The sequence below is a fragment of the Parafrankia sp. BMG5.11 genome (genome assembly GCF_004337455.1).
In genome coordinates this window covers 111803-225950 of record NZ_SJXI01000014.1, presented here as the reverse complement: position 1 = coordinate 225950, position 114148 = coordinate 111803, and the positions used below count along the sequence as shown (strand labels likewise).

106 protein-coding genes, 3 tRNA genes and 1 other RNA gene (2 of these 110 cut by a window edge) are annotated in these 114148 nt (G+C 64.9%); 61 read left to right on the top strand and 49 right to left on the bottom strand.

Going from position 1 to position 114148, the window contains the following annotated elements; all coding sequences use genetic code 11:
- A protein-coding gene (locus E0504_RS09710; RefSeq protein WP_207912428.1) for a peptidylprolyl isomerase crosses the window boundary here: on the bottom strand, nt 1-375 show its 5' portion. Its footprint begins 978 nt before the window's first position; the window shows 375 of its 1353 coding nt (coding positions 1-375); the start codon lies at nt 373-375; its stop codon lies beyond the left edge, outside the window.
- Nucleotides 376-511: 136 nt separating this feature from the next.
- Nucleotides 512-2854 carry an LPS-assembly protein LptD gene (locus E0504_RS09705; protein ID WP_131623934.1) on the bottom strand — a complete coding sequence of 781 codons (2343 nt, stop codon included), beginning with the start codon at nt 2852-2854 and terminating at the stop codon, nt 512-514.
- A gap of 102 nt (nt 2855-2956) precedes the next feature.
- On the opposite strand from E0504_RS09705, the gene E0504_RS09700 reads away from it, so the two are divergent.
- The 4 genes from E0504_RS09700 to E0504_RS09685 all read left to right on the top strand — a co-directional run bounded on the left by E0504_RS09700 (nt 2957) and on the right by E0504_RS09685 (nt 5921).
- Nucleotides 2957-4411 (top strand): leucyl aminopeptidase, encoded by a 1455-nt coding sequence (locus E0504_RS09700; RefSeq protein ID WP_131623455.1) that lies wholly within the window; start codon nt 2957-2959, stop codon nt 4409-4411.
- A 41-nt stretch (nt 4412-4452) separates the two neighbouring features.
- Nucleotides 4453-4890 (top strand): DNA polymerase III subunit chi, encoded by a 438-nt coding sequence (locus tag E0504_RS09695; RefSeq protein ID WP_131623453.1) that lies wholly within the window; start codon nt 4453-4455, stop codon nt 4888-4890.
- Between the two features lie 80 nt (nt 4891-4970).
- Nucleotides 4971-5393, top strand: a complete 423-nt coding sequence (gene ndk, locus E0504_RS09690; protein WP_131623451.1) for a nucleoside-diphosphate kinase — start codon at nt 4971-4973, stop codon at nt 5391-5393.
- Between the two features lie 87 nt (nt 5394-5480).
- Nucleotides 5481-5921: a nuclear transport factor 2 family protein gene (locus E0504_RS09685; protein WP_131623449.1), complete on the top strand. Its 441-nt coding sequence runs from the start codon at nt 5481-5483 to the stop codon at nt 5919-5921.
- A 42-nt stretch (nt 5922-5963) separates the two neighbouring features.
- Here E0504_RS09685 and purN read toward each other — a convergent pair whose 3' ends face one another.
- Together purN and purM are read right to left on the bottom strand one after the other, a co-directional pair.
- Nucleotides 5964-6941, bottom strand: coding sequence for a phosphoribosylglycinamide formyltransferase (gene purN, locus E0504_RS09680; protein WP_207912426.1), 978 nt, complete (start codon nt 6939-6941; stop codon nt 5964-5966).
- The gene (gene purM, locus E0504_RS09675) at nt 6910-8013 is read right to left on the bottom strand and encodes a phosphoribosylformylglycinamidine cyclo-ligase (protein WP_131623447.1); all 1104 of its coding nucleotides are present in this window, start codon (nt 8011-8013) and stop codon (nt 6910-6912) included. Before purM ends, purN begins: the two co-directional genes overlap by 32 nt.
- A 68-nt stretch (nt 8014-8081) precedes the next feature.
- On the opposite strand from purM, the gene E0504_RS09670 reads away from it, so the two are divergent.
- Genes E0504_RS09670 through E0504_RS09655 form a run of 4 tightly spaced genes read left to right on the top strand, consistent with a single transcriptional unit; the run spans nt 8082 to nt 11056 of the window.
- Nucleotides 8082-9365, top strand: a complete 1284-nt coding sequence (locus tag E0504_RS09670; protein ID WP_207912424.1) for a hypothetical protein — start codon at nt 8082-8084, stop codon at nt 9363-9365.
- The gene (locus E0504_RS09665; protein ID WP_131623445.1) at nt 9365-9976 is read left to right on the top strand and encodes a DnaA ATPase domain-containing protein; all 612 of its coding nucleotides are present in this window, start codon (nt 9365-9367) and stop codon (nt 9974-9976) included. The genes E0504_RS09670 and E0504_RS09665 overlap by 1 nt, the downstream gene beginning before the upstream one ends.
- Before the next feature lie 28 nt (nt 9977-10004).
- Nucleotides 10005-10709: a serine O-acetyltransferase EpsC gene (epsC, locus tag E0504_RS09660; RefSeq protein WP_131623443.1), complete on the top strand. Its 705-nt coding sequence runs from the start codon at nt 10005-10007 to the stop codon at nt 10707-10709.
- On the top strand, nt 10706-11056 hold the full coding sequence (locus E0504_RS09655; protein WP_131623441.1) for a DUF2794 domain-containing protein: 351 nt from the start codon (nt 10706-10708) through the stop codon (nt 11054-11056). The genes epsC and E0504_RS09655 overlap by 4 nt, the downstream gene beginning before the upstream one ends.
- Nucleotides 11057-11101: 45 nt before the next feature.
- Here E0504_RS09655 and E0504_RS09650 read toward each other — a convergent pair whose 3' ends face one another.
- Nucleotides 11102-12034: an SDR family NAD(P)-dependent oxidoreductase gene (locus E0504_RS09650; RefSeq protein ID WP_131623439.1), complete on the bottom strand. Its 933-nt coding sequence runs from the start codon at nt 12032-12034 to the stop codon at nt 11102-11104.
- 89 nt (nt 12035-12123) lie between these two features.
- Nucleotides 12124-12792: an HAD-IA family hydrolase gene (locus E0504_RS09645; RefSeq protein WP_131623437.1), complete on the bottom strand. Its 669-nt coding sequence runs from the start codon at nt 12790-12792 to the stop codon at nt 12124-12126.
- Between the two features lie 61 nt (nt 12793-12853).
- On the opposite strand from E0504_RS09645, the gene glmU reads away from it, so the two are divergent.
- Nucleotides 12854-14212 (top strand): bifunctional UDP-N-acetylglucosamine diphosphorylase/glucosamine-1-phosphate N-acetyltransferase GlmU, encoded by a 1359-nt coding sequence (gene glmU / locus E0504_RS09640; RefSeq protein ID WP_131623435.1) that lies wholly within the window; start codon nt 12854-12856, stop codon nt 14210-14212.
- On the opposite strand, the gene E0504_RS09635 is transcribed toward glmU, so the two are convergent.
- Nucleotides 14209-15135 (bottom strand): NAD(P)/FAD-dependent oxidoreductase, encoded by a 927-nt coding sequence (locus E0504_RS09635; protein WP_131623433.1) that lies wholly within the window; start codon nt 15133-15135, stop codon nt 14209-14211. The two genes, glmU and E0504_RS09635, sit on opposite strands and share 4 nt — an antisense overlap.
- Nucleotides 15136-15175: 40 nt before the next feature.
- Here E0504_RS09635 and trmD point away from each other — a divergent pair, with 40 nt between their 5' ends.
- The 4 genes from trmD (at nt 15176) to E0504_RS09615 (ending at nt 18029) form a co-directional block, all read left to right on the top strand.
- Nucleotides 15176-15916 carry a tRNA (guanosine(37)-N1)-methyltransferase TrmD gene (trmD, locus tag E0504_RS09630; RefSeq protein WP_131623431.1) on the top strand — a complete coding sequence of 247 codons (741 nt, stop codon included), beginning with the start codon at nt 15176-15178 and terminating at the stop codon, nt 15914-15916.
- Nucleotides 15913-16284: a 50S ribosomal protein L19 gene (gene rplS, locus E0504_RS09625; RefSeq protein WP_131623429.1), complete on the top strand. Its 372-nt coding sequence runs from the start codon at nt 15913-15915 to the stop codon at nt 16282-16284. The genes trmD and rplS overlap by 4 nt, the downstream gene beginning before the upstream one ends.
- Before the next feature lie 141 nt (nt 16285-16425).
- Complete coding sequence (locus tag E0504_RS09620) at nt 16426-17451, top strand: aspartate-semialdehyde dehydrogenase (RefSeq protein ID WP_131623427.1); 1026 nt, start codon at nt 16426-16428, stop codon at nt 17449-17451.
- Nucleotides 17448-18029 carry a hypothetical protein gene (locus E0504_RS09615; protein ID WP_165938459.1) on the top strand — a complete coding sequence of 194 codons (582 nt, stop codon included), beginning with the start codon at nt 17448-17450 and terminating at the stop codon, nt 18027-18029. The genes E0504_RS09620 and E0504_RS09615 overlap by 4 nt, the downstream gene beginning before the upstream one ends.
- A gap of 70 nt (nt 18030-18099) precedes the next feature.
- Here E0504_RS09615 and E0504_RS09610 read toward each other — a convergent pair whose 3' ends face one another.
- Nucleotides 18100-19182, bottom strand: a complete 1083-nt coding sequence (locus E0504_RS09610; protein ID WP_131623423.1) for an HlyD family secretion protein — start codon at nt 19180-19182, stop codon at nt 18100-18102.
- Between the two features lie 346 nt (nt 19183-19528).
- On the opposite strand from E0504_RS09610, the gene E0504_RS09605 reads away from it, so the two are divergent.
- Nucleotides 19529-20284, top strand: coding sequence for an alpha/beta fold hydrolase (locus E0504_RS09605; protein ID WP_207912420.1), 756 nt, complete (start codon nt 19529-19531; stop codon nt 20282-20284).
- Nucleotides 20285-20359: 75 nt separating this feature from the next.
- On the top strand, nt 20360-22210 hold the full coding sequence (locus E0504_RS09600) for a M2 family metallopeptidase (protein ID WP_131623927.1): 1851 nt from the start codon (nt 20360-20362) through the stop codon (nt 22208-22210).
- Between the two features lie 24 nt (nt 22211-22234).
- On the opposite strand, the gene E0504_RS09595 is transcribed toward E0504_RS09600, so the two are convergent.
- The 6 genes from E0504_RS09595 to rpsF all read right to left on the bottom strand — a co-directional run bounded on the left by E0504_RS09595 (nt 22235) and on the right by rpsF (nt 26923).
- Entirely contained in the window at nt 22235-23008 is a 774-nt protein-coding gene (locus E0504_RS09595; protein ID WP_373693884.1) for an SDR family NAD(P)-dependent oxidoreductase, read from the bottom strand.
- Nucleotides 23009-23049: 41 nt separating this feature from the next.
- Nucleotides 23050-24486 carry an AMP nucleosidase gene (locus E0504_RS09590; protein WP_131623925.1) on the bottom strand — a complete coding sequence of 479 codons (1437 nt, stop codon included), beginning with the start codon at nt 24484-24486 and terminating at the stop codon, nt 23050-23052.
- Between the two features lie 49 nt (nt 24487-24535).
- Nucleotides 24536-25564: an SDR family oxidoreductase gene (locus E0504_RS09585; RefSeq protein ID WP_131623419.1), complete on the bottom strand. Its 1029-nt coding sequence runs from the start codon at nt 25562-25564 to the stop codon at nt 24536-24538.
- Nucleotides 25565-25710: 146 nt separating this feature from the next.
- Complete coding sequence (gene rplI, locus E0504_RS09580) at nt 25711-26319, bottom strand: 50S ribosomal protein L9 (RefSeq protein ID WP_131623417.1); 609 nt, start codon at nt 26317-26319, stop codon at nt 25711-25713.
- A 14-nt stretch (nt 26320-26333) separates the two neighbouring features.
- On the bottom strand, nt 26334-26558 hold the full coding sequence (rpsR, locus tag E0504_RS09575; RefSeq protein WP_126175369.1) for a 30S ribosomal protein S18: 225 nt from the start codon (nt 26556-26558) through the stop codon (nt 26334-26336).
- The gene (rpsF, locus tag E0504_RS09570; protein ID WP_131623415.1) at nt 26558-26923 is read right to left on the bottom strand and encodes a 30S ribosomal protein S6; all 366 of its coding nucleotides are present in this window, start codon (nt 26921-26923) and stop codon (nt 26558-26560) included. The genes rpsR and rpsF overlap by 1 nt, the downstream gene beginning before the upstream one ends.
- A gap of 183 nt (nt 26924-27106) precedes the next feature.
- Here rpsF and E0504_RS09565 point away from each other — a divergent pair, with 183 nt between their 5' ends.
- The gene (locus tag E0504_RS09565; protein ID WP_131623413.1) at nt 27107-28075 is read left to right on the top strand and encodes a DUF808 domain-containing protein; all 969 of its coding nucleotides are present in this window, start codon (nt 27107-27109) and stop codon (nt 28073-28075) included.
- A 6-nt stretch (nt 28076-28081) separates the two neighbouring features.
- Here the strand turns inward: E0504_RS09565 and E0504_RS09560 are convergent, their stop codons facing one another.
- The gene (locus E0504_RS09560) at nt 28082-29497 is read right to left on the bottom strand and encodes a glutamate ligase domain-containing protein (RefSeq protein WP_131623411.1); all 1416 of its coding nucleotides are present in this window, start codon (nt 29495-29497) and stop codon (nt 28082-28084) included.
- Nucleotides 29498-29559: 62 nt separating this feature from the next.
- Here E0504_RS09560 and E0504_RS09555 point away from each other — a divergent pair, with 62 nt between their 5' ends.
- The 4 genes from E0504_RS09555 (at nt 29560) to dnaN (ending at nt 33372) form a co-directional block, all read left to right on the top strand.
- Complete coding sequence (locus tag E0504_RS09555; RefSeq protein ID WP_131623409.1) at nt 29560-30387, top strand: LD-carboxypeptidase; 828 nt, start codon at nt 29560-29562, stop codon at nt 30385-30387.
- Nucleotides 30388-30411: 24 nt separating this feature from the next.
- Nucleotides 30412-31350 (top strand): ACP S-malonyltransferase, encoded by a 939-nt coding sequence (gene fabD / locus E0504_RS09550; RefSeq protein WP_131623407.1) that lies wholly within the window; start codon nt 30412-30414, stop codon nt 31348-31350.
- On the top strand, nt 31350-32102 hold the full coding sequence (fabG, locus tag E0504_RS09545) for a 3-oxoacyl-[acyl-carrier-protein] reductase (protein WP_131623923.1): 753 nt from the start codon (nt 31350-31352) through the stop codon (nt 32100-32102). The genes fabD and fabG overlap by 1 nt, the downstream gene beginning before the upstream one ends.
- 142 nt (nt 32103-32244) lie before the next feature.
- On the top strand, nt 32245-33372 hold the full coding sequence (gene dnaN, locus E0504_RS09540) for a DNA polymerase III subunit beta (RefSeq protein WP_131623405.1): 1128 nt from the start codon (nt 32245-32247) through the stop codon (nt 33370-33372).
- Between the two features lie 104 nt (nt 33373-33476).
- Here the strand turns inward: dnaN and E0504_RS09535 are convergent, their stop codons facing one another.
- From E0504_RS09535 to E0504_RS09515, 5 genes are all read right to left on the bottom strand, one after another.
- Nucleotides 33477-34490, bottom strand: coding sequence for an NAD(P)-dependent alcohol dehydrogenase (locus E0504_RS09535; RefSeq protein ID WP_131623403.1), 1014 nt, complete (start codon nt 34488-34490; stop codon nt 33477-33479).
- A complete protein-coding gene (locus tag E0504_RS09530) occupies nt 34487-36256 on the bottom strand; it encodes an amidohydrolase family protein (RefSeq protein WP_131623401.1) in 1770 nt (589 codons plus the stop codon). Before E0504_RS09530 ends, E0504_RS09535 begins: the two co-directional genes overlap by 4 nt.
- Nucleotides 36257-36324: 68 nt before the next feature.
- The gene (locus tag E0504_RS09525; RefSeq protein WP_131623399.1) at nt 36325-37644 is read right to left on the bottom strand and encodes an FAD-dependent oxidoreductase; all 1320 of its coding nucleotides are present in this window, start codon (nt 37642-37644) and stop codon (nt 36325-36327) included.
- Complete coding sequence (locus E0504_RS09520) at nt 37641-38504, bottom strand: alpha/beta fold hydrolase (protein ID WP_207912414.1); 864 nt, start codon at nt 38502-38504, stop codon at nt 37641-37643. Before E0504_RS09520 ends, E0504_RS09525 begins: the two co-directional genes overlap by 4 nt.
- A 14-nt stretch (nt 38505-38518) precedes the next feature.
- Entirely contained in the window at nt 38519-40207 is a 1689-nt protein-coding gene (locus tag E0504_RS09515) for an alpha/beta hydrolase (RefSeq protein WP_131623397.1), read from the bottom strand.
- Nucleotides 40208-40483: 276 nt separating this feature from the next.
- Here E0504_RS09515 and E0504_RS09510 point away from each other — a divergent pair, with 276 nt between their 5' ends.
- The 4 genes from E0504_RS09510 (at nt 40484) to E0504_RS50305 (ending at nt 47998) form a co-directional block, all read left to right on the top strand.
- Nucleotides 40484-43102 (top strand): EAL domain-containing protein, encoded by a 2619-nt coding sequence (locus tag E0504_RS09510; RefSeq protein ID WP_131623395.1) that lies wholly within the window; start codon nt 40484-40486, stop codon nt 43100-43102.
- A gap of 88 nt (nt 43103-43190) precedes the next feature.
- Nucleotides 43191-45383 carry an EAL domain-containing protein gene (locus tag E0504_RS09505; protein ID WP_207912411.1) on the top strand — a complete coding sequence of 731 codons (2193 nt, stop codon included), beginning with the start codon at nt 43191-43193 and terminating at the stop codon, nt 45381-45383.
- 49 nt (nt 45384-45432) lie between these two features.
- The gene (lepA, locus tag E0504_RS09500; protein WP_131623919.1) at nt 45433-47250 is read left to right on the top strand and encodes a translation elongation factor 4; all 1818 of its coding nucleotides are present in this window, start codon (nt 45433-45435) and stop codon (nt 47248-47250) included.
- A 4-nt stretch (nt 47251-47254) separates the two neighbouring features.
- Complete coding sequence (locus E0504_RS50305) at nt 47255-47998, top strand: hypothetical protein (protein ID WP_373693883.1); 744 nt, start codon at nt 47255-47257, stop codon at nt 47996-47998.
- 221 nt (nt 47999-48219) lie between these two features.
- On the opposite strand, the gene E0504_RS50300 is transcribed toward E0504_RS50305, so the two are convergent.
- Nucleotides 48220-48375 carry a hypothetical protein gene (locus E0504_RS50300; RefSeq protein ID WP_165938457.1) on the bottom strand — a complete coding sequence of 52 codons (156 nt, stop codon included), beginning with the start codon at nt 48373-48375 and terminating at the stop codon, nt 48220-48222.
- A gap of 147 nt (nt 48376-48522) precedes the next feature.
- On the opposite strand from E0504_RS50300, the gene E0504_RS09490 reads away from it, so the two are divergent.
- Nucleotides 48523-49326 carry an outer membrane protein assembly factor BamD gene (locus E0504_RS09490; RefSeq protein ID WP_131623392.1) on the top strand — a complete coding sequence of 268 codons (804 nt, stop codon included), beginning with the start codon at nt 48523-48525 and terminating at the stop codon, nt 49324-49326.
- A 312-nt stretch (nt 49327-49638) separates the two neighbouring features.
- Nucleotides 49639-51888 carry an EAL domain-containing protein gene (locus E0504_RS09485; RefSeq protein ID WP_165938456.1) on the top strand — a complete coding sequence of 750 codons (2250 nt, stop codon included), beginning with the start codon at nt 49639-49641 and terminating at the stop codon, nt 51886-51888.
- Nucleotides 51889-52136: 248 nt separating this feature from the next.
- Here E0504_RS09485 and mfd read toward each other — a convergent pair whose 3' ends face one another.
- From mfd to E0504_RS09470, 3 genes are all read right to left on the bottom strand, one after another.
- On the bottom strand, nt 52137-55634 hold the full coding sequence (gene mfd / locus E0504_RS09480) for a transcription-repair coupling factor (RefSeq protein WP_131623389.1): 3498 nt from the start codon (nt 55632-55634) through the stop codon (nt 52137-52139).
- 143 nt (nt 55635-55777) lie between these two features.
- A complete protein-coding gene (locus E0504_RS09475) occupies nt 55778-56056 on the bottom strand; it encodes a succinate dehydrogenase assembly factor 2 (RefSeq protein WP_131623387.1) in 279 nt (92 codons plus the stop codon).
- Nucleotides 56057-56095: 39 nt separating this feature from the next.
- Nucleotides 56096-56611, bottom strand: a complete 516-nt coding sequence (locus E0504_RS09470; RefSeq protein WP_131623386.1) for a hemerythrin domain-containing protein — start codon at nt 56609-56611, stop codon at nt 56096-56098.
- 143 nt (nt 56612-56754) lie between these two features.
- On the opposite strand from E0504_RS09470, the gene recG reads away from it, so the two are divergent.
- Nucleotides 56755-58815 carry an ATP-dependent DNA helicase RecG gene (gene recG, locus E0504_RS09465; RefSeq protein WP_131623384.1) on the top strand — a complete coding sequence of 687 codons (2061 nt, stop codon included), beginning with the start codon at nt 56755-56757 and terminating at the stop codon, nt 58813-58815.
- Between the two features lie 43 nt (nt 58816-58858).
- On the opposite strand, the gene E0504_RS09460 is transcribed toward recG, so the two are convergent.
- Together E0504_RS09460 and E0504_RS09455 are read right to left on the bottom strand one after the other, a co-directional pair.
- Nucleotides 58859-59263, bottom strand: coding sequence for a hypothetical protein (locus E0504_RS09460; protein ID WP_131623383.1), 405 nt, complete (start codon nt 59261-59263; stop codon nt 58859-58861).
- Between the two features lie 9 nt (nt 59264-59272).
- Nucleotides 59273-60103 (bottom strand): TIGR02587 family membrane protein, encoded by an 831-nt coding sequence (locus E0504_RS09455; protein ID WP_131623381.1) that lies wholly within the window; start codon nt 60101-60103, stop codon nt 59273-59275.
- 103 nt (nt 60104-60206) lie between these two features.
- On the opposite strand from E0504_RS09455, the gene E0504_RS09450 reads away from it, so the two are divergent.
- Entirely contained in the window at nt 60207-60668 is a 462-nt protein-coding gene (locus tag E0504_RS09450; RefSeq protein ID WP_131623379.1) for a DUF411 domain-containing protein, read from the top strand.
- A gap of 18 nt (nt 60669-60686) precedes the next feature.
- Here E0504_RS09450 and E0504_RS09445 read toward each other — a convergent pair.
- Nucleotides 60687-60763 (bottom strand) — tRNA-Pro (locus tag E0504_RS09445).
- Nucleotides 60764-60862: 99 nt separating this feature from the next.
- Between E0504_RS09445 and E0504_RS09440 the strand changes: the two genes are divergently transcribed.
- From E0504_RS09440 to E0504_RS09420, 5 genes are read left to right on the top strand one after another with little or no spacing between them, the layout of a single operon-like run.
- Nucleotides 60863-61795 carry a thymidylate synthase gene (locus E0504_RS09440; RefSeq protein ID WP_131623377.1) on the top strand — a complete coding sequence of 311 codons (933 nt, stop codon included), beginning with the start codon at nt 60863-60865 and terminating at the stop codon, nt 61793-61795.
- A 39-nt stretch (nt 61796-61834) separates the two neighbouring features.
- Entirely contained in the window at nt 61835-63169 is a 1335-nt protein-coding gene (locus tag E0504_RS09435; RefSeq protein WP_131623375.1) for a 3-methyl-2-oxobutanoate dehydrogenase (2-methylpropanoyl-transferring) subunit alpha, read from the top strand.
- Nucleotides 63170-63219: 50 nt separating this feature from the next.
- Complete coding sequence (locus E0504_RS09430) at nt 63220-64218, top strand: alpha-ketoacid dehydrogenase subunit beta (protein WP_207912459.1); 999 nt, start codon at nt 63220-63222, stop codon at nt 64216-64218.
- 1 nt (nt 64219) lies between these two features.
- Nucleotides 64220-65611 carry a dihydrolipoamide acetyltransferase family protein gene (locus E0504_RS09425; protein ID WP_131623373.1) on the top strand — a complete coding sequence of 464 codons (1392 nt, stop codon included), beginning with the start codon at nt 64220-64222 and terminating at the stop codon, nt 65609-65611.
- 35 nt (nt 65612-65646) lie between these two features.
- Entirely contained in the window at nt 65647-66243 is a 597-nt protein-coding gene (locus E0504_RS09420) for a YdeI/OmpD-associated family protein (protein WP_131623371.1), read from the top strand.
- Between the two features lies 1 nt (nt 66244).
- Here the strand turns inward: E0504_RS09420 and E0504_RS09415 are convergent, their stop codons facing one another.
- Nucleotides 66245-66658 (bottom strand): hypothetical protein, encoded by a 414-nt coding sequence (locus E0504_RS09415; protein WP_207912410.1) that lies wholly within the window; start codon nt 66656-66658, stop codon nt 66245-66247.
- A gap of 172 nt (nt 66659-66830) precedes the next feature.
- Here E0504_RS09415 and E0504_RS09410 point away from each other — a divergent pair.
- Nucleotides 66831-66907 (top strand) — tRNA-Asp (locus tag E0504_RS09410).
- Nucleotides 66908-66938: 31 nt separating this feature from the next.
- Here the strand turns inward: E0504_RS09410 and E0504_RS09405 are convergent.
- The 5 genes from E0504_RS09405 to E0504_RS09385 form a co-directional block, all read right to left on the bottom strand.
- Complete coding sequence (locus tag E0504_RS09405; RefSeq protein WP_131623367.1) at nt 66939-67169, bottom strand: DUF2842 domain-containing protein; 231 nt, start codon at nt 67167-67169, stop codon at nt 66939-66941.
- Complete coding sequence (locus E0504_RS09400; protein ID WP_131623365.1) at nt 67166-67744, bottom strand: 5-formyltetrahydrofolate cyclo-ligase; 579 nt, start codon at nt 67742-67744, stop codon at nt 67166-67168. The genes E0504_RS09405 and E0504_RS09400 overlap by 4 nt, the downstream gene beginning before the upstream one ends.
- A 27-nt stretch (nt 67745-67771) precedes the next feature.
- Nucleotides 67772-67938, bottom strand: a non-coding RNA gene (gene ssrS, locus E0504_RS09395) — 6S RNA.
- Nucleotides 67939-67948: 10 nt separating this feature from the next.
- Nucleotides 67949-68542 (bottom strand): cell division protein ZapA, encoded by a 594-nt coding sequence (gene zapA, locus E0504_RS09390; protein ID WP_131623363.1) that lies wholly within the window; start codon nt 68540-68542, stop codon nt 67949-67951.
- Nucleotides 68539-68778 (bottom strand): hypothetical protein, encoded by a 240-nt coding sequence (locus E0504_RS09385; RefSeq protein WP_207912408.1) that lies wholly within the window; start codon nt 68776-68778, stop codon nt 68539-68541. The genes zapA and E0504_RS09385 overlap by 4 nt, the downstream gene beginning before the upstream one ends.
- A 142-nt stretch (nt 68779-68920) precedes the next feature.
- Between E0504_RS09385 and tkt the strand changes: the two genes are divergently transcribed.
- From tkt to E0504_RS09360, 5 genes are read left to right on the top strand one after another with little or no spacing between them, the layout of a single operon-like run.
- On the top strand, nt 68921-70921 hold the full coding sequence (gene tkt, locus E0504_RS09380) for a transketolase (RefSeq protein ID WP_131623361.1): 2001 nt from the start codon (nt 68921-68923) through the stop codon (nt 70919-70921).
- Nucleotides 70922-70935: 14 nt separating this feature from the next.
- Nucleotides 70936-71943: a type I glyceraldehyde-3-phosphate dehydrogenase gene (gene gap, locus E0504_RS09375; protein WP_131623359.1), complete on the top strand. Its 1008-nt coding sequence runs from the start codon at nt 70936-70938 to the stop codon at nt 71941-71943.
- 11 nt (nt 71944-71954) lie between these two features.
- Complete coding sequence (pgk, locus tag E0504_RS09370) at nt 71955-73157, top strand: phosphoglycerate kinase (RefSeq protein WP_131623357.1); 1203 nt, start codon at nt 71955-71957, stop codon at nt 73155-73157.
- Nucleotides 73154-73609, top strand: coding sequence for a PaaI family thioesterase (locus E0504_RS09365; RefSeq protein ID WP_131623355.1), 456 nt, complete (start codon nt 73154-73156; stop codon nt 73607-73609). The genes pgk and E0504_RS09365 overlap by 4 nt, the downstream gene beginning before the upstream one ends.
- 24 nt (nt 73610-73633) lie before the next feature.
- Nucleotides 73634-74521, top strand: coding sequence for a fructose bisphosphate aldolase (locus E0504_RS09360; protein ID WP_131623353.1), 888 nt, complete (start codon nt 73634-73636; stop codon nt 74519-74521).
- Between the two features lie 8 nt (nt 74522-74529).
- Here the strand turns inward: E0504_RS09360 and E0504_RS09355 are convergent, their stop codons facing one another.
- Nucleotides 74530-74922, bottom strand: a complete 393-nt coding sequence (locus E0504_RS09355) for a hypothetical protein (protein ID WP_131623351.1) — start codon at nt 74920-74922, stop codon at nt 74530-74532.
- Nucleotides 74923-75142: 220 nt separating this feature from the next.
- Here E0504_RS09355 and thiE point away from each other — a divergent pair, with 220 nt between their 5' ends.
- The 3 genes from thiE to E0504_RS53415 all read left to right on the top strand — a co-directional run bounded on the left by thiE (nt 75143) and on the right by E0504_RS53415 (nt 77866).
- Nucleotides 75143-75799 carry a thiamine phosphate synthase gene (gene thiE, locus E0504_RS09350; protein WP_207912406.1) on the top strand — a complete coding sequence of 219 codons (657 nt, stop codon included), beginning with the start codon at nt 75143-75145 and terminating at the stop codon, nt 75797-75799.
- A 168-nt stretch (nt 75800-75967) separates the two neighbouring features.
- On the top strand, nt 75968-77218 hold the full coding sequence (locus E0504_RS09345; RefSeq protein ID WP_165938455.1) for a L,D-transpeptidase family protein: 1251 nt from the start codon (nt 75968-75970) through the stop codon (nt 77216-77218).
- A 3-nt stretch (nt 77219-77221) separates the two neighbouring features.
- Nucleotides 77222-77866 (top strand): M23 family metallopeptidase, encoded by a 645-nt coding sequence (locus E0504_RS53415; protein WP_207912405.1) that lies wholly within the window; start codon nt 77222-77224, stop codon nt 77864-77866.
- Between the two features lie 2 nt (nt 77867-77868).
- On the opposite strand, the gene E0504_RS09335 is transcribed toward E0504_RS53415, so the two are convergent.
- Nucleotides 77869-78228 (bottom strand): elongation factor P, encoded by a 360-nt coding sequence (locus E0504_RS09335; RefSeq protein ID WP_131623347.1) that lies wholly within the window; start codon nt 78226-78228, stop codon nt 77869-77871.
- A 141-nt stretch (nt 78229-78369) separates the two neighbouring features.
- Between E0504_RS09335 and efp the strand changes: the two genes are divergently transcribed.
- From efp to E0504_RS09320, 3 genes are all read left to right on the top strand, one after another.
- Nucleotides 78370-78933, top strand: coding sequence for an elongation factor P (gene efp / locus E0504_RS09330; RefSeq protein WP_131623345.1), 564 nt, complete (start codon nt 78370-78372; stop codon nt 78931-78933).
- Nucleotides 78934-78939: 6 nt separating this feature from the next.
- Nucleotides 78940-79761, top strand: coding sequence for an inositol monophosphatase family protein (locus tag E0504_RS09325; RefSeq protein ID WP_131623343.1), 822 nt, complete (start codon nt 78940-78942; stop codon nt 79759-79761).
- 49 nt (nt 79762-79810) lie between these two features.
- Nucleotides 79811-79895: transfer RNA gene (locus E0504_RS09320), tRNA-Leu, on the top strand.
- Nucleotides 79896-79914: 19 nt separating this feature from the next.
- Here E0504_RS09320 and E0504_RS09315 read toward each other — a convergent pair.
- The gene (locus E0504_RS09315) at nt 79915-81255 is read right to left on the bottom strand and encodes an SLC13 family permease (protein ID WP_131623341.1); all 1341 of its coding nucleotides are present in this window, start codon (nt 81253-81255) and stop codon (nt 79915-79917) included.
- Between E0504_RS09315 and E0504_RS09310 the strand changes: the two genes are divergently transcribed.
- A complete protein-coding gene (locus tag E0504_RS09310) occupies nt 81233-82285 on the top strand; it encodes a hypothetical protein (protein WP_131623339.1) in 1053 nt (350 codons plus the stop codon). The two genes, E0504_RS09315 and E0504_RS09310, sit on opposite strands and share 23 nt — an antisense overlap.
- Here the strand turns inward: E0504_RS09310 and E0504_RS09305 are convergent.
- From E0504_RS09305 to E0504_RS09300, 3 genes are all read right to left on the bottom strand, one after another.
- Nucleotides 82282-82803, bottom strand: a complete 522-nt coding sequence (locus E0504_RS09305) for a hypothetical protein (protein WP_131623337.1) — start codon at nt 82801-82803, stop codon at nt 82282-82284. The genes E0504_RS09310 and E0504_RS09305 overlap by 4 nt on opposite strands.
- Nucleotides 82804-82923: 120 nt before the next feature.
- Nucleotides 82924-83094 (bottom strand): hypothetical protein, encoded by a 171-nt coding sequence (locus E0504_RS50295; protein WP_165938454.1) that lies wholly within the window; start codon nt 83092-83094, stop codon nt 82924-82926.
- Between the two features lie 13 nt (nt 83095-83107).
- Complete coding sequence (locus E0504_RS09300; protein WP_131623335.1) at nt 83108-84706, bottom strand: isocitrate lyase; 1599 nt, start codon at nt 84704-84706, stop codon at nt 83108-83110.
- A 136-nt stretch (nt 84707-84842) separates the two neighbouring features.
- On the opposite strand from E0504_RS09300, the gene E0504_RS09295 reads away from it, so the two are divergent.
- The 7 genes from E0504_RS09295 (at nt 84843) to E0504_RS09265 (ending at nt 94027) form a co-directional block, all read left to right on the top strand.
- Nucleotides 84843-86204, top strand: a complete 1362-nt coding sequence (locus E0504_RS09295) for a short-chain fatty acyl-CoA regulator family protein (RefSeq protein WP_131623333.1) — start codon at nt 84843-84845, stop codon at nt 86202-86204.
- Nucleotides 86205-86279: 75 nt separating this feature from the next.
- Nucleotides 86280-86567, top strand: coding sequence for a hypothetical protein (locus E0504_RS09290; protein ID WP_131623331.1), 288 nt, complete (start codon nt 86280-86282; stop codon nt 86565-86567).
- A gap of 115 nt (nt 86568-86682) precedes the next feature.
- The gene (locus E0504_RS09285; protein ID WP_131623329.1) at nt 86683-88068 is read left to right on the top strand and encodes a TIGR03013 family XrtA/PEP-CTERM system glycosyltransferase; all 1386 of its coding nucleotides are present in this window, start codon (nt 86683-86685) and stop codon (nt 88066-88068) included.
- 10 nt (nt 88069-88078) lie between these two features.
- Nucleotides 88079-90169 (top strand): XrtA/PEP-CTERM system histidine kinase PrsK, encoded by a 2091-nt coding sequence (gene prsK, locus E0504_RS09280; protein WP_207912404.1) that lies wholly within the window; start codon nt 88079-88081, stop codon nt 90167-90169.
- The gene (prsR, locus tag E0504_RS09275; protein ID WP_131623909.1) at nt 90169-91536 is read left to right on the top strand and encodes a PEP-CTERM-box response regulator transcription factor; all 1368 of its coding nucleotides are present in this window, start codon (nt 90169-90171) and stop codon (nt 91534-91536) included. The genes prsK and prsR overlap by 1 nt, the downstream gene beginning before the upstream one ends.
- The gene (locus E0504_RS09270) at nt 91520-93010 is read left to right on the top strand and encodes a tetratricopeptide repeat protein (protein WP_165938453.1); all 1491 of its coding nucleotides are present in this window, start codon (nt 91520-91522) and stop codon (nt 93008-93010) included. Before prsR ends, E0504_RS09270 begins: the two co-directional genes overlap by 17 nt.
- A gap of 39 nt (nt 93011-93049) precedes the next feature.
- Nucleotides 93050-94027, top strand: coding sequence for a bile acid:sodium symporter family protein (locus tag E0504_RS09265; protein ID WP_207912402.1), 978 nt, complete (start codon nt 93050-93052; stop codon nt 94025-94027).
- Here the strand turns inward: E0504_RS09265 and E0504_RS09260 are convergent.
- Together E0504_RS09260 and panB are read right to left on the bottom strand one after the other, a co-directional pair.
- The gene (locus E0504_RS09260) at nt 93984-95051 is read right to left on the bottom strand and encodes a DUF475 domain-containing protein (protein ID WP_131623323.1); all 1068 of its coding nucleotides are present in this window, start codon (nt 95049-95051) and stop codon (nt 93984-93986) included. The genes E0504_RS09265 and E0504_RS09260 overlap by 44 nt on opposite strands.
- A gap of 15 nt (nt 95052-95066) precedes the next feature.
- The gene (panB, locus tag E0504_RS09255; protein WP_131623321.1) at nt 95067-95936 is read right to left on the bottom strand and encodes a 3-methyl-2-oxobutanoate hydroxymethyltransferase; all 870 of its coding nucleotides are present in this window, start codon (nt 95934-95936) and stop codon (nt 95067-95069) included.
- 137 nt (nt 95937-96073) lie between these two features.
- Between panB and E0504_RS09250 the strand changes: the two genes are divergently transcribed.
- A complete protein-coding gene (locus E0504_RS09250) occupies nt 96074-97654 on the top strand; it encodes an amino acid permease (RefSeq protein ID WP_131623319.1) in 1581 nt (526 codons plus the stop codon).
- An 82-nt stretch (nt 97655-97736) separates the two neighbouring features.
- On the opposite strand, the gene E0504_RS09245 is transcribed toward E0504_RS09250, so the two are convergent.
- Nucleotides 97737-98219: a pyridoxamine 5'-phosphate oxidase family protein gene (locus tag E0504_RS09245; RefSeq protein ID WP_131623317.1), complete on the bottom strand. Its 483-nt coding sequence runs from the start codon at nt 98217-98219 to the stop codon at nt 97737-97739.
- 37 nt (nt 98220-98256) lie between these two features.
- Here E0504_RS09245 and E0504_RS51250 point away from each other — a divergent pair, with 37 nt between their 5' ends.
- Complete coding sequence (locus E0504_RS51250) at nt 98257-99099, top strand: hypothetical protein (RefSeq protein ID WP_207912398.1); 843 nt, start codon at nt 98257-98259, stop codon at nt 99097-99099.
- Nucleotides 98984-100597 carry a DNA polymerase Y family protein gene (locus E0504_RS09235; RefSeq protein ID WP_131623315.1) on the top strand — a complete coding sequence of 538 codons (1614 nt, stop codon included), beginning with the start codon at nt 98984-98986 and terminating at the stop codon, nt 100595-100597. The genes E0504_RS51250 and E0504_RS09235 overlap by 116 nt, the downstream gene beginning before the upstream one ends.
- Here E0504_RS09235 and E0504_RS09230 read toward each other — a convergent pair.
- The gene (locus E0504_RS09230) at nt 100586-101311 is read right to left on the bottom strand and encodes a DUF72 domain-containing protein (protein ID WP_131623313.1); all 726 of its coding nucleotides are present in this window, start codon (nt 101309-101311) and stop codon (nt 100586-100588) included. The genes E0504_RS09235 and E0504_RS09230 overlap by 12 nt on opposite strands.
- Nucleotides 101312-101391: 80 nt before the next feature.
- Here E0504_RS09230 and E0504_RS09225 point away from each other — a divergent pair, with 80 nt between their 5' ends.
- The 5 genes from E0504_RS09225 to E0504_RS09205 all read left to right on the top strand — a co-directional run bounded on the left by E0504_RS09225 (nt 101392) and on the right by E0504_RS09205 (nt 108963).
- On the top strand, nt 101392-102636 hold the full coding sequence (locus E0504_RS09225) for a putative DNA modification/repair radical SAM protein (RefSeq protein WP_131623905.1): 1245 nt from the start codon (nt 101392-101394) through the stop codon (nt 102634-102636).
- Nucleotides 102633-104084 carry a UdgX family uracil-DNA binding protein gene (locus E0504_RS09220; RefSeq protein WP_131623311.1) on the top strand — a complete coding sequence of 484 codons (1452 nt, stop codon included), beginning with the start codon at nt 102633-102635 and terminating at the stop codon, nt 104082-104084. The genes E0504_RS09225 and E0504_RS09220 overlap by 4 nt, the downstream gene beginning before the upstream one ends.
- Before the next feature lie 9 nt (nt 104085-104093).
- Entirely contained in the window at nt 104094-107702 is a 3609-nt protein-coding gene (locus E0504_RS09215) for an error-prone DNA polymerase (protein WP_131623309.1), read from the top strand.
- An 85-nt stretch (nt 107703-107787) separates the two neighbouring features.
- Nucleotides 107788-108174 (top strand): hypothetical protein, encoded by a 387-nt coding sequence (locus E0504_RS09210; protein ID WP_131623307.1) that lies wholly within the window; start codon nt 107788-107790, stop codon nt 108172-108174.
- A gap of 165 nt (nt 108175-108339) precedes the next feature.
- Nucleotides 108340-108963 (top strand): extensin family protein, encoded by a 624-nt coding sequence (locus E0504_RS09205; RefSeq protein WP_207912391.1) that lies wholly within the window; start codon nt 108340-108342, stop codon nt 108961-108963.
- A gap of 20 nt (nt 108964-108983) precedes the next feature.
- Here the strand turns inward: E0504_RS09205 and phoB are convergent, their stop codons facing one another.
- The 6 genes in view from phoB to E0504_RS09175 are tightly spaced (at most 44 nt apart) and all read right to left on the bottom strand, a layout consistent with a single transcriptional unit that may run on beyond the window.
- Complete coding sequence (phoB, locus tag E0504_RS09200; protein ID WP_131623303.1) at nt 108984-109670, bottom strand: phosphate regulon transcriptional regulator PhoB; 687 nt, start codon at nt 109668-109670, stop codon at nt 108984-108986.
- 2 nt (nt 109671-109672) lie between these two features.
- Nucleotides 109673-110338, bottom strand: a complete 666-nt coding sequence (phoU, locus tag E0504_RS09195; protein ID WP_131623301.1) for a phosphate signaling complex protein PhoU — start codon at nt 110336-110338, stop codon at nt 109673-109675.
- A 14-nt stretch (nt 110339-110352) separates the two neighbouring features.
- Nucleotides 110353-111144, bottom strand: coding sequence for a phosphate ABC transporter ATP-binding protein PstB (gene pstB, locus E0504_RS09190; protein WP_131623299.1), 792 nt, complete (start codon nt 111142-111144; stop codon nt 110353-110355).
- On the bottom strand, nt 111138-112385 hold the full coding sequence (gene pstA / locus E0504_RS09185) for a phosphate ABC transporter permease PstA (protein WP_131623298.1): 1248 nt from the start codon (nt 112383-112385) through the stop codon (nt 111138-111140). The genes pstB and pstA overlap by 7 nt, the downstream gene beginning before the upstream one ends.
- Nucleotides 112378-113760 carry a phosphate ABC transporter permease subunit PstC gene (gene pstC / locus E0504_RS09180; protein ID WP_131623296.1) on the bottom strand — a complete coding sequence of 461 codons (1383 nt, stop codon included), beginning with the start codon at nt 113758-113760 and terminating at the stop codon, nt 112378-112380. The genes pstA and pstC overlap by 8 nt, the downstream gene beginning before the upstream one ends.
- Nucleotides 113761-113804: 44 nt before the next feature.
- A protein-coding gene (locus tag E0504_RS09175; protein WP_131623294.1) for a cell wall metabolism sensor histidine kinase WalK crosses the window boundary here: on the bottom strand, nt 113805-114148 show its end. Its footprint extends 859 nt past the window's final position; the window shows 344 of its 1203 coding nt (coding positions 860-1203); its start codon lies beyond the right edge, outside the window; it ends in the stop codon at nt 113805-113807.

The window sequence follows — 114148 nt, the reverse complement described above, 5'->3', positions numbered from 1 at the left end:
TTCAGCCGCGCTGATCTCGATCTCCTGCGCTCTCGCAGCCTGAATCTGGAGCGTCTCGTCGATCAGGTTGCGAAGCACTTGGGAGCGGAGGCGCTGCAGCTCTTCGGGCGGGATCTCTCCCTTGGACGCGGCAACCAGCAATGCGACCCGCTGCTCGACGTCGGTGCCGGTGATGATCTGTCCGTTCACCACCGCAGTAGGCCGCCGGACGTTGGGATCGCCCTTGCCAAGGATCTGCACGTTGGCCGGGATGTCGAGCCCCATTCCGCTTGCAAGCGGCGCGTTGGCCTCTTGCGCGGATACGGCAATCGGCGAGCTTACAAGCGAAACCGCGGCGAGGCCGCAAAGCAGTCGAGATACCGTCTGGTGGATCACGCGTTCATCCGTTTTGGCAGGGTGCATCGCGCGCCCCCTCTAGTCAGCAGCCGAGTGCCGCGAAACGGCTTAACCCAACCTGAGTGCGGGCGGCGGATAGCGCGTTTGTGGCGAACTGCCAACGGGCTAGCGCGGCCTAGCGGAAGCCAAGGTTGCGCAGAGCGAAATAGAGCTGGAAGGTATTGCCTTTGCGCGCATCGCCCTGGTCAAGATAGTCGCGCCGCCAGGTCACGCCGAACTCCAGGCAATCGTCTTGATATGCGACGCCGAGACGGGTGCGGATGGGATCGAAACCGTCTGACGTGAAGGTCGGGTCTTCCTCGCGGTCCGTCAGGTTGAACACCCCGGCGCCGAACACCGACCAATATTGTGCAAAGGCGACCCGCCCCGCGAACCGCAGCTCCTCACGGTCGCGCAGATCCTCGATCGTCGGCGCGATATCGCGGTCGAGCCGCAGATAGCCGACCTCGGCATACGTGCGGCTCGATCCGATCGTGGCGTCGATCTCGTTGCGACGGACCGCGAGGCTGTCCTTGTCCAACCTGAAGCGGTGAGTCAGCTTGACGAAATCCCGGTACCGCACGTCGGTTCGGCCTACGAAATCGGATACTCGTTCCGACAGACCGGTTCCGTTCGGCAACAACGTCGCGCGATTGTTGAGTCGGAACGACTGCCCGATGGTGCTGTCGATGCGCCAGTTCGGGCGGGTGAGCTGCCAATCGATGCCGTAGGTCACGCGCGGCCGGTCTTCCACCCGGTCATATCCGGGAAAGCGGTTGAGCGCGAACAGATTGGAATCCTCCAGATCGATCGCCCGCGAATCCTCGTTGGGGATCGCCAGGTTCTTGATCGACGGGCTGAGAACCACCTGCACACGCGGTGTCAGCACCTGAGTGCCGCCGAACAGCGGTCCGACTAGAGGCCATTCGATATCGGCAGCCACCAGTCCGACGGCGCGCGCTTCCCAGCCGGGATTGCCGCGGTACACCGCGGTCGCCGTCAGACCGTTCTCGTCCGAATGATAGACGTCGCCCCGCAGCAGCGCCGTCATCGTCACGACCTGGCCCCAGCCGGTGATGCGGCGCAAGTCCCACCGGGCACCCGCGATCGCGCGCTGGGTGTCCTGACCATCGGGACGATAGAGCGACAGCGTGTTGGCCATGAGCTCCACCTTGCCGCCCAGCAGCGGATCATCGATCCGCCGGCGGTAATCGATCAGCGGTAGCGCGATCGGCGTCTGGCCCTGATCGCCATTCACTCGCAGCGTCTGGGTCGCGTAACCCGAGATGGCGAGGTAGGAATCGGCGTCGATCCGCTCGATCTCGAACATCGACCGCAGTCGGTCGTCGCGACTGATGTCATAGCGACGCAGGAAGGTGCGATCGGTCGTCCGGCGGAGCGAGAAATTCAGGCTCCAGTTCGGATCGAACTGAAATCGTCCGTTGGTGAAAAGGTATCCGCGAAACTCGCTCTCGGGCGTGCGCAGGCCCGCCAGATCGAGGCGCCGGCTGACCGTGCCATACCCGGTCACCTGATAGGCACCGATATCGGTGAGGTGCCGCCACTGCCCGCTCACCATTGGAGGCGCATCGGTAAAGGCATAGGCGCTGAGCGTCAGATCCTTGTTCGCGGCCAGGTTGAGGTAGTAGCTGCCGCTCAGTTCAAAGCCGTTGTTGCGGGAGAACTGGAGCTCAGGGACCAGAAACCCTGAGGCCGGTCCGCCATCGGTGCGGATCGACAGGCCGGGCAGCGGGATCAGCCGGGCGCCAAACAGCTCCAGATAGGCATTGTTGAACCGGACCCGGTTGTCGGTCGGTGAATAGACCACACGATCGGCCGTGATCCGCCAGCTCGGCTCGCGCGGGCAACCTGTAGAGCTGACAACCTCGCACCCGGTATAGGCGGCCCGGTTCAGTTCGATGGTACCGTCCGCCTGACGCGAACCCTCGGCCGCGGCAAGACGCCCGCCTTCGCGAAGTGCGAGGAGAAGATCCTCCATCGCTCCGGCCTCGAACTCGTCGGTCAGCTCGATGCGGCTGGTGTAGAGTTGATTGCCGTCCTGATCGACAAACCGGACGTTGCCAGTTCCCACGATCTCGCCCGTGACCCGGTTCCAGGTCACCGCGTCCGCGCGAACCGACTTGTCCGCGCTGCGCAGGACGACGTCTCCCGACGCTGTCACGGTGTTGGCATTGTTGTCGTAAGCGACCGAATTCGCCTCGAAATTGATCTGGCGTTCGTTCGTCGGTGCCGGCGGGAGAGTCGCAGAATCGATCGGCGGCACGGGGGTCGACAGCGCTGGCGGTTCGCCCTGCGGCTGCTCGATCGTGCCCATGCCCTGAGCGGCACCGTCCTGCGCCGCAACCGGCGCAGCGGCGAGAGCAGTGCAGAGCATCAATGCGCTGGCAACCCCCGGGCGCATCCGGAGGGACAAGCGGCGTGAAGAAGCTTGCTGCGATCCGGTCGAAGCGGGGAGCATCGCTTGCCTATCGCAGCACTGCCGCCTAATCGCAATCGCCAACGCCGCCGGCTGCAGTTGCAAAAGCGGCCGCCGGTCGCAGCAAGGCTTGCCGGAGATCACATGAACGTCGCATTCGCTTCCGCTATTCCCGCCAGCACCCAGATCGTGGCGCATATCGTCACGGAAGGCTCTCTGCCCGAAGGTCTTGAGTCCACGCTGGTCCACGGGGCCAAAGCCGCAAGGTTCAAGGGCAAGACCGGACAGGTGTTCGACGGATTCGCTGAACGGAATGGCGAGGTGGTTCGGATTGCCCTGGTCGGTTCCGGAGAGACCGGCGACGAGGGACGCGGCGCCAATCTGGAACAAGCCGGTGCTGCCCTCGCGGCCCGATATGCCACGTCCGGAGCGGACACCATCGCGATTGAAGCGGGTACGCTGTCGGTGGACGAAGTAGCGGCAGTGTTGACCGGCCTGCGTCTTCGCACTTGGCGCTACGATCGCTATCGCACGACTATCAAGGACGACCAGAAGGTCACCCTTGCCAACGCTTCCGTGATCGGCGCGGGCGAGGGCGCGCAGGATGCCTGGACCGAAGCCAGCGCGGTTGCTGAGGGAATCGAATTCACCCGCGAACTGGTGACCGAGCCAGCGAATGTGATCTATCCCGAAAGCTTCGTGCAGCGTTGCCGCGAGCGGTACCAGGGCACTGGGCTGGAAATCACCGTCCTCGGGGTCGAAGAGATGACCGAGCTTGGCATGGGCGCGCTGCTGGGTGTCGGGCAGGGGTCCGAACAACCTTCGCGCCTGCTGGCGGTGAAGTGGAACGGCGGCGAACAGGCCGGACGGCCGATGGCGTTCGTCGGCAAGGGCGTCACCTTCGATACCGGCGGCATCAGCATCAAGCCGGGCCCGGGCATGGGCGACATGAAATGGGACATGGGCGGCGCCGGCGCGGTCGCAGGGGCCATGCTTGCACTCGCGCGGCGCAAGGCGAAGGCCAACGTGGTCGGCGTGATGGGCTTGGTCGAGAACATGCCGGACGGCAAGGCGATGCGACCGGGCGACGTGCTCACCACCATGAGCGGGCAGACCGTGGAAGTGCTCAACACCGATGCCGAGGGGCGGCTGGTGCTGTGCGACGCGCTGACCTGGGTTCAGAAGGAACATGATCCGGTGGCGATCATCGATCTCGCGACCTTGACCGGGGCGATGCTGATCAGCCTCGGCTTTGAACAAGGCGGCATGTTCTCGAACGATGACACGCTGGCCGACGCGCTGTTCGCCGCCGGGCGCGCCAGCGGGGACAAGCTGTGGCGCATGCCGCTGGGCGCCGCGTACGACAAGCTGATCGATTCACCGATTGCCGACATGCAGAACATCGGGCCCCGTGAAGCCGGCTCGATCACCGCTGCCCAGTTCCTCCAGCGCTTCATCGACAAGGGGCGTCCCTGGGCGCACTGCGACATTGCTGGCATGGTCTGGGCAGCTAAGCCCGGCGCCACTTGGGGCAAGGGCGCAACGGGATATGGAGTTCGCCTGATCGATCGCTACGTACGCGACGTTCTGGAAGCTTGAGCGAACCCCGCCCGCTAAGTGATGCAGGGTTTAATCCACCGATGCAGATCGATTTCTGGCAATACTCCCAAGGATCTGTCGAGCGCATCGTGACGCTGATAGCGGATCGGGTGTTGGCAGGTGGCGAGCGGCTGCTGGTGGTCGATGGAAACGCCGAGCGGCGGGCGTCGACCAGCGCCGCTTTGTGGGAAACCAGACCCGAATGTTTCCTGGCGAATGGTGACGCTGCCGCCGCGCATGCGGAGCGGCAGCCGGTGTTGTTGTCCGGCGAGTGCAGGGCGATCAACGGCGCAAAGGTCGCGGTACTGGCGGACGGCAAGTGGCGGGACCCGCCTGCTGGTCTAGACCGCGTGATCCTGCTGTTCAGCGAGGCCCAGGTCCAGCCGGCCCGTGCCGTCTGGCGCCAGTACGACGGGCGAGAGGACGTGACCCGGGGCTATTTCGCGCAGGACGATGGCAAGTGGACCAAGCGGCTCTGAGCCTTGCGCACGATAGGCTGCCTCGCTAGGGGCGCGCGCAATTCTCCGATCAGCGCGATCTTACCAACAAGGAACATTTCATGGCGGTCACCCGCACCTTCTCGATCATCAAGCCCGATGCCACTCGCCGCAACCTGACCGGCGCGGTCACCAAGATGCTGGAAGACGCCGGACTTCGGGTCGTCGCTTCCAAGCGCATCCAGATGACTCGCGAGCAGGCCGAAGGCTTCTACGCAGTGCACAAGGAACGGCCCTTCTTCGGCGAACTGTGCGACTTCATGACCAGCGGTCCGGTCGTCGTCCAGGTGCTGGAAGGCGAGGACGCCGTGAAGCGCAATCGCGACGTCATGGGCGCCACCAACCCCGCCGATGCTGAGGAAGGGACCATTCGCAAGACCCACGCCGAAGGCATCGAGGCCAATTCGGTTCACGGTTCCGACTCGGAAGAAAACGCCAAGATCGAGATCGATTACTTCTTCAAGCCGGAAGAAATCGTCGGCTGACAGCCACGCGCCCAATCCGGCGCGTCGGTCCCCCACTGCGGGCGAATGGGGTAGCGTCGGTCAGCACCGATATGCTACCCTTACCGCATGCTATGGGGATCGGGCCGGAAGTGCAAAGCGATTGCCGCACGGTTCGTGACGGCGGTGAATGCGCGTAATGCCGACGCGCTCAGGGACCTCGTCACGCCCGATTTTACCTACATCGACAGCTGGCGGGAAGGCGTAACCGGCCGGGATCGAGTGATCGAAGGTGCTCGACTGCTTTTCGCAAGCGATCCCGATTTCCGGATGGAAGTCGAGACCGTAAGCTACAGTGAGCCCTTCGTACTCATGCGCGGTTGGATCAACAGCGCCAATCCGGATGTCGGGCGCCGTCGGGCGGTCTGGCGCGCGCGGTGCGAGGACGGCTTGATTGCCGAATGGCAGGCCTGGGCGGAGGGGCACCCGCCGCGGTTCACCCGCACATATTCGCCCGAGGCGACGATCGACATGTCGGATCGCGCGGCCGAAGCGCCAAGCGCACCGTAGCATCGCCTGGACCCGCCGGACCATTAAACAGCTCCGGCGAACTTAGAATTGCTCGGCGGCGTCGATCAGGCCAGTCAGCTTGCGGGGCGCGACGCTCCGCCAGCTACGCGACAGCCAGTCGCGGATGGCGTTCCAGTCTGTATCGCCGAGATCGAGGCGGATGCCGATCCATCCCGCGCCGAAATATGGCGGACGGTAGTATCGCTGCGGGTCCACTTCGATCAGCTGCGCCTGCTCGTCCACGCCGCTGATGCGGGCAAGGAGAGCGATCTTGCCGTCGCTGTGGTGATCGACTGAAACCCAGGCGAACTTCTTGCCCTTGATGATGCCGAAGCACGGCATGCCGTGGCTAACGGTTTCTTCAGCTTGCGGCTGCGCGAGGGCAAGCTGGCGAACCTGATCCACCAGCCAGTCGGCATGGTAGGGGCGCGAGACGAGTTCCGACAGCACGCGCGGGTAGAGTTGGTGTTCGGCGATCAAGACGCGCGCGGCCAAGGTTTCCTCTGTATCGCCTGCCAGCACCGCTACTTCCGTTTGACCGAGCACCTCGCCCGCGTCGAGTTCGTCGGTAACCAGGTGGACCGAGCAGCCCGCCTTGGCGTCGCCGGCCGCCAGCGCCGCGCGGTGCGTATGCAGCCCGGGATATTTTGGCAAAAGCGACGGGTGCACGTTAGTTAGCCGTCCGCTCCAGTCGGATACGAACTGGCTGCCCAACACTCGCATATAACCGGCAAGCGCAACGTATTCCGCTCCGCTTGCGCGGATCGCCGCGTCCATTGCTGCGTCATGATCGGACCTGCTCATACCTGTGTGACTGAGCGCGAAGGTCGGGATGCCTTCGCCTTCGGCAACGGCCAAGCCTGGGGCGTGAGGGTCGTTGCTCGCCACCAGCACGATCGCATAAGGCGCCTCGGGAACGCGGCTTGCGTAAAGCAACGCGGCCATGTTCGTGCCCTTGCCCGAGATCAGCACGGCAACCTTGGCAGGCTTACCCAACGTGGCGCGCTTCCCAAGCTTCACGGGCGCTCCACGTCCCGGCGCTTCCGCGGACGGTGCAGCCGCGCGGACCCTCGATCACTTCGCCGATCCGGCTCACGGTTTCCCCTCGCGCCTCCAGCTGCGCCGCCACTTCGCGGGCAGAGTCCGGCGCCACCGCCAGAACCATGCCAATGCCGCAGTTGAAGGTTCGCGCCATTTCCGCCGGTTCGATCCCGCCTTGCGCCTGCAGGAACGCCATCAGGCGCGGCTGCTCCCAGGCATCGCCGTCGATCATCGCATGCGCGCCGTCCGGCAGCACCCGGGGGATATTCTCAAGCAAACCGCCGCCGGTGATATGCGCCAGAGCATCAATTTTCCCCCCACGGATCAGCGGCAACAGCGCTTGCACGTAAATGCGGGTCGGAGCGATCAGCGCATCGATCATCCGGGTTTCTGGATCGAACAGGGCAGGGCGGTCGAGCCGCCAGTCCTTGTCCGCCGCGAGCCGGCGAACCAGCGAGAAGCCGTTGGAATGCACCCCGCTGCTGGCCAGTCCGAGCAGCACATGGCCGGGAGCCACGCGATCGCCGGTCAACTGCTCGCCGCGTTCCACCGCCCCGACGCAAAAGCCTGCCAGGTCGTAATCGCCAGCCGCATACATTCCCGGCATTTCGGCCGTTTCGCCGCCGATCAGCGCGCAACCCGCCTGCTTGCATCCATCGGCGATGCCGGCGATCACCCGCTCCGCGATGCCGTTGTCGAGCTTGCCGGTCGCGAAGTAGTCGAGAAAGAAAAGCGGTTCGGCTCCCTGGACGATCAGATCGTTGACGCACATCGCGACCAGATCGATCCCGACCGAATCGTGACGGTCATGTTCGATCGCGAGCTTGAGCTTCGTGCCTACGCCATCGTTCGCCGCCACTAGAAGCGGGTCGCTGTACCCTGCGGCCCGGGGATCGAAGAACCCGCCGAACCCGCCGAGTTCGCTTGTCGCACCGGGACGCGCGGTTGCCTTCGCCAGTGGAGCGATCGCCCGAACCAGCGCATTGCCGGCGTCGATGGACACCCCCGCGTCGGCATAAGTGTAGGGGCTGTTGCGGCGCTGGTCATCCATGCGCGGCGCGTAACGCTTTCGCACTTGGATTTCCATGGGGCTTTGGGCAAAAGGCCGCGAGTTTCCCCATGGCCACCCGCATGCTCCTTCCGCGCGACCCGCGCCGCGCCGCCCTGATCGGCGTCATCGCACTTACGGTTGCGCTTGGCGCGCTGCTGGGGGGCCAGGCTCTGCTCGCCCAGATCGCGGGCGATCGCGGCATCGCGGCGGTGGCTGCCTCGGGCGACATCCAGGTGGGCGGCGTCGAGGTGGACGTGACTGCCAAGACCGCGGAGGAAGCGCGCGACGAAGGCTGGCGCGAAGCGATGAAGCTGGCGTGGAAGAAGATAGGCGGACCCGCCATTCCCGATGGTCAGCTTTACAGCATGGTCTCATCGGTCGTGGTCGAGAGTGAAGAGCTTGGCCCCAACCGTTACATCGCCCGGCTCGGGATCGTATTCGATCGCGCGCGCGCGGGCGGGTTGCTGGGACGGGGCGAAGCCATCGCTCGCTCAGCGCCCCTGTTGCTGGTCCCGGTGACATTTTCCGGTGGCACGCAGACCGTCTATGAGATCCGCAACCCGTGGCAGCGTGCATGGGCCGAATACCAGCCGGGCGGGAGCCGGATCGACTATGTGCGGCCCGTCGGCTCGGGCGGCGATTCGCTGCTGGTAACGTACGGCCAGACTACGCGGCGCAGCCGGACCTGGTGGCGCAACGTGCTCGATCAGTTCGGTGCCAGCGACGTGTTGATCGCGATCGCCGATCTGAAGTACCAATATCCGGGCGGCCCGGTGCAGGGCACCTTCACCGCCCGCTACGGGCCGGACAGTACCTACCTCGCCACTTTCAAGCTGACGGCTCCCAATCAGGCGTCGCTGCCCACGATGCTTGATCAGGCGGTGCTCCGTTTCAACGCGATCTACGAACAGGCGCTGACTGACGGCAAGCTCAAACCCGATCCGACGCTCAACCTGGGGGAGCCGCAGATCGATCCGGCAATCCTGCAATTGATCGAGCTTGGCCGGGCAGCCGATGCGCAGGAACGCGCCCGCGCTACCGCTGCGCGAAACGCTGCGAGCGCTGCCGGGACGCCTCCCGCGCCGACTCCAACCGAAACCGGAACGCCCGCGGTCATCAACAGCTTCACCGTACAGGTGCCAACTCCTGACCCCGCGGCATTCGAAGGCGCCGTCGCGTCGGTGCGCGCCGCGATCGGCGTGCGCGGAGCGGCGGTGACGAGCGCGGCCATCGGAGGGACATCGGTCCTCTCGGTCAGCTTCGCCGGCGACGCGGCGGGCTTTGCGGCGGCGTTGCGCGGCCGGGGCTACACCGTTCGCCAATCGGGCAATTCTTTCGCGATCAGCCGGTAATGGGCCAGATCGCGCTGCCGCTGATGACGCGGCGGGCGGACGACCCGGTGCGTATCGTTATCGGTAACGCCAATCAGACCGTCATCGACGCCCTGTCCGAACCCGCCGCATGGCCCTTTCTGGTCGCTATCCTCGCAGGGCAGCCCCGCAGCGGCAAGTCGCTGCTGGCTCGCTGGGCTGAAGGGCAAGGCGGTATCGAAGTCTGCGATGACGCCGACGCGGCTGACGAGACAGAGCTGTTTCATCGCTGGAACCGCGCCCAGGAAAGCGGGCGTCCGCTGCTGCTCGTAACCAGCCGCGACCCTTGGCCTGTCACCCTGCCGGACTTGCGTAGCCGCCTTGGTGCCGCGCTCCATCTGACCATCGGCTTCCCAGACGACGAGATGGTCGCGGCGCTGATCCAGACCCACGCCGCGGCGCGCTCCCTTGTCGTAAGCGAAGGCGCGCTTACTTACTTGGTTCCGCGCGTGGAGCGTACCTTTGCCGGGATCGAAGCGATCGTCGCGACGGTGGATCGGCTAAGTCTGGAGCGGATGGTTCCGCCGACGCTGTCGGTGTGGCGCGACGCGCTCGAAGCGGTGCAAGGTGCGGAGCAGCCGCGCTTGCTTTGAGGCAACAATGGTGGGAGTCTGGGACCCGATGTTCGACCGTCTCTATGGTTACCTGGATTCCATCCGCGCGCGGGATCCTGCGCCGCACTCCCGATGGGAGATATTGCTCTATCCCGGAGTGATCGCCGTTGGCCTGCATCGCGCGGCGCACTGGCTTTATGAAGCGCGGCTGTTTTTCCTGGCGCGGCTGATCAACCATTTCAGCCGCTTTCTCACCGCGATCGATATTCATCCCGGCGCAGTGATCGGCCGTAACCTGTTCATCGACCATGGCTTTGTCGTGATCGGGGAGACGGCGGAGATCGGGGACAACGTCACGATCTATCAGTGCGTGACCCTGGGCGGGACGAACCCCACCAACGGGATTGGAGGAAAGCGCCATCCGACCGTGCGGGACAACGTAATCATCGGATCGGGGGCGCAGGTCATCGGTCCGATCGTTCTGGGCAACCGCGCCCGGGTCGGCGCGAATGCCGTCGTCACGGACGACGTGCCCGAAGGCGCGACGATGATCGGTCTCAAGGCGCGGTCGACGCTCGTGCCCGCCGAAGAGTGGATCAAGGATTTTCTGCCGTACGGCACGCCGTGTGAAGAGCCGTGTGCGCCCAGTCGCGACTGCGTCGAGAAGCTGGAAAGCGAACTTGCCGCACTGCGGGAGGAGATCGCTCAGCTCAGGGCTGCGATCCCGGCGTCCGCCGGTTCCCCGCGCCGCGGGGGAGCCAAGCGCGGATGACCTTTGGCCAAGGGGGCTCTGTTCTCCCGTTCCCCGGGCGAGGTGTTGGCCAAGTGGGTTTCGCGCGGGATGAACTGTCGCGCATCCTTGACCTCTACGGTCGTATGGTGGCCGCGGGGGAGTGGCGCGACTATGCGATGGACTTCACGCGCGATTTCGCCGCGTTCGCAGCGTTCCGCAGGGCCGCGGAGCGGCCCCAGGCGCGGATCGAGAAGCGGCCTGCGTTGCGCGGGCGTCAAGGCATGTGGACCCTGTTTGGGGAGCACGGCCAGGTGCTGAAGCGCGGTCACGAACTCGCCGGGGTACTGGCCCCGGTCGAGCGCCGTCTGCTAAAAGCTGTCGACTAAGGCCGAAGCGCCGGCTCGAGCCCGGCGTCTTCGGCCTTGCCTCGTTCAGCCGCGTGCGGACGAGGGTCCGTTGCCGCCGGTCACCTTCTGCATCGCCGTCATGATCGCGCCCGATTGCTCGCTGCCCGAATTGGGCGAACGCAGATTGGTCTGCGCACTGATCTGTTCCCAGTTCGCGGCGAAGCCTTCGACAGTCCGCTCCTGCTCGGGCAGCCAGACGGCATCGTTCATCATCACCCAGGCGGAATGATAGCCGCCGCCGCCGGCACCGACGATCGCATTGGTCGGCGCGTCTTCACTGACAAGATACAGGGCTGCGGGCACGACGTTCTCGGGCGCGAACAGCTTGAACGCCTGCTCAGGGAACAGATCTTCGGTCATGCGGGTGCCGGCCACCGGTGCCAGCGTATTGACCTTGATCCCGTACTTTGCGCCTTCCAGCTGCAGCGTCTTGGTCAGGCCCGCGAGGCCGAGCTTCGCCGCGCCGTAGTTTGCCTGGCCGAAATTACCGAACAGGCCGGTCGAAGAGGCCGTCATCAGGATGCGGCCATAAGCCTGCTCGCGCATCAGCTCCCAGCACGCCTTGCTGGCGTACGCCGAACCGTTGAGGTGCACGTCGACGACGAATTCGAAGTCCTTTGGCTCCATCTTGGCGAAGGTCTTGTCGCGCAGCACGCCGGCGTTGTTGATGAGGATGTGCACGCCGCCCCACTTCTGCTTGGCGTCGGCGACCATCTTTTCCATCTGCTCGTATTCGGTGACCGAGGCGCCATTCGAGACGGCCTCGCCGCCGGCCCGCTCGATCTCTTCGACCACCTGCAAAGCCATGTCGGAGTGGCCGGTACCGTCGCGCGAGCCGCCCAGATCGTTGACGACGACCTTCGCGCCCCGCCGTGCTAGTTCGAGCGCGTATTCGCGGCCCAAACCGCCGCCAGCGCCGGTGACGATGGCAACCTTGTCCTTGAACGAGATGGTCATGCTGCTTGTCCTCCTGGATAGGGGCGAGGTTTACGCGCCCGTAAAGTATGTCGCGGCGTTGGCACCAACCGCTCGGCTATGCAACCGCGCTACATCGTCTCGAGCGCGGGTATCAGTTCAGCGAAATTTGCGACGGTGGCATCGCCCCCAAGCTCTGTGGGTGGCTTGTCGCAATAGCCGTAGGCAGCCACCACCACCGGAACCCCTGCGGCGCGGGCGGACAACACGTCGTAGCTGCTGTCGCCGATGTATACGAAGCGCCCGTTGCCCAGCCGTGCTCGCGCTTCGATCAGCGGATCGGGCGCCGGCTTCGATCGCCCTTTGCCGAGCGTATCGCCGCCCAGGATAACCTCGAATCGCCGCGCAAGGCTCAGCCGTTCCAGAATCGCCCTGGCAAAACTTTCGAACTTGTTGGTCACCAGCGCGAGGCGCACCCCTCGTGCGGCCAGCAGGTCGAGCGTGTCGGCCGCGCCAGGGTACGGGCGCGTGTGCACGCAGTTGTTCTCCGCGTAAAATGCCAGCAGCGCCTTGTAGAGCAGGCGAAATTCCTCGTCCGGCAGTCCTCCGCGGCTGTCGATCACGCGCTTCAGCATCATCTTCGCGCCGCCGCCGATCAGACCCTCGATCGCTTCCACCGGAACGGGTTCGAACCCGCCGACGCCTAATGCGTGATTGACCGCCGCCCCCAGGTCGCGGTGGGTTTCCAGCAAGGTGCCGTCGAGGTCGAAACCGACGATGTCGAAAGGAAAATCAGCCATCGATCCCCGGGAATACCCTGCATTCTTTCAACCGCAAGGAATTGGTGCCATTGGCGTCCGCATGAGAGAATTCGCCGCTGTAATCCTTGCCGCGGGCAAGGGCACCCGCATGAAAAGCGATCTGCACAAGGTCCTCCACCCGATCGGTGGACGGCCGATGCTGCATCACTTGATGGCCAGCGTGGATGCACTGGGGCCGAGCCGGACGGTGGTGGTCGTTGGCAGCGGGCGCGAGCAGATCGAAGCGGCGGTCAGCGGGCGCGCGACGACCGCCCTGCAAGAGCCTCAACTGGGCACGGGCCACGCGGTGCAACAGGCCCAGGCCTGTCTCGAAGGCTTCGCTGGCGACGTCCTGATCCTCTACGGGGACGTGCCGTTCGTCCGGGCGGAGACCATGCAACGCATGCTCGACCGCCTGCATCAGGATGATGCTCCGGCCATCGTGGTGCTCGGCTTCGAGCCTGCCGATACGCTGCAATACGGACGCGTCATTGCCGGTTCCGATGGCACGATCGAGAAGATGGTCGAGCATAAGGATGCGAACGAAGCGGAGCGTGCATGCCGGCTGTGCAACTCAGGCCTGATGGCGGCGCGCGGGGAGGACCTGTTCGCCCTGTTGGGCCGCGTCGGTAACGATAACGCCGCCGGTGAGTACTACCTGGTCGATGCGGTCAATGTGGCGCGCGGCGATGGGCGCAAGAGCGCGGTCGTAGTTACCGATCTGGCCGACGAGGTGGCCGGCATCAATTCCCGCGGCGAACTCGCGGTGGCAGAAGCGCAGTGGCAGGACTTGAAGCGCGAAGAGGCCATGGCGAACGGCGCCTCGCTCAGAGCGCCAGAGACAGTGTTTTTCAGCTGGGATACGGCACTCGGCCGGGATGTTACGATCGAGCCCAACGTGTTTTTCGGTCCGGGCGTCAGCGTTGCTGACGGCGCGACGATCCGGGGTTTCTCACATCTGGAAGGAGCTATAGTGGGAGAGGGCTGCGAGGTTGGCCCGTTCGCGCGGCTGCGGCCCGGCGCGGTGATGGAACGCGGCGCCAAGGTTGGCAACTTCGTCGAGATGAAGAAAGCGGTGCTGGGAGAGGGTGCTAAAGCCAATCACCTCACATACCTGGGCGATGCCGAGGTCGGAGCGGGGGCCAACATCGGTGCGGGCACCATCACGTGCAATTACGACGGGTACTTCAAGTACAAGACCGTGATCGGCGAACGCGCCTTCATTGGCTCCAACAGTGCCTTGATCGCCCCGGTCAGGATCGGCGCGGACGCGATCGTGGCCGCCGGAAGCGCGGTCAGCCGCGATGTGGCCGACGGGGAACTGCGCATGGTGCGCGGTGAGCAGCTGGTAAAGCCGGGGTGGGCCGATCGCTTCCACGATGCGATGAAAAAGAAGAAATCCGACCGGAAATCGGGTTAGCGCCAGATAGGCTTTTCCCGCGCCAGGTGGTTGCGGATGGTGGTCGCCGCCACCCCCGCCTGGCCCATCGCATTGCTGATCTGATCGAGGCCCTTCACGACGTCGCCCGCAGCGAAGAGGCCCGGGACGGAGGTCTCGTAATGATCATCGGTCAGGACGCAGCCGTCATCGGTGGTATTGGCACCGATCAGTTCGATCAGTTCCGAACGCACATGGCTGCCAAGTGCCGGGTACACACTGTCAAACGCCATCCGCCGAGTGCCCGTATCGAAGGCAAGGGCGTCGCCCTCGATCGCAAACCCGCCGCAAGGTCCATCCTCGACGACAATCCCCGCCTCTCGCAGTGTCTGTCTCTGCTCATCATCCAGGTCGTGTTCCCCCTTCGGGCAAACCAGTGTGAGATTACGCGTGAAGCCCCGGAGAAACATCGCTTCGGCACTTCCGTGCCCGCCTGAGCCAATCACCGCGACACGCTTGTCGGTCACTTCGTAACCATCACACACCGGGCAGTAGCGCACCAGGCCGCGGGCGAGCGCCTCATCATGGACATCGTCGGACAGGGCTGCGGGACGGCGATTGACCACGCCCGTCGCGAGCAGCACCGAGCGTGCGGTGTACGTTCCGCTGTCGGTGCCGATGACGAAGTGGTCGTCGATCTTGGCGAGATGATTGACCAGCTTCTCTTCGCGCACGGCACCGTACTTGCGCGCCTGTTCGCGCATTCGGCGAAGCAACTCCTTGCCCTCGATACCGTCGGGATAGCCCGCATGATTGTGAGTGCATGGGATCCAGGCCGCGCGGCTGGTGCCACTGTCGAACAGGCGGATCGAAAGGTGATAGCGGGCGAGATAGATCGCCGCCGTCAGACCCGCCGGCCCGGCACCGATGATGATGCAATCGTCGGGTGTGTTTTCGTCAGTCATTGTTGCCTTGCCCTCCGGCCTTGCGCATGGGCTTGAGACCATGACCTTCGCCGCCACCGTCTTAACGCTATATCCCGAGATGTTTCCCGGGCCACTGGGCGTTTCTCTTGCAGGGCGCGCTCTTGCGCGCGGCGACTGGTCGCTGGAAGCAGTGCAAATTCGCGATTTTGCCACTGACAAGCACCGCACGGTCGATGATACCCCAGCCGGGGGCGGCGCAGGAATGGTATTGAAAGCCGACATTCTGGCGGCGGCGGTCGATAGCGTCACGGATCATCGGCCTGTGCTTGCCATGACGCCGCGCGGTGCGCCGGTCACCCAAGCACGGATCCGGGCGCTCGCGGACGGGCCAGGCGCAGTCATCCTGTGCGGCCGGTTCGAAGGGTTCGACGAACGGCTGTTTGAAGCGCGTCCTGTGATCGAACAGGTCTCACTCGGCGACATCGTTCTTTCGGGCGGAGAGCCTGCTGCACTGGCCCTGCTCGATGCTTGCATTCGCCTGCTGCCCGGCGTAATGGGCGCGCCGACTAGCGGGGCCGAGGAATCCTTCGAAGAAGGGCTGCTCGAATATCCGCAGTATACCCGACCATCGATATGGGAAGGGCGCACGATCCCCGAAGTGCTGCGATCGGGGGATCATGCGAAAATCTCAGGCTGGCGCAAGGCCATGGCCGAGACCGATACACGGCTACGCAGGCCGGACCTTTGGGAACGCTATTGTGGCGTTCGGGGCCGACCTGCCTCTGGTGCGCGGCGTGAAATGAAGGACACGGACCAGTGAACCTGATCCAGACGCTCGAGGCGGAAGCCATCGAGGCCCTGACCCAGGGCAAGGAAATGCCCACCTTCCGCGCCGGCGACACGCTGCGCGTGGGCGTGCGCGTCGTCGAAGGCGCCCGCACGCGTACCCAGAACTTCGAAGGCGTGTGCATCGCGCGCTCGAATCGCGGCATCAACAGCAATTTCACCGTCCGCAAGATGAGCTTCGGCGAAGGCGTGGAGCGCGTTTTCCCGCTCTATTCGCCGAACGTCGAAAGCGTGACGGTCGTGCGCCGCGGTGTGGTGCGGCGTGCCAAGCTGTATTACCTGCGCGGCCGGACCGGCAAGCGGGCTCGTATCGCCGAGCGCAAGCAGCCCGTCAGCCAGTAAGCAGACTTTCAGGCTATGGAAGGGCGCTCCGGGTGACCGGGGCGCCTTTTGCCGTGTTGCTTCCGCGTTTCTTGGAAACGCTTGTCTCTCGGGAGTGCCGCCCTTAGGTGACCGCTCCGCTAATCTTCAGGAGTGGTAGCGATGGGTTACCGGGTGGCCGTGGTCGGCGCGACCGGCAATGTCGGACGTGAGATGCTCGCCGTCCTGGCTGAGCGTGAGTTCCCGTGCGACGAAGTCGCGGCGGTCGCGAGTTCCCGTTCCACCGGCACGGAAGTCGAATTCGGGGACACGGGCAAGATGCTCAAGTGCCGCAACATCGAACATTTCGATTTCGCGGGTTGGGACATCGCTCTGTTTGCCGCCGGCAGCGGGCCTGCAAAGGAATATGCTCCGAAAGCTGCCGCGGCAGGGTGCGTGGTGATCGATAATTCCTCGCTCTACCGCATGGATCCCGACGTGCCGCTTGTCGTGCCGGAGGTTAATCCCGACGCGATCGACGGCTATGCCAAACGCAACATCATCGCCAATCCCAACTGTTCCACCGCGCAGATGGTCGTTGCGCTGAAGCCGCTGCACGATGCGGCCGGAATCCGGCGCGTGGTCGTCTCGACCTACCAGTCGGTCAGCGGTGCGGGGAAGGAAGGGATGGACGAGCTGTTCCAGCAGAGCCGCGCGATATTTGTCGGCGATCAGGTGGAGACCAAAAAGTTCACCAAGCAGATCGCGTTCAACGTGATCCCGCACATCGACAGCTTCCTCGACGACGGTTCGACGAAGGAAGAGTGGAAGATGGTGGTCGAAACCAAGAAGATCCTCGACCCCAAGATCAAGGTCACAGCCACGTGCGTACGCGTGCCGGTGTTCGTGGGCCACTCCGAATCGGTGAACGTGGAGTTCGAGCGCGAAATCTCCGCGCAACAGGCAATGGACATCCTGCGCGAGGCGCCGGGTGTGATGCTGATCGATAAGCGTGAGGACGGCGGCTACGTAACGCCGGTCGAGTGCGTCGGTGACGGTGCCACCTTCGTCAGTCGGGTGCGCGAAGATCCCACGGTGGAGAACGGGCTCAACATCTGGTGCGTGTCCGATAACCTGCGGAAGGGTGCCGCATTGAACGCGGTACAGATTGCCGAACTGCTCGGTCGGCGGCACCTGAAGAGAGGGTGACCTTGCGACCCCTTTGGGTGCTCGCCGCGCTGGTGCTTGCCAGTTGTGGTCGGGTGGGCAGCGCCCCGACGTCTGATGTATCGAAGATAGACAAGTCTGCTGGCGTCAGCGCGAAGCGCCAAGGCAAGGCGATCGTAGATTCACAAGGCGTGATCTTCGATTTGCCGGGCGGCAAGACCGGCGAGTTTACGTTCGGCACGCCGCGTGGGTCGATCGAGCCGGTGGCAGCCAGAGTGTTCGGCGCGCCCGAAAACAGTCGAAATGACGAGTGCGGCGCAGGACCCATGGAGTTCGCGCGCTACGGGCCGATCACGCTCAATTTTCAGGATGGCGAGCTCGTCGGCTGGATGGCTCGCGAAGGAGAAGGCGTCCTGACCAGCGACAGCGTGATGCCGGGCAAGCCGATGCGCGACCTCAAGATCGCGCGAAGTGCGCGAATGATCGAGAACAGCACGCTTGACGGTGAGTTCGAGTACCTCGCCGCTGACGGCCGCCCGATCCGGGGGTTCGTTGAAGGCGAGGGTCGCGACGCGAAGATCGCGAGCCTTTATGCCGGGCAGAACTGTTTCTTCCGTTGAACGAGCACTAGCGTTTCGTCAGATTGCCGCGGCACACGCTCAACGCCAGACGCGGACGGCGGACACTGTCTTAACGCTTGCGGCCGTCTGTGAAGACCGTCACGTCGGTCGATAGTCCGGCGATCATCTGGCGTGGGGGTTTGCCGTCAATGGCGATGCGCACGGGAACACGCTGCGTGACCTTCACCCAATTGCCGGTGGCGTTCTGCGCCGGCAAGACCGAGAATTCAGACCCTGTGCCCGCTCCGATCGACATGACGTGGCCCTTTACCGTCAGGTTGGGATACGCATCGAAGCGAATTTCCGCCGGCTGACCGACCGCCATCTTATCGAGATCGGTCTCCTTGAAGTTCGCCTCAACGTACGTGGTCTCGGTCGCGACCAAGGTCAGCACGGGCACCCCCTGGACCAACTGCTGGCCCTGCTGCAGCCGATCTGCCTGCGCGACCCGGCCGCTTAGCGGGGCGCGCACTTCGGTCCGGCTGAGGCTCAGCTGGGCGACTGCTCTTTGCGCTTTGCCGGCGGCAATCTGGGGATTCTCGTCAGGCACTTGAGCGCCGGTCGAAAGGCGGGCGCGCGCCTCTTCCTGCCGCGCCTGTGCCGCCCGCAGCCGTTCACGCGCCTCGGCGACCGCGTGCTGCGCAGCCTCCAGATCGGCCTTGGTGGTGAACCCGCGGCGCCACAAAGCTTGCTGACGATTGAGCGTGGCTTGCGCAAAACCGATGTCTTCGTTCGCAGCCGAGATGTCGGCGCCGGACAGGTCCGACGAGTTTTCCAAAGCGGTGACGCTCGCCTGCGCTAACGCGATCTGCGCGTCCGCTTCCTGGATTTGCAGGCGAAACGGTGCGGGATCGATGCGGAACAACAGGTCGCCCTGCGTGACCGTCTGCCCCTCCTTGACGGCGACGTGGACGATTCTGCCGGCAACTTCCGCGCTGATCGACACCTTGTCCTGCTGGACGTATGCGTTGTCGGTCGAAACCTTGCCCTGAAGGCTCAGCCAGTACAGCCCGCCGCCCACCACCAGTACCAGCGGCAATGCCACCATCAGCGCCAGCCGCCCGATCCGCCGCTTGGGCTTGGCAGCCTTGGCAGGGGCGTCCTGCGCCTCGCTGGTCACATTGTCTGGAGCGAAGGGCTCTGCGTCAGCCATCGAGCCCTAAACTTATGACAATGGTCTTCATGTGGGGGTTCAAAGCTCAAACAGTTGCAAATTGCAATCCTGACGAGCGCGGCAAATGCCTTTCGCAATCCATGCGACACGATAGAAGCTTGCCCGCGGCCAGTTACGAAAGAGCGCGGCTGCGAATGCGGCGGGTTGCGTTATCATGCGCAGACCGCCCTGCGGAGCTATTTATGCCGGGCTCGGAAACCCTGAGCGATGCGTGGTCGAACACTCGTCACCTGACTCGCATCCGCTCGCATGAGTACGATGTACTGACGCAGAACTGGCGACACACCGGCGCCCAGCGTCCGATGTGACCAAGGGAGATGACAGAGTGGGCGATGCAACACTGACGACGGTATCCGGTTTTGATGGTCAGCCATTGGCGGTGCACCGGTTGGGGGCTGGGCGTCCGGTCGTGCTCTTGCACGGATTGTTTTCGGAAGCCGGGACAAACTGGATCAAGTTCGGCCACGCTGAACGGCTTGCCGCTGCCGGATTTGAGGCGATCATGCCGGACCTGCGCGGACATGGAGCCAGCGCAAAGCCGCACGAGCCGGCTGCCTATCCGCGCGACGTGCTGGTGCGCGATATCTTCGCACTTGTTGACGAGCTCGCGCTCGACGATTTCGATCTGGTAGGCTTTTCCCTTGGGTCCCGCACGGCCGCTCGGGCGGTCATCGCCGGGTTGGACCCTCGGCGACTGGTGCTCGCGGGAATGGGGTTGGAAGGACTGGCCGGGTGGAACCGGCGCGCCGCGTTCTTCCTTGATGCGCTCGCCCGGTTCGATCACGTGAAGCACGGAGATCCGGCGTTCATGGCGGTCAGTTTCATGAAGACGCAAAAGGTGGACCGGGTGGCCGCGCGGCTGCTGCTGGAGTCGGTGGCGGACACCGATCAGGCAGAATTGGCCAGGATCGCGATGCCCACGCTGGTGCTATGTGGGACAGACGACCGCGATAATGGCGATCCGCACAAGCTGGTCGCCGCGCTGCCTGACGCGACGCTGACCGAAATCCCCGGCACCCATATGAGCTCGGTGACCGAGCCGGCGCTGGGGGACGCGCTCGTCGCTTTCCTCACGGGTTGATTAAGCCAGCCCTCAGGTCTTAGGCGTTAATCCGTCACAACTATTCAGAACGTCGCATTTTCAATGAGGTCAATGATGAAGCACGCTTCCGTCGCGCTTGCCGCGCTTGCTGTCGCCCTTGCGGCTCCCGCCTACGCGCAGGATGCCGCCCCCGTTGCCGCGCCGGCGACAGCACTTGCTTATCCGATGACTGCTGCCGGGGCGGCGCAATTCGTCGCGGCGGCCGAGAAGGACCTGTTCGATTACACGGTCGAGGCCAGCCGGGTGAACTGGGTCAACGCGACGTACATCACGCATGATACCGATGCGCTGGCCTCTCAAATCAACGCTGTCGGCACCGAAAAAAGCGTCCGATATGCCCTTGAGGCTGCTCGCTACGCCGCGCTTCCGGGGCTCGATGCCGATGTGAAGCGCAAGCTCGATATCCTGCGCAACGGCATCGTCTTACCCGCGCCGACCACCCCCGGAGCAGCCACTGAGCTCAACACGATCGCGACCAACCTGCAATCGCAATATGGCAAGGGCAAGGGCACGCTCAACGGAAAGGAAATCAACGGCTCCGACATCGAGGCCGAGATGGGCAATCTCGAGCGGACCCCAGCCGAGCTCTCGGAAATGTGGGCCAGCTGGCACACCAACGTCGGGGCGCCGATGAAGGACGACTACGCTCGAATGGTCGAGATCGCCAATGACGGTGCGGCCGAGCTCGGCTTCGCCGACACCGGTGCCATGTGGCGTTCGGGCTATGACATGAGCCCGGCGGAATTCACCGCGATGACCGAGCGGCTGTGGCAGGAAACCAGGCCGCTGTACGAGGCGCTGCACACGTACGTGCGCTGGAAGCTCAACGAAAAGTATGGCGACGCCGTGCAAAGCAAGACCGGTCCGATCCGCGCCGACCTGCTGGGTAACATGTGGGCGCAGGAGTGGGGCAACATCTACCCACTCGTCGCACCGGCGGGTGCGGGCGATGTCGGCTATGACATCGGTGAGTTGCTCAAGGCGCAGGGCAAGACGCCGCTGGACATGGTGAAGATCGGCGAGGGGTTCTATTCCTCGCTCGGGTTCGAGCCGCTGCCCCAGACATTCTGGGAGCGCTCGATGTTCGTGAAGCCGGCGGACCGTGAGGTCGTGTGTCACGCCTCAGCATGGAACGTCGACAACAAGGACGACATCCGCATCAAGATGTGCACCAAGGTGAATGGGGACGATTTCATCACCATTCACCACGAACTCGGCCACAACTATTACCAGCGCGCCTACAACGGGCAGTCGCTTGCCTACCTCAATGGCGCGAACGACGGGTTCCATGAGGCGATCGGGGACTTCGTCGCCCTGTCCATCACTCCGCAGTACTTGGTCGACATCGGCCTGCTCGATAAATCGAAGGTGCCGAGCGCCGACAAGGACACCGGGTTGCTGCTGCGCCAGGCGATGGACAAGGTCGCGTTCCTGCCATTCGGCCTGCTGGTGGACAAATGGCGTTGGGGCGTGTTCGACGGGTCGATTACCCCGGCAACGTATAATCAGGCTTGGGTCGATCTTAAGAAGCAATACCAGGGCATCGTCCCTCCGGTTGAGCGCCCTGCGAATGCGTTTGACCCTGGCGCCAAGTTCCACATTCCCGGCAACACGCCGTACACGCGCTATTTCCTCGCCCGGATTCTGCAGTTCCAGTTTTACCAGGCAGCCTGCGAGCAGGCGGGCTGGAAGGGGCCGCTGCATCGCTGCAGTTTCTACGGCAACAAGGAAGTGGGCCAGAAGCTGAACGCGATGCTGGAAATGGGTGCGTCGAAGCCTTGGCCAGACGCGCTCAAGGTGTTCACCGGTACCAGTGAAATGAGCGCCAAGCCGATGCTGGAATACTTCGCGCCGCTCAAGAAGTGGCTCGATCAACAGAACAAGGGCAAGCCGACTGGCTGGTAAGAAGGTGCGCGCGCATGCCTCTGTTCAGGCGTTGCGCGCCATCAGCCCGCCGTCGACCGGGATGATCGCACCGGTGATGTAACTTGCGGCGGGGAGCACGAGGCTGAGGGCGATATGCGCCACCTCCTCGGGCTCTCCGTAGCGGCGAAGCGCAGTCCGGCGGCGGGCAAACTCAGCTTTGGCCTCGTTTGCCACGCTCGCCGTCATGCCCGTGTTGATCGGACCCGGGCAGATGCAGTTTACGGTGATGCCCTCCTTCCCTAGGTCGACCGCCAACCCCCGGGTGAGGCCGACCACACCCGACTTGGCCGCAACATACGGTGTGTCACCCGCGGTCGCGCCGAGCCCTTCGGTCGAGGCAATGTTGACGATCCGCGGCGCCTCGCTGCGACGGAGATGGGGCAGGGCGGCGCGAACCATCCTCTGCTGGCCGGTCAGCAGGATCAAAAGCGCCCGCGTCCAGACTTTCTCATAATGATCACCATTATCGAGCGACGCGAAAGCCGAGATGCCGGCGTTGTTGACCAGGATATCGATCCCGCCGAAATCGCTGGCGATCCGCGCCACTTCTCGTTCGATCGCTCGGGGATCAGCGACATCGAGCGCATAGCCGCGTGCGCCGCCGCCAGCTTCAGCAGCCACGCGGTCGCAGGCGTTCTGGTCGATGTCGGTCACGGCGACTTGCGCTCCGTGCGCCGCGAACAATCGCGCAGTCGCTCGGCCGATGCCGCTGGCGGCGCCGGTGACGATGACGACGCGCCCAGCGACGGAGCGTGCTTCGGGCGCCAACAGTTCCATGCTCATGGCAGGTGACATATCACGCCGCCACGCAGACCTCCTTATCTAAAGGGCGGCTCGTTGAATGCCCGCAGCTTGCGGCTGTGCAGCCGGTCGCCTTCGTCACGCAGCCGGCGGCAGGCGGTCACGCCGATCTGCAAGTGGGCGGCGATCGCCTCTTCATAAAACTTGTTCGCCTGGCCAGGCAGCTTGATTTCTCCATGCAGCGGTTTGTCGCTGACGCACAGTAGCGTGCCGTAGGGGACCCGGAAGCGGTATCCCTGGCCGGCGATGGTGGCGCTTTCCATGTCGACCCCGACCGCGCGCGAAAGGGACATGCGGCGGGCCGACTGCGTGTACTGCAGTTCCCAATTGCGATCGTCGGTGGTGACCACGGTCCCCGTGCGCATGCGCTGCTTGAGGTCGGCGCCGTGAGCGCCGCTCACTTCTTCGGCCGCGCCGTAGAGTGCTTGCTGCACTTCGGCGATCGCCGGCAGCGGGATCTCCGGCGGGAGAACCGGGTCAAGCACGTGATCGTCGCGAAGATACGCGTGGGCGAGCACGTAATCGCCGATTTTCTGGGTGGGGCGCAAACCGCCGCAGTGGCCGATCATCAGCCATGCTTCCGGACGGAGCACGGCCAAGTGATCGGTGATCGTCTTCGCGTTCGACGGCCCGACGCCGATGTTGACCAAAGTAATGCCGGATCGGTTCTCACCGATCAGGTGATAAGCGGGCATCTGGTGCCGCCGCCACGCGGTATCCGACAGCTGGAGCCGTGCGTTGGCACGGCGCTCCGTCAGCATGAGTCCGCCCGCCCCGGCAAGGGCCACAGAGCCGTTCTCGCCCAACTGATCAGCCGCCCAGTCCACGAACTCGTCAACGTAGCGGTGATAATTGGTGAACAGGATATAGCGCTGAAAATCCTCGATCCGCGTGCCCGTGTAGTGCGCCAGACGCGCCAGCGAGAAGTCTGTCCGGAGCCCGTCGAACAGCGACAGCGGGATAGTGTCGCCGATGTTCAGGTCGATCCCGTCGGCTAGTTCGTCGCCGATCAGCGCCAACTCGGTGGCCGGAAAATGCCGTGCGAGATCCTGCGGGCTAATCCCCGCCATTTCCGCGCCCGCAGCACCGTCTAGCACGTAGGGGAAGGGGATTTCCTGCCGCGACGGCCGCACCTCCATCTCCACGGTATAGTCGCCGGTGATATGCTGTAGCTGTTCGCGCAGGTAATCTTCGAACAACGCCGGCCGGGTGACCGTCGTTGCGTACACCCCCGGTGCGTTGAGCCGCCCGAAGGCGCGGCCGCGGCCTTGCGCCGCTTCGCCGCCGGCAAAGCGGATGCGCAGTTCAGGATAGGCATAGCTGCCGTCCATCCGCCGCCCGGACGCGGGCAGGGCGCCGCTGCGCGCATAAGCGACGATGTCTTCGCGCAGGGTGTTCACCGCGCGCGTGTATAGCTCGCTCAACTGGGTGAGTATCATATCAACCGATTGCATCATCCGCCGTTAGCGCGGCCGCGCGTGCAATCCTAGCGCAGTTGTGCGCCTAGCCGCCGCGGGACTGGCGCGGACGGATCAGGCCGACAGCGACAGTCGCGGCAGCGAGGCCCAGGCCGAGAGCGGTCGTGGTCAGGGGGTGCATCTGCGCCTCTAGTGCAAGACTGGTCTTGCGGACCCGGTTGTTCTGGTTGGAGTGGACCCGGCCATCCTCTCGCGGCTCGAACAGGTTGTCCTTCGCCCCTGGCTCCGGCGGCACGCTGCTGGTCTGCGCCGATTCGCCCATGAATCGTTCCATGATGACGTCGGTCACGCCCGGCATCAGGTTGCCTAGCTTCGTGATCATGAACCCTTGCCCGCCGACCACCAGCTCTCGCTTTGGGTTGGCGCAGGCAAAGCAGATCGCCTTCGCGACGAGTTCGGGATCGTACAATATTGGCGGGATCGCCGCCGGACGGTCCATCTTGTTGCGCGCATGCTCGGGATACGGCGTGTCGATGCCATTGGGCTTGATAAGGGTAACGGACACGCCGGCGTCGTCCCGTTCGAGCTCCATCCGCAGGGATTCGGTAAAGCCGAGCACCGCATGCTTCATGGCGCAATAGGGGCCCTGCAACAGCACCGAGCGCTCGGACAGGACCGAACCGACATTGATCAGCGCCCCGCCGCCCCGATCGCGGAGCGTCTTGCTCCCGTAGAGCGAACCCGTAACCGTTCCAAAATAGCCGACGTCGAAGACCCGGCGGTGCTCTTCCAGGGAGACATCCTTCAACTCGCCGTACATCGCGACGGCCGCGTCGTTGACCCAGCTGTCGAAACCGCCGAATTCGCGCGTCGCTGCCTCGCCCACGCGGTCCGCCCATCCGGCATCCGAGATGTCCTCCACGCACACGGCGGCGCGGCCACCGTCAGCCCGGATGTCGGCTGCTGCCTGTTCGAGGGCTTCTCGGTTGCGGGAGACCATCATCACCGCTGCGCCTTCGCGCGCCGCGCGTCGTGCGGTGGCAAGTCCGATACCTGACGAAGCGCCCGTGATCACGATGGTTTGCTGGCTGAGCGGCTTGAGCTTGATGGGCACGGCAAAAATCTCCTTCGCCAACCCTACTGCTGAGCGGGAGTATCGTGCCGCGGTCTGGCTTATGCGGCCGTCGCGCTAACGCACTGCACATAAAAAAGGGGCGCCGGTGATCCCGGCGCCCCTTTGAATGCTCATGCAGAACCGGCTCAGCTTTCGCTGGCTTCCGCGCGCTCTTCCAGGAGATCGGCGGGAATTTCGCCGGGTTCAAGCGACTTGTCGACGGCTTCGGTGAAGCCTTCGCTCTCGCCGCGCTCTTCCTCAGCCATCGCGCCGATCACATCGACGCCCTGGCGCTGGAGTTCGGCCTCGTCGTCCGAACGGGCGACGTTCGCCTTCACCGTCACGTGCACTTCAGGGTGCAGGGCGATAGTGATGTCGTGGATGCCGAGCGTCTTGATCGGGTGACCCAAGACGACCTGACGCTTGTCCACCTTGTGGCCGCCAGCTTCGAGGCCCTGGACCACGTCGCGGACACTGACCGAGCCGTACAGCTGGCCAGCGTTTGACGACGAACGGATCAGGACGATCTCGGCGCCTGCCAGGCTCTCGCCGGCTTTCTCGGCGTCGCCGCGGCGGTTCGCGTTCTCGGTCTCGAGACGCTCGCGGTTGGCTTCGTAGACCTTGCGGTTCGCATCGTTGGCGCGCAGCGCCTTCTTTTGCGGCAGCAGGTAGTTGCGGGCGTAGCCGTCCTTGACGGTCACGACATCGCCCATGGCGCCCAGATTGGCGACGCGTTCGAGCAGGATGATATCCATTGTCAGCGCGCTCCTTACTTCACGATGTAGGGAAGCAGGCCGATCTGGCGCGAACGCTTGATCGCGGTGGCGAGCTCACGCTGCTTCTTGCCGGACACGGCAGTAATGCGGGACGGCACGATCTTGCCGCGTTCGGACATGAAGCCCTGCAGCAGGCGCACGTCCTTATAATCGATCTTCGGCGCATTCTTGCCCGAGAACGGGCACGACTTGCGGCGGCGGAAAAACGGGCGGGCCATCAGTCGCGCTCCTCACGGTCGCGACGCGGCTTGCGATCGCGGTCACTCTTGCGCATCATCACGCTCGGGCCACCTTCGTGCTCTTCGACGCGTACGGTGAGGTAGCGGATGATGTCTTCGTTGATCCGGGTCTGGCGCTCAAGCTCGGCCACGACGGCGCCAGGGCCCTCGATGTTCAGCAGCACGAAGTGCGCCTTACGGTTGCGGTCGATCTTGTAGGCGAGATTCTTGAGACCCCAGGTCTCGGTCTTGGTCACCTTGCCGTCGTTTGCTTCGACGATCTCGGTGGCCGTCGCGGCCAGTGCATCGACCTGAGCTTGGCTCAGATCCTGACGCGCGAGAAAAATGTGCTCGTAAAGAGCCATGTCTCACGTCCTTGTTGTTACCGATCGCTGGCACATCCCGCGCGGATCGCAGGGGCCCCTCCGGCTTTCTTCCATCCCAAGGCTCGGCCCGGAGAAGCGGCGCACATAGCGCCCTGCGGCACAAAAGCAAGGCTTGTGCGCTTGGCTGGGACGGGGCAGGCGCCGCCGGACAAGGAGAACAGAATGCCCGGCGGACTGGTTGCTTTGCTTGACGACATTTCGGTCATCGCGCGGGTCGCAGCGGCGTCGATCGACGATGTCGGTGTTGCCGTAGGCAAGGCGGGGACCAAAGCTGCGGGCGTGGTCATCGACGATGCGGCGGTCACGCCGTCCTACGTGACCGGCCTTCATCCCTCGCGCGAATTGCCGATCATCGCCAAGATCGCGCAGGGCAGTTTGAAGAACAAGCTGCTGTTCCTGCTGCCGGGGGCGCTCTTGCTGAGCTGGCTGCTGCCCCAGGCGATCACCTACATTCTGATCCTGGGCGGCAGCTATCTCGCGTTCGAGGGTGCGGAAAAGGTACTGGAGAAGCTTGGCGGGGAAAAGCACGGCAAGACGCTTGAGGATGCGATCGACGATCCCGCGAAGTTCGAGCAGGAGCGGATTGCCGGCGCCATCCGGACGGACCTGATCCTTTCGGCCGAGATCATGGCCATCGCGCTGAACGAGGTCGCCACCCAGACAGACAGCTTCTGGACCCGCGCTATCGCCCTCGCAGCGGTGGGCATCGCGATCACCGCGATCGTCTATGGCGCTGTGGCGCTGATCGTGAAGATGGACGATGTGGGCCTGCACATGACTGAGCGAGCCTCGACGAGCGCGCAGGCAATTGGCCGGGCGTTGCTCAAAGCAATGCCCATATTGCTGACCGCGCTGTCGTTGATCGGGACGATCGCCATGCTGTGGGTAGGCGGCGGCATCGTCCTTCATGGGCTGCATGAGCTTAATTTGCACGCGCCCTCGGATCTGGCGCATGGGGCGCAGCACGCGGTCGAGGAGGCTACCGGCGCGTTCGCCGGGGTCGCCGGATGGCTCACTTACGCAGCGATATCGGCGCTGGTCGGCCTTGCTCTCGGCATGCTCATCGTGTTCGTCATGCACAAAGTGCTGCGGATGGGGCACGGCGTCGGCAAGGAAGCCGAAGCGCACTGAGCGTCGTCACCTGAGGCGGGCCAGCAGGTTTCGCGCGAACTCGGTCAAAGTGTCATCCCGCGCACCCATGATCGCGATCCGGTCGCCGTCGCGCGCAATGGCCGCGATGCGATCGGCCACCGCCGCACGCTCTGCAATGTATTCGGCGGAGCGGTCCGCCGCAGAGATCGCGGCGACCACATCTTGCGATCCGCCGCTGCGGTCCACAGTGCCGCCGAAGTAGACCGGGTCGCAGATGATCGTCACGTCATCAGGTCCAAGCTCTCGTGCAAAGGTGTCAGCGAGTTCGCGCCCCATCTGTCGCAGGGGACCATAACCGTGGGGCTGAAAGAACGCGATCACCCGCCCGGAATGTTGCTTCAGCGTACGCAAGGTCGCGGCGCACTTCTCGGGGTTGTGTCCAAAGTCGTCGATCACGGTAATGCCGCCCGGACTCGTGCCGATCACATCGAACCGGCGAGCGAGCCCCCTGAACGAACTGAGCGCCGCGACGGCCTCGCTTGGCGCAACCCCCGCCGCCGCCGCACCGGCAATAGCCGCGAGCGCGTTTGCCAGGTTGTGCCGTCCCGGCATCGCCAGACTTAGCCGGTCCGCGGACCCGTCACTGCCATCGGTCACGACCGCACTCAGGCCTGACATTCCGTAGTCGGCCGAACCTGGTTCTACCGAGATCCTTGCCGAGGGGTCTGAGACGCCAAAAGTGATCGCACCCAGTCCCTGCGCGAGCGCCTTCACCTCGGGATCATCGAGGTTGACCGCGCAGGTCGCCGATGCGCGCAGAAAGTCAGCGAAAAGCAGGCGCAACTCATCCATGCTCTTGTGGTCAAGGCTGACGTTGAGCAGCACCCCCACCGTCGGCCGATACAACGCGATCGATCCGTCGCTCTCGTCTACTTCGCTGACGTATAGCTCGGACCCACCGACATGCGCGCTGGCGAAGGGGTTCTCCGCCGAGGCGAAGTTCTTCATCACCGCGCCGTTCATGATGGTCGGCGCTCGCCCGGCGGAATGAAAAATCCAGCCCAGCATGGCGGTGACGGTGCTCTTGCCGCTGGTGCCCGCGATCGCGACCGATGCCGGCGCGGCATTGAACAGCGCTGAATTGAGCTCGGCACGGGTCATGCGGTCGCAGCCGAGTGCGCGCGCCCTGACGATCTCGGGGACCGTATCCTCGACCGCCGCGCTGGCGACCACGACCTGATCCGGGCTGGTGACGCCGCTGCCGTCTTGGGGAAAAAGCGCGAAACCGTGATTCGCCAGCCACGCGAACTTGTCTGGTGTCCGGCCTTGATCCCGGCTGCGGTCGGACCCTGCCACTGTGCCGCCGAGACCCTGGACGATCTGCGCCAGCGGCAGCATTCCCGATCCGCCGATACCGCAGAAGAACCAGGGGCGGGCGGATGGTTTGAGCGGTGTATCCATGATGCGCCCCGGTGCGTAGTCGGGGATGCACAACTTGTGAAGCGGCTGCTAGGCCTGCAGCAATGACCCGCATCGCCATCTGCGCCCCGGCCACCCCGATCACCCGCGACATGGCCGAAAAGGTCACCGCGCTTGCCGCCGCCGAGTTTCCGGGCCTGACGCTCGATTTCCACGATCAATGCTTTGCTGCCGCAGGACACTTTGCCGGGCCGGATGACCAGCGCCTTGCAGCCCTGATCGAAAGCGCCAACGATCCCCGTGCGGATGCGGTGTGGTTTGCGCGCGGGGGCTATGGCTCCAATCGCATCGCGCTTCCGGCGATCGCGGGAATGAATGAGGCAGCGGCGCGCAAGTCCTTTGTCGGCTTTTCCGACTGCGGGTTCGTGCTGGCTGGGTTGTACAAGGCTGGCATTGGTCGTCCGGTACACGGGCCGATGGTCGGAAACGTCGCCTCGGCCGGGGGCGAGGAGGCGATCCGCCGGGCGCTGGCATGGTTTGCGGGCGACGATCGGACGCTGGAGCCGGGCCTGGATGAGCGGCCCTCGGTCGCCTTCAACCTCATCACCCTGACAGCGCTGACCGGCACTCCGCTGATGCCGGATCTTACGGGGCACGTGGTGATCGTCGAGGAGGTGGCCGAGCATCTTTATGCGATCGACCGGCTGTTTTTCCACCTGGTCGCTCATTTGCACGGGGTGGCCGGCCTGCGGTTGGGAATGGTGACCGCGGTACCCGAAAACGATCGGCCGTTCGGTAGCGAGGCAGAGGATATCGCGCGCTACTGGTGTGCTTCCGCCGATATTCCGTACCTCGGCCGCGCCGAGGTCGGGCACCATCCGGCGAACCGGATCGTCCCCTTCGGTCTTGCCGCGAGTGCCCGCCGCGCATAGTCGCACCGGCCAGAGGAGATCACGATGAGAGCGTTCGTCTTTCCGGGGCAAGGCAGCCAGAAAGTAGGCATGGGCACCGAACTGGCGCAGTCGAGCCAGATCGCGCGCGAGGTGTTCGAGGAGGCCGACGACGCACTCGGCCAGAAGCTGTTCGCCATCATGTCGGACGGTCCCGAAGACCAGCTGACCCTGACCGAAAACGCTCAGCCCGCGATCATGGCGCATGCCATGGCGGTCCTGCGAGTGCTTGAAAAGGAAGGCGGAATTACGCTGACCCAGGCGGCCGATTGCGTAGCGGGGCATAGCCTGGGCGAATACACCGCGCTGTGTTCGGTCGGCGCGTTCTCGCTCGCCGATACGGCCCGGCTGCTGAAGCTGCGCGGGCAGGCGATGCAGGCGGCGGTGCCGGTCGGAGTGGGGGCGATGTGCGCCTTGCTGGGCGCTGATCTGGACAAGGCGCAGGCACTCGCCGAGGCGGCCGCCGAGGGGCAGGTCTGCCAGGTCGCCAACGACAACGACCCAACGCAGGTGGTGCTGTCCGGGCACCGGGAGGCGATCGAGCGGGCCGTCGCGATGGTGAAAGACCACGGCATCAAGCGGGGGGTGCTGCTGCCGGTTTCAGCGCCGTTCCACTGCGATCTGATGCAGCCGGCGGCGGACGCGATGGCCGAGGCGCTTGCAAAAGTGCCGCCTCAGGCTTTCCGGCTGCCCGTTTATGCCAACGTCCTTGCCGCACAAGTGATTGAACCTGACCAGGAGCGGAGCCTGCTGGTCGAACAGGTATGCGGCCGCGTCCGCTGGCGTGAAAGCGTCCTCTCGATGCGGGAAGCGGGGGTCGAAGAGTTCGTGGAGGTTGGCGGGAAGGTGCTCGGCCCGATGATCGGGCGGATCGATCCGGAAGCCAAGGTCACCAGCGTGGTGACGATGGCTGACATCGAGGCATTGGCGAAGGAAATCGGATGATGTTCAACCTTGAAGGGATGACGGCGCTGGTCACCGGAGCCAGCGGCGGGATCGGATCGGCAATCGCGCGGAGCCTGTCACGCCAGGGGGCGCGGCTGGCGCTGTCGGGTTCCAACAGCGCGAAACTGCGCGCGTTTCGCGAGGAACTGATCGCCGAATCGCACCTCGATCATGTCGAGATCACCTGCGACCTGTCGAACACCACGCAGGTCGAGGAATTGATCCCGGCAGCGATCGACACCTTCGGCAAGCTCGACATCCTGGTCAACAATGCGGGCATCACCCGCGACAACCTGACCATGCGGATGAAGGATGACGAGTGGGACCAGGTGATCCGGATCAATCTGGAGGCCGCGTTCCGGCTGATGCGCGCATCGTGCAAGCCGATGATGAAGGCGCGGTTCGGACGGATCGTCACCATCACCAGCGTCGTCGGCGCGACGGGCAACCCGGGCCAGGCCAATTACGCCGCGGCCAAGGGCGGACTGACCGCGATGTCCAAGGCGCTGGCGCAGGAGGTCGCCAGCCGTGGGATCACCGTCAACTGCGTGGCTCCCGGCTTCATCCGCACCGCCATGACCGACCAGCTGCCCGATGCGCAGAAGGAAGCGCTCAACGGCCGGATCCCGATGGGCCGGATGGGAGAGGGCGAGGACATCGGTGCCGCGGTCGCATATCTCGCCAGCCGCGAGGCCGGCTATGTCACCGGGCAGACGCTTCACGTCAACGGCGGCATGGCGATGCTGTCGTAGCGGCTTATCCCCAAGGGAATCGGCCAGAGGGGGTCAGGGCGCGGGCTTGATCCTTGCCCACAGCCGCCTCCCCGCTAAGGATATCCGGGCAATTTCCGGCGCCCGCGTTCGTAGGGCGCGTGAGGGGTAAGAGTAGGATCCGATGAAAGCCACGATCGAACGCGCGACGCTGCTGCGCTGCCTGTCCCACGTGCAATCGGTGGTGGAGCGCCGCAACACGATCCCGATCCTGTCGAACGTGCTGCTCGACGCATCCGATGGCGGCACGCTGAAAGTCATGGCGACCGACCTCGACCTGCAGGTGGTGGAGAACATGGCCGCCGCCAGCGTCGAACAGTCCGGCGCGATCACCGTATCGGCGCACCTGTTGTTCGATATCGCGCGCAAGCTGCAGGAAGGCAGCCAGGTCAGCCTGGAGACGGCCGAGAACCGGATGACGGTGAAGGCGGGGCGCAGCCGGTTCTCCCTGCCGACCCTGCCGCGCGACGATTTCCCGGTGATCGTCGAAGGCGACCTGCCGACCAGCTTCGAACTGCCGGCCAAGACGCTGGCCGAACTGATCGACCGCACGCGCTTTGCGATCTCGACCGAAGAGACGCGGTATTACCTTAACGGCATTTTCCTGCATGTCTCGGACGATGAGCAGCCGGTGCTGAAGGCCGCCGCGACCGACGGCCACCGCCTGGCCCGCTTCACCATCCCCCGGCCCGATGGCGCGGAAGGGATGCCTGACGTGATCGTGCCGCGCAAAGCCGTGGCCGAATTGCGCAAGCTGCTTGAGGAAGCGCTGGACGGCAATGTCCAGATCGACCTGTCCGCGAGCAAGATCCGCTTCACCCTGGGCGGCGAAGGCGGAGTGGTGCTGACCAGCAAGCTGATCGACGGCACGTTCCCGGATTACAGTCGGGTGATCCCGACCGGGAATGACAAGCTGCTGAAGCTCGACCCGAAAAGCTTCTACGCCGGCGTGGACCGGGTGGCGACCATCGCCACCGAAAAGACCCGTGCGGTCAAGATGGGTCTGGAGAACGACAAGGTCACGCTGTCGGTCACCTCGCCCGACAACGGCACCGCGGCCGAGGAAGTCCCGGCCGACTACCGTTCCGACGGGATGGAGATCGGGTTCAACGCCAATTACCTGAAGGACATTCTCCACCAGATCGACGGCGACACGGTGGAACTGCACCTCGCCGACCCGGGCGCGCCCACGCTGATCCGTCAGGACGAGAACAGCCCCGCGCTGTACGTGCTGATGCCGATGCGGGTGTGATGACGCGCTGGGACGCCGCGTGGCCCCAGCGCAGGCTGGGGCCTCGTGCCGGCAGGCGCCGTGCTTGGGGCATGAGATCCCAGCTCCCGCCGGGATGACGGCTGTCAGATTCTCACGGCGATCTTGCCGAAGTGCTTGTTGGCGATTTGGTGCCGGAACGCATCGGCTAGGTCCGCCAGTTCGAACGTGTCGCTGATCACCGGCTTGATGCCGTTCGCTTCCAATGCCGCGATCAGGCCGAGCTGTTGGGCTCGGCTGCCGACGGTCAGGCCCTGCACGGTCAGGTTCTTGGAGAACAACAGCGCGGTCTGCACCGGGCCGGCCACGCCGGTCAGCACGCCCAGCAGGGCGATGTGTCCGCCGACCCGCGCTGCCAGCATCGACTGGTCAAGAGTGCCGGGACCGCCGACCTCGACCACGGTGTCCACCCCGCGGCCGCCGGTCAGCTGCATCGCGAGCGGGCCCCAGGCGGGCGTTTCCTTGTAGTTGATCAGTTCGTCGGCGCCGAGATCGCGCAGCCGCTCCAGCTTCTCGCCGCTTGAGCTGGTGGCGATCACGCGGGCCCCGGCAGCCTTGGCGAGCTGAAGCGCGAACACCGACACGCCTCCGCTGCCCTGGACCAATACGGTATCGCCGGGCTTGGTCTGCGTGTCGACGAACAGCGCGCGCCAGGCGGTGAGGCCGGCACAGGTCAGGGTGGCCGCCTCGGCCGCGGTATAGCCGGCGGGCGCGCGGGTGAACCACGATGCGGGGCGGGTGACCACTTCGCGCGCGTAGCCGTCCGTGCTGTCACCCGGCACCATCCGCTGCGCGGCGTAGGGCACGTCGCGCCCGTCCTGCCAGCCGGGGAAAAACAGGCTGAGCGCGATGTCGCCGACCGCGAAGCCGGTGTCGTCGCCCCCCACCGCGATCACTTCGCCCGCGCCGTCCGACATGGGCACGCGGCCCTGCGGCGCGGGGATCATGCCCGAAACCACCGCGAGATCGTGGAAGTTGAGCGAACTGGCCCGTAGGCGCACAGTGATCTCGCCCGGTCCCGGCTCGGGTGCGTCGGGAAGATCGGCCAGCGTGAGCGCGTCGAGCGTGGAGGGCGCGGCGCCCGTGACGATTCCCTTCATTCGGCGGCTTCCGCCAGCGTGGCGCGCTGCGGTCCGCGGATCAAACCGCCGGGTGCTTCCCCGGTCCACACGCCTTCGCGGAAGGTCACCCGTCCGTTCTTGATCGTGCAGACGTATCCTTCCGCCTTTTGCAGCAGCCGCTTGCCGCCCGCCGGCAGGTCGAACGCAAGCCACGGCTTGCCGAGCTTGAGCCGTTCCATGTCGATCACGTTGAGATCGGCCAGATAGCCGGGGGCGATCACCCCGCGGTCCTCCAGCCCGTACAACCGCGCGGTATCGAGGCACTGGCGTTTCACGGCGTGTTCGATTGTCAGCCGGCCGTTCGGACGATCTTTGGCCCGCTTGCGATCGCGCACCCAGTGCTGGAGCATGAACGTGGGGCTGGCCGCATCGCAGATCGTGCCGCAGTGCGCCCCGCCGTCGGACAGCGAGTTCACCGTGTCATCCGCCGCCTGCAGCTCCTCCAGGAAGTCTAGATTGCCGTCGGCGTAGTTGAGCAACGGCAAATAGATGAACCCCTTGCCGTCGTCCCGGCACAGCAGGTCGTAGGCATATTCTTCCGGGGTGGTCCCGGCCGCCGCGGCGCGGGTGGCGATGCTGGCATCCACCTGCGGCTCGTAATCGAAATCGGGATCCATCTCGAACTGCATCGTCCAACCGCCGGTGACGACCATGATCAGGCCGATGATGTCCTGGTTGACCTCGCTGAAGTCATTTTCCTCAGCCAGCAGCCGCGCCTTGAACGCGGGATCGAGCAGCCGGGCCTTTTGCTCGTCCCACGGCAGGTCGGCGATCGCCTGCCAGCTTGGCTTCAGGCGGAACGGGTGCACCGTGCCCTGCCATGCCATCACGATGCCGTTGCCGCGCAGCGCGATCTGGGCAACGATGTTTGCGCCGTTGTCGTTTTCCGCGCGCATGGTGGCGATCTGTTCTTCGAGCGGGAGCTCCTTGGCGATCGATTGCAGCGCGGCGAAGGTGACCGGCAGCCCTGTCTCGCGGCTGAGCTGGCCCATCCAGCCGAATTCGTCCCACTCCCGCATCATGTCGCTGGCCATCTCGAACACGCCGTGACCGGCGCGGCCCATGGCGCGGCCAATGCCGACCAGTTCCTCCGCCGTGGCGGTGGTGCCGGGAACGACTTCCCCGTCGATCGAGCGATGGAGCACTGTGCGCGACGTGGAGAAGCCGAGCGCGCCGGCGCGGACGCCTTCCTCGACGATCTTGCCCATCGCCTCGATGTCTTCCGCCGTGGGCACAGCGCCCGGCCTTTCGCGGTCGCCCAGCACATAAGCACGCACCGCGCCGTGCGGCACGTGGGTGCCGACATCGACCGTGCGGGGCAGTTCCTCCAGCGCGTCGAGGTATTCGGGGAAGGACTCCCAGTTCCACTTCATCCCTTCGGCGAGCGCTGTGCCGGGGATGTCCTCCACCCCTTCCATCAGGCCGATCAGCCAGTTGTGACGATCGGGATGTGCGGGCGCGAAGCCGACACCGCAGTTGCCCATCACCACCGTCGTCACCCCGTGCCAGCTTGAGGGCGCCATCTCGCGGTCCCAGGTCGCCTGACCATCGTAATGCGTGTGGATGTCGACGAAGCCGGGCGTGACGATCATCCCGTCGGCGGCGATCTCCTCAGCTGCGTCCCCGTGCACCGTGCCGACCTGCGCGATCAGCCCGTTCTTGATCGCGATGTCGCCGGTGAAGCGGTCATGGCCGGTGCCATCGACGATGGTGCCGCCGCGGATGATCAGGTCGAATGTGGGCATGTTTGTGCTCCTCTCTCCGGAGCGGACGGTCTCATATTGCAACTGGTGAGTCCAGCGCCCTGACGGGCTTACCCGCGCGCGCGGATCATGCTGGCGATGTCGACGAACTTTTCACGCGGAGCGCCTTCGCGCGCGGCCTGGGCCTCGGCCTCCTCGATCTTTTTCCAGTCGCGGAACGTGACGATATCGAGCTGGCGCTCCTCGGCCAACGCGTCGAACCCGGCGCGGCCTTGGCGGGCCGCGGTGCCAAGTGCGCCACTGGCGAGGTCCTCGGCAATCCGGTCGATCACCCCGAACCCGTCGGGGCGGTTGGTGCCGATCGTGCCGGTTGGCCCGCGCCGCGCCCAGCCGACCGCGTAGAGACCTGGAAGGATGCGCCCCTCGTCGTTCGCAAACTTGCCGGCCCGCTCGTCGAACGGCACGCCGGGAATGGGCGAGCTGCGGTAGCCGATGCAGGCGACCACCAGGTCGGCGGGTATCACATACGTCTCGCCCGTGCCGACCGCGCGGCCGGCTTCCACGCGCGTGCGTTCGACCTCGACGCCCTCGACTTTCCCGGTGCCGATCAGCCGTACGGGGGAGGCGAACATATCGAAGTCGATCTCGACCGCCTTGTCCGCCCGCTCGCTCTCCGGGATCGCGGCGAAGCTGCGCAGGTGGCCGACGGACTTGCGCAGGCCCGGCTCCAGGATCGCATCATCCTCCGGCGCGGGCAGGTCGGCTGGATCGACGCGCGGGGCGGCGCGCGACAGGTGCATCAGTTCGCCCAGTTCCTTGGGCGTCATCATGATCTGGTGCGGCCCGCGGCGGCCGACGATGGTGACGGTGGTGAGCCGCGAGGCCTTCAGCGCCTCAAGCGCATGGTTGACGATATCGCTGCCGGCGAATTCGTCCTCCGTCTTGGAGAGGATGCGCGCCACATCGAGCGCGACGTTGCCCATACCGATCACCACCGCCGACTTGCCTGACAGGTCGGGATCGAGCTGCGCGAACTGCGGGTGGCCATTGTACCAGCCGACGAACGCCGCGCTGCCGAACACGTTGGCCAGGTCCTCCCCCGGCAGGCCGAGCGGCTTGTCGTGCGGCGCGCCGGTGGCGAACACCACCGCGTCGTAGAGGCCTTGCAGCTCCTCAACGGTCACGTCCTGGCCGATGGTTACGTTGCCGACGAAGCGCACGTTGTCGGACAGCGCGGTCGTCTCGTACCGGCGGCTCACGCCCTTGATCGACTGGTGATCGGGCGCGACCCCGGTGCGGATCAGGCCGAACGGCACCGGCAGGGTGTCGAACACGTCCACCCGCACATCGTCGCCCCATTTCTTCTGCGCGGCCCCCGCCGTGTAGTACCCCGCGGGGCCCGAGCCGACGATCGCGAGGTGGCGGGTCATGCGGCCTGCCTGTTCTCCTCGTGCCCGTGCTCCTCAAGCAGCGGACGATCGAGGAATGTGCGGATGCACGAGACCGACTGTTCGCGGTGGCTGAGCAGGAACAGGTGTCCGCCGCCTTCGAAGATTTCGAGGTCGCTGCCGCGGATCAGCGCGTGCAGGAAGCGTCCGTTGATCAGCGGCACGATCGCGTCCTCGTCCCCCATCATGATCAGCGTCGGCTTGCGAAGGAAGGGCAGGGCAGGCGCGCTGGTCCAGCCAACCATCGCGAGCAGCTGGTAGATGTACCCGCGCCGGGTGGGCGGGGTGAGCCTGCCGATGTGCGAGGATTTGCCGGCGGTCTTGCCCAGCGCATCGCCATACAGGGTGGCAAAGTGCTTCTCCATGAAAGCGGCGTCCACGTAACGGCGCGGATCCACCATCTTACTCAGCGCCGCCGGACTGCCGGGCACCATCAGCATGCCGGCGGTGGTGGCGCACAGGATCAGCCGGCGCACGCGCCCGCCGTGCTGCAAGGCGAAATGCTGCGCCATGGCGCCGCCCCAGCTGACCCCCATGACGTCGACTTCATCCATGCCCAGCTGGTCGAGCAGCTTGGCGGCAGTGCGGCTCATGGTCACGGGCGTGTACGGCAGTGTGGGTTCGGGAGAGCCGCCGACCCCGGGCATATCGAACATCACGAAACCCCGGTCGTCAAGCGCTTCGGCCAGCGGCGCGACCGCTTCGATGTTGGCCCCGATGCCATTGAAGAACAGCACTGGCAGGTGGTCGGAGGGCATGTCGAGCCGCCAGGTGGCGACCCGCAATTCGCGCCCCCCCACTTGCATCAGGCGAACGTGGGCGGTGGTCATCGGATCAGTCACGGCAGCTAAGTCCTTCAGGCTTGTTCGAGGACGTAACGCCCGGGAGCGGGATCGGTCGCCGCGAAACCTTCACCGCCCAGCGTTTCGGGCGCAGCGGTTCGTTCGCCCGACCGCTGCTGGAGCCATTCGATCCAGAACGGCCACCATGATCCGGCGACTTCATGTGCGCCCTCCAGCCACTCCTCGGCCGTGGCGGGCAGGGGACCGTCGGCCTGCTGGACGTAGTACCTGGCCTTGGGATTGCCGGGCGGGTTGAGGATCGCCTGCATGTGGCCCGACTGGCTGAGCACGTAAGTCACCTGGCCGGAACCGAATAACTGGGTGGAGCGGTACGTCGCGCGCCACGGGGTGATGTGATCGGTCACTCCGCCAAGAATGAACAGGTCGGCGTCGACCTTCGACAGGTCGATCATGTGGCCGGCCATCTCGACCTCGCCCTTCCTGGTGAAGGCGAGCGTTTCGGACAGGGTGAGGAAATCGCCCATCAGCGTGGCGGACAGATTGGTCGCATCGGAGTTCCAGAACAGCACGTCGAACGCGGGCGGATCGTCACCCAGCAGGTAGTTGTTGACGACGTAGTTCCAGATCAGGTCGTTGGGCCGCAGCCAGGCGAATCCGCGCGAGAGGTCGTCGCCCCTGATGATCCCGCCCTTCGCCGCGCGCTTCCGAGCCAGCGCGAGGCCGTTGTCGGTCATCAGCGCGCCGGCTTCGATATCGCCATGTTGCGGGTGGAGCACGCACACCATCAGCGTGAGCGCGCCGAGCAGGTGGCTGCCGTCCGCCGCCAGCTGGCTCGCCAGGACCGCGGCCGTCTGCCCGCCCGAACACCCGGCGGACACGTTCACCATGTCGCTGCCGGTAATGGCCGCCACCGCTTCCATCGCCTCGCGGCAGCTGGCGACGTAATCGCCCATGCCCCAGGAACCCTGTTCCTTCGTGGGGTTCTTCCAGCTGATCACGAAAGTCTGGATGCCGGCATCGACCTGATACTTCACCACCGATTTGTCCGGAGACAGGTCGTTGATATACATCTTGTTGATCTGCGGCGGGATGGTCAGCTGCGGCACCGCATAGACCTGATCGGTGGTCGGCGCGTACTGGATCAGCTCAATCATTTCGGTCCGCAGCACCACCTGACCCGGCGTGGTGGCGACGTTCTCGCCCAGCTTGAACGGTCGCTTGTCCACCTGCGACACCATGCCCTTGTTGTGGACCATGTCGGTGTAGGCGTTCTTCAGCCCCTTGATCAGCGACAGCCCGCCGCTGTCGACCACGCGCTTTTGCGCGGCCGGGTTGCCGAGCAGCGTATTGGTCGGGGCCAGCGCATCGATGATGATCTGGCTGATGAAGTTCGCCCGGTCGCGTTCCAGCGCGTCGAGCGCCAGCTCCTCCAGCCAGTTCTTCATGCCTTTCTGCATCGCGAGATAATACTGCGCGCTGGCCTTCAGAAACGGGTTGAAGGTCCACGCCGGGTCCTTGAACCGCTTGTCCTTGGGATCGGGCGCAAGGTCGCTGTTGCCGGTGACGATCTGGAGCACGTCCTCGCTCATCGCCCGGGCATGGCGCATCGTGCGCGCCGGATCGCTGGCGGTTTCCCGCAGGAGCAGCGCTACCGCGCCCGTGAAATCCTCACGCACCAGGCCGACCATGGGGCCCAGTGCCGTGGTTGACTGCGCCGCTTCGTTTTCCAGCTGGCCGCTCATCGCTCTCTCCCGTGGCGACTTGATGGGCGCGATTCATGCACGGCGCCGCGGTGCTTGGCAAGCGAGCCGGCAGGCTGCTGCGCAAGGCGCGGTTAACCATTAATGTCAGCGCTTTCTGCAGGCTGAAACCGCATCGCCCGCACGCTCGTCTTAACACATTATCAAGCGCCCGCGCTCACAAGCACATCCATGGTAGGCGAACGAGCGCAGGCGCTGCTGGCAGCTCCACCCGGGGAAGTGCCCGGTGAAGGCGCGCGCTCTGCGTCGGGGCAAGCCATGCCGGCACCGTCGCGCCGGGAAGGGGAGGCGCGGCGTCGCTCACGGCGCAGCAGACCCGCGCGCGAAGCGCCGGCCCACGTGCGAGGGTGCCAGATTCCGCGCCAGTGGACCCGGGTGGCGGTGTTCGTTGTCTGCGCGCTGGTGTTCGCCGCTGTCGCAGGACGGTCGGTGCCGCCATTTCTCAGCGTGGTCTGGGCGGCGCTGGCATGCGCCATCGTCGGCGGTGCGGGTTGGCTGATGGGGCTTGAAGAACGGTTGCCCCAGCGCTCGCCCGCATCGCTGGGGCTGCTGTTGATAGCCGTCCTCCTGCCAATCGCGCTGACCTCGGCGGCGTTCGGACATTGGATGCTGAGCGGGGGGCTGGCGTACCACTGGGGCGTGGCGACGCTGGTCTCGCTGACGGCGGTGTCCACCGCGTTGCTGGGCAACCGGCTGACCCTGATTTTTGCCGGCAAGGCGGTCTTGTGGGGCGTCTTCGCGCTCATGGACGGGTCGCTGGCGGCGATCGGGGCGACCGGCGCGGGCATCGCGGTCATGGTGCTGGTGACGCGCTACCAGGCCCGCATCAATCGCGCGGAGGAGGAACGCCAGCAGGCGCTGGAGCGGGTCCGCCACCGCGCCGAGGACATCCTCCACGATTACGAGGAAACCGGCCAGGGCTGGTTCTGGGAAACCGATCGCCGGGGGCAGATCACCTATGTCTCGCACAGCGTCGCCCGCACGCTGGGCCGCGACGACGCGGAGTTGACCGGACGCCCTCTGGCCGAGCTGTTCAACCTTGAAAGCGACAAGCGCGAGGGCGAACGCACTCTGTTGTTCCATCTGACCGCCCGCTCCGCCTTCAGCGACCTGGCGGTGCGCGCCGGTACCGAGGCGGAGGAACGCTGGTGGTCGATCAACGGCCGGCCCATCTTCGACGAGTTTGATAACTTCTGCGGTTTCCGCGGGTCGGGCACGGACCTGACCGAGAAGCGCAAGAGCGCTGAGCACGCCTCACGCCTGGCACATTTCGATTCGCTTACCGGTCTCGCCAACCGATTCCAGATGTCGCAGAGCCTCGAGAAGATCCTGACCGCGCCGCTCGAGATGCACCGCGATTGCCGCGTTTTCCTGCTCGATCTCGACCGGTTCAAGCATGTCAACGATACGCTGGGCCACCCGGCGGGGGATGCCTTGCTGAAACAGGTAGCCCAGCGGCTGGAATGTTCCGTCGGAAAGATGGGGCTCGTCGGCCGCCTCGGGGGTGACGAGTTCCAGGTCATCATCCCCGGACGCATCGAGCGGGGCCAGCTCAGCCAGCTTGCGCAGGATATGATCGCATCGCTGTCGCAGCCCTACTCCATCGATGGACAGCGCGTAGTAATCGGCGCCTCGATCGGCATCGCCTTGTCGCCCGAGGACGGCGTGACCAGCGAAGCGCTGATCCGCAACGCCGACCTTGCCCTTTACGCCGCCAAGGATGGCGGGCGGGGGCGGCTGCACTTCTATTCGGCCGACCTCCATTCCGACGCCGAGGAGCGCAGCCGGCTGGAACAGGACTTGCGCGACGCGATCACGCAAGGCGGGCTGGAATTGCACTACCAGCCGGTGGTCCACACGGCGACCGAGAAGATCGCCGGGTTCGAGGCGCTGCTGCGCTGGCGGCATCCGGTGCGCGGCTGGTTGTCCCCCGCAAAGTTCATCCCCGTTGCCGAGGAGTCGGGCCTCATCGGCAAGATCGGCGAATGGGCCATTCACGCCGCTTGCCGGGACCTCGCCACCTGGCCCGAAAACGTGCGGTGCGCGGTTAACGTGTCGCCGCTGCAGTTCGCCAACCCCGCGCTGCCCGCTATTGTCGCCAGCGCGATCGAGCGCGCCGGGATCACGCCCTCGCGGCTCGAGCTGGAGATCACCGAGAGCGTTTTCCTTAACGATGACGCCGGCACGGACGCGATGTTCGCCGCGCTGAAGGCGGTGGGCGTGCGGCTGGCGCTCGACGACTTCGGCACCGGCTATTCCTCGCTCGGCTACCTGAAGAAAGCGCCGTTCGACAAGATCAAGATCGACCAGAGCTTCGTTCGCGGGGCGACCGAGCCGGGCAGCCGCAACGGGGCGATTATCGCCTCGATCACCGGTCTCGCGCAGGCGCTGGGCATGGATACGACGGCCGAAGGCGTGGAAACCCTCGACGAACTCGATCTGGTGCGGATGTATGGCTGCAGCCATGTGCAGGGCTTCATCTACGAGCGCGCGCTCGATGCAGGCGCAGCGACGCGGCGCCTCGCTACCGGGCTGGCCGCCGTCGCCAAGGGGCCGCGTTCGGCCCGCGCATCGCGCCACATGATGCTGCGCAAGGTGCTGCTGGAGCACGGCGGGCAGCACTACAACGGAACCATTCGCAATATCTCCTCCACCGGAGCGCTGGTGGAGGGGCTGTGGAACGTGCCGCCCGGGACGATCTTTCGCATCCTGCTGTCGGAGGGGTTGAGCGTCACCGCGACCGCGCGCTGGAGCGCGGAGGACAGGCTGGGCGTCGAATTCTCCGCCCCGCTTGAACGTGACGCTTCGGGCACGCTGGTCGCGCTGGCGGTCGAACCGCCGCCCCCGGTGCGCCGCGAACTTCGACGATCGGCGTGAGCATTAGCAATTTGGTTAGGCATGTTCGCTAAGCGACATGCCAAGGCCGGGAAACGGTCACGGGTCCCAGTCGCAGGTTTGGAGAGACGTGGCACTTAACGGCATCTTTTCGCGCAGGAACAGCGACCGCAGCGGCGGGGCGGCGCGCTCGCCCAGCGCGGCCGATGTCGATCGGCTGGCGCTGCTCGATCAGTTCGAGGAGTCGGAGCTGGGCTGGTTCTGGGCGACTGACGCCGAAGGCAAGCTGAGCTACCTGTCCGCCAGCGCGGCGCACCGGCTGGGCCAGGAACCCGAGCAGATGCTCGGCACGCCGCTCACCGCGCTGTTCCTGCCCGATGAACTGGAAGACGAGGACCGCGCGGAGCGGCCATTCGCCTTTCAGCTCCGCGCGCGCAGCACCATCTCCGACATGCCCGTGCGCGTCTCCGTGGCGGGGACGGAGCGCTGGTGGTCGATCTGCGCCAAGCCGCAACTCGATCGCGAAAACGAATTCCTGGGCTATCGCGGCAGCGCCAAAGACATCACGGCGGTACGCGAAAGCCAGCGCGATGCCTCGCGTCTCGCCCAGTACGATTCGCTGACCGGGCTCGCCAACCGTCACCGGATGAGCAAGCGTCTGACCGCCACGCTCATCGCGTACAAGGCGGCCAAGCGCAGCTGCGCGTTGATGATGCTCGACCTCGATCGCTTCAAGCAGGTGAACGACACGCTCGGTCATCCGGCGGGCGACGAATTGCTGAAGCAGGTGGCGCAGCGGCTGGAACGGATCGTCGGTGGCAAGGGCGAGATCGGCCGCCTGGGCGGCGACGAATTCCAGGTAATGCTTCCCGACATCGATGACCGCGGCCGGCTGGGCGAGATTGCCAACAGCGTGATCCAGATGATCTCCCAGCCATATTCGCTCGATGGCAGCCGGGCGATCATCGGCACTTCGGTCGGAATCGCGATCGCGCCCTACGACGGGATCGATACCGACGAACTGGTCAGCAGCGCCGACCTGGCGCTGTACGCGGCCAAGGGCGGGGGGCGCGGGCAGTACCGGTTCTTCTCCAGCGAACTGAAGGATGGCGCACGGCTCCGCCGCCAGATCGAGGAGGATCTGCGCGACGCGATCCAGTCCGACCAGCTGGAACTGCATTACCAGCCGATCGTGCGCACCAGCGATCACAAGGTGACCGCGCTGGAGGCGCTGGTCCGGTGGAATCACCCGGAACGCGGCTGGATCAGCCCGGCTGAATTCATTCCCGTGGCCGAAGAAACCAACCTCATCAACGGGCTCGGCGAATGGGTGCTCAGGCGCGCTTGCCGCGACGCGGTCGAATGGCCGCACTCGCTGCGGGTCGCGGTCAACGTGTCCGCGATCCAGTTTTCCGGAACCGACGTGCCCAAGGTAGTGCGCGCGGTCCTCGACCGGTCGGGACTGGAGCCCGAGCGTCTGGAGCTGGAAATCACCGAGAGCGTCTTTCTGGGCGATCCGCAGGGCACGGGTATCATGCTCAAGGCCCTGAAGAAGATCGGGGTCCGGCTCGCTCTCGACGATTTCGGCACCGGCTATTCGTCGCTGGGCTATCTCAGCAGCGCGCCGCTCGACAAGATCAAGATCGACCGCAGCTTTGTCGCCGGGCTGACCGAAGACGAGAACAACAACGCGGCGATCATCACCGCCATCGTCAGCCTGGCGCGCGCGCTGAAGATGGAAACCGTGGCCGAAGGGGTCGAGGCGATGGACGAACTCGACCTGATCACCAAGCTCGGCGCGAGCCATATCCAGGGCTACATCTTCTCAAAGGCGCTGACGCACGACGCTCTACTCGAGCGGCTGCTCGAGGGCGGTCTTCAGTTCGAACCCGAAGGCCCCGCCAAGCATCGGGCGGATCGGCGATCGACCTTTCGCCGGGTAGGGGTGATCCACGAAGATCACCGTTACGAAGTGGTCATGCGCAACCTGTCGCGGACGGGGGCGGGGATCGAGGGGCTGCTCGACGTGCCACTCGGCACCCCGCTGGTGCTCGATCTAGGCGGCGGGCAGCTGGCGGTTGCCGAAGTCGTCCGGTCGGAAGGGTACTCACAAGGGCTGGAATTCGAGCAGGCGCTGATCAACGACGGGGCTGACGGGCTGTGCACCAGGCATCGCATCAGCCCCTATGCCCTGGCTTCGGCGGGCATGCCGCTTGCCGCTCTGCCGCCTGGATCATACCTGCCACAGAGCCGCGATGACGGGCCGAAAAGCCTGCCGGCGTTCCTGCAGGTCGATCTTGCCCAGACCAATCGCGCCGCCTGACCGGCGCCCCGCGTGACAGGTGCCGGCACGGGCGCTAAGGGCCCGCGCGATGACTGACCTTTCGCTCATACGCAACTTTTCGATAATTGCGCACATCGACCATGGAAAAAGCACCCTGGCCGATCGCCTGATCCAGGCGACGGGGGGATTGACCGATCGCGAGATGAGCGAGCAAGTGCTTGATAACATGGATATCGAGCGTGAGCGCGGGATCACGATCAAGGCGCAGACGGTGCGGCTCAACTACACGGCCAAGGATGGGCTGACGTACGAGCTCAATCTGATGGACACGCCGGGCCACGTGGACTTCGCTTACGAGGTCTCCCGCTCCCTTGCCGCGTGCGAGGGCGCGCTCCTCGTTGTGGACGCCGCGCAAGGGGTGGAGGCGCAGACGCTCGCCAACGTGTACCAATCGATCGAGCATGATCACGAGATTGTGCCCGTGATCAATAAGATCGACCTCCCTGCCGCCGAGCCCGAGAAGGTCCGCGCCGAGATCGAGGACATCATCGGCATCGACGCGTCCGAAGCGGTTCTCACCTCCGCCAAGTCAGGTATCGGGATCGAGGATGTGCTGGAGGCGCTCGTCGCCAAGATCCCGCCCCCGAAAGGCGACCGCACGGCGCCGCTCAAGGCGATGCTGGTCGACAGCTGGTACGATCCCTACCTCGGCGTGGTGATCCTCGTCCGGGTGATCGACGGGGTCCTCAGGAAGGGCCTCCACGTCAAGTTCATGCAGGGCGAGAGCGAGCACCTGGTCGACCGCGTCGGCGCCTTCACCCCCAAGCGGATCGACCTGCCTGAAATCGCCGCGGGTGAGATCGGCTTCATCACCGCGCAGATCAAGGAGGTGGAGCAGGCCCGCGTCGGCGACACCATCACCACGGTGAAGAACGGCGCCACCCAGGCACTCGCCGGGTACAAGGAAGTGCAGCCGGTGGTGTTCTGCGGCCTGTTCCCGGTCGACGCGGCGGACTTCGAGAAGCTACGCGAAAGCATCAGCCGCCTGCGCCTCAACGACGCGAGCTTCAGCTTCGAGATGGAATCGAGCGCCGCGCTGGGCTTCGGCTTCCGCTGCGGGTTCCTCGGCCTCCTGCACCTGGAGATCATCCAGGAGCGCCTGAGCCGCGAATACGACCTCGACCTCATCACCACGGCCCCCAGCGTCGTCTATCGCATCCAGCTGCGCGCCAGCCGGACGGACGACGCGCGCGAGATCCTGCTGCACAACCCGGCCGACTATCCCGATCCCAGCCGGATCGAGACGATCGAGGAGCCGTGGATCAAGGCAACGCTCTACACCCCCGACGAATACCTCGGCCCCATCCTCAAGCTGTGCCAGGACCGGCGCGGCATCCAGCGCGAGCTGACCTACGTCGGCGGCCGCGCGCAGGTGGTGTACGAGCTGCCGCTGAATGAAGTGGTGTTCGACTTCTACGACCGCCTGAAGAGCATCAGCCGTGGCTATGCCAGCTTCGATTACGAACAAATCGGCCTGCGCGAAGGCGACCTCGTCAAGATGAGCATCCTGGTCAACAATGAGCCGGTCGACGCGCTGTCGCTGATCGTCCACCGCTCGGTCGCCGAGGCGCGCGGCCGCGGCATGTGCGAGCGGCTGAAGGACCTCATCCCCCGCCACCTGTTCAAGATCCCCATCCAGGCCGCGATCGGCGGCAAGGTGATCGCCCGCGAAACCATCGCCGCCCTGCGCAAGGACGTGACCGCCAAGTGCTATGGCGGCGACATCAGCCGCAAGAAGAAGCTGCTGGAGAAGCAGAAGAAGGGCAAGGCCCGGATGCGCGAGTATGGCAACGTGAGCATCCCGCAGGAGGCCTTCATCGCGGCGCTGCGGATGGGGGAGGAATGATCCTCTGCGCATGATGGATTTCAGCAGCTGGCAGGGCATCCTGACCACGCTGATCGGTTTGACACTGGTCACCGTAATCGGCGTCGGCATCCGGCTGGTCATCATGATGCGCGTGCAGGAGAAGCGTCAGCGGGCCAACCGCCAGATCAATGAACGGGTCAAGACGCTCATGGCCGCCTACAAGACCCTGGGAGGATCGTTCACCGGCGACCTCTCGGTCGATCCGACTCATATGCGGGACCTGCGCCGCCGCGCCGCAGGGATCGCGCGTGAGGGGGTGGCGGAGGCGACCGACGAAGGCGTCGATACGCCGCTGGACTTGTCTGCCGAGGCACTGGGCGGGTCCGAACGGGCACGCCGCATCCGCGACGCCGTGGAAAGCGCGCTGTCGGATATATTGCTGCTGGGCACGGAAGAGCAGGTGCGGCTCGCGGGCGAAGCGATTGCCGAGCTGGTCGCCGGGCGCCGCGTGCACACCCATGCGCTGGTGGTATCCCTGCGTGATTTCATTCGTTCCGCGCTGGACCTCGCACCTATTCCCCGAGAGATTGCCGACAAGCTGCCGGCCCAGGGCCCCACGCGACCGTCTGGCGGCGGCGGTGGAGGTGGCGGTCGGGGGCGTGACGGGCAGGGCGGTGGTCGCGGCGGCGGCGGGGGTCAGGGCGGCGGCGCTGGAGGCGGCGGCATGGGCGGTGGAATGATGATCGGCGGCGGACTTGCTGCAGGCGAAGAGCGCGGCCCGGACTAAGTTTCGGCCCGGTTCGCTGCGCGGCAAACGACCTTGAAAGGTTCGAATCCGAGCTGAACCCGTTGCGGGGCTGCTATACCCGGAGCGCGGTGCGCATCACCTGCGCCCGCGATGTGGTGTGGAATCGAGGACACCGCGGGTTATCTGCTCCTGTTTGCGGGGAACCGGCCAGGGTGAGCAGAAAAATGCGGTTGTGGGAGAATGGCGTTAAGCGGACGGCCTCAGCCGAGCGCGGCGGCGCGCACCAGCTTGAACTGCGTGATCAGGTCACGCGCGCGGGTCGCCACAACGTGCGTAGCGGAGGCCACCACGAACGTCACGAGGCCCATCATCGCATAATCGAGCGCGTGGAAGCCGGGCTGGACATAATCGCACATGGGGTAACCGCCTCTTGCCTGTGGTAGAGTTGCCAGCGGCCTACCGCACGGAAGTTACCGCGGGGTTAAACCGGCGGCGGGCGGGGCGGCGCTGCGCGGGCAACTTCACTTTGCGTTCACGGGGGAGGGCGGTATAGGCACGGCCCTATGCAGACCCGCCCCCGCACCCCGCTCAAGCTGATCGCCACCGCCGCCGTTCTCGGCGCGTCGCTCACCCTCACCGCGTGTGCGGGCCGGGGCGGGGGGCCGGCGGACACCGCCTATGTCGCGCGCGACGTCGAAACGCTTTACGCCGCGGCGAAGGACCGGCTCGACCGCAATCAGCCCAAGCTGGCGGCCGCGCTGTTCGACGAGGTGGAGCGCCAGCACCCCTATTCGCCGTGGGCCCGGCGGGCGCAGTTGATGAGCTCGTTCAGCTATTACGTGGCGCGCGATTACGACAAGGCGGTGTCGAGCGCGCAGCGGTTCCTGTCGATCCACCCCGGCAACAAGGACGCGCCCTACGCATACTACCTGATCGCGCTGTCCTATTACGAACAGATCAGCGACGTGACCCGTGACCAGCGGGTGACCGAGCAGACCCGCACCGCGTTGCAGGAACTGGTCCGCCGCTATCCCAGCACTCCGTACGCGAGCGATGCCAAGCTGAAGCTCGACCTGGTGGAGGACCACCTCGCGGGCAAGGAGATGGAGATCGGGCGGTTCTACGAACGCTCCGGTTCATGGCTGGCGGCGCAGATCCGGTTCCAGAACGTGGTCGACAACTTCCAGACCACGGGCCACGCGCCCGAAGCGCTGTACCGGCTGGCGGAAACCAACCTCGCGCTCGGCATCCCGTCCGAGGCGATCAAGTACACCGCCGTGCTGGGGGCCAACTACCCAGGCAGCGAGTGGTACGAAAAAGCCTACAAGCTGGTGCAGAAGAACGCCGCAAACGTAACTGCGAGCTAGCCCGCTTTTCACCGGCACCCCATGGCGGGGGGCGGCGGCCCTCGGGGCCGTTTCCGGCGCCACCTCATGTGCACGGCCAAGGTTAACAGCGGACCTCCCCACTTCTGAGGGGAACGGCGCCGTTTAGGGTTACGATTTCTTTCCCTTTCCCGGATTAGAACCGTTGCGGATCATTTTCGATCGCAGCCGAGGAGTGGCGCGTCGCCGCACCAGATGGATCAGTACGGGCACCTCCAAGCGCGTGGCACGGACCACTCTGCGACCGGCCGCGCGCGTACGTGGTTCAGCCGCGGTCGCAGGCGCAGCAATCGAATGGCGTCGCTGTCCAACGCCCGCCTCCGGATCGTGCTGTGGGCGATCGCATTCGGGCTGATCGCCGGGGCGATCGAGCTGTTCCTGCCGATCGAGGATTCGTACCGCGCGATCCGCGCGATGACCCGCGAGCATCCCAGCGATGGCAAGACGGTCATGGTGTTCGTGGACGATCGCTCGCTCGACGCCCTGGGGGTCAGCGACCCCGATCGGGCGGACGATGCTACGGTGCTCGAGACTCTGTTCGCGATGGGCGCTCAACGCGTGTTCTTCGACCGGCTTTATGCTGACAGGAGTACCAACCCCAAGGGTGACGCAGCGCTGGCTGCATCGATGCGGCGCCACAAGTCCAAGACATTCATCGGCGGTACCGGGCGCCTCGATGGGACGGGCCTGTCGCTATATCCCAACCCATTATTTCGTGATGCGGCCAACATTGTCGCGCTTGACGGGGAAGAAGGTCCGCTTGGACTCTCGGCCAAGTTTCCGACGATCCAGACAGTCAGGGGCAGGCAGTTGCCGTCGTTGTCTGCCGAGCTTGCTGGTTACCGCGGGCCGGGCGGATGGTATCCCATCGACCTGGCAATCGACTATACGACCATCCCGCGCGTTTCTTATATCGATGTGCTGAACGAGCAGGTCGATCCCGGCAAGTTCAGCGGCAAGGACGTGGTGGTTGCACCGTTCAGCCGGACCCAGCCGGATCTCCATCCCATTCCATTCAACAAGAAAATACCCGGTGCCTTGATGCACGTCATGGGGGCCGAGACCCTGCGCAAGGGATACCCGACCAACCTTGGCTGGCTGCCCGCCTTCGCGGTTGTCTGCGGTCTCATAGTGTACTTGTCGCGCCGCAATCAGCCGTCTGGCAAGACCATCGCCGCTGCCTTCGTGGTGATAATCGCCCTGCCGTTCGCGCTCGACTGGATGCGAATCTCGATCGACATCATGCCCGCGCTGCTGTGCCTGACGATTGCGGCGGTGCGCCTGAGGCGTCTTGCACGGGAAGCCTATCGTGGATCGACCAGCCTGCAGAACTTCTCGGTCCTGCAGCGGGATCACGCCGATGACCAGGTGGATGTCATCGCGCTGAAGATCCGCAATTTTGGCACCATCAGCGCGTTGCTCACCCCCGAGCAGGTCGACGAGTTGCTCACCAAGGCGCAGGCCATGCTGCAGGCGACCGACGAAGCTGCCGAGTTCGCCTTCGACAAGGACACGTTCATCTGGCTGGCCTCGCGACTGCGGCAAGGCGACCTGGAAGACCACTTGCGCGGGCTCCACGCGCTGTTCAGCACCAGCATCTCGGTCAGCGGCCAGGCGCCGGACGTGGCGTCTTCCATAGGAGTGGATACCGATTACGTCGCGCCGCTGCGCGAACGGACCGAGAATGCGATTCAGTGCGCCGAGGACGCCGCGCATGCCGGCCGCATCTTCATGGTAGCCGAACCGCGGATGGTCGAAGACCGCGTCTGGCGGCTACAGATCCTTTCCGAACTGGAGAGCGCGATCCGCAAGAACGAGGTCGATGTCGCCTTCCAGCCCAAGTATTCCCTCACCCACGACACGATCGTCGGCGCGGAGGCGCTGCTGCGCTGGCAGCATCCGGTGCGCGGGTTCATCGAACCGTCGCAGGTCGTCGCGATCGCGGAGGAGCATAATCGGGTGGATATGATCACCCGGTTCGTGCTCACCCGCGCGATCAGCGAAGCGCGGCGCGCATTGACCATCGACCCCGCCTTCACGATCGCGGTCAACATCTCCGCGCTCGACCTGCACGATCCCTTGTTCGTTGGGAAGATCGAGCATCTCCTTGGCAGGTTTGGCTTTCCCGCTGCCAACCTGATGCTTGAAATCACTGAAACGGCACCGATCGAGGATGACGAGGTCATCGCGACAGCGCTGCAGAGCCTCAAGCAGTTGGGCGTGAAGCTGTCGGTAGACGATTTCGGCACCGGGCACGGCTCGTTGCACTACCTGCGGCGCATCCCGGCCGACGAGGTCAAGATCGATCGCAGCTTCGTGACCGGGATGGAATCCTCATCCGACGATCGAGCGCTGGTGCGTAGTGCGATTGAGATGATCCACTCACTGGGCCGAACGGCGGTTGCAGAGGGCGTCGAGAACCAGGCGGTGGTCGATCTGCTGCGTGCCATGAACTGCGATACCGCACAGGGCTATCACTTCGCCCGGGCACAAACGATGGCCGAACTGCTGGCCCGGATGGGAGCAAGCTCTATCGCGGCTTAACGACTTGCAAACCATTTACGATCTGTTAACTCTCTTCCTGCGGCAATTGTTGCAACAGGAGGACTTTATGTCGATTTGGTCTGGATGGCGTGCGCTCTTCGGCGGAAACTGAAGCGCTCTCAATGCATTGAAAAGCCCCGGTAAATCCGGGGCTTTTTGATTCTAGGGAATCGTCTGCTTGAGGCCGGGAGCTGGCCCCGGTAGCGGTTAGCCAGTAACGAATCGGTAACCACGCCCCAGGCCATTGCTCACGCCGCCTGCTTCTGCTCGCCGCGCCGCCTGACGACGCCGCTGAGGCCCTTGGTGAGCTGGAACAAGCCGTTGAGCCGGCTCGGCGGATCGCCCCACGCGCGGCTCAGCACCAGTTTCATGTCGGGCCGCAGCTTAGCGTCGGCGCCCACTCGATCGATCCAGCTCATCAAGCCCGCAGGGTCGGGGAAGGTGTCGTTGTGGAACGTTACCAGCGTGCCACGCGCGCCGACATCGATCTTGGCGATATTGGCCTCGATCGCCTGGTGCTTGATCTCGATTAGTTTGACCAGATTGGCGGTCGGCGGAGGCAGGGGCCCGAACCGGTCGATCATTTCCGCTGCCAGCGCCTCGATCTCGCCCTGGTCGCGCGCGTCGTTCAGGCGGCGGTAGAGGCCCATCCGGACAGTGAGGTCGGGCACATAGTCTTCGGCGATCATGATCGGCGCATCGACGGTGATCTGCGGCGACGGACCCTTCTCGCGCTCGACACCCATGTCGCCGGCCTTGGCTGCCAGGATCGCGTCCTCCAGCATCGATTGATAGAGTTCGAACCCGACCTCGCGGATGTGGCCCGACTGCTCGTCGCCCAGCAAGTTGCCCGCGCCGCGAATGTCGAGATCGTGGCTGGCGAGCTGGAAACCGGCGCCCAGGCTGTCGAGGTCGCCCAGAACCTTCAGTCGCTTCTCACCCACCTCGGTCAGCGCGGTGTCCTTCGTTGTGGTGAGGTACGCATAGGCGCGCAGCTTCGAGCGTCCCACGCGGCCACGCAGCTGATACAGCTGGGCAAGGCCAAAGCGGTCGGCGCGGTGGATCACGATGGTGTTGGCACTGGGGATGTCGAGCCCACTCTCGACGATGGTGGTCGACAGCAGCACCTCGTACTTGCCGTCATAGAACGCGCTCATCCGCTCTTCGACTTCGGTCGGGGGCATCTGGCCGTGAGCGCTGATCGCCTTCACCTCGGGCACGTGCTTGGTCAGCCAGTCCTCGACCTCGGCCATGTCGGCGATGCGCGGAACGACGATGAAGCTCTGGCCGCCGCGGTGATGCTCGCGCAGCAGCGCTTCGCGCATGACCATGTCGTCCCATTCCATCACGTAGGTGCGCACAGCGAGCCGATCGACCGGCGGAGTCTGGATGGTCGACAGTTCGCGCAGGCCCGACATCGCCATTTGCAACGTGCGCGGAATGGGCGTGGCGGTGAGGGTCAGGACGTGGACATCGGCGCGCAGCTGCTTGAGCTTCTCCTTGTGCGTCACGCCAAAGCGTTGCTCTTCGTCCACCACGACCAAGCCCAGATCCTTGAACTCGGTCGATTTCGAAAGGATCGCATGGGTGCCGATGACGACGTCGATCTGGCCGTTCTTCAGGCCTTCGCGGGTCTCGGCCATCTCCTTGGCGGTGACGAGCCGGCTCAACCGCCCCACCTTGAGCGGAAAGCCGGAGAAACGCGCTGCGAAGTTTTCGTAATGCTGGCGCGCGAGCAGGGTGGTGGGGGCGACCACTGCCACCTGCTTGCCGCTCATCGCCGTGGCGAACGCTGCGCGCAGGGCGACCTCGGTCTTGCCGAAGCCAACGTCCCCGCACACCAGCCGGTCCATCGGCGCGCCGCTGGCGAGGTCATTCAACACGTCAAAGATCGCGCGATCCTGATCGTCGGTTTCTTCCCACGGGAAACGGTCGACGAAGGGCATGAAACTCGCTTCATCGACTTCCACCACCGGCGCCTTGCGAAGCGCGCGGGCGGCGGCGGTGCGGAGCAATTCGTGCGCGATCTCGCGGATGCGCTCCTTGAGCCGGCTGCGCCGCTTCTGCCACGCCTCGCCGCCGAGGCGGTCAAGCGATACGGACTCCTCGCTTGAACCATATCGGCTGAGCACCTCGAGGTTCTCGACCGGCACATACAGTTTGTCGCCGCCGTGATACTCCAGCATCACGCAGTCGTGCTGGCTCTTGCCGACGGGGATCGGTTCCAGTCCCAGATACTTGCCGATCCCATGGTCGAGGTGGACCACCAGGTCGCCGGCATTGAGCGCCTGCAGTTCGGCGAGGAAGGCATCCGCGCTCTTGCGGCGCTTCTTGCGGCGGACCAGCCGGTCGCCCAGCAGGTCGGCTTCGGTGACAAGGTCGATCTCGTCGTTGGCGAAGCCCGCCTCAAGCGGGACAACCAGCGCCGTGGGCTTGCCTTTCGCGCTAACGCCAAGCGCTTCCTGCCAGCTTTCGGCCAGCTCCATCGGGGCCCCCGTCTCGCCGATGATGGACGCGATCCGCGCGCGGCTGCCCTTGGAATACAGCGCCAGCAGGGGGCGCTTGCCCGCTGCGCGAACGGTCTTGAGGTGGTCGGCGGCGGCGGCATAGATGCTGTCGCCCGATCCGCTCGCCTGCCGCGCACGCTCAGGCGCGAAATCGCGGCCCGACTGGAACGCGAAGTCGATCACGTCCGCGCTCTCCGGCTCGGCGAAGATCGAGGCCCGGTGGATGGGCTGATCCTTCAGGGCCGCCTGGAACTCGCCCACCGACAAGTAGAGCGCGTCTTCCGCCAGCGGCCGATAGGTGCCGCTTTCGCGTTGACGGTGATAGTCGCCGATGTCGGTCAGGCGTTCATCGGCGGCGGTCAGCGCGCTCGCTTCGATGACCAGCAGGTCATTGTCGGCCAGATGATCGAACAAGGTCGCCAGCTTGTCCTCGAACAGCGGAAGCCAGTGCTCCATTCCCGCCAGGCGGCGGCCTTCGCTGATGGCCTGGTACAGCGGGTCCTGGGTCGCGTTGGCCCCGAACAGCTCGCGATAGCGGGTGCGGAAGCGCTTGATCGTGTCATCGTCGAGCAGCGCCTCGCTCGCCGGCAGCAGCAGGTGCCGCTCCAGCGTGCCGGTGGTCATCTGCGTCGTCGGATCGAACAGGCGCAGGCTCTCCAGTTCGTCACCGAAGAAATCCAGCCGCAAGCCATGATCAAGGCCTGAGGGAAACACATCGAAGATCGAGCCGCGAACCGCGAATTCACCGTGGTCGACCACGGTGTCGGTGCGCGAATACCCCTGCCGCTGGAGCACGCCAATCAGCGCCTCGCGTTCGATCGTCATGCCCGGCTTCAGCTCGCGCACCGCCTCGCGCACGCGAAACGGCGTCAGGACGCGCTGGAGCAGCGCGTTGACCGTCGTCACCAGCAGCTGCGAACCCTTCTTGCCCGACTGCAACCGGTGCAGCGCCGCCAGCCGCCGGGCGCTGACCGAGAGAGCGGGGCTGGCGCGATCGTAGGGCAGGCAATCCCACGCGGGGAATTCGATCACCTCCAACTCGGGCGCAAAGAAGTGCGCGGCTTCGGAAATCGAACGCATGCCCGCTTCATCGGGTGCGATGAAGACCGCGCGGCCACCCTTGGGACGATGTCCGGCGGCGCGGGCAAGATCCGCCATCACCAAAGGCTGGGCGCCGCGCGGAATCGACGCCAGCGTCAGCGGCTTTTTCGCGTTCAGGATTCTCTGAAGGTCGGGCATCGGGATCCTGTCGCGGGGGAGATTGGTGGACGGCACACGGAGGCACCCGCCCGAGATATTCGAGCAGGCGGTTTGGCCGAATTGCCAGATAGGACGAACGCCCGGTTCGGCAACCGGTTTCCGGCTAAATACGCCCTTGGTTTCTAACCGATGTCGACGTAATCCAGCCGGCGCATGACATCGAACTGCGGGCCGGTGAGGCGCGCCGGAGGCTCCTGTACGCCAAGCGCCCAGGCCATTACATCGACATCATCCTCTTCGAGCAAGGCTTCGAACCACTCGATCCCGGCTTCGTCCCAATCGGTGTGATAGCGATCGAAGAAGCCGCCGATCATGTAATCGGCCTCGCGCGTGCCACGGTGCCACGCGCGAAACTTCGCGCGGGCGAGACGGGCGGCGAGGGGGTGGTCGGGAGCGGCCATGGCGACGATCTAGCCGCCACGGCCGCTCGCGTCACGCGTTCAGCTTGCGTCCGCGTTTACCGTCGTCAATTCGGCGGGCGGGAGTCCGTCAGCCTCTGCCTGGGCCTTCAGCTCTTCCTTGCGTGCGAGCATCGGCTCCAACAGCGCCTTCACGTCCACGTCGCTGTCGCGCACCTGGCCGAAATAGCTGTCCTTGCCCTGCTCCTCTTCCTTGACATGGTGCTCGATTTCTTCCTGCAACACCTTCACCTTGGCTTCAAAGAACTCGCCTTTGCCGCCTGATTCCATGATGTCGTTGATCAGCACCTTGGCCCCGTCGTGCTCGACATGGGCTTCCTTGTAGAGGTCTTCCTCCACCGCATCCTTCGTCGCGGGGTAAAAAATCTCTTCCTCGATCATGGAATGGATCTTGAGTTCGTTGCAGATCTGCTGCGCCAATGCCCACTTCCGGTCGTCGCTGCTCGCCTTTTCGAACTTCTCGAACAGGTCTTCGACCTCGCGGTGATCGTGCTTCAGCAGCATGATCGCGTCGGTATATTCTTCCTTGCCGGCCATCGAGAGTCTCCAGTCACAGGGGCGGGTACGCCTCGTGACAGAGAAAGCCGCGATGGCCGGCGCCGTTCCCGAAGGCGCCGTGCCCGGCCGATAAGACGGTGCGGCTTTCCCGCAGGGTGCGTTGTGCTTTAGAGACGCCTGCGATGCGGCCGGAAATCCTCAACTCGCTATTCGCCGAGGTCGAAACGCTCGACGGCGTCGGACCCAAGGTGGTGAAGCCACTGGAAAAGCTGGGTCTGACCAGGGTACGCGACGTCGCCTATCACCTGCCCGACCGGTTCGTGACCCGCCGGCCGGTGGAGAACCTGGATCAGGCGAGTGTGGGCGAACAGGTGGTGGTGCCGCTGACGGTCACCGAACACCGCGCCGGCCGGTCGGGCCGCGGACCCTATAACGTGCTCGCGCAGGATGCGATCGGCAACGTCTGCTCGCTGACCTATTTCGGCAAGGCGAGCTACACCGCGAAGAAGCAACTGCCGGTCGGCGAGAAGCGGTGGGTTGCGGGGCGGCTCGACCAGTACGGTCAGATGCTACAGATCGTCCACCCGGACCATGTGGCCGAGGACAGCGCCGGGCTGCTGACCACTCTCAACGAGCCGGTTTATGCGCTGTCGGAAGGGCTGACGCAGCCGAAAGTGGTCGGGTTGGCGACGCAGGCGTTGGCGCGGCTGCCGGAGCTGCCCGAATGGATCGAACCCACGCAGTTCAGCAAGGCGAAGTGGCCCGCCTGGGCGGACGCTCTGAAGCTGGCGCACAAGGGGGAGCATCCGGCCGCGCATGACCGGCTGGCCTACGACGAACTGCTTGCCAACAGCCTCGCCCTGGCACTGGTCCGGGCGGATAACCGCAAGCGGCGCGGACAGCGGTTGCAAGGCGATGGCAGCTTGCGGAGCCGGCTGGACCTGCCGTTCCCGCTGACCGGCGCGCAGCAGCGCTCGATCCGCGAGATCGAAGGCGACCTGGCGCAGGACACGCCGATGCTGCGGCTGCTGCAGGGCGATGTGGGGTCCGGCAAGACGGTGGTCGCACTGGAAGCGATGCTGGTCGCGGTCGAGGCGGGGGCGCAGGCGGCGCTGCTCGCCCCGACCGAGATTCTTGCCCGCCAGCATTTCGAAACGTTACGCCGGATGCTCGCGCCCACCGGGGTCGAGATCGCACTCCTGACGGGCCGCGACAAGGGGCGGGCGCGCGAATCGATCCTGATGGGGCTGCACGACGGGGGCATCCGGATCGTGGTCGGCACGCACGCGATCTTCCAGGATACGGTGACCTATCGAAATCTGGGCCTGATCGTGATTGACGAGCAGCACCGCTTCGGCGTCTCGCAGCGGCTGACGCTCGCCGGCAAGGGGCGGGTGACCCCGCATACGCTGGCGATGACCGCGACGCCGATCCCGCGGACGCTGACGCTGGCGCAGTATGGCGAGATGGAGGTCAGCCGGCTCGATGAAATGCCCCCCGGTCGCCAGGCGATCGACACCGTGGTCGTGTCCACGGACCGCCTGCCCGAGATGGTCGAGCGGCTCGCGGCGCAACTGGAGGCTGGCGCGCAGGCGTATTGGGTGTGCCCGATGGTGCACGAGCTGGAGAACGAGGATATCGCCGCGGCCGAGGCGCGCTTCGCTGCGTTGAAAGAGCGATTCGGTGACGCGGTCGTGCTGGTCCACGGCCAGCTTCGGCCCGAAGCCAAGGATGCGGCCATGGAGCGGTTCGCCGCCGGCGACGCGAAGCTGCTGGTTGCAACGACCGTGATCGAGGTGGGCGTCGATGTGCCCAACGCGACCTTGATGATCATCGAGCAGGCCGAACGCTTCGGCCTCGCCCAGCTTCATCAGCTCCGCGGCCGGGTGGGGCGGGGCAGCCAGAAATCGGTTTGCGTGTTGCTCCGGGGCGAAGCGCTGAGCGAAGTCGGGCGTGAACGACTGGCACTGATGCGCGAATCTCAGGACGGCTTTTATCTGGCGGAGGAGGACCTGCGGCTGCGGGGCGGCGGCGAACTGCTCGGCACCCGCCAGTCTGGCGACGCGCCGTTCAAGCTTGCGACGCTGGAGCAGATCCAGCGGCTGCTGCCGCTGGCACACGACGACGCGCGGCTGCTGATGGAGCGCGACGGCGGCCTTGCCAGCCCGCGGGGAGAGGCGGCGCGTGTGCTGCTCTACCTGTTCGAGCGAGACTGGGGCGTGCAGCTGCTGCGCGGCGGGTGACGACCCTGGCACGCAACTGTCTTTCGCCCGTGACGCCGTGACGTCACGGCTCGGCGTAGCCGGTCACTCGCAAGGTCAGGCGTCCGGTGCGCGGATCGGCCGGGAGCACGACGCCGCCTCGCTGTGACGAATCGCCCGGAACGTAATCGAGCGAGACCACGCTCGTCACCGGCTGCGATCCTGCAATCTCGAGCGTCGCTTCGACTTCGACCGCCGCCGCCGTCCGGGGCGACCGGTTGCGGGCTTCGAATTCCACCAGGTAGCCGCCTGCCGTGGGATGGATGCGGCCTGCCTGCACCGATAGTGCCGGCGTCGTCGCGCCGCCCGCGCCCGACAACGCCTGCCAGCCGATGAACCCGATAAGACCGGACGTAAGCAGAAAGCCGATCGCCCCCGCCAGGATTGCGATCCTAGGGAGTTCTTCGCCTGACGATGCTGGGTCGGTCATGTCGCCTCCCTATACCACGAGCCGCGCCGTGCCGGCGCCGAGCGCGGCGGGAAAGCCGAGCACCGCCACCATTATGGCGATCTGCAGCGGGTCGGCGCCATCGGTGCGGCCGAACGTCCACAAGACATAGAGGCTGACGAGGAGGGCGATGCCGTAACCCGCGATCGAAAAGGCGATGATGCCGCGCCATCCGCTTTGCGCTTCGGCCAGTTTCTCCTCGCCCCGAAAATCGAGCGCGTAGACGAACGCATGCAGCGCCAGAATGGAGAGCGCGACCAGCGCCAGCGCATGCCAAGGGGTCATCTTGAACGCGATCAGCATCATTTCCTCGGTCGGCGCGGTATTGAACGCGAGGAACAGCGCGCCGACCAGCATCACGAACAGTTCCCGCGTGTAGGTTGGCGGCTTCTCTGGCTCGTCTTCGTCGTCGCGTTCTCCGAACTGTGCCCGCGCGAGCAAGGCTCCGATGCTGGCAGGGACCGACTGCACCGCGATCTTTCCCAGAATCTCCCCCAGCGGCATTTCAGGGGTAATAATCGCGAACACGCCCAGCATCAGGGCAGAACCGGCGATGCCGATCCCATACGCCGTAAACGCATCTATGACGTCCTGGGCATGGCTCCTCGTTTTCTCGAAGCCCACTTGCCGGGACAGAGGAATGAGCAGCGCCAGGTTGAGCACCATGAACAGCGTCAACCGCCCGCGATCGAGGTAGAAGCCGAGCCACCACATCTCCATCGTCATCAGCAGCGGGAAAGCGAAGATTATCGCGCCGGCGAAAGCGCGCGCCAGTCCTTTTGCATAGGCGCCGTTTCCGGTCGCGTGCGCGATCTCCGTCATGACGAGCGAGCCTATATACCCGCATCCGGCTTCGCCAGCACCGGCGGCCATTCTTCCCCGACAAGGCGCTTGCCGGTCGCGCCTGCCGGGTTAGAAGAATGCCATGATCAACGCCCATCCGCTCATCCGCCGCCTGGCGACCGTATCCGGCGCCATCCTGCTTGCCGCATGCACGGGCGCCGCTCAAGCGATGCCCTACGTGATGTTCCGCGACCCGGGCTGTGGCTGTTGCAAGGACTGGGCGGCGCACGCGCACGAACAGCTCGCTCACGAGGTGCAGGTGCGCGAGGACGAGCCGATGGATGCGGTCAAGGCGCGGCTGGGCGTGCCGGTCGACCTTTCGTCATGTCATACCACCGTGATCGAAGGGTATGTGATCGAAGGCCACGTGCCGGCGCGAGAGATCAAGCGCCTGCTTGCCGAACGGCCGGCGGGCGTAACGGGGCTGGCGGTTGCGGGGATGCCGATGGGTTCACCCGGAATGGAGGCCGGCGGCCGCGTGCAGCCCTATCAGGTCATCGCCTTCGGCGACGCCAGGCGCAAGGTGTACGCCAGCTACCCGTGAATTGACGCGAAAGTGAAATGGTCGGGGAAAGAGGATTCGAACCTCCGGCCCCTGCCTCCCGAAGACAGTGCTCTACCAGGCTGAGCTATTCCCCGACCGATCTCATCCCAGCTAGGCTGGGCGAGGCAGGAGCGGGCCTATAGGGACGGGCGCGCGGGGTGGCAAGCACGGTTTTGTCGCGCTAGGGCGATGACATGCTCGCTGGATCGCTTCACCCTGAGACGCAGTACCTGGACCTGATGCGGCGCATCTGGCGCGAAGGGTCGGAGCGGATCGACCGCACCGGCATCGGTACGCGTTCGGTGTTCGGAGCGGAACTGCGGTTCGACCTGGCGGGCGGGGCCATGCCGCTGATAACCAGCAAGCGGGTCTACTGGAAAACCGCCACGCGCGAACTGCTGTGGTTCCTCACCGGCGAGACCAACATCCGGCCGCTCGTGCTGCAGGGCGTGCACATCTGGGACGACTGGCCGCACGCGCGCTATGTCCGCGAAACCGGCGATGACCTACCGATCGAGGAATTCGTCCGGCGCATTGCCGAGGACGAGGTGTTCGCCGCCAACTGGGGGGACCTGGGGCCGGTCTATGGCAAGCAATGGGTCGACTGGCCGACCTTCCGCTATCGCCCCGACGGCCTGTACGAGCCGGGCGAGGGCATCAACCAGGTGGCCGAAGTGGTGCGCTCACTGCGCGAGAACCCCGGCAGCCGGCGCCACATCATCGAGGGCTGGAATGTCGCGGAACTCGACAGGATGGCTCTGCCTCCATGCCACAAGACTTACCAGTTCCATGTCGCGCACGGGAAGCTGAATGCGTTGCTCTACCAGCGCAGCTGTGATGTCGCCCTGGGTCTACCGTTCAACCTGTGGTCGGCGGCACTGCTGCAGCGGATGCTGGCGCAGCAGGTCGATCTGGAACCGGGCGAGTTCGTTTGGATGGGCGGGGACGTGCACCTCTATCTCAACCATGCCGAACTGATCGAGGAACAGCTGACCCGGGAACCGCAGGGACGGCCGCGGCTTGAGATCCTGCGGCGGCCAGCCTCGATCTTCGATTACCGGATCGAAGATTTCGAGGTGACGCAATATACGCCGCTCAGCGCTCTCAAGGCGCCGGTGGCGGTTTGACGGGGGTTTTCTTGACTCGCTCACCTCCTCTGAAATAAAATGTCCCAATCGCATAACAATGCTGCACTGCGGGAGAGCGAGTTGGCCAACGGCCCTGACGAGACTGGACAGGCGGGGCGCAATCGCCCGGCCCTGAGCTTCCACGTTCCCGAACCCAAGTTCCGCCCCGGTGACGCGGTGGATTTTTCAGACCTGAAGATCACCGAGGCCGGCGCCCAGCCGCGGCCGGACGAGACCTGCGCCCCGATCGACACCGCCCCGCTTGCCAACGATTTGATTCGCGTGCTGGGAGAGGACAACGCCGCGCATGGTCCGTGGGACCCCAAGCTCGATCCTGATACGCTGCGCCGGATGCTGTCGACGATGGCGCTGACCCGCGCGTTCGACGAACGGATGTACCGGGGCCAGCGGCAGGGGAAGACCAGCTTCTACATGAAATGCACCGGGGAAGAGGCGACCAGCGTCGCGGCCTCGATGGCCCTGGCGGCGGACGACATGGTGTTCCCCAGCTATCGCCAGCAGGGCATCCTGCTTGCGCGCGGGTATCCGCTAATCGAAATGATCAACCAGATCTATTCGAACCGCGGCGACAAGCTGAAGGGCCGGCAGCTGCCGATCATGTATTCCAGCCGCGAGCATTCGTTCTTCACCATCAGCGGCAACCTTGCCACTCAGACACCGCAGGCGGTGGGCTGGGCGATGGCGAGCGCGATGCGCGGCGACAGCCGGATCGCGGCGACCTGGGTGGGCGAGGGCAGCACCGCAGAGGGCGACTTCCACGCCGCCTGCCTGTTCGCCACGGTGTACAACGCGCCGGTGATCCTGAACGTGGTCAACAACCAGTGGGCGATCAGTAGCTTTTCCGGTTTTGCCGGCGGCGAGCGCGCGACCTTTGCCGCGCGCGGGGTCGGCTACGGGATCGCATCGCTGCGGGTGGACGGCAACGACGCGCTGGCCTGCTACGCCGCCGAACAATGGGCCGCCAACCGCGCGCGCGCCAATGCCGGGCCGACGCTGATCGAGCACTTCAGCTACCGTGCAGAAGGCCACTCCACCTCCGACGATCCGAGCCAATACCGCAGCGCGCAGGAGCGCAGCGAATGGCCCCTCGGCGACCCGGTCATGCGGTTGAAGAACCACCTGATCGCACTCGGCGAATGGGACGACGAGCGGCAGGAGAAACTCGACCTCGACTGCGCCGAACAGGTCAAGGCGGCGACCAAGGAAGCCGAAAAGAACGGTATCCTCGGCCACGGGCTCCACCACCCGTTCCACACCATGTTTGAAGATGTGTACGAGGAACTGCCCTGGCATCTGGAAGAGCAGGCCGCGCAGGCGATCCGCGAAAGGGAAATCAAGTGGCCAGCAGCGTGACCGACGAAGCCCCGGTCGGCCTCGCCGACGCGCCGTCGCGCAACCTCAACATGATCGAGGCGATCAACGACGCGCTCGATATCATGCTCCACCGCGACCCGATGGTCGTGATCATGGGTGAGGACGTGGGATATTTCGGCGGGGTGTTCCGCGCCACCGCTGGCCTGCAGGAAAAGCACGGCAAGAACCGGGTGTTCGATACGCCGATTTCGGAATGTGGGATCATCGGCGCGGCAGTCGGCATGGGCGCGTACGGCCTGCGCCCCGTGCCCGAAATCCAGTTCGCCGATTACATCTATCCCGGGATCGACCAGCTGATCAGCGAAGCGGCGCGGCTGCGATATCGCTCGGCGGGCGAGTTCATCGCGCCCATGACGGTGCGCTCGCCATTCGGCGGCGGCATCTTCGGTGGCCAGACTCACAGCCAGAGCCCGGAGTCGCTGTTCACGCACGTCGCGGGCCTCAAGACCGTGATTCCCAGCACGCCGCATGACGCAAAGGGGCTGCTGATCGCCGCGATCGAAGACAACGATCCGGTGATCTTCTTTGAACCCAAGCGCATCTACAACGGACCGTTCAGCGGCTACTACGACAAGCCGGTCGAGCCCTGGAAGAACCACCCTGATAGTCAGGTGCCCGAAGGATATTATCGCATCCCGCTCGGCAAGGCGCGGACGGTTCGCGAGGGCGAGGCGCTGACGGTGCTGACCTATGGGACGATGGTCCACGTCACCGAAGCCGTGTGCCGCGAGAAGGGCGTCGATGCCGAGATCATCGACCTGCGCTCGCTGGTCCCGCTCGATATCGAGGCCATCGAAGCATCGGTCGAGAAGACCGGCCGCTGCCTGATCGTGCACGAGGCGACCCGCACCAGCGGGTTTGGCGCGGAACTCAGCGCCCTGGTGCAGGAACGTTGTTTCTATCATCTCGAAGCTCCGGTCGAACGCGTGACCGGGTTCGACACCCCTTATCCCCACAGCCTCGAGTGGGCCTATTTCCCTGGACCGGTTCGCATCGGCGAAGCGCTCGACAAGATACTGGAAGCTTAAGATGGGCCGGTACACCTTCAACCTCCCCGACATCGGCGAAGGCATCGCCGAAGCCGAGATCGTGGCGATGCACGTCAAGCCGGGCGACGTCGTTCAGGAAGATCAGCAGATCGCCGACATGATGACCGACAAGGCGACGGTCGAGATGGAAAGTCCGGTATCGGGCACCGTGGTCGAGGTCGCGGGCGAAGCCGGCGACGTCATCGCGATCGGATCGATGCTGGTCGTGATCGAGACCGAGGGCGCAGGCAATGCCTACGCGGGCGGAGCGCCGCAGACGGCGGGTTCGCCGGCTGAGGCTCCGGCACCCAAGGCGCCAGAGATGGAACAGCGGATCGCGGCCGAGAATTCGGACGCGGGCGATGCGGACGCCGCCATCGCGCGCGACACTCGGCCGGCTTCAGCACCCGAGACCGACACGGCTCGCCCGGACGCTGCGACCGGACCTGCCGTTTCGGACAGCGCTGCCTCGCCCGCCAGCAAGAGTCCTGCGCAAACGCAGTCGCCCTCGTCCGGTCGGGCAAAGGTTCTGGCAACCCCGGCGGTGCGCCAGCGCGCGAAAGACCTGGGCGTCGATCTTGGCGAAGTGCGTCCCAGCGAGGAGGGGCGCATCCGTCACTCCGATCTCGACGCGTTTCTGTCGTACGGCGGGGCGAGCGGACATGCGCCGAGCGGCAAGACCCGGGCGGACGAGACGGTCAAGGTCATTGGCCTGCGCCGGCGGATCGCGGAGAACATGGCGGCGGCCAAGCGCAACATCCCCCACTTTACCTACGTGGAAGAGTGCGATGTGACCGAGCTGGAGCGCCTGCGCGAGCAGCTCAACGCCGCGCGCGGGGAAAAGCCGAAGCTGACGATGCTGCCGCTGCTGATCGCGGCGATTTGCAAGACGCTGCCCGACTATCCGATGATCAACGCCCGCTTCGATGACGAAGCCGGCGTGGTGACCCGCCACGGCGCAGTCCATCTCGGCATGGCGACCCAGACTGATGGCGGGCTGATGGTGCCGGTGATCCGCGACGCGCAGGCCCGCAATCTGTGGCAACTGGCGACTGAAATCCGGCGGCTGGCAGAAGCAGCGCGCGACGGTTCGGCCAAGTCGATCGAGCTCAGCGGCTCAACCCTGACGGTGACATCTCTCGGGCCCCTGGGCGGTGTCGCGACCACCCCGGTCATCAACCGGCCCGAAGTGGCGATCATCGGACCCAACCGGATCGTCGAACGGCCGATGTTCGTGCCCGATGGCATGGGCGGCGAAAGGATCGAGAAGCGCAAGCTGATGAACATCTCCATTTCGTGCGATCACCGAGTGGTCGACGGCTGGGATGCGGCGAGCTTCGTTCAAGCGGTCAAGCGGCTGATCGAGACGCCTGCGCTTTTGCTGGCAAGCTGATCGATCTATGCTGCTCTCTCGACAGGAGATGCAGCATGAAGATCGATCCGCGCATCGACGCCTACATCGTTAACGCTGCGCCCTTCGCGCGGCCGATCCTGACCCGGTTGCGGGCGGTGGTGCACGAGGTGCTGCCCGGCGCTGAGGAGACGATCAAGTGGGGCATGCCGCACTTCACGCTGGCTGGTAAGAACGTCGCCGGAATGGCGGCCTTCAAGGCGCATTGTTCGTTCGTCATCCACGGCGACGGTCGGCAGGGAGCGCCCGCCCGGGGCGAAGGCATGGGGCAGTTCGGCAAGATCGCTTCGCTCGATGACCTGCCTCCCGAGGCGGAGTTGCGCGATCACCTGGCATCGGCGGCGGAGCGGATCACGACGCACGGCAGCGCCGGACGCCCACGCTCCAGGGCGACCAGGCCGGAGATTACGGTGCCCGACGATCTTGCCGCGGCGCTTGCGGCAAGTCCCGCAGCGAAGGTCACTTTCGACGGGTTCGCACCGTCGCATCGACGCGATTATCTGGACTGGATTGTGGGCGCCAAACGCGCGGAAACCCGTTCCAGCCGAATCGCGCAAGCGATCGAGTGGCTGGCCGAGGGCAAGAAGCGCAACTGGAAGTACGAAAAGTGCTAAGTCAGCGGACGATCGCGCTGTAGGTAATTCGCCCTGCCGGAGCGGAAGGCGGGACGCGGAGCCGCAGGTGCGTCACGTCTTCAGCAGAAGCCAGCCTGCTGCCGATCCGCAAGTCCTCCAGCTGTCCCCAGTTACGCCCTTGGTCGATGGAAACCTCCACCTCCTCATTGCCGGCGCGTTGAAATGCGAGTGGACGGGGCACCGCGCTTTCCAATGTGAAGCCGCGCGCGGCAGCCGCGCGCCAGGCGAGCACCAACACGACCTTGTCGCCTTTGCGCAGGGTGGTCGCCGGCTCTAGGGCCCGGGTGCCCTGTCGGCTCCGCTCCACGTACACCGACCGTTCAATGCCGACCCCGTTCGCGGCACTCACCCCGCCTGCCATCAGGCACAGCACGGCTCCTGCAACCAGTCCCATTCGCATGTTTCACTTCCCCCCAAGCCCCGCACGCGAGGCAGGTGAGGAATGGCGCGGCGTGGTTAATTTTTCGTGCATCGCGATGCATGCACAAAGCAGCCCGACGCGCGGTTGACAGCCCAGTTTCGACCCCTTAGTGGCGCGGCTCCCAAGCGGTGCGAACCCCAGATGCGCGGGTGTAGCTCAGTTGGTTAGAGTGCCGGCCTGTCACGCCGGAGGTCGCGGGTTCGAGCCCCGTCACTCGCGCCACTTGGGAATTTTTCGCTTAGCGATAGCGGCGTCAGTTCTGCTTCGGCAGGCGGAAGCTGCCGGTCTCCATCCAGACCATAAAGCGCTTGAGCGGCAGCAGCCAGACGATCCCCAGCACCAGGTAAACCGCCGCCTGTCCCAGCGTCGGCCACGCGCCGATCAGGTCGGGCACGTAGCGCGCCACCACCAGCGCGTAGACACTCAGCGCGGCGAGCAGTGCCAGGATACCGAGTGGGATGCGCGCGGTGGGTTCGGTTCTCATGCAAAGGGTCCGTAAAGGCGCGTGGGGGTAACGACTGCCGCCAGTGAACGATCGTGCGGCTCGTGCGGCATTGTGTCGATCAACTGGGTATCCCACGCCAGCCCGATTGCGATGGCATGCGGATGGGCGGCCAACCAGCGATCGTAATGCCCGCCGCCTTGGCCGAGCCGATGACCTTCGGCGCTGAATCCGACCACCGGCACGATCAGGACATCCGGGACCATCACCTCTGCATTCGGGTCCGGTTGCTTGAGGCCGTACGGTCCTGTCTCCAGGCCGTCTTCTCCAAAGGGATCGGCAAAGGCCGCAAACTCCATCACCGCGGCGTGATCGCTAAAGCGGGGAAGGGCGATGGGGTGGCCACGCTCGTGGAAGAAGCGGGCGTAGGCGGCCGCAGGCGCCTCGTTGGCGGTCGCGTGGTAGAGACCCACGGTCGCTCGTTCGGGAATAAGTGTCAAAAGGGGAGCTGGCGGCACGCGGAACAACAGCGCGCGGGTCGCATCGGGCAAGGCGGCGACATGCCGGCGACGCTCTGCGCGCAAGGTCTTGCGCAAGGCGGCTTTGGTCTCGGTCACGGCAAGTCGCCTCTTCGGTTGTGGAGTGGCGGAACCACCATGGGTCGTTGCCCCAGTATCCTCTGACGCCGTAGGTCAGGTGGGGACCATGTGCCCCGGTCCCCGGGACAAACCCGGTCGCCAAGGTAGGGACAGCCCCCTAGGATTGCTTATAGCCCAGGGATAATGTTGCGGCTCGTGCCGGGCAGTCCCGCCGCCACTTATCTAGGGTGCCTGCGAGCCGCCCTCAAGCTTATCCGCCGTTTGCTCGAGCATTTCTGCCAGCCTTTCAAGCGCCGGCGCGAGATCTTCGTCCTCATTCGAGCGGGGGCCGTCGCTCACTGGAAGGGCTGCCAGCTCTTCCCTCTGCGCCTCCAGCGCCTCGATCCGATCGTGGAGCGCGCGTTCGTTGATCTCGCGTTCCGCCAACCGCTCGCTCAATTCGGCCAGCCTGTCCTGTGCCGCTTCAAGCTCGTGCGCACGGTTATGCTCCGCCACCTGCAACCGCTCGAACTCCGCCTCGCGATTGGCGAGGGTGGCCTTCAGTTCCTCGATCTCGCCAACGGCTGAGCCCGCCTGCGCCTTGGCCGCCGCGATATCGCTCTCCGCGCGCGTGACGGTGTCACGGCCTTCGTGCACTTCATCCGCCAGCAGAAGAGCGGCGAACAGAAGGTTCTGCGCATCGTTGCCGGTAAGGCGACCCATCGAGGCCAGCTTGTCGCTGATCGCGCTTCCAAGGCGCGTCACCCGGTCCTCTTCACCGGCTGCGCAGGCGACCCGGTAGGTCCGTCCTCCGATTGACAGCGCGACCTCGCTCACCCTTCAAGCTCCCCCAGCAGAGCGTCGAGATCGCCGAGCGCCTGCGCGACCGTTTCCCGCAGACTTTCGTGACGTTCAACCAGCGCGGTGACCGACGGCGGCTTGGCGGGTGACGGATCGCGCGCGCGGTCCGCGGCATGGGCGATCCGGGCGAGCGCATGCTCGATCCGCTGCACGGCTGCTTCAGTCTTGTCGCCCGTCATCATGCCGCGAATTATCGCGTTTTCCACGGCCATGCAAAGCCTTACCGCAACCTGTTGATAACTGTCTTTCGGTCGCTTCGGAGGCCGCCGGGACGGCGCCCGCCTTGACCTGACGCGGTGCCTCCGCGAAGGGGTCCGCGCGCGCTCGAATCGCGCTTAGCTGGAGACTTCCCGGATGACGCCAGAGCCCGAGCAATCGGCCGCCGCCCGACTGGCGCCGATGGCCAACGCCATTCGGGCCTTGTCGATGGATGCGGTACAGGCCGCGAACTCCGGACACCCCGGGATGCCGATGGGCATGGCCGATGTCGCCACGGTGCTCTGGTCCAAGTACCTCAAGTTCGATCCTGCTGCGCCCGACTGGGCGGACCGCGACCGTTTCGTGCTGAGCGCGGGCCATGGTTCGATGCTGATCTACAGCCTGCTGTATTTATCGGGCTACGCCTCGCCGACGATCGACGACATCCGCAACTTTCGCCAACTGGGCAGCGTGTGCGCCGGACATCCGGAAAACTTTCTGATCCCCGGAATCGAGTGCACTACCGGTCCGTTGGGACAGGGGCTGGCGATGGCGGTGGGCATGGCCGTGGCCGAGCGGCACCTCAACGCTGGCTACGGCGATGCGTTGGTCGACCATAACACCTGGGTGGTGGCTGGCGACGGGTGCCTGATGGAGGGCGTCAATCACGAAGCCATCGGGCTTGCCGGTCACCTGCGGCTTGGCCGGCTAAAGGTGCTGTGGGATTCGAACCGCATCACCATCGATGGGTCGACCGACCTGTCTACGTGCGAGGACATCCCCGCCCGCTATCGCGCCTCGGGCTGGCACGTGATCGAGTGCGACGGGCACGATTTCGCCGACATCGACCGCGCGCTTGCCGAAGCGAAGGCTCACGATGCCTCGCCGGTGCTGGTCGAATGCCGTACGATCATTGGCAAGGGCGCGCCCACGAAGCAGGGCACCAGCGGCGTGCACGGCGCGGCGCTGGGTGACGCTGAAGTGGCCGCCGCGCGCGAACACCTGGTCTGGACCGACGCGCCGTTCGTTATTCCCGATGCCATCCTGGCGGACTGGCGCGCTGTTGGCGCGCGGGGGGCGGCAGCGCACCACGAGTGGCAGGGGCGGCTAGATCAGTCGAGCAAGGCGGCCGAATTCGCCGCGCGCATGGCGGGCGAGATGCCGGCGACCGGTCTTGACGGCTTCATCGCGGGCCTTCTGGCGGAACCGAAAAAGGTGGCAACCCGCAAGGCCAGCGAGATGGCGCTCGAAGTGCTGACGGTCGACGTACCGGCGATGATTGGCGGATCGGCGGACCTGACGGGTTCGAATAACACTAAGACCAAGGCCACCACGCCGCTTACCGCAGACGATTACGCTGGCCGGTACCTGTATTACGGCATTCGCGAATTTGGCATGGCCTGTGCGATGAACGGGATGGCGCTGCACGGCGGGGTGATCCCCTACGGTGGGACCTTCCTGATCTTCAGCGACTATTGCCGCAACGCCGTGCGGTTGAGCGCCTTGCAGCAGACCCGCGCGATCTACGTGTTTACCCACGATTCGATAGGACTTGGCGAGGACGGGCCGACGCACCAGCCCATCGAGCAGTTGATGAGCCTGCGGCTGATTCCGAACCTGAACGTGTTCCGCCCGTGTGACGTGGTGGAAACCGCCGAGTGCTGGGCACTCGCACTGTCGACCCCGAACACGCCATCGGTGCTCGCGCTGAGTCGCCAGAACCTGCCCCAGCTTCGCGAGGAAGGCGGCATGCTGTCCGCCAGGGGTGCCTATCGGCTCCGCGCGGCGCGAGCGGCGCGCAAGGTCATCCTGATCGCGACCGGCTCCGAAGTGGAAGTGGCTGTCGCCACCGCCGACGCGCTTGAGGCAGAGGGCATCGGCGCCGACGTAGTCTCGATGCCGTGCATGGAGCTGTTCGAGGCGCAGGACGAGGCGTACAAGTCCGATCTGCTGCCGAACCTGCCGCCCGAGCAGTTGCTGCGCGTGTCGATCGAGGCTGGCGCGACGCTCGGGTGGGACCGGTACACCATGGCAAATGGCCTGAAGATCGGTCTCAACCGCTTCGGAGCGTCTGCGCCGGCAGAAGATCTCTACGCGAAGTTTGGCCTCACTGCCGAAGCGATCGTGCCACAAATCAAAACAAAACTAAGTATTTAGCAGGAGCTTTTCACATGGCGACCAAGGTTGCGATCAACGGGTTCGGACGCATTGGACGGCTGGTGGCGCGCGCCATCCTGGAGCGCACCGATCACGATCTGGAACTGGTTTCGATCAATGACCTGGCCGACACCAAGTCGAATGCGCTGTTGTTCGGGTTCGACAGCACCCACGGGCGTTTCCCCGGCACGGTCGAGACTGATGGCAACGATCTCGTCGTGAACGGCCGGCACATCAAGGTGACTGCGGAGCGTGATCCCGGTAACCTGCCGCATGGTGCCAACGGCGTCGACCTGGTGCTTGAATGCACAGGCTTTTTCCAGTCGGACGAAGCGAGCCGGCCGCATCTGTCAGCCGGCGCCAAGCGCGTGTTGATCTCCGCGCCGGCAACCGGCGTTTCGAAGACGATCGTGTTCGGGGTGAACCAGGACACGCTCACCGCAGATGACGTCATCGTATCGAACGCAAGCTGCACCACGAACTGCCTGGCGCCCGTTGCCAAGGTGTTGAACGACGCGATCGGCATCGAACGCGGGTTCATGACGACGATCCACAGCTACACCAACGACCAGCGCATGCTGGATCAGATCCACTCTGACTTGCGCCGGGCGCGGGCGGGGGCGATGAACATGATCCCCACGACCACCGGCGCCGCGCGCGCGGTCGGTCTGGTTCTGCCAGAGCTGAAAGGCAAGCTCGATGGCTCGAGCGTCCGCGTGCCGACGCCGAACGTGTCGCTGATTGACCTGGTGTTCACGCCGGGGCGTGACACCACAAGGGAAGAGATCAACGAGGCGCTGAAGGCTGCCGCGGATGGGCCGATGAAGGGCGTGCTCGACTTCACTGATCAGCCGCTGGTTTCGAGCGATTTCAACCACTACCCGGCGTCTTCTACGGTCGATTCGCTGGAAACGGCCGTGCTTGAAGGCAAGCTGGCGCGGGTCGTGAGCTGGTACGACAACGAGTGGGGTTTCTCCAATCGGATGATCGACACCGCCGGGGTCATGGCGAAGTTCATCTGAGGCGGCTGGACATGGCCAGCTTCAAGGCGCTCGACGACCTGCCGGATGATCTCTCCGGCAAGGTTGCTCTGGTACGCGTAGACCTCAACCTGCCGATGAACGAAGGCCGGGCGAGCGACCTCACCCGGGTTGAGGCGAGCGCGCCGACGATCCTCGAACTGGCGGACGCCGGCGCCAAGGTCTTGCTGCTGGCGCATTTCGGACGCCCGAAAGGTGAGCGCTATTCGACGATGAGCACCAGCGTCGTGCAGGGCGACCTCGAACGCGTGCTGGGCCGCGAGGTCATGTTCATCTCGGAATTGTCGGGACCGGTGGTCGAACAATCGATCGGGATCTTGCGACCCGGCGACATCGGGTTGCTCGACAACGTCCGGTTCTGGCCGGGCGAAGAGGGCAACGATCCCGAATTCGCCCGAGCTATCGCGGCGAACGGCGACTTTTACGTGAACGACGCCTTTTCCGCCGCGCACCGGGCGCACGCCTCGACCGAAGGGCTGGCGCATCTGCTGCCGGCCTATGCCGGGCGCGCGATGGAGAAGGAACTGAAGGCGCTCGACGCGGCGCTCGGCAATCCGGAGGCGCCCGTCGCCGCGGTAGTTGGCGGGGCGAAGGTTTCGAGCAAGCTGGCCGTGCTGGAAAACCTGGTGGGCCGCGTGCAGCACCTGATCATCGGCGGCGGCATGGCCAACACCTTCCTCGCCGCACGCGGGGTCGATGTGGGCAAGAGCCTGTGCGAGCACGAACTGGCGCCGACGGTGAACGCGATCCTCGACCGTGCCGATCATGCCGGCTGCACGGTGCATCTGCCATACGACGTGGTGGTCGCGAAGGAATTCGCCGCCAATCCGCCGTCCATGCGGATCTGCAACGTTCACGAGGTCGCGGCCGACGAAATGATCCTCGACGTGGGTCCGGCTGCGGTCGAGGCGCTGGCTGACGTTCTCAAGACCTGCCGCACGCTGGTCTGGAATGGACCGCTCGGCGCGTTCGAGACCGCTCCGTTCGATGCCGCGACCGTGTCGCTGGCCCGCATCGCTGCCGCCCTGACGCAGGACGGCAGCCTGGTATCTGTGGCAGGTGGCGGCGATACGGTGGCCGCGCTGAATCACGCGGGCGCGGCGGCGGATTTTACCTACGTTTCCACCGCCGGTGGCGCGTTCCTGGAGTGGATGGAAGGGCGCGAACTGCCGGGCGTGAAGGCGCTGGAGCAATGAGCGAGGAAAAGGCGCAAACGTCGCACGGGCCGATCGAGGTTACCGAGGGCGAATTCGCCGGATGGATGAACTGGCCGCACGACGCGTTCGAAACCCGCGCGGGACCGTTCTATTTCCGCAACGACGAGAACGGCCAGGCCGTCTGCGCTTTCCGGGCTGAGCAGAAGCACATGAACGGCGGCGGGTTCATGCACGGCGGCTGCCTGATGACCTTTGCCGATTTCGCGCTGTTCTCGATCGCGCACAACGAATTGCGGGACAATTTCGCTGTCACGCTGAGCATGACCTCGGAGTTCCTCGACCCATCGCGCGTGGGCCAGTGGATGGAAGCGCGCGGAGAGGTTGTGCGGGCCGGCGGCAAGACGATTTTCGTGCGCGGCACCATCACCGCCGACGGCAAACCGGTATTCACCTTCACCGGGATCATCCGCAAGGTTGGCAAACGCAGCTAGCATTCGACAAGACAGGGACACGCAATGAATACCGATGACATGACCCGCCGCATCGCCACAGGTGAAGGCTTCATCGCCGCACTCGACCAGTCCGGCGGTTCCACACCGAAGGCGCTGACCGGCTACGGCATCGAGGACGGCGCTTGGTCCGACGAGGACGAGATGTTCGGCCTGATCCACGCGATGCGGGAGCGGATCATCGAAAGCCCCTGCTTCGGCGGCGGCAAGGTGATCGGCGCGATCCTGTTCGAAAAAACCATGGACGGCATGAGCGGCGGCAAGCCGGTGCCCGAACGGCTTGCCGAGCGCGGCGTGGTGCCGTTTCTGAAGGTCGACAAGGGCCTGGAGGACGAGGCCGATGGTGTGCAGCTTATGAAGCCGATGCCGGAACTGGAAAGCCTGCTTGGCCGCGCGCGCGACAAGGGCGTGTTCGGCACCAAGATGCGCAGCGTGATCAAGTCGAACCAGGCCAGCGGCATCGAGCGAATCGTTCGCCAGCAGTTCGAGGAAGGGAAGCGCATCGTCGCCGCTGGGTTGATGCCGATCCTCGAGCCCGAATACGACATCAAGGCAAGCGACCGGGCTGAGGGTGAGAGGGTGCTATTGCAGGCGATAAGCCGCGAACTCGACGCGCTGCCCGAAGGCCAGCAGGTAATGCTCAAGCTGTCGATCCCGGTGGAAGCCAATCTCTACCAGCCGCTGATCAACCACCCCAAGGTGCTGCGCGTGGTCGCGCTTTCGGGCGGGTATTCAACGGAAGAAGCGTGCGCCAAGCTAGCAGAGAATCAGGGCATGATTGCCAGCTTCAGCCGGGGCTTGCTGCAGGACCTGCGCCACCAGCAGAGCGACGAGGAATTCGACGCCACCCTCGGTTCGGCGATCGACCAGATCCACCTCGCCTCGGTCCGCTAGCAGACAGGCTAGCGCGGTTCGTAGACGAACCGGTACTCCATCGGCTGCGTTTCGGTGCCGGCCATCTTTTCCGGCCGGACCGAAACCAGCGCGATGACCTTGCCGTGCGTGCCGTACGGCTCTCCCAGAGTCAGATCGGCGGTATCCGCCCATCCGGCGCCGGCAATGGTCGTCTTCACGACCACCCGGCCGGCCCATACGCAGCGGGCATTCATCGGGCAGCGGCTGTCCTCCACCAGCTTCCTCGGCGTGAGGATCAGATCGCCCACCTGCACCGGCTGGCCGATGGGCACCGCGTAACCGGCGGGCTGAGGCGGGGTGCTGTCGGCGGGCGGCACCACCGCACAAGCGGTCACCGAAAGCGGGGCCAGGGCCAGCACGAGCGCGGGGATTTTCATCATGCCGGCGTGATATCCCGCCCGGTACTTTCGCAGGACTGAACGTCACGCGGCGATCCTGGCGAGCCGTATCTCGCTGCGAACCCCGCACAGCAACGAAAGGCCCCGCCTTGGGCAAACGCTGCGCGGTGCTTGACGGCGCGCTTCCCGCGACCGAACAGCCCGCAATTACGCTGTCATCCAGCCGGCGCAGATGCGGACTGGCACCTGGAGGTATCGAATTGTGAGCGCGCCAAGCCAACCGAACACCCATGCCGTATCGCACTGTCACCTTTACCTCATTTCGCCGCTGGACGTGACGGGTGACTTTCCGGCCCGGCTTGAACGGGCGCTGGCCGCCGGCCACGTGGCGGCGTTCCAGTTTCGGGTGAAGGCCATTGATCAGCACGCGGCCGCAGCGCTGGCGGCGCCGCTCCAGGCCATCTGCGCGGCGCATGAATGCGCTTTCATCGTGAACGACGACATCGGGCTCGCCAAGCGCCTGAGTGCCGACGGGGTGCATCTGGGCCAAGCGGACGGCGATGTGCGAGATGCGCGCGAACAACTCGGGCGAGACTCCCAGATCGGGGTGACCTGCCACGCCAGTCGCCATTTGGCGCTGGAAGCGGGCGAAGCGGGCGCGGACTACGTCGCGTTCGGCAGCTTCTTCCCCAGCACGACCAAGGCCAGCGAGCACCGGCCTGAGTTGGCAGTCCTGGAATGGTGGCAGCAGATGGTCGAGATTCCGTGCGTGGCGATCGGCGGAATCACGCCTGACAACTGTGGTCCGCTGGTGAAGGCGGGCGCGGACTTTCTGGCTGTTTCAGCCGCGGTGTGGACTGGCGACGAGGAAGCCAACGTCCGTGCATTCGAGCGCGCCATCGCAGAGGCCAACGACTAAATGGCAGGGGCGGGACGAATCCGCTCTTAACGTCTGCAACCCTCCTCGCAGAGGGAGATTGTGCTGAACGCTCCCAGTCCCGCAGGAAACGAACCGGCGGTCATTGGTTATCGTTATCGATTGTTCCGGGGAAGGGGTGGGTCGCGCCCCGCAGACACAGGATTTTCCATGCGCTCTTTCATCGCCGCCGCTTCAGCTTTCGCGCTTGCCGCCTGTGGCTTCAACGGCACGGATCGAGACAACGATGCCGGGGCAGAGGCCGACCGTGCGGTGAATGCGACCACCGAGAACCTGGCCGACACGATGGCTTCGCACGACGGAGGGGACGCCGCTTCGGACGTGCCTGACATCCCTGACGTAGACGCGCGTCCGGTGATGCAGGCTCAGGTCGTGCTTGATCGGCAAGGGTTCGGGCCTGGCGTGATCGATGGCAAGATGGGCATGTCGACTGAAAACGCTCTCAACGGTTTCCAGGAAGCCAACGGCCTGCCGGTTACAGGCGAACTGGACGAAGCGACCAGGTCCAAGCTCAGTCAGTGGCAGTCCATCCCTGCAACGCGGGTAGTGCGCATTCCGGCGGACTGGGGGAATGAGCAGTACATGCGCACCCCCGATGAGCCGGAAGATCAGGCGAAGCTGGAGCGGCTGGGATATCAGAATCTCGATGAACGTCTGGCCGAGCGGTTCCACACCACGGTTGACGTGCTCAAGTCATTGAACCCGGGCGGAAGGCCCGCAGGCATGATGGCCGATTCAGCGGCAGCCGGGGGAGCTAGCCCTTCAGCCACGGCAACGCCCGGGCCGACCGGCAGCGCCTCGCCAACTCCCTCCCCATCGGCGACCGCATCGGGCGCGGCGGACCTAGCGCCGCTGCCATCGACCTTTACCGCAGGAAAGCTGATCCGCGTACCGAACATCGGTGCCGATCGCATCGCTCCGGGTTCGGTCAAGGATGCCAAGTGGCAGCGGACGCTGCAAAGTCTGGGTGTCGGTACGGATCAGCCGAAGGCCGCAAAGGTTGTTGTGAGCAAGAGCAAGGGCACGCTGAAAGCGTTCGATCAGGGCGGCAAGCTGATTGCGCTGTTCACCGTGACCTCCGGATCGAGCCGCGACCCGCTTCCGCTCGGCGAATGGAAGATCAACGCAGTCGCCCATAATCCGCCGTTCAACTACAATCCCGACCTGTTCTGGGATGCCGAGGCGACGGATGAAAAAGCCACTTTGCCGCCGGGTCCGAACGGTCCGGTCGGGGTCGTCTGGATTGACCTTAGCAAGGAACACTATGGGATCCACGGCACGCCCGAGCCGCAGACCATTGGCCGCGCAGAATCTCACGGCTGCGTGCGACTCACCAACTGGGATGCGGCGCGACTGGCGCAGATGGTAAGCACCGATACCCAGGTGATTTTCGAGAAATAGGCCATGTTGCACCAGCTCGATCGGCTGCTGACGATTGTGGTGACCGCGACACTGACGTCAGCGGTCTGGATCGTGGCGGGTGGGACGATCATGCAGCAAGCGAATTTCGCGAGCGGAGGAGAGGCGCCCCAGTCTGCTGCGAATGCTTCCCGCGGCGTGCAGCAATCGGACCGGCAGTTGGCTGGTCGATCGGTCATGGCTCCGGCACGCGGCGCAACGCTCGTGGTGCCGGTAGTCGGCAAGACTGCCGCCGATTTGACCGACACTTTTACTCAGGCGCGCGGCGGAGGGACGCGGGTGCATGACGCGATTGACGTCATGGCGGCGGAAGGAACGCCGATCATCGCCGCCGCGCCGGGACGGATCGAAAAGCTGTTCACATCGAAAGCCGGCGGACTGACGATCTACGTCCGCTCACTCGACCAGCGGACAATCTACTATTATGCCCACCTCAGAGACTATGCGCCGGGACTGCGCGAAGGTCAGACGGTGACCGCCGGCCAGCGGCTTGGCAGCGTAGGGCACACCGGTAATGCTGATCCGGCAGGGCCGCATCTTCATTTCGCGGTGCTGCAGACGCACCCGGGATCAAAGTGGTCGGAGCCGGCCACCGCCATCAATCCATATCCCTTGCTGGGTGGGAAGTAGGTCTAGCGCGATGACCCAGTGCGCACGCAGCGCATCTTGGCGAATTCGCCTTCAAGGTTCGTGCGCTGAAGCCGTTTGGGACTGACCCGTTCAAACCGGGCACCCCGCATGGGGCCGCGGGTGAACACCACGTCGTCGCCGGACAGTAGATAGGTGCCCTTGCCGGTTTCAGCCACGTAGGTCGACGCATTGGTGATTTCAAACCAGGCCTTGTCGACCGGTCGCGATGCCAGCCCCGCCGCATCGCCCGGAAGCTCGCAGACATAGCGGCCGTGCGGCAGGGTGCCGAGCTTGCCTTCGTGGGCGGCGGTTCCGAAACCCGCGGTCGCGAGCAGCAGTACAGCGAAAAAGTGGCTCGTCATCAGGGGCATTCGTAGCATGCACCAGCTGTTGCCGCCACCTGCCTTGCCGGTTGCTGACCGAGCCGCTAAGGCGCGCAGGCATGGTGCCGCGCCCCCGGGGGCTCACCCGCGCGGCCAATTACTCCAAGAGGCTCTTTAGCGATGAAAATCTCCGGCGTGGACATTCGTCCCGGTAACATCCTTGAATACGACGGCGGGATCTGGAAGGTGGCCAAGATCCAGCACACCCAGCCCGGCAAGGGGGGGGCGTACATGCAGGTCGAGATGAAGAACCTGCAGGACGGCCGCAAAACCAACGTCCGTTTCCGCAGCGCCGACACGATCGAGCGCGTGCGCCTGGACCAGAAGGCGTATCAGTATCTCTACGCCGATGGCGAGATGCTGGTGTTCATGGACAAGGATTCGTACGAACAGATCACTCTGCCCGCCGACCTGGTGGGAGAGGCAGCAGCGTTCCTGCAGGACGGCATGGAAGTCGATCTGGAACTGTGGGATGAGAAGCCGATCTCGGTCGCGCTGCCCAGCCAGATCGAAGCCACTATCGTCGAAGCTGATGCGGTGGTTAAGGGGCAGACGGCGTCCTCGAGCTACAAGCCTGCGATCCTCGACAATGGCGTGCGCGTGATGGTGCCGCCGCATATCGGCAGCGGCACGCGGATCGTGGTCGACGTCTATGAGCGGACTTACGTCGGCAAGGCTGGTTAACACATCATGGCGGCGATTTCGGGCCTGATCCGTGTGATGGAGAAAGCCGCGCGCAAAGCGGGCGGAAAACTGCGGCGCGATTTCGGCGAGGTCGAGCACCTCCAGGTCAGCCGCAAGGGACCGGCCGATTTCGTGTCGAAGGCCGATCAGATTTCCGAACGGACGATCTACGACGAGCTGCTCCACGCGCGGCCCGACTGGGGGTTCGAACTGGAAGAAGGCGGCACGATCGACGGCAAGCCCGGGATGCCGCGCTGGGTGGTCGATCCGCTCGACGGCACCAGCAACTTCCTTCACGGCATCCCGCATTTTGCGATCTCGATCGCCGCGCAGGAACCCAAGCCGGATGGCTCGGGCTGGGGCGAAGTGATTGCCGGCGTGGTCTATCAGCCGATCACTGACGAGACCTTCTGGGCGGAAAAGACCCGTGGCGCCTGGCTGCAGGACAAGCGGCTGAGAGTGTCGAGCAGGAAGAACATGGCGGATGCTCTCGTCGCCACCGGCATACCTTATGGCGGGCATGGCGACTTTGGGGAATGGACGCGCGTGCTGGCGGCCATCGGCCCGCAAGTGGCCGGCATCAGGCGCTTCGGTGCCGCATCCCTCGATCTGGCATGGGTCGCCGCCGGACGTTTCGACGGTTTTTGGGAGAGCGATCTTGCCGCATGGGACACAGCGGCAGGCTGCCTGTTGGTGCGCGAAGCAGGCGGGTTCGTGACCGATTACCGGGGGCGCTCGTTGCCGGTGTGCGACCGTCAGGTCCTGGCCGCGAATGACGGCCTGCATTCCAAGCTGCACAAGAACCTCGCTGGCGCGCTCAAGAACTGACGGCGGCTTGCCGCGCGCGCTTGCGGCGGCTAAGCCGCGCTCCGCCTGTGCCCCCGTGGTGGAATTGGTAGACGCGCTCGACTCAAAATCGAGTTCCGCAAGGAGTGCCGGTTCGACTCCGGCCGGGGGCACCAGACCTGATTGCCGACCCGCCTAGAACGGGAAGGCGAAGTGGATGGCGACGATCGCCACTATTCCGGTGATTGCGTTCAGGGGCAGGCCGACGCGCAGGAAATCGGTGTAGCGATAACCCGCCATTTGATAGACGATGACGTTCGTCTGATAGCCGAACGGCGTCGCGAAGGCGGCGCTTCCGGCCATCATCACTGCGACCAGGAACGGGCGAGGACTGACGCCAAGGCTTTCCGCGAGCGCGACCGCGATCGGCGTGACCAGCACCGCCACGGTCGCATTGGACAGAAGTTCGGTCAGGATCATCGTCACGAGATAAAGCACGATCAGCGCCGCAAGCGGGCTGATCTCGTCGGTCGATCCGATGAGAATCCGGGTGGCGGCATCGGCCAATCCACTTTCTTCCATCGCAATCCCAATCACGACCATGCCGGCGATCAGGATCAGGATGTCCGGTTTGAGCCCGCCATACGCTTCGTCGGGGGTAATGACCTTGAGCAGGATCAGCAGGACGGCGCCGGCAAAGGCGCTCGCCGCGATGGGAGCGATATTCAAGGCCGCGGCGGCAATCGCGCCAAGGAAGATGGCCGAGGCGATCGCGGCGTTGATCGGCTGGAACGGGCGGGGCTCGGCAAACAGTTCAGCATGCCCGACTTGCACGTGCACGTCGTCAGTCCCGGCGGCGGCAAGGTTGGCGAGACCGCGTCGCGTATCTTCCTCCTTTTCCTCCTCCGCGCCGTCTTCGTTGATCGACTTTCTCAGCAGCCGGCCGCTGAAAAGAAACAGGTAGAGCCCGCCGATGATTGCCATCGGCACTCCCACCGGGGTGATCTCGAAAATTCCGAAGCGTGGCTGGCCGGCAATACTCGCCATGTCGTCGACGAGCAGATTGGTCGAGGTGCCGATGAGCGTGCAACATCCGGTCAGCACCGAGATATACGACAACGGCATGAGGTATCGCTTCGGCGAAAGCTTGAGCGCCTTTGCCACGTCGCGGATCACGGGCGCGCCGAGTACCACGATCGGAGTGCTGTTGAGAAAGCAGGAGACGACCCCGATCGCCGAAAGGAGCATCCATATGCCCGCGGCCCCCGCGCGCTTGCACAGCTTGACCCCGGCCGCGATCGCCCGGTCCAGCAAGCCCGACAGTTCCAGCGCATAAGCGATCACGAATAGCGAGGCGAGAGCGATAATGGCCGGACTGGCGAACGCGCCCTGAACTTCGATCGGGCGGACGACGCCCGTCATGAGCAGAACCGCGGCGCCGCTTAGGGCTACCACATCCGGTCGAACGACGTCCCAGATCAATGCCGCGACCACTGCCGCGAGCACCACGAGGGTGAGGATCTCGTCGACGTTCACTTATGGCGCCAAGCCAGGGCGGCGGGTCGATAGCTGGACATGCACGCCTTTCCTGCAGGAAGATCGCCCCAGCTTTGTACCGGGTCTGGAGTCTGCCTCCGGTTTTGCCTATCAACTGACCATGCAAGAGCCAAGCCCACGCGCCAGCCGTCTAGTTCTTGCGGGCGCGCTGGCCGCCGTGGTCCTGGTAGGCGGCGCAGGGTTCCTGCTCGGGCGGGGAAGCGCTCCGGAAGCACTCTCGCCCGCACCTGTCGCATCACCAAAGCCAGATCCGTCACCAACACCGGCCGGCATTCTTGGACGAGCGGATCTGATTTCACTGGCGGCAGAAGCGGCCGATGCGTTTACCAGTCGCCGCGCGCCCGGTGAGGAGTTGGTCGATTCTGGCGGGCGGCGCTTTGAACTGCGTCTTCCGTTCGGATGCGAAGGTCCGGCGGAGCCCGATGCCGAAGTACCAATGCGTTGGCTCTATGACAGCGAGGACGAGACGCTCCGCTTCGTCATCGCGCCCGTTCAATGGTCAGGCGGCGCCTGGTGGTTGGGCGAAAGCGCCCTCCGGGTCGAGGCGATCGAGGGGTTCTGGATAGAGCAACCGTGGACTTCGAACGAGGCATGTCCAGCACCGGCTGTCACACCGGCGCAAGATGACGAACCACAGGAATCCCCGGCGGAACCTCAAGCGCCCGGCACGGTACCCGAACCGACGCTGGCGATCGGCCAGGTCTTCCTAACGGACGGGCCTCGACGCGGTCGCCGTGACGGCACCGCCTACGAAGCCGTACTGCGGGTGCCGCCGGAGGAACTTGACGCTTCGAAAGGGTTCCGCCTGCGGATCAGCGGCAGGCTTGCGCGCGGGACCGGTGCGACGCCCATCGCCTGCCGCCAGGCCGCCGATGGGCGGCAGCGCCCGGTCTGCCTGATCAGCACCATCATCGACGAAGTAGCCATCGAGAATGGTGCCTCAGGTGAAACCCTCGCTGCATGGAGTACCAGCGGGCGGGCCGCGCCCGCCGTTGCGCCAGAGACTTAGTCGGAGGTTGTCGCCTCGCCCGAACGAGCACGCGAAGCCGCCATTAGCCCGTCGATCTGCTCGGCGCGCTCAGGTTGTCCTGATTGATCACGCGCAGCTTCGTAGCGGGCGATCAGGTCTCTTCTCTGCTCATCGGTCATGCGCGCCCACACCGCTGCGGAAACGCCGTAAGCGTTGAACGAAGCAGGCGCTGCCCCCGCCGTCCCGTTCGCGAAGTCGCTTTCGAGTGCGCCCGGCTGCGCAGAAGATCCCGCCCTATCCATCGGCTCACCGAAGCTGCGGTCGAAGGTGTCTGTCACCGCGAAAGCGGCGTGCGGCTGAACACTTTTGCGGGCAAGCTCTGTCGGGCCGGCGTGAGGAGATGAGCGAGTAGCGACAGGCTTCAATTCGCTGGCGGCCGCCTTGCGGTTTTCGCCATCGGCAAACACGCCGACCGCTGCCGTCACCGCGAGCGTAAGCACGGCGAAGTGGCGGTACATCTGCGCGCCGGTTGATGCGGTCGGTGCCTTGCGAACCATGCTCGGTGCACTAGCGCATCAAGGCTGAAGGCCTCGAAACCGTGGATGGTTGAGGATTAATTGACGGCCGCCGGAGACGGGGGATCCCCGACGGCCGTCTCTCCTCCCCAGGAGATCCTGTCAGGTGTAGCTGCCGAGCCTGTGGTGCAGCGCGTTGATCTTCGCCAGTTCTTCCCGATCGTCGCAACTGCGGGCATACGCGGTCAGGGCGGTACGAAGCAGGCGGAAATCGGCAGTCGACAGAAGGGCTCGGGCGCGGCTGGGTTCAGGTGCGGGTGTCTCTTCAGTCATCGTGGTCATCCCTTTACGCAGCAGCGAACTGGTTCATTGTGTTGTGCTCGCCGCCAGCCTTCAGTGCAGCCTCGCCGGCGAAGTAGTCCTTGTGATCGTCACCGATGTCGCTGCCCGACATGTTCTGGTGCTTCACGCACGCGATGCCCTGGCGGATTTCTTCGCGCTGCACGTTCTTCACGTAGCCCAGCATACCGGCATCGCCGAAGTATTCACGAGCAAGATTGTCGGTGCTGAGCGCGGCCGTGTGGTACGTCGGCAGCGTGATCAGGTGATGGAAGATGCCCGCCTCACGCGCCGCGTCGGCCTGGAAGGTGCGGATGCGTTCATCGGCTTCGGCGGCAAGGTCGGTTGAATCGTAGTCGACACTCATAAGCCTGGCGCGATCATAAGCCGAGACATCCTTGCCCGCTTCTGTCCAGGCATCGAACACCTGCTGGCGGAAATTGAGCGTCCAGTTGAAGCTAGGCGAATTGTTGTACACCAGCTTGGCATTGGGGATCACCTCGCGGATGCGGTTCACCATCCCGCCGATTTGTCCGATGTGGGGCTTTTCGGTCTCGATCCACAGCAAGTCCGCGCCATTCTGCAGCGATGTAATGGAATCCAGCACGCAGCGGTCCTCGCCCGTGCCAGCGCGGAACTGGAACAGGTTGGACGGCAGGCGCTTGGGCCGCAGCAGCTTGCCATCGCGGGTGATGAGGACGTCGCCGTTGCCGATCTGGCTGGCATCCACCTCCTCGCAATCGAGGAAGCTGTTGTACTGGTCGCCCAGGTCGCCCGGCTCTTTTGAGTAGGCGATCTGCTTGGTCAGACCCGCGCCGAGGCTGTCGGTCCGGGCGACGATTACCCCATCCTCCACGCCGAGCTCGAGGAAGGCGTAGCGAACCGCACGGATCTTCTGGAGGAAATCCTCGTGCGGCACGGTGACCTTGCCGTCCTGGTGGCCGCACTGTTTTTCGTCGGACACCTGGTTTTCGATCTGGATTGCGCAGGCACCCGCCTCGATCATTTTCTTGGCGAGGAGATAGGTTGCCTCGGCATTTCCGAAGCCGGCATCGATATCGGCGATGATCGGCACGACGTGCGTTTCGTGGTTGTCGATGGCGTGCTGGAGGCGCTTGGCTTCCACTTCATCGCCACCCTCCCGCGCCTTGTCGAGTTCGCGGAACAGACCGCCGAGCTCGCGGGCATCAGCCTGGCGTAAGAAGGTGTAGAGTTCTTCGATCAGCGCGGGGACCGAAGTCTTCTCGTGCATCGATTGATCGGGCAGGGGGCCGAACTCGCTCCGCAACGCGGCGATCATCCAGCCAGACAGATAGAGGTACCGCTTGTTCGTGGTGCCGAAATGCTTTTTGATCGCGATCAGCTTCTGCTGGCCGATGAAGCCATGCCAGCAACCCAGCGACTGAGTGTATTGCGCCGCATCGGCATCGTACGCCGCCATGTCATCCCGCATGATCCTGGCGGTGTAGCGGGCGATGTCGAGACCGGTCGGAAAGCGATTCTGCAGCTTCATTCGCGCGGCGCTCTCGGCGTCGATCGCGGCCCACGGGGCGCCCGCGTTTTCGATTGTGTGGCGGAGGTCAGTGATGCTGCTTTGGTAAGTCATGGATCGATTCCCGTGTCGGCTTGTGTCGACTGAATGACACACCACGCTCCGGTTCGATCACAAAAATGACAAACAATCTTGTCAGTGGGGTGTCCTAAAGGCAATCCAATGTGAAAACCTGTAAAGGACTTTACAAATGCCCGAGGCGGGATTGTTCGTCGGTGCGGCGCTTCGCCGGTTGCGGAAACGGGCCGGACTGACGCAAGCGGCGATGGCGAGCCGACTGGCCATTTCTCCCAGCTACCTCAACCTGATCGAGCGCAACCAGCGTCCTCTGTCAGCGCGCGTCGTGCTGCAAGTGGTGCAACAGTTCGATTTCGATCCGCGCAGCTTGCGGGAGGACGAGGCAATCGGCGGGATCGACGGTCTCGCGCGACGGATGGCCGACGAGCGGTTCAGCGATCTCGGCATCGATCGGGACGAACTCGCCGAGATGCTGTCAGCCGCGCCGCAAGCGGCCGCGGCGTTCGCCCGCCTGTACGACAACGCGGGACCCGCCGAACGGCGCGAGGACCCGACCGATGCCGCTCGCCGCGAAATCGAGCGCTGGCGCAACCATTTCGCCGATCTCGATGCAGCCGCCGAAAGTCTCGCTGATGAATTGCGTCTGTCGCGCGGCGATACCTATACCGCGCTCGCTGAGCGGCTACGCGATCGGCATCAGTTGGGAATCCGGATTTTGCCGCGCGAGGTCATGCCCGACGCGCTGCGCAGGCTGGACCTTCATGCGCGGCAGCTTCAGCTGGGTGAAATGCTCGATCCGGCATCGCGCACGTTCGAGGCGGCGACCCAGATCGCGCAACTCGAATTCCGAGACGAGATCGCCAACCTTGCGGCCGGGGGCCAGTTCGCCGAGCCGGCGGCGCGCGCCCTGTTCGAACGACATCTCACGGCCTATGTCGCGGCAGCTCTGGTGATGCCTTATGGACGCTTCCTGCGCGCGTGCGAGGCCACCGGATATGACTTCCCCGTTCTGCTTCGGCGTTTCGGCGTTGGGTTTGAGCAACTGGCGCACCGGTTGACGACCCTTCAGCGCGTGGGACAGCGCGGGTTACCGTTTTTCATGGCCCGGCTCGACCGGGCGGGCCAGTATTCAAAGCGCTTTGCCGGCGCGAGCGGTGCGACGCTGCTGGAAAGCGCCAACTCGTGTCCCTTGTGGCATGCCCACCGCGCGTTCGAACAACCAGGCGAACTGTTCGTGCAGACGGTGTTGCAGGATGGCGCTGGCGCAGCACCCGCACATTGGCTGACGATCGCGCGCACGGTGGATGGGCGGGCCGGTGGGCGGTTCGTCGTCGTGTTGGGCCTCGAGGCGCGCTTGGCAAGCGAACTCGCGGCGGCTCGCGGCCGGTCGCTTCGGGCAGAGGAGGCGACGCCGTTCGGCCTTGGTTGCGACCGTTGTCATGTGCGTGGATGTCTTCAGCGCGCGCTCCCCCCACGCGGGACGACGCTCGCGTTCTCCTCCCTGGAGGAGGGCGTGACGCCGTTTCGGTTCTAGTCGTTAACCTCGATCGCGGAACCTGCGGACCCAGCCATTCGTTTCCGGTCAGCATTTTATGAGGGAGTGCCACCAATGGTTGACGAACGCATCACTGAAGTGAGGACGCCTGCCGGCGACACTCACACCACGCATACGGTTGTGACCGATGGCGAGCGCAGGGGCGGCGGGTCCGGCTGGGTCGTCGCACTGGCCCTGATCGTCGCCCTCATCGCTGCGATCTGGTTCTTTTCAGGCATGAGCAACTCGGAAGCCGCAAAAGACAACGCCATCGCAGACGCCGCCAGCGATGTCGGCAACGCAGCCGAACAGGTGGGCAATGCAGCCCAGGACGCTGCCGACAACGTGACTAACAATAACTGAGCCGTTCCACGCCCGCCCCGGTGTGCGTCAGGTCAGGGTCCCGCTGTAAAGTTTACCGACATTTCATCTCTCGGTCCTAGGGCTTGCCTCGATAGGAGCGCCCCGGGCCGAGACGATGATCCGCCTTTTCAAGCATTATATCCCGCACGCGGTGATGCTGCTGGGCCTGTTCGATCTCGCGCTGTTGCTGATCGCGGGGGAAGTTGCGTGGCAGGTTCGCGCATCGCAGATCGGCACAGGGACGGGGTCGCTCGGCGATCGCCTCGTCATGCTCGCAATGTTCGCCATGACAGTGTGGTTGGCGATGATCGCCGTCGGCACCTATGGCGCCGATGCCTTGCGGTCGATGCGCTATGCCGGCGCGCGGTTGCTGGTAGCGGTCAGCATAGGCATCATCGCGCTGTCGGTGATCGACTTTGTCCTGCCGGGTCACACGTTTTGGCGGTCCACCCTGCTGTATGCGATGTTCCTGGGGATCGCACTTCTGATCGCGAACCGTCTGCTGCTCGGATCGGTGATCGGCACCGCGGCGTTCCGCCGACGCGTCCTGGTGCTGGGCGATGGACTGCGAGCAAGGCGGATCAAGGAATTGGCGGAGCGACCGGAGAGCGGTTTCGCGGTGGTCAGCTTCATCGGGATGAACGAAGGTTCTCCGGTCATCGACGAGGCGATCCCCCGCGCAGCGATCCACGACCTTGGCCGCTTCGTCGAGAATATCGGCGCCAGCGAGGTGGTCCTGGCGCTGGAGGAGCGGCGCAATTCGCTTCCGCTCAAAGACTTGCTCCGGATCAAGACCCACGGGGTTCACGTCAGCGATTTCTCCAGCTTCCTGGAACGCGAAACCGGGCGGGTCGATCTCGACACGCTCAATCCGAGCTGGCTCATCTTTTCCGACGGGTTCAGCTCGGGACGGGTGGTGTCCAGCGCGGCCAAGCGGGTGTTCGATATCGCGGCCAGCGGCCTGCTGCTCGCCCTGACGCTGCCGCTGATCGCCGTGTTCGCGCTCTTGGTGAAGCTCGACAGCAAGGGCCCTGCGTTTTTCCGCCAGACCCGAGTGGGGCTTTATGGCCAGAGCTTCCAGTTGGTGAAGCTCCGCTCGATGCGCATCGACGCCGAAAAGAACGGCGCTCAGTGGGCGTTGAAGGACGATCCGCGGGTCACGCGCCTCGGGCGCTTCATTCGCAAAGTGCGGATCGACGAGCTGCCGCAAGTCTGGACCGTGCTCACCGGCCGGATGAGCTTCGTGGGTCCGCGGCCGGAAGTGCCGCAGTTCGTCACCGACCTCGAGGACAAGCTGCCGTATTATGCCGAGCGGCACATGGTGAAGCCGGGCATTACCGGGTGGGCACAGATCAACTATCCCTATGGCGCCAGCGTTGAAGACGCGCGGGCCAAGCTGGAATACGATCTCTATTACGCCAAGAATTACACCCCCTTCCTCGACCTGCTGATCCTTCTGCAGACCTTGCGGGTCGTGCTGTGGCCGGAAGGCGCCCGCTGAGATGGCCCACGTGTGGATCGTTGCCGGTTTCTTCCTCAGCCTTGCGGCCGCAGTCAGCTGCACGCTGGTCGCTGCATTCCTGTGGCGCAAGCAAAGCCAACGCCGCGAACGCGGCGCGACCATCGCGGCGCTGGCGATCACCGCGCTGTGGTGCGTGACCCATGCCGCATGGGGACCACAGGCCACTGCTGCCAACCTGCTCGAAAGCGCCCGAAACGTGGCGTGGATCATCGTACTTTACCGGTTGTTCGGCAACGACGGGCGCGATCACAGCCTCGGGCCGATCCGTCCCCTGGTGATTGCGTTGTGCCTGGTCGAACTGCTGCAGGTCGGCGTCGTCATTCTGGATGCGCGTTTCGGTTCTCAGGCTCAGGTGCACTCCGTCACCCTATCCGTAACCGCACTGCTGCGAGCGCTGGTGGCGGTCGGAGCACTGGTGCTGGTGCACAACCTTTACGCCGGTGCCTCTGCCGTATCGCGCCAGGTGATCCGCTGGGCAGCGGCTGCGCTGGCGCTGATGTGGGGATACCAGCTCAATCTCTACACGGTGGCCTGGTTCGCGCGGACGATGCCTGCAGAGATGGTCGCGCTGCGCGGACTGGTCCCGGTGGTTATGGCGGTGCTGTTGGCGATCGGCGCCAACGCGCGCGCTGCTGATCTTAAGCTGTCCGCCAGCCGCACAGTTGCGTTTCAGACCTTGTCGTTGATCCTTATCGGCGGTTACCTCTTGGGGATGCTGCTGCTGTCGCAGTCGCTCAGTCTGCTGGGAGGCGATTTCGCCCGGTTGACGCAAGTTGCATTCCTATTCGCCGCTGCGACCGGTGCGCTGTTGTGGCTTCCGTCGGCGAAGCTGCGCGGCTGGTTGCGGGTCAAAGCCTACAAGCACCTGTTTCAGCACCGGTACGATTATCGGGCCGAGTGGCTGCGCTTCACCGGCACCATCGGCCGCGCCGGTCCCGAAGCGCCCGCGTTACCTGACCGCGCTGCGCAAGCGCTGGCCGACATCACCGACAGCCAGGGCGCAGTGCTGTTGCTGCCAGCGGAGGACGGCCGTTTTCAGCTGGCCGGTCGTTGGCAGTGGCCGGAGGTCACCGTGCCGGCGGAGGCGTGCTCGCCCGAACTGGTGGCCACGCTCGAACGGGCCGGCAGGGTTGTCGAGTTGGACGAGGTGCGGGCAGGCGCCGGTTCATCCGGCGAGCAGTCCGCGGTGCCGCCGTGGATGTGCCACGATCCCCGTGCCTGGGCTGTGGTGCCCCTGCTGCATTTCGATCGGTTGATCGGCATCGCGCTGCTCGCGCGCCCTCCGGTCGCGCGACGCCTGGATTGGGAGGATTTCGACCTCCTCAAGGTGGTGGGCCGGCAGCTTGCCAGCTATCTCGCGGAGCAGGCGGGTCACGAAGCCTTGATGGAAGCGGCGCAATTCGACGAATTCAATCGCCGGATCGCCTTCGTGATGCACGACATCAAGAATTTGGCGAGCCAGCTTTCCCTGTTGTCGCGCAATGCGCAGCGCCACGCCGATAACCCCGAGTTCCGCCAGGACATGCTGGTGACACTGACCAAGAGCGCCGAAAAGCTCAACGCACTGCTTGCCCGCCTCGGCCGTTATGGCGCCAGCGGTAGCGCATCGCGGCAGTCCGTCGATCTGACAGCTCTGGCGCGACGGGTCGCCGGCCGCTGCGCCCCGCTGCATCCGGTGGACCTGACGCGGGCGGATCAATGCACCGTTTTGGCCGACCCGGAAGGGCTGGAGCAGGCGTTGGTGCATCTGGTGCAGAACGCTATCGACGCGAGCCCGCCTGGCGTGCCGGTCTACCTCGACGTGTCGTGCGATGGGTTGCAGGGCCGGATCGAGATCGTCGATTCCGGCACGGGCATGAGTCCGCGCTTTGTGCGGGAGAGCCTGTTCAAGCCGTTCGTGTCTTCGAAGAATGGCGGCTTCGGCATCGGCGCGTTCGAGGCGCGCGAGCTGGTTCGCGCAATGGGCGGGCGCCTTGATGTCGAATCCCGCGAAGGACTGGGTACCCGCTTCTCTATCGCGCTCCCGTTATCGGCGGCTGCCGGATATCTCGAAAAGAACTTTGAAAGTGAGGCCGCGTGATGCGCGAGGGAAAGCCACGCCTGCTGGTGATCGAGGACGACGAAGGGCTGCAAGCGCAGCTCAAGTGGGCTTACGAAGACTTCGCGGTGACGATCGCCGGCGACCGCGACAGCGCGCTTGCCGCCCTCCGCTCAGAGGAGCCGGCAGTGGTCACGCTTGACCTGGGGCTGCCGCCGGATCCCGACGGCACCAGTGAAGGTTTCGCGGTGCTCGATGCGATCATGGCGCTGAAGCCCGATACAAAGGTGATCGTCGCCTCGGGCCATGGCGCACGGTCGAGCGCACTGGAAGCGATCGAACGCGGCGCATACGACTTCTACCAGAAGCCGGTCGACATCGACGCGCTGGGCCTGATCGTGCGCCGCGCGTTCGCCCTGCGTGAGATCGAGGAAGAGAACCGACGCCTTGCCGCCAAGGTGGGTGAGGACAAGACCGTGCTCGGCACGATGATAACTGCGGCACCCGAAATGGCCAAGGTCGCGCGCACGATCGAGCGAGTGGCCAACACCAACGTGTCGGTGATGCTGCTTGGCGCCAGCGGGACCGGCAAGGAGCTGCTCGCCCGCGGGTTGCACCAGGCGAGCGACCGTCGGGGCGGGGCGTTCGTCGCGCTCAATTGCGCGGCTATTCCGGAGACGTTGCTCGAGGCGGAGCTGTTCGGCCACGAGAAAGGCGCCTTCACCGGCGCCGTGCGCACCAACGAGGGCAAGATCGAATTGGCGCACGGCGGCACCCTGTTCCTCGACGAAGTGGGCGACATTCCGCTACCGTTGCAGGTCAAGCTGCTGCGGTTCTTACAGGAGCGCACGATCGAGCGGATCGGCGGACGCAAAGCGATCGAGGTGAACACCCGCATCGTCTGCGCCACGCATCAGGACCTGGAAGCCATGATCGGCGCGGGGACGTTCCGCGAGGACTTGTTCTATCGCTTGGCCGAGATCGTTGTGAAAGTGCCTACGCTCGCCGAGCGCCCGGGCGATGCCGTGCTGCTGGCGAAGTCGTTCCTTAGTCGCTTCGCGGCCGAGATGAACCCGCGCGTCAAAGGGTTCGCTCCCGATGCGCTCGCCGCCATCGACGCATGGCAATGGCCGGGCAACGTGCGGGAACTGGAAAACCGGGTGAAGCGCGCGGTGATCATGACTGATGGCAAACTCGTCAGCGCCGTGGATCTCGACCTCATTGCTCCGGTCGATGACGGCTCGGCCGAACTGCTCAACCTCAAGAGTGCCCGCGAGAAAGCCGATCGAACGATGATCCGCCATGCGCTGGCACGCAGCGAGGGCAACATCTCCAGCAGTGCCAAGCTGTTGGGCATCAGTCGTCCTACGCTTTACGATCTGCTCAAGCAGTATGATCTCCACGCGTGAACTGACACTGGCTCTCGCGCTGGTGCTGTACGGCTGCGGGGGCGGAACAGGGGCGGCGCGGTCCGATGACTGGCGGGCGGCACTCGCGCAAGGGGACGCCATCAGCGCGGAGTGGGCGCTGAAGCGTGAACTTGAGGCAGGGCAGCCTGCGAACGAGTTGGCGCCGTTCCTGGGGGAGGCCGAACTAGGGCAGGGTAACCTGTCGGAGGCGGGGCGCTGGCTCGGCTCGGTGGACTTCGCCCCGGCCGTTGCGGCGCACGGGTTCCACATGCTCGGCCGCCTGCGCATGGCAGAGGGTGACCTGGCGGGCGCGGGTCAGGCATTCGACCGCGCGCTGACGGGCGCTCCGGACGATCCTGAGCTGTGGGTCGATATTGCTCGCCTGCGTTATCGCGGCGGGGAGCAGGTGCAGGCAGCCGAAGCGTCGCATCGCGCCCTCGCGCTTGGTCCAGACAACGTGGCGGCGTTATTGTTGCGTGCGCAGATGGAATGCGATGCGCATGGCAATGCCGCTGCTTTGCCGTTGCTCGAACGGGGGCTTTCGGTAGCTCCTGACGAACCCGATTTGCTGGTCGAATATGCCGCTACCCTTGGGGAACTGGGCCGCGCCAACGGGATGCTGGTAACAGTAAGGCACCTCGCCGCGGTCGCACCGGGCGATGGACGCGCGCTCTATCTTCAGGCGGTTCTCGCGGCCCGCGGAGGCCGCTTTGACCTTGCGCGATCCCTGCTGCAGCGCAGTGGTGGCGCGGTTCAAAAAACGCCGGCGGCACGGCTTCTGCTTGGAGTACTCGATTTAGAAGGAGGGAATCCCGCCAGCGCGGCGCAAGTATTTGATGGGGTGTTGCGACGTCAGCCCGACAACCGGCGTGTGCAGGTCCTGCTGGCGCGGGCTCTGTTCATGGCTGGCTCCGATAGGGAACTGATTGGGCGGTTTTCCCAGGAGCAACTCGATCCCTACGTCGCCCTGCTGGTGGCACGAGCGTACGAGAACCAGGGTGATCGCGCCCACGCCGGCCTGTACCTGGACCGTGCACTGGCGCGATCGGCGGAGATGCGGGTGGGTGTGCTGCCCCCAGCGACATCGCTCGGCATGGCGCCGACGCGCGTTGTCGCGAGAGGAGCGGACGCCGTAACGTTGGTTCGTGGACTGATCCGCGCAGGGCGCACAGAAGACGCCCGCGCAGCTGCAAAACGCTGGCTGCTGAAACATCCCGGCTCGGCCGAAGCCATGGCCCTTGCGGGAGATGCAGCGTTTGCTGCCGGCGATTGGGCGGGAGCGATGCGGCACTACCACTCTTCAGCCGCGATCAAGCAATCATGGCCGCTCACGAAGCGGATGGCAGCCGCGCTGAAGGCTGGGGGACACCCCGGAGCGGCCAAAGATCTCGTCGCCGCGCATGTTCGGGGCGGACCCGCCAATGCAAAGGCCGCTGCCGTACTCGCTCGCCGCAGCGCATCCTTCGGCGGCTGACGCTCGACAAGCGCCGAACGGCCCGCCACAGGCGCGATCGTGCGGCGCTTGTTTTCCAGCATCGATCTTATGGTGCGCCTGCTGGTGCTCGCGATTATTCTGGCTAGCGTCTTTCCGGCGACTGGCGCTACGCGCGAAGTGGCACAGGACGTGTCGAGCGCCGCCATCTTCGTGCTGTTTTTTCTCAACGGGCTGCGGTTGCCGCGCGCCGAGGTGGTTCGGGGCATCGGGCACTGGCGCTTTCTGGTGCCGCTTGCCCTGTGGTGTTTCCTGGTGATGGCGCTCGCTGGCAAGGCATTCGAACTGGCCTTGGCACCAGCCGTGTCGCCGCTCGTGGCGTTGGGGTTCCTCTACCTCGGAGCGATGCCGTCGACAGTACAGTCCGCAACCGCATACTCGTCGCTTGCGGGCGGCAACGTCGCCAGTTCGGTCGTGGCGGCCGCCCTGCTGAACGTGGCGGGCGTGTTCGTCGCTGCCCCCTTGTTCGCAGTGCTGGGAGGCGGCGGAGCGGCGGAGATGGACGCCTCCGGCCTCGGCAAGGTCATGCTGATCCTGATCCTGCCGTTCGCTCTCGGGCAGGCGCTACAGACCCGGCTCGCCCGCTGGGTGGGCGATCATCGCTCGCTCGTGAGCTGGATGGACCGCCTGTCGATTGCCATCGCCGTCTACGTGGCCTTTTCAGGCGCGGTCGAACAGGGACTGTGGACGGTGATCGGAGCACGAGAGTGGCTGGTGCTGCTCGCCGGCGTGGTGCTATTGCTGGCGATCGCTTTTGCCGGATCGTGGATCACGGCGCGAGCCATTCGGCTGGATCGCGGCGATCGGATCGCGTTCCTGTTCGCCGGGGCGCACAAGAGCATCGCCATGGGCGCCCCGCTTGCGGCGGTGCTGTTCCCGCCTGAAGTGGCCGGCATGGTGCTTCTGCCGTTGCTGATCTACCACCTGCTGCAGTTGGTCGTATCAGCGCCGCTTGCTACTCGGCTGGCGCGACATCCCCTTCCGGATGCGTCCGATTGAAGCGCACGGACCACCACAACGACAGTCCGATGAGGATCGCACCGATCAGGCCAGTGATGGTTTCCGGGATGTGCCAGCGCGCTGACAGCAACATGATCGCGCCCAGCACGATGATCGCCCAGAAGGCTCCGTGTTCAAGGTAACGATACTGCGCCAGCGTTCCTTTCTCGACCAGATGGATGGTCATGGAGCGCACGAACATCGCGCCGATCGACAGGCCCAGCGCGATCACGATCATGTTGTTCGACAGCGCGAAGGCGCCGATCACCCCGTCGAAGCTGAAGCTGGCATCGAGGATGTTGAGGTAGAGGAACCCGCCAAGTCCGCTGCGCACCGCCGCGCCGAGCAGCCGCTGCTTTTCCTCGTGCAATTCCAACATGGTGCTGACGCCTTCGACCGCGATGAAGGTGACCAGCCCCAGGATCGCCGCGACCACAAACGTGAGAGCGTCCGCCGATTCCAGCGTCAGCGAGATACCCCAGACGGCAAGCAGCAATAGCGCAATCTCTGCTGCTGGCAGCGCGGCGAACCGGCCAAGAAACCGCTCGATCGTGCCGATCCAGTGAATGTCTTTCTCGCCGTCGAAAAAGAATTTCAACCCAACCATCGCCAGGAATGCGCCACCGAAGCCGGCGATGCCGATATGCGCGCTGGAAACGATCCGCTCGTATTCAAGCGGGTCGTTAAGCGACAGGCTGACCGCGTCAATCGGACCCAGTCCCGCAGCGATCGCGACGATCGCAAGCGGGAACACGATCCGCATGCCGAAGACCGCAAACAGGATGCCCCACGTCAGGAAGCGCCGTTGCCAGACGTGGTCCATGTTCTTCAGCACTGAGGCATTGACCACCGCGTTGTCGAAGCTGAGCGAAATCTCGAGGACCGACAGGACCACGATGATCCACAGCATCTGAGCGGTGCCTGACATCGTGCCGGTGCTTTCCGCACCGTACCATACGCCCAGTCCCAGGCAGATAAGGGTGAAGATCAGCGATAAGCCGTAAAAGCGCTTGAGCGTGTCCATGGGGGGCGAGTGGCCTTACTTGGGCTGGTAGGTTTGGTCGGCGGTGGGGAATGCGCGGGCGCGCACCTCCCCGGCGTACGTGGCGGCAGCGTTCGAGATGACGCTGGCGAGATCTTCATACCGTTTCACGAACCGTGGCACGCGTTCAAACATCCCGAGCATGTCTTCCGTCACCAGGACCTGGCCGTCGCACTGTGCCGATGCACCGATGCCGATGACGGGTATTTCGAGGCTTTGGGTCAGCGCCACCGCGATGGGTTCGACCACGCCTTCGGCAACGACCGCGAAGGCGCCTGCCTCCTGCACCGCCTTGCCGTCGGAAATGATCTTGGCGTGCTCTTCCTGGCTGCGTCCGCGGGCGCCATAGCCGCCGAGGGCGTTCACCGCTTGGGGGGTCAGGCCGACATGGGCCATCACGGGGATTCCGCGGCCCGACAGGAACGCGATAGTCTCCGCCATCGCCTGGCCCCCCTCAAGCTTGACCGCCGCGCATCCGGTTTCAGCCATGATCCGGCTGGCGCTTTCAAACGCCCTTTGCGGACTCGCTTCGTAGGCGCCGAATGGCATGTCGACGATCACCAGGCTGTGATAGCTGCCGCGCACCACGGCGGCGCCGTGGGCGATCATCATCTGGAGCGTCACCTGCAGGGTCGAAGGCAGGCCATAGATCACCTGGCCTAGCGAATCTCCCACCAACAGCATGTCGCAATGTTCATCGAGCAGCTGCGCCTGGCGCGCGGTATAGGCAGTCAGCATGACCAAGGGCTCACCGGTTGCGCCGCCGGTCTTGCGACCCTTGATCGCCGGGACCGTCAGCCGGCGCATCGGCTGGGGGGTCGGATTTGCGCGGCTGGTCGCGGTATCGAGTTGGAAGGTCGTGGACATCGCCAGCGCTTTAGCGGCGAGGCGTGGGTGGGGAAAGCGTTTCGAATAGGCTTGCCATGGCATCCAGCGACGTTAGCTACTCACCTCATGAGGGAGGCAGGCCGCCCACGGTCGCCTGACAAGAGGGATACGGGTCCATGATACTCGATCGCGTCAAGCCGCTCGACGCCATTCTGGCGACGGCGCAAAAGAAGTCGCTGCATCGTTCCCTGGGTTGGTTTCAGCTGACCCTGTTCGGGATCGGCTGTGTGATCGGCACGGGGATCTTCGTGCTTACCGCAGCAGGGGCACAGAAAGCCGGCCCGGGTTTGATGCTGGCGTTCGCCATAGCGGGCGCCATCTGCATCGTCGCGGCGCTTTGCTATGCGGAAATCGCGGCGATGATCCCGGTGGCGGGATCAGCTTATACGTACACTTATGCGACCATGGGCGAACTGCTCGCCTGGACGGTCGGATGGGCGCTCGTGCTTGAATATGCCGTCGCTGCCAGCGCCGTGTCCGTCGGCTGGTCGGGCTATTTCACGGGAACGATCCTGAACGAATTTCTGGGCATTCAACTGCCCGCGTACCTTTCGGGAGCCCCGCTGGCGCTTGGCGGGGTCGAGGGTGGGTTCATCAACCTTCCCGCGGTCGTGATCGCTTTGCTGGTCACCTGGCTGCTGATGATCGGCACCACCGAAAGCGCGCGGGTCAACGCGGTGCTGGTGGCGATCAAGGTGACGGCGCTGACCGCGTTCATCCTGCTGACCCTGCCGAGCGAGTATTTCTCGAGCGAAAAGTTCAATCCGTTCCTCCCCGCCGGCGTGTTCGGCGGTTTCGGATCCGGTCTTGGAGCGGTGGGCGCGGCGGCGACCATCTTCTTTGCCTACGTCGGGTTTGACGCTGTCTCTACGGCGGCGGAGGAAACCAAGAATCCGCAGCGCAACGTACCGATCGGCCTGATCGGATCGCTGCTGTTCTGTACCGTGTTCTATATCCTCGTGGCAGCAGGTGCCATTGGAACGGTCGGCGGCCAGCCGATCATGGGACCCAACGGCGTGCCGTTCCCTGCCGGCTCCGAGGAACTGGCTCGCCAGTGCGCCACCTACGCCGCCGACGCGCTGCCGCTGGTCTGCTCCAACGAGGCGTTGGCGCATGTGCTGCGTCAGATCGGCTGGTCCGGCGTGGGCAACATGCTGGGCATCGCAGCTTTCGTTGCGCTTCCTTCGGTCATCCTGATCCTGTTGTTCGGCCAGACTCGCGTGGCGTTCGTCATGAGCCGCGATGGGCTTCTGCCCCAATCGTGGAGCCAAGTGCACCCCAAGTGGAAGACCCCGCATGTCATCACGGCCATCACCGGCGTCGCCGTGGCGTTCGCGGCGGCTTTCCTGCCGGTCGGCAGGCTGGCGGACATCGCCAACGCCGGCACGCTCTATGCATTCATGATGGTTGCCATTGCGGTTATGATCCTACGCAAGACCGCTGCTGACGCGCCGCGCAAGTTCAAGACTCCCGCGCTGTGGCTCATCGGCCCGCTGACGATCGCGGGGACGATCTTCCTGTTCCTGAACCTGCCGATGGATGCGATGCTGGTGCTGCCAATCTGGGGAGTGATCGGCCTGGTGGTCTACTTCGCATACAGCCGCCGCCGGAGTCACCTCGGCCAAGGGATCGTCGAAGTGGTCGATGACGTCGCGGGTGAGGAAACCATGGTGCCGATCGATCCACCAGCGCGCTGACAAGGCTCAGCGGTTGAATTGAAGAAGGGGCCGCTCCTGGTTGCAGGAGCGGCCCCTTCTTCAATTTTGACGGAGGCAGAGGTTAGAGACGGGCTTCGGTATGGCTGTCGGCGACATCCTCGCGCACATCCATGCCCATCGCCATCTTGGCAGTTGTAAGAATGCCCTGGTCGGCCGCCCACAATTCGGCATTGCCGAGATCCATGCGTAGCATCAGCAGGTTGGGATCGTCCTTGCCGCCTGGGAAGTATGCTTCGACGAAGTTCGACCACTGCTTGTCTAGCCGTTCACGGCTCGTTTCCTCGGTCAGGACACCTTCGAAACGGGCGAACATGTCGTGCCCCTTGCTGGCGAATGTGCAGGTGGCGGGGCCCATCTGGGCGAGATGGTTGTCCTTGGAAGTGAAGAACCAGATCGCGTGATTAGCGTCCTTGTCGAGCTGCGCGGTCATCACCACCGCGTCGTTGGCGGTCGATTGCAGCGACACGAAAACAAAGGGGGAGTCAGCAAACGCGTGCCAGAACTTCTGCTTCAGCTCATCGGCGTTGCCCTGATCGTACTTCATGTGTGGGTCTCCTTGTTCGCAAGGTGAACGGAATGCCATGAACGAGGTTCCGCGTTGCGAATCGATCTGCCTTGGAACATACAGGGAACAGAGTCGTTTCACCGCCATGACCCACGCTGCTCTTCCAGCCGCTCTTGTCCCTGCTTCCGAGCTGGCGCGTGTCTCCACCCGTGCGCCCCGGTGGCGGCCGGGGCTGGCGCCGCCGCATCACAGCGAAGTTTTCGCGCCCGCCAACGAAGCGAGCGGAGCCGCGGCGGCGCTGGCGCTGGCCATTGATGCCTTGCGCATGGGGCGGCTCGGTGCGGCTGAACAAGCTGGGGATGATCGCCCGTTGCTGTGGGTGCAGGACCGTGCCGCGCTCAAGCTTAGCGGGCGGCCCTATCGTGCGGGGTTGCCAGCCAGTCTGCGCCACCATCTGATCCACGTCATCTGCGAAAGCAGCGAAGACGCGCTGTTCGCGCTCGAGGAAGGCCTGCGCTGCCGCGATGTCGCCGCGGTGGTCGGCGAAGTGGTTGGCAATCCCAAGGCGCTTGATTTCACCGCTTCACGCCGGTTGACGCTGACCTCCGAAAAGCATGGCGTGCCGTTATGGCTGGTGCGGCTTGATGCCGCGCACGACCTGTCTTCGGCGCGCATGCGATGGGACGTGCGCGCCGCCCCGTCGCCGCAGCCGTGCTGGAACCATGAGGCACCCGGCACTCCCACCTGGCGCGCGGACCTGTTCCGCGCCCGCATGCATCCTCCCGGCACATGGATCCTGAACGATGGCGGAAACGCTCTCGCCGCGGCTCACCCCGCCGATCACCCGGACGTCTCCGCCACGCCGTATCCTGTCGGTCTGGCTTTCGCGGCTGGCGATCGACAGTTGGCGGCTTGGTGAAGGGCTGGCACGCGGGGAGGGCGCCGACGCCGAACCGCTCGCGCTGATCACCGAAACCGCGCACGGTCCGCGGATCGATGCCGCCAACGATGCCGGTCTGGCGGCGGGCGCGCGCCCAGGCATGATGCTGGCCGATGCCCGCGCGCTGTGCCCGCGGATCGCGGTGATGCCGAGCGATCCCGCGGGCAATCGCGCGCTCCTCGAAAAGCTTGCGGTATGGGCGCTGCGCTGGGGCCCATGGTCGGCGCTCGACGAACCGGATGGACTGCTAGTCGACGTGACCGCCGTGGCGCATCTGTTCGGCGGCGAGGAGCAGCTAGTCGCCGATGTGCGGGACAAATTCGCCGCTCGCGGGTTCTCGCTGCGCTGCGCGATCGCACCGACCGCGGGCGCGGCATGGGCGCTGGCGCATCACGGGCCCGGCGGCGCGATCCTTTCTCCGGCGGATGACATGGCCGCCGCTCTGGCTGACTTGCCGGTTGCGGCTCTGCGGCTTGATGAGGACGTGCTCACCGTATTGCGCCGGCTGGGTCTCAAGCGGATTGGTGATCTGACCGTCCGGTTTGGGGAAGCCCGGGGGCGCGACGCGCTGCATCGACGGTTTCGTAGCAAGTCTCCCACCGCCAACCCGCTGATCCGCCTCGACCAGCTGCTGGGACGCATCTCCGAACCATTGCTGCCGGTTACGCCGCAGACGATGCCGCTGGTGCAGCGCCGACTGATGGAGCCGATCCGCCACCGCCCGCTGCTCGACACCGTGGTCGCCGATCTGGCTGCCGACATGGCCCAGGCTCTGGAAGCCCTGGCCCAGGGCGCTCGCCGGCTGGAGCTGGGCATGTGGCGGGTCGATGGCGAAGTGGCGGTGCGCCAGCTCGAACTCGCCGCGGCGACGCGCGAACCGGCGCATATCACCCGGCTGTTTGCCGCCAAGCTGGATGACATCGATGCCGGTTTCGGCATTGAGACCGTGCGCCTGCGCGCCAGCTGGACCGAGCCGCTCGCGCTTGCACAATCCGATATCGAGGCTGCAGCCGAGGTGCAGGGCACCAGCCTGGCCGCGTGCATCGACCGGCTGACGGTGCGCCTGGGCCCCGATGCGGTGCGGCGCCCGGTGGCGTATACCAGTCATGTTCCGGAACGTGCGCAGCGCTGGCAACCACCGCTCGATCCGGCACCCCCGACCCAAGGGCACCTGGCGTTTCATGCCCGCCCTCTGAAGCTGCTCGACCGCCCGGAAAGGATCACCGTTATCTACCCCACTCCCAAGGGGTACCCAAGGTCGTTTCGCTGGCGCGGTCACCTCCATGAAATCGTCCGTGTCGAAGGACCCGAACGGATCGCACCCGAATGGTGGCGCGAGAAGGGCAGTACCCGCCTGCGCGATTACTACCGGATCGAGGACCGGGAAGGCCGCCGCTACTGGATCTACCGACTGGGCCTGTTCGGCGACGGGCGCGGCGGAGAGCCTGACTGGTTCCTGCAGGGATTATGCGCCTAGCGCCTCGGCCAGCGCCAGCGCATCACCGGTCGCGGCTGACGAGGCGGTGTTATCGAAGATGCACCAGGCCTCGCGCCCAGCTTCAAGCTCATCCCGCAAGGCCTGCGCATAATGTCCGATCCGGTCGGCATAGCTTGACCGGTACATCACCGGCGATCCGTGCAGCCGCCAGTAACCGAGACCGCGCCACCCACCTGGTTCTCCGGCACCCGGATGACGCGCAGGATCGGCTGCCACCCGCGCGACCCTGAGCTCGCCAAGCAGCGCATCGGCCTCATCTGCAAACCAGCTTACATGGCGCGGTTCGCAGGCGATCGCCGCGGTGCTGCGGGATGCCAGATCGACAAAGAACCGCCGCGCCACATCTGCATCAAACGCGAGGCTAGGCGGAAGCTGGACCAGCAACACCGCAAGTTTTTCGCCGAGCCCGTCCGCCTCGCCAAGGAACGTCGCAACCGCTTCGCCGCAGCCGATCAACCTCGCCTCATGCGTGATTACCTTCGGCACTTTGACTGCAAACCGGAAATCGGCCGGTACGCTGTCGGCCCAACGCTCCCAAGTGGAAAGGCGGTGCGGGCGGTAGAACGAACTGTTGATCTCCGCCGCGTCGAACACGGCGGAATAGCGCTGCAACCCGCTGCCTTCGATCGGGAACCGGTCTGCCGCCTGGCGGGCGATGCTCCAGCCGGCGGTGCCGATGCGAAAGGTGCCCATGAACTCTCAACGCATCCGGAAACGACAGGTTGCGCAGAAACCCTGTTGGCGAATCCTACACAAGAACATATATGGAACAGATGGGCCCGCAAACGATCATCGAGAAGCTGGAAATCCTTGCCGACGCGGCCAAGTACGATGCCTCGTGCGCATCCTCCGGCACGGTCAAACGCAGCTCGGCGGGTGGGAAAGGGATCGGCTCGACCGAGGGGATGGGCATCTGCCACGCCTATGCGCCCGATGGCCGGTGTATTTCGCTGCTCAAGATCCTGCTGACCAACCATTGCGTGTTCGACTGCCATTACTGCATTAACCGCAAGAGTTCGAATGTGCGCCGCGCGCGGTTCACTCCCCAAGAAGTGGTCGACCTGACGCTGAGCTTCTATCGCCGCAATTACATCGAGGGGCTGTTCCTCTCTTCAGGCATCGTGAAAAGCTCCAACCACACGATGGAGCAGCTGGTCGAGGTTGCGCGCATGCTGCGCGAAGAGCACGACTTTCGCGGCTATATTCACCTCAAAACCATTCCCGAAGCTGATCCCGAGTTGGTGCACCAGGCGGGTCTCTATGCCGACCGGGTATCGATCAATGTCGAATTGCCGACCGATGCCGGGCTGGTGCGGCTCGCGCCTGACAAGAGCGCGCGCCAGATCGAAGGCGCGATGGGCAAGGTGAAGAGCGACATCGTCGAGGCGAAGGATGCGAAGAAGCGGTTCAAGCATGCGCCGCGGTTCGCCCCTGCCGGGCAATCGACGCAGATGATCGTCGGTGCCGACGCGGCAACGGATGCCGATATCGTCGGCAAGGCCAGCCGGCTGTACGACAACTTTCGCCTGCGCCGGGTTTACTACAGCGCCTTCAGCCCAATCCCCGACGCGAGCGCGGTCCTGCCCCTGAAGCGGCCGCCGTTGATCCGCGAGCACCGGCTCTACCAGTCTGACTGGCTGATGCGGTTTTACGGCTATCAGCCGGCCGAGGTCATGCAGGCGACTGAGGCCGATGGTAACCTGCCGCTCGACATCGATCCCAAGCTGGCCTGGGCGCTCAAGTTTCGAGAGCGATTTCCGGTCGATGTGAACCGCGCGCCGAAGGAAGCCTTGCTGCGCGTGCCGGGCCTGGGCGTGCGCGCGGTGCAGCGTATTCTCGCCAGCCGCCGCCATCGGACGATGCGGCTCGACGACGTGGCCAAGCTGACCGTGTCGATCGCCAAGGTGCGCCCGTTCATCATCACTGCCGACTGGCGACCGCTGATGCTGACCGATCGCGCGGATCTGCGCGCGCTGCTGGCACCCAAGACGGAGCAGCTGGAGCTGTTCGCGGCATGAGTGCGCCGTTCCGCGACATGCGTTTGCCGGGCGCGTTCTGCGTCACCATGCTCGAGCCCGATGACTTCGAGTTCTGGCGCGATCAGGCGCGGGCGATGGTCCAGTGTGACGTGCCGCCCGACCGGGTCGCGTGGAGCGATCCAAGCGGGGCGGGGGATTTGTTCGCCGGTGGCCGCCGTCGCCTTCCGGCGATACCGCCTGGGGCCCGTCCGGTGCGCGCCAGTCGCGCGTTCGTGCAACTCGCCAAGAGCGCGATCTGCCATTCGGATGCAGCGCGATTTTCGCTGCTCTACCGCTTGCTGTGGCGGTTGCAGGCGAACCCGCGGCTGCTGGAGGACGGCGCCGATGCTGATGTCCGGCGGCTGGAGGATCTGGCGAAGGCGGTGCGGCGCGACATCCACAAGATGCGGGCCTTTGTTCGTTTCCGCCTGGTCGAAGAGGGTGATGAAGAACACTACGTCGCATGGTTCGAGCCTGAGCATCACATCTTGCGGGCAAACGCCGGGTTTTTCGTCCGCCGCTTTGCCAACATGCGCTGGTCGATCCTGACGCCCAAAGGATCGCTTCACTGGGATGGCGACCGGCTGGAGGAAGGCCCGCCCGCCCAGCGCTCCGATGCTCCTGCCGGTGATCCGACCGAGGATTTATGGCGCAAATACTATGCGTCGATCTTCAACCCTGCGCGTTTGAAGATCGGGGCGATGCTTAAGGAAATGCCTCGCAAGTACTGGAAGAACATGCCCGAAGCGGCGCTCATTCCCGAGCTGGTCGCCGGGGCACAAGCGCGGGAGTCGCAGATGGTCGCCGCAGGCACGCTGGACATGGGTGAACGGCCGTCCTCGCTCGAAGCGATCGACAAGGCGATCCACGCCTGCCGGATGTGCCCTATCGGTCTGCTCGACAATCACGCTGTGATGGGCGAGGGTCCGCAGGACTACGCCAAGGGCTTTTCCGGCTTGATGATCGTGGGCGAACAGCCGGGGGATCAGGAAGACCTCGCCGGTCGCCCCTTTGTCGGACCTGCGGGGCAACTGCTCGACCGCCATCTGGAGCGTGTCGGCATCGACCGGCGCAGCGCTTACGTCACCAACGCGGTCAAGCACTTCAAGTTCGTCCAGCGCGGCAAGCGCCGGCTGCACCAATCGCCAACATCCAAGGAAATCGACATCTGCCGCTTCTGGGTGGAAGGCGAGCGTGCGCTGGTCCAGCCCAAGCTGGTCCTGGCAATGGGTGCCAGTGCCGCACGCGGGATGCTGGGCAAGACGGTCAGCATATCTCGGGCGCGCGGCGTGCCGCATGCGTTGGAAGACGGCAGCGAACTATGGGTCACTGCACATCCGTCGTACCTGTTGCGCCTCGACGGGCCCGCTCGCGACGAACAATCGCGCCTGTTCGATGCCGATCTTCTGGCAGTGAAGGAACGGCTCGCGCAACTGGTTCAAGCCTAGGCCTGTGAGGTGCCCGAAAACGACCTTCAGGTTCCGCGCCGCCGGATCGAACTCGATCCCGGACTGATCGCGCGCCCGGCGTGGTCGCCGTTCGTCGAACTCGGCCTCGCCAGCTGCTTTTCCTTTTTAAGCGGCGCTTCGGACCCGGTCGATCTGGTGATCACCGCGCATGCCCTGGGCTACGACAGTATCGCCATCGCCGACGTCAATTCGATGGCCGGCGTGGTGCGCATCCATACCGAGGCGAAGAAGCTGCACCTGCGCCCGCTGATCGGATGCCGGATCGAAACGGTCGAGGGTCTGGCCTTCCTCGCCTATCCCGTCGACCGCGCGGCCTATGGCCGATTGTGCCAGCTGATCTCCGCCGGACGGATGAGCACGCTTGATGGCGAGTGGCAGGACAAGGGGGCGTGCCACATCTCGCTCGCCATGCTGGCCGCGCATCCCGAAGGGGTGCAGCTGATCCTGCTGCCGCCGCGTGACCTGGGCCAGCAACTGACCATCGCGGTGCCCAGCAACGTGGTCGCGTTTCCCGGCCAGACCCGCGTGGAAGGCGAACAGATGGCGCTGACCGGCGCGTTCACCGATCTCCTGCCACATCTTACCCGACAACTGCCCACCCTGCGACATCTGGCGGCGAGTTATCTTTATGGGGAGGACGACATCGCGCGGATCAACCGGCTTGATGTACTGGCCCGGGATCACGGCCTTGCGCTGCTGGCGACGAACGATGTTCTCTATCACCTGCCGGAGCGGCGCCCGCTGCAGGATGTGATGACCGCCATCCGGCACAAGACCACTGTCACCGATGCCGGCCTGCTGCTCAATTCGAACGCCGAGCGGCACCTGAAATCACCGCGTGAGATGATCGCGCTGTTCGCCCGCTGGCCCCATGCGATCGAAGCGACGCGCGAGGTTGCGAACAAATGCCGGTTCAGCCTTGACCAGCTGCGATACGAATACCCTGAGCGCGCGTATCCGGACGGCCTGACTCCGCAGGCGTACCTCCGCCGCCTGACCTGGCAAGGGGCCAGGCGGCGCTATCCGGTCCGCCTGCCCCCGAAGGTCAAGAAAACGTTGAAGCGTGAGCTGCGGCTGATCGGACAGCTGCAGCTGGCACCCTACTTCCTGACCATCAAGGAAATCGTCGACTTCGCGCACGGCGAGGGCATCCTGTGCCAGGGGCGCGGGTCGGCGGCCAATTCGGCGGTCTGCTATTGCCTTGGGATCACTGCGGTGGACCCGGCCAAGCACCAGCTTCTGTTCGAACGCTTCATCACCAAGGAGCGCCGGGAGCCGCCCGACATCGACGTCGATTTCGAGCATGAGCGGCGGGAAGAAGTGATCCAGTGGATTTATCAGACGTATGGCCGGCAGCACGCGGGACTGTGCGCAACGGTCATCCACTATCGTCCGCGCATGGCGATCCGGGAAGTCGGCAAGGCGATGGGCCTGTCCGAAGATGTCACCTCGGCGCTCGCGCGTACGGTGTGGGGGGGGCATGGCCGCGAAATCAACGAAGAGCATGTCCGCAATGAAACCGGGCTCGACCTGAGCGATCCGCAGCTCACCCGCGTGCTCAAGCTCACCGAGCAGATGATCGGCATGCCGCGGCACCTCAGCCAGCACGTCGGCGGTTTCATCCTTACCGACAAGCTGCTCACCCAGACGGTGCCGATCGGGAACGGCGCGATGCCGGATCGCACGTTCATCGAATGGGACAAGGACGACATCGACGATCTGGGCATTTTCAAGATCGACGTGCTGGCATTGGGCATGCTGACCTGCATCCGCAAAACCCTGAAGATGCTGCAGGACCACCACGGTCAGGATTACGATCTGGCGACGATCCCGCAGGAGGAGCCGGCAGTCTACGACATGCTGTGCACCGGCGATTCGCTGGGCGTGTTCCAGGTTGAGAGCCGCGCGCAGATGAACATGCTCCCGCGCCTGCAGCCGCGCGAATTCTATGATCTGGTGGTGCAGGTGGCCATCGTCCGGCCCGGGCCCATCCAGGGTGACATGGTACACCCATACCTGAAGGCGCGGCGCGAGTACCGGGCAGGGCGGCGGGATTTCAACCTGCCATCGCCGGCGCCTGAATGCGGGCCGCCGGATGAGCTGTCGTCGATCCTCAAGCGCACTTTCGGGGTGCCGATCTTCCAGGAACAGGCGATGAAGATCGCGCTCGACGCGGCCAAGTTCTCGCCGGCAGAGGCCGACCGGCTGCGCAAGGCGATGGCCACGTTCCGCAGTCGCGGGATGGTGCACGAGCACCAGGACATGATGGTCGGGAACATGATCGCGCGCGGCTATGATCCCGAGTTCGCCCATCGCTGCTTCAACCAGATCAAGGGCTTCGGCGAATACGGTTTTCCCGAAAGCCATGCGACCAGTTTCGCGCACCTGGTGTATGTCTCCAGCTGGCTTAAGTGCCACTACCCCGCCGCGTTCGCTGCCGCGCTGCTCAATTCGCAGCCGATGGGGTTCTACGCACCGTCGCAAATCGTGCGCGATGCGGAGGAGCACGGGGTCGCGGTGCTGCCGATCGATGTGAATCATTCGAACTGGGATTGCACGCTGGAGCCGGTTGACGAGCCCAGGCACTCCCGGCCGCGCTTTCGCGCCGGGCAGGATCGGTGGCGGCACGACCGGGGCTGGGCGGTGCGGCTGGGCTTGCGGCAGATCGATGGGCTGCCGGAGTCCGTGGCTGCCAGGCTGGTTGCCGCACGGCAGGCGAACGGACGCTTTGGGGACGTGCGCGAAGTCCGCGATCGGGGCCGGGTTCCGCCCGCGCATGTCGAACGGCTCGCCGCAGCCGATTGCTTCGGCTCTATCGAGCTGCCGCGCCGCCAGGCGCTATGGCAGGCGCGCACGCTGGTGGGGGCGGAAGACCTGCCTCTGTTCGCCGCCATGCGCGAGCGCGAGGAAGGGGCTGAACGCAAGGACATCCTCCTACCCGAAATGGCGCTCGCCGAAGAAGTTGTGGCCGATTACCAGACTCACCGACTGAGCCTGAAGGCGCACCCCTTGAGCTTCCTGCGCCCTTCGCTGACCGAGCGCGGTTTCCACCGGGCGGACGACCTGCGGGGGCGCAAGTTCCGCTCGATGGTGCAGGTCGCGGGCGTGGTGCTGATCCGCCAGCGCCCCGGTAGTGCCAAGGGGGTGTGCTTCATCACGCTGGAGGACGAAAGCGGAGTGATCAACCTCGTCATCTGGCCCGACATGATGGAAAAGTACCGCAAGGTCATCATGGGCGCGCGCCTGATGGAAGTGCGCGGCCGGGTCGAATACGATGAGGAGGTGATCCACGTCATCGCGCATCATCTGACCGACGCCACGCAGGATCTTCACCGCCTGTCGGATGACCTGATGCCCGTGACGATCGCGCGCGCCGATCACTGCAACAATCCGCTGCCCAGCCGGTGGGGACCCGGCGGGGTGCTGGTCGATGACGAGGGGCAGGAACAGTCGCCGGGCAAGGGTGTGCCATGGCAGCCGCCCGGGCCGGGCAATCGCGATTGCGGTTATCATGGACCGAGCGCCGGCGGCCATCCGCGCGACGTGCGGATCGTGCCCAGGCTGCTGCCGCTCCCGCCCAGCCGCGACTTTCACTAACCGTGCCGCTATGGGCCGCTCCGCCAGTTTGCGGGACCAGGCGCTGACGAACCTGTATAGTCGCTGCGAACATCCGGAGTAGCCGATGCTGAAGCGTGTTCTGATCGCCCTCCTGAGCCTTACCAGCGCGACCGTTGCGACGGCATACGACCCGATCGTGCTGAAGCGCGGATGGTATCGGGCCGACCGCACCAGCGACGGCGCATGTCTAGGAGAAGTCGGCACCAACGGCCAGTTCTACGTCCTGACCGTTGCCGGACTGATTCCCGGCGAAGAGGCGCGGCTAGTGATCACCAACGGTGACATGAAGCCCATCGATCGGATGGTACGTGCCGATGGTGCCGGTCGGTGGCAGGAGTACTACATCCCCTTCCGCTCCAACAACGGCGAAGGCGCGGTGGTATCCGCCGACATCACCAGCGAAAGCTGCGCGCTGCCCCTGCAATTCACCTGGCAGCGTAAACGCGCCTGACCCCTTCCGATGCCAGCGTTTGCTAAGCGCCGGCGCAACGGGGAACGATCGAGCATCCCTGCGGCTTCATAGTCCATGCGCCTTTTCTCGCCCGGCCGCTTCGATCGCTGGGCCTTTCCCCTGCTTATCTTTGCTGCGCTGCTCCTGAGCGGACAGGGTTGGCTGATGGCGCATCCCGAGCACAGCCCGTGGGCCCCGCTCGACCTGCGCGACCCGCCGGGTTGGGCGACGGAGCGCAAACTGTCAGCATTGCGCGAGGATGCCGCAGGCTGTCGCGCCGTACTTGCACGGAGCGGCGTCGCGTTCACCGCGCTGGCGCCTGCCGGAGAGGGCACCTGCGCCCGTCCCGACCGGACAGTCCTGACGGACTATCCGCTCAGCCCGCGCCAGCCGCCGACCACCTGCGCTGTGGCCGCTGCGCTCGAATTGTGGCTGCGCACCGGAGTGCAGCCGGCGGCGCGGGAACTGCTCGGCACCGATGTGGAGCGGATCGAACACTACGGCGTCTTCTCCTGCCGACGGGTCTACGGTCGGGGCGAGGGCGCATGGAGTGAACATTCCACCGGCAACGCGATCGACATCGCCGCGTTTGTCCTGGCGGACGGCCGACGGATCACTGTCGCGGGCGATTGGGCAGGGGCGGAGCCTTCGGCGGAGTTTCTTCACCGGGTGCGGGACGCCGGCTGCCAGGTGTTCGGGACCGTTCTCAGCCCCGATTACAACGCCGCACACCGGGACCACCTGCACCTTGACCAGCAGGCGCGCAGTCTGGGCGGAGTGTGCCGCTAGACGCTGCCGCAGCCGCGGCGTCAGCCTTCGAGGGAATAGCCTGCACTACGGACCGTGCGCACCGGATCGTCCGCGCCTTCGACCGCAATCGCCTGCCGCAGGCGGCGGATGTGGACATCGACCGTGCGCAGCTCGATCTCGCTCTCGTTACCCCAGACCCCGTCGAGCAGCTGATTGCGGCTGAACACCCGGCGCGGGCTTTCCATCAGAAATCGAAGCAGGCGATATTCGGTCGGACCAAGGCGAACCGGCTGTCCGCGGCGCGTCACCCGATGGGCCACCGGATCGAGCGTGAGATCGCCCACTGTCAGCGCCTCGCCAGCCAGTGCCGGGCGGATGCGCCGCAGCACTGCTGCAACCCGCGCCAGCAGCTCGCGAGGTGAGAACGGCTTCGTCAGATAGTCGTCCGCCCCTGTCTCCAGGCCGCGGATCTTGTCGTCCTCGCCTTCGCGCGCGGTCAGCATCACGATCGGCACGTGCGCAGTCGCCTTGTCGCGCCGCAGCCGGCGGCATACTTCGATCCCGCTGGTGCCTTCGATCATCCAGTCGAGGATGATCAGGTCGGGGACGTCTTCCGCCGCCATCAGCAGCGCTTCGTCGCCATCCGCCGTAAATCGCACCGAATAGCCTTCGTTTGCGAAGCGATATTCGAGGAGCTCGGCGAGCGCCGGGTCGTCCTCGACCAGCAGCAGCTTGGCCGCGGCCATGGCTAGTTGTCCATGTCGGCGGGGTAAGCGCCGGTCGCGGCAAAGTGGACCATTTCGGCCACGTTAGTGGCATGGTCGCCGATACGCTCGATGTTGCGGGCGACGAACAACAGCTGAGCCGCCGAACTGATCGTCGCCGGGTTTTCGACCATGTGGCTGACCAGGTTGCGGAAGATCGATTCGTAGAAGTTGTCGACCTTTTCGTCCGCCGCGATCACCTCGCGCGCAAGCGCGGCATCGCGCGCGGCGTAGGCGGTGAGTGCGTCGTGGACCATTTCGGCAGCGATGTCCGCCATGGCGGGTACCAGCGTGAGGGGGCCGAAGCGCTTGCGGCTTTCGATCTGGCGGCTCGCTTTGGCGATGGCCTTGGAATAATCGCCGATCCGTTCGACCACGCCAGCGATCTTTAACGCCGCGATCACTTCGCGCAGGTCGTCGGCCATGGGGGCCCGCAAGGCGATGATCCGCACCGCGAGCTTGTCGACTTCCGCCTCGATCGCGTCGATCTTCTTATCATCGGCGACGATCTGGTCGGCCAGGGCGTCGTCGCCTTTGACCAGCGCGTCCATCGCGCGATTGAGCGCCACTTCGGCCATTCCGCCCATTTCGGCGATCAGGCCACGCAAGCGGGTGATGTCCTCGTCGAACGCCTTGACGGTGTGTTCCATGATCCTTGAGTCCCTTAGCCGTATCGGCCGGTGATGTAGTCTTTCGTCCGCTCCTCGAGCGGATTGGTAAAGATGTCCGATGTGCGCCCGTATTCCACCATTTTGCCCAGGTGAAAGAATGCCGTCCGCTGGCTGACGCGCGCTGCCTGCTGCATCGAGTGCGTCACGATGACGATGGCATAGCGGCCGCGCAGTTCGTGGATCAGTTCCTCGATCCGCGCGGTTGCGATGGGATCGAGCGCGCTGCAGGGTTCGTCCATCAGGATAACCTCGGGATCGACCGCGATCGCACGGGCAATGCACAGCCGCTGCTGTTGTCCGCCGGACAGGGCCGTCCCGCTGTCGGCCAGCCGGTCTTTCACCTCGTTCCACAGGCCGGCGCGGGCGAGCGAACGCTCGACGATCCCGTCGAGTTCAGCCTTTCCTTCAGCAAGACCGTGAATCCGCGGACCGTAAGCAACGTTTTCGTAGATGCTCTTGGGGAATGGGTTCGGTTTCTGGAACACCATGCCCACGCGCGCGCGAAGCTGGACCACGTCCATTTTCGACCGGTAGATATCCTGGCCATCCAGCTCGATCGATCCCTCCACCCGCGCGGATGCAATGGTGTCATTCATCCGGTTGAGTGTGCGCAGAAAAGTCGATTTGCCGCAGCCGGAAGGGCCGATGAATGCGGTCACGTACTGCGAGGGAATGTCGATCGACACATCGTCGATCGCCTGCTTGTCACCGTAAAACACCGACACGTCGCGCGCGCGCATCTTGGAGTCAGTGTTCTCGAGGTTGGGATGGACAACGGTCACCATGTTTTTTCGAACCTGTTTCGCAAGTAGATCGCCAGCCCGTTCATGACGAGAAGGAACACGAGCAGCACGATAATGGCCGCACTGGTCCGCTCCACGAAACCGCGGTCGATTTCATCCGACCACAGGAAAATCTGGACCGGCAGCACAGTGGCGGGTGCGGTCAGGCTGTCGGGCGGCGTGGCGACAAACGCGCGCATGCCGATCATCAGCAGCGGCGCTGTTTCGCCCAGAGCACGGGCCATGCCGATGATCGTGCCGGTCAGCATCCCGGGAAGGGCCAGCGGCAAGACGTGGTGGAACACTACCTGCACCGGAGAGGCGCCGATCGCCAGCGCACCGTCGCGGATGCTGGGGGGGACGGCCTTGATCGCGTTGCGGCCGGAAATGACGATCACCGGCATGGTCATCAGAGCCAGCGTCATGCCGCCGATCAGTGGAGCGGAGCGCATGTTCGGGAACAGCCAGAGGAATACCGCCAGTCCCAGAAGCCCAAAAATGATCGACGGCACTGCGGCAAGGTTGTTGATCGAGACTTCGATTAGATCGGTCCACCGGTTCTTCGGCGCGTATTCCTCGAGGTAGAGCGCCGCCAACACGCCGATCGGAAACGCCAGCAACAGCGTTACCAGCATCGTCAGCATCGACCCCTTCAACGCTCCCCAGATCCCTACTGCCTGCGGATCGGTCGCGTCCGAACGGGTCAGAAAACCCGGATCGAACCGCTCGGCCAGCTTGCCTTCGCTGGAAAGCGTCTGCGCCAGTCCGTGCAGTTCGGGCTTACCTTCGCCGGCAAGTGCGGCTGCCAGGTTGGAACTGGCGGGCAGGTCGAAGGTCGCCTTACGCTGCAGCAATCCCGGGTCGGCGATGATCGCGCTGCCTACCTCACGCCAGGCTTCAGACGACAACTCTTCGGCACCCGGCTCACCCAGTTCGGAGGCGGCAGAGAACTGCACAAGTTCGGGGAGACCTTGCGCCTGCAAACGCTGCAGCGCATCGGGCTGCGCGAGCGTTGCCGCATCGACCGACACGCTGCCCTGCGTGAAGTCGATGGGAACGCGCAGCTCCGCCCGCTGGAACCCGCCGGCGCCGTTGAGCAACATCGTGCCGAGCAGGAACAGCAGCACAGCCACCGAAAAGAGAACGGCGGTCAGGCCTAGCGCCTTGAAGCGCTGCTCCGAACGATAGCGCTGCTTGATCCGGGCCTCGAACGCGGCGGTGCGGGTGGGCAGGGTGTCAGTCATATGCCTCCCGGAAACGCTTCACGACCCGCAGCGCGATGAAGTTGAGGGCCAGGGTGACCATGAACAGCACGAACCCGAGCGCGAACGCGCTGAGGGTTGCCGGATGATCGAAGCTGCCTTCGCCAGTCAGCATGGCGACGATCTGCACGGTCACCGTGGTCATCGCCTCCAACGGGTTTGCGGTCAGGTTGGCGGCAGTCGATGCCGCCATGACTACGATCATCGTTTCGCCGATCGCGCGGCTCACCGCCAGCATGACGCCGGCCACAATCCCGGGGAGCGCCGCTGGAAGCAGAACCCGCCGGATCGTTTCGGATTTGGTGGCGCCCATCGCCAGGCTGCCATCGCGCATGGCTTGCGGCACGGCGGCGATGCTGTCGTCCGCCATCGAGGATACGAACGGAATGATCATCACGCCCATCACTAGCCCCGCGGCAAGGGCGCTTTCCGAACTCGCGTTCGCGACCCCCAGCGCCTGCGCCGCATCGCGGATCAACGGTGCGATGCTGAGCGCCGCGAAATAGCCATAGACGACCGTCGGCACGCCCGCGAGAATCTCCAGAGCCGGCTTGAGCGTCCGCCGCCACGACGGGTGCGCGTATTGCGTCAGGTAGATCGCGCTCATCAGGCCGAGAGGGATGGCGACGATCATGGCGATGATCGCGCCGATGAAAATCGTCCCCCAGAACAGCGGCACCGCGCCATAACGGCTGCCGTCCACAGCGGCGGGATCGGACATGGGATCCGGCGACCAGTGGGTGCCGAACAGGAAATCGATCGGCGAGACCATGCCGAAGAAGCGCACCGTCTCGAAGACCAGGCTCACCAGAATGCCCAGGGTCGTCAGGATCGCCACCAGCGATGCCAGCAGCAGGATCAGCATCACGATCCGCTCAACCCGCGTGCGGGCGGCGAAATCGGGTTTGAGACGCAGGAACGCGAAAGCTCCGCCGGCCAGGCCTATGGCAATCGTCGCGAGAATGCCGATGAGATTATAACGGGCCAGCGCTTCGCGGTACGGTTCGACCAGCGTGGCCGCTTCGGGCAAAGAGACCGTCGCGGTCGCTCCGCGGGCCACGGAATATGCTTGGGCCAGCAGTGCGTTGCGCTGAAAATCGAACTGCGGCAAATTGGCGGCCGCAGGGTGCGCCAGGACCGCCCGGTCGATCAGGCCGGGCGCTATCGCACTCCACAGCGCGATGAAGGCGATCACCGGCAGCACGATCGACAGCGCAGCGTACCATCCGTGATAGCTGGGCAGAGCAGCCAGCCGCGTATGTCCCTGGCGCCGGAACCCCCAGGCCCGCGCGCGCGCGGTCAGCCATCCGGCCAAGCCCAGGCCAAGCATCAGCAGGAGGAGAAGCGAAGACGACATGGGTTGGAAAAGATGTCCGTCGGATCTGTTGGGTTGGGCGGATGCTACAGTTGTGTGACAGTATCGTGACTAGCGGAGTTATCGCCCCGCGCAATCGGCAGGCGAATGGTGACGGTGGTGCCGGCGCCGTGCTCGCTGGCGATGTCCAGGCGTCCGCGATGCCGCTCGACGATGTGCTTGACGAGGGCCAGGCCTAGCCCGGTTCCGCCCGACGCCCGGCTGCGACCCGGATCGACGCGGTAGAACCGCCGCGTGAGATGCGGCAGGTGGTCGGGGGCGATGCCGTCGCCCTGGTCCGCGACCGTTAATTCGGCAGCTTCCCCTTCGCTGGTCAACGAGATGCGCACGCGGCCGTCATCGGCCCCGTACTTGAGTGCATTGTCGACCA

Coding starts and splice junctions, on each gene's coding strand:
- E0504_RS09705 (WP_131623934.1), bottom strand. CDS start 2,854: ATGCTCCCCGCTTCGACCGGATCGCAGCAAGCTTCTTCACGCCGCTTG.
- E0504_RS09700 (WP_131623455.1), top strand. CDS start 2,957: ATGAACGTCGCATTCGCTTCCGCTATTCCCGCCAGCACCCAGATCGTG.
- E0504_RS09695 (WP_131623453.1), top strand. CDS start 4,453: ATGCAGATCGATTTCTGGCAATACTCCCAAGGATCTGTCGAGCGCATC.
- ndk (WP_131623451.1), top strand. CDS start 4,971: ATGGCGGTCACCCGCACCTTCTCGATCATCAAGCCCGATGCCACTCGC.
- E0504_RS09685 (WP_131623449.1), top strand. CDS start 5,481: ATGCTATGGGGATCGGGCCGGAAGTGCAAAGCGATTGCCGCACGGTTC.
- purM (WP_131623447.1), bottom strand. CDS start 8,013: ATGGATGACCAGCGCCGCAACAGCCCCTACACTTATGCCGACGCGGGG.
- E0504_RS09670 (WP_207912424.1), top strand. CDS start 8,082: ATGGCCACCCGCATGCTCCTTCCGCGCGACCCGCGCCGCGCCGCCCTG.
- E0504_RS09665 (WP_131623445.1), top strand. CDS start 9,365: ATGGGCCAGATCGCGCTGCCGCTGATGACGCGGCGGGCGGACGACCCG.
- epsC (WP_131623443.1), top strand. CDS start 10,005: ATGTTCGACCGTCTCTATGGTTACCTGGATTCCATCCGCGCGCGGGAT.
- E0504_RS09655 (WP_131623441.1), top strand. CDS start 10,706: ATGACCTTTGGCCAAGGGGGCTCTGTTCTCCCGTTCCCCGGGCGAGGT.
- E0504_RS09650 (WP_131623439.1), bottom strand. CDS start 12,034: ATGACCATCTCGTTCAAGGACAAGGTTGCCATCGTCACCGGCGCTGGC.
- E0504_RS09645 (WP_131623437.1), bottom strand. CDS start 12,792: ATGGCTGATTTTCCTTTCGACATCGTCGGTTTCGACCTCGACGGCACC.
- glmU (WP_131623435.1), top strand. CDS start 12,854: ATGAGAGAATTCGCCGCTGTAATCCTTGCCGCGGGCAAGGGCACCCGC.
- E0504_RS09635 (WP_131623433.1), bottom strand. CDS start 15,135: ATGACTGACGAAAACACACCCGACGATTGCATCATCATCGGTGCCGGG.
- trmD (WP_131623431.1), top strand. CDS start 15,176: ATGACCTTCGCCGCCACCGTCTTAACGCTATATCCCGAGATGTTTCCC.
- E0504_RS09620 (WP_131623427.1), top strand. CDS start 16,426: ATGGGTTACCGGGTGGCCGTGGTCGGCGCGACCGGCAATGTCGGACGT.
- E0504_RS09610 (WP_131623423.1), bottom strand. CDS start 19,182: ATGGCTGACGCAGAGCCCTTCGCTCCAGACAATGTGACCAGCGAGGCG.
- E0504_RS09600 (WP_131623927.1), top strand. CDS start 20,360: ATGAAGCACGCTTCCGTCGCGCTTGCCGCGCTTGCTGTCGCCCTTGCG.
- E0504_RS09595 (WP_373693884.1), bottom strand. CDS start 23,008: ATGGAACTGTTGGCGCCCGAAGCACGCTCCGTCGCTGGGCGCGTCGTC.
- E0504_RS09590 (WP_131623925.1), bottom strand. CDS start 24,486: ATGCAATCGGTTGATATGATACTCACCCAGTTGAGCGAGCTATACACG.
- rplI (WP_131623417.1), bottom strand. CDS start 26,319: ATGGATATCATCCTGCTCGAACGCGTCGCCAATCTGGGCGCCATGGGC.
- rpsR (WP_126175369.1), bottom strand. CDS start 26,558: ATGGCCCGCCCGTTTTTCCGCCGCCGCAAGTCGTGCCCGTTCTCGGGC.
- rpsF (WP_131623415.1), bottom strand. CDS start 26,923: ATGGCTCTTTACGAGCACATTTTTCTCGCGCGTCAGGATCTGAGCCAA.
- E0504_RS09565 (WP_131623413.1), top strand. CDS start 27,107: ATGCCCGGCGGACTGGTTGCTTTGCTTGACGACATTTCGGTCATCGCG.
- E0504_RS09560 (WP_131623411.1), bottom strand. CDS start 29,497: ATGGATACACCGCTCAAACCATCCGCCCGCCCCTGGTTCTTCTGCGGT.
- E0504_RS09555 (WP_131623409.1), top strand. CDS start 29,560: ATGACCCGCATCGCCATCTGCGCCCCGGCCACCCCGATCACCCGCGAC.
- fabD (WP_131623407.1), top strand. CDS start 30,412: ATGAGAGCGTTCGTCTTTCCGGGGCAAGGCAGCCAGAAAGTAGGCATG.
- fabG (WP_131623923.1), top strand. CDS start 31,350: ATGTTCAACCTTGAAGGGATGACGGCGCTGGTCACCGGAGCCAGCGGC.
- dnaN (WP_131623405.1), top strand. CDS start 32,245: ATGAAAGCCACGATCGAACGCGCGACGCTGCTGCGCTGCCTGTCCCAC.
- E0504_RS09535 (WP_131623403.1), bottom strand. CDS start 34,490: ATGAAGGGAATCGTCACGGGCGCCGCGCCCTCCACGCTCGACGCGCTC.
- E0504_RS09530 (WP_131623401.1), bottom strand. CDS start 36,256: ATGCCCACATTCGACCTGATCATCCGCGGCGGCACCATCGTCGATGGC.
- E0504_RS09525 (WP_131623399.1), bottom strand. CDS start 37,644: ATGACCCGCCACCTCGCGATCGTCGGCTCGGGCCCCGCGGGGTACTAC.
- E0504_RS09515 (WP_131623397.1), bottom strand. CDS start 40,207: ATGAGCGGCCAGCTGGAAAACGAAGCGGCGCAGTCAACCACGGCACTG.
- E0504_RS09510 (WP_131623395.1), top strand. CDS start 40,484: ATGCCGGCACCGTCGCGCCGGGAAGGGGAGGCGCGGCGTCGCTCACGG.
- lepA (WP_131623919.1), top strand. CDS start 45,433: ATGACTGACCTTTCGCTCATACGCAACTTTTCGATAATTGCGCACATC.
- E0504_RS50300 (WP_165938457.1), bottom strand. CDS start 48,375: ATGTGCGATTATGTCCAGCCCGGCTTCCACGCGCTCGATTATGCGATG.
- E0504_RS09490 (WP_131623392.1), top strand. CDS start 48,523: ATGCAGACCCGCCCCCGCACCCCGCTCAAGCTGATCGCCACCGCCGCC.
- E0504_RS09485 (WP_165938456.1), top strand. CDS start 49,639: ATGGCGTCGCTGTCCAACGCCCGCCTCCGGATCGTGCTGTGGGCGATC.
- mfd (WP_131623389.1), bottom strand. CDS start 55,634: ATGCCCGACCTTCAGAGAATCCTGAACGCGAAAAAGCCGCTGACGCTG.
- E0504_RS09475 (WP_131623387.1), bottom strand. CDS start 56,056: ATGGCCGCTCCCGACCACCCCCTCGCCGCCCGTCTCGCCCGCGCGAAG.
- E0504_RS09470 (WP_131623386.1), bottom strand. CDS start 56,611: ATGGCCGGCAAGGAAGAATATACCGACGCGATCATGCTGCTGAAGCAC.
- recG (WP_131623384.1), top strand. CDS start 56,755: ATGCGGCCGGAAATCCTCAACTCGCTATTCGCCGAGGTCGAAACGCTC.
- E0504_RS09460 (WP_131623383.1), bottom strand. CDS start 59,263: ATGACCGACCCAGCATCGTCAGGCGAAGAACTCCCTAGGATCGCAATC.
- E0504_RS09455 (WP_131623381.1), bottom strand. CDS start 60,103: ATGACGGAGATCGCGCACGCGACCGGAAACGGCGCCTATGCAAAAGGA.
- E0504_RS09450 (WP_131623379.1), top strand. CDS start 60,207: ATGATCAACGCCCATCCGCTCATCCGCCGCCTGGCGACCGTATCCGGC.
- E0504_RS09440 (WP_131623377.1), top strand. CDS start 60,863: ATGCTCGCTGGATCGCTTCACCCTGAGACGCAGTACCTGGACCTGATG.
- E0504_RS09435 (WP_131623375.1), top strand. CDS start 61,835: ATGTCCCAATCGCATAACAATGCTGCACTGCGGGAGAGCGAGTTGGCC.
- E0504_RS09430 (WP_207912459.1), top strand. CDS start 63,220: ATGATCGAGGCGATCAACGACGCGCTCGATATCATGCTCCACCGCGAC.
- E0504_RS09425 (WP_131623373.1), top strand. CDS start 64,220: ATGGGCCGGTACACCTTCAACCTCCCCGACATCGGCGAAGGCATCGCC.
- E0504_RS09420 (WP_131623371.1), top strand. CDS start 65,647: ATGAAGATCGATCCGCGCATCGACGCCTACATCGTTAACGCTGCGCCC.
- E0504_RS09415 (WP_207912410.1), bottom strand. CDS start 66,658: ATGGGACTGGTTGCAGGAGCCGTGCTGTGCCTGATGGCAGGCGGGGTG.
- E0504_RS09405 (WP_131623367.1), bottom strand. CDS start 67,169: ATGAGAACCGAACCCACCGCGCGCATCCCACTCGGTATCCTGGCACTG.
- E0504_RS09385 (WP_207912408.1), bottom strand. CDS start 68,778: ATGGCCGTGGAAAACGCGATAATTCGCGGCATGATGACGGGCGACAAG.
- tkt (WP_131623361.1), top strand. CDS start 68,921: ATGACGCCAGAGCCCGAGCAATCGGCCGCCGCCCGACTGGCGCCGATG.
- gap (WP_131623359.1), top strand. CDS start 70,936: ATGGCGACCAAGGTTGCGATCAACGGGTTCGGACGCATTGGACGGCTG.
- pgk (WP_131623357.1), top strand. CDS start 71,955: ATGGCCAGCTTCAAGGCGCTCGACGACCTGCCGGATGATCTCTCCGGC.
- E0504_RS09365 (WP_131623355.1), top strand. CDS start 73,154: ATGAGCGAGGAAAAGGCGCAAACGTCGCACGGGCCGATCGAGGTTACC.
- E0504_RS09360 (WP_131623353.1), top strand. CDS start 73,634: ATGAATACCGATGACATGACCCGCCGCATCGCCACAGGTGAAGGCTTC.
- E0504_RS09355 (WP_131623351.1), bottom strand. CDS start 74,922: ATGATGAAAATCCCCGCGCTCGTGCTGGCCCTGGCCCCGCTTTCGGTG.
- E0504_RS09345 (WP_165938455.1), top strand. CDS start 75,968: ATGCGCTCTTTCATCGCCGCCGCTTCAGCTTTCGCGCTTGCCGCCTGT.
- E0504_RS53415 (WP_207912405.1), top strand. CDS start 77,222: ATGTTGCACCAGCTCGATCGGCTGCTGACGATTGTGGTGACCGCGACA.
- E0504_RS09335 (WP_131623347.1), bottom strand. CDS start 78,228: ATGACGAGCCACTTTTTCGCTGTACTGCTGCTCGCGACCGCGGGTTTC.
- efp (WP_131623345.1), top strand. CDS start 78,370: ATGAAAATCTCCGGCGTGGACATTCGTCCCGGTAACATCCTTGAATAC.
- E0504_RS09325 (WP_131623343.1), top strand. CDS start 78,940: ATGGCGGCGATTTCGGGCCTGATCCGTGTGATGGAGAAAGCCGCGCGC.
- E0504_RS09305 (WP_131623337.1), bottom strand. CDS start 82,803: ATGGTTCGCAAGGCACCGACCGCATCAACCGGCGCGCAGATGTACCGC.
- E0504_RS50295 (WP_165938454.1), bottom strand. CDS start 83,094: ATGACTGAAGAGACACCCGCACCTGAACCCAGCCGCGCCCGAGCCCTT.
- E0504_RS09300 (WP_131623335.1), bottom strand. CDS start 84,706: ATGACTTACCAAAGCAGCATCACTGACCTCCGCCACACAATCGAAAAC.
- E0504_RS09295 (WP_131623333.1), top strand. CDS start 84,843: ATGCCCGAGGCGGGATTGTTCGTCGGTGCGGCGCTTCGCCGGTTGCGG.
- E0504_RS09290 (WP_131623331.1), top strand. CDS start 86,280: ATGGTTGACGAACGCATCACTGAAGTGAGGACGCCTGCCGGCGACACT.
- E0504_RS09285 (WP_131623329.1), top strand. CDS start 86,683: ATGATCCGCCTTTTCAAGCATTATATCCCGCACGCGGTGATGCTGCTG.
- prsR (WP_131623909.1), top strand. CDS start 90,169: ATGCGCGAGGGAAAGCCACGCCTGCTGGTGATCGAGGACGACGAAGGG.
- E0504_RS09270 (WP_165938453.1), top strand. CDS start 91,520: ATGATCTCCACGCGTGAACTGACACTGGCTCTCGCGCTGGTGCTGTAC.
- E0504_RS09260 (WP_131623323.1), bottom strand. CDS start 95,051: ATGGACACGCTCAAGCGCTTTTACGGCTTATCGCTGATCTTCACCCTT.
- panB (WP_131623321.1), bottom strand. CDS start 95,936: ATGTCCACGACCTTCCAACTCGATACCGCGACCAGCCGCGCAAATCCG.
- E0504_RS09250 (WP_131623319.1), top strand. CDS start 96,074: ATGATACTCGATCGCGTCAAGCCGCTCGACGCCATTCTGGCGACGGCG.
- E0504_RS09245 (WP_131623317.1), bottom strand. CDS start 98,219: ATGAAGTACGATCAGGGCAACGCCGATGAGCTGAAGCAGAAGTTCTGG.
- E0504_RS51250 (WP_207912398.1), top strand. CDS start 98,257: ATGAACGAGGTTCCGCGTTGCGAATCGATCTGCCTTGGAACATACAGG.
- E0504_RS09235 (WP_131623315.1), top strand. CDS start 98,984: ATGGCGGAAACGCTCTCGCCGCGGCTCACCCCGCCGATCACCCGGACG.
- E0504_RS09230 (WP_131623313.1), bottom strand. CDS start 101,311: ATGGGCACCTTTCGCATCGGCACCGCCGGCTGGAGCATCGCCCGCCAG.
- E0504_RS09225 (WP_131623905.1), top strand. CDS start 101,392: ATGGGCCCGCAAACGATCATCGAGAAGCTGGAAATCCTTGCCGACGCG.
- E0504_RS09220 (WP_131623311.1), top strand. CDS start 102,633: ATGAGTGCGCCGTTCCGCGACATGCGTTTGCCGGGCGCGTTCTGCGTC.
- E0504_RS09210 (WP_131623307.1), top strand. CDS start 107,788: ATGCTGAAGCGTGTTCTGATCGCCCTCCTGAGCCTTACCAGCGCGACC.
- E0504_RS09205 (WP_207912391.1), top strand. CDS start 108,340: ATGGCGCATCCCGAGCACAGCCCGTGGGCCCCGCTCGACCTGCGCGAC.
- phoB (WP_131623303.1), bottom strand. CDS start 109,670: ATGGCCGCGGCCAAGCTGCTGCTGGTCGAGGACGACCCGGCGCTCGCC.
- phoU (WP_131623301.1), bottom strand. CDS start 110,338: ATGGAACACACCGTCAAGGCGTTCGACGAGGACATCACCCGCTTGCGT.
- pstB (WP_131623299.1), bottom strand. CDS start 111,144: ATGGTGACCGTTGTCCATCCCAACCTCGAGAACACTGACTCCAAGATG.
- pstA (WP_131623298.1), bottom strand. CDS start 112,385: ATGACTGACACCCTGCCCACCCGCACCGCCGCGTTCGAGGCCCGGATC.
- pstC (WP_131623296.1), bottom strand. CDS start 113,760: ATGTCGTCTTCGCTTCTCCTCCTGCTGATGCTTGGCCTGGGCTTGGCC.